This window comes from Jiulongibacter sediminis (assembly GCF_001306455.1).
Classification (GTDB): Bacteria; Bacteroidota; Bacteroidia; order Cytophagales; family Spirosomataceae; genus Jiulongibacter; species Jiulongibacter sediminis.
The window spans coordinates 691,301-806,643 of record NZ_LGTQ01000006.1 but is presented as its reverse complement, the minus strand read 5'-3'; the positions used below and the strand labels follow the sequence as shown (position 1 = coordinate 806,643).

Genomic DNA, 115,343 nt, shown 5'->3' with positions numbered 1-115,343 from the left:
CAGCCAACAGTGGTGGTGATGGTACTGCTAGTGCAGGTTACACCGATTACGGTAACCGCTTCAACGACCTTAACCCTGAGGATATCGAAAGTATCACTATCTTGAAAGGACCATCTGCAACCTCACTTTACGGTTCTCGTGGTGCTTCTGGTGTTCTTTTGGTAACTACCAAAAAAGGTAAAGATGGTACTGTGAAAGTTGGTGTTAACTCTTCTTACTCTACTGAAAGAGCTTATGTACTAACACAAAGACAAGATGGCTACGGACAGGGTTATGATAACTTACACTTCGATTCAGGTGAAAACTGGTCTTGGGGTCCGGCGTTTGATGGCGTAGTTAGACCTTGGACTTCTCCAATCGATTCAGATGGTGATGGTTCTTTAGAAGCATTGACTCGTCCATACGAAAATGTTCCTAACCAGCTTCAAAGCTTCTTTAACCTTGGTAACACGTTGAACAATAACTTCAATGTTTCTGCCGGTAAAGGTGGTTTTAACTATTACCTATCTTATGGTAATACTTTGCAAAACGGTATTTTGGACAACACTAAGTACAACAGACACTCAATCAACTTGAATGCTAGTGCTCAGTTGACTCCAAAATTAAAGTCTGATTTCAATGTATCTTATTCATTGACAAATCAAACAACAGCTACTGAAGGTGCAAGAGCATTCGAAGGTGGTAATGCATGGGCAATGGTTCTTCAATCTCCTGTTAACATTCCGTTCAATGAGATTAGAGATTACAACAGCCCTTTCCATGATCTTGAAGGATACTGGGGTTCTTACTCTTCTGTGAACCCGTACTATATTTTGAATGAGTACAACAGTCAGGCAAACATTGGTAACTTGTTCACCAAAGTTTCATTGACATACACACCAATCAAAAACCTTGATTTGATTGCAAGAGTAGGTAACAACTCCATCAATATGGGAGTAACAGAATCAGTACCGTCATACACTCGTGGTACTCAGCTAATCTGGGGTGATGATCTTGCTCTTGGAACAAGAAACGGAAGACACAATTCAGTAGGTAGCTACCTATACCAGGATCGTAACCGTTCAAACTGGGATGTAAGTACACTGGCGAACTACACTACAGATATTCCTGGTGTAGAAGGTCTTAAATTGAACGCTGTTGCTGGTTGGAACATGTTTGATAAGAGATATAAGAGAATCGGTGGTAACACTGTAGGTGGTCTTGTAGTACCTGGTTTCTACAATCTAAGTAACAGTGCTGAAAACCCAATTTCTTTCCAGAATACCACTGCTTATAGAATTATGGGTGCTTTGGGTAACGCAAGTTTGAGCTACAAGGACACTTATTTCCTTGAGTACTCTGCCAGAAATGACTGGTCTTCTACTCTTCCTTTGGCAAATAACTCGTTCTTCTACCAAGCCGTTGGTGGATCAATCATCGTATCTGATGCGTTGAATATCGACAGCAAATTCCTTGACTTTGCTAAGCTTAGAGGTAGCTATGGTACTACTGGTAAAGATGCCGGTCTATACCTTCTGAACTCTACTTTCGCAGGTAACCCTACAATTGCTTCTTTGGGTGACTACTCTCTGTTCTTCCCATTAGGTGGACAGCCGGCATTTACAACTGGTAATGCCATTGGTAACCCAGATCTTAAGCCTGAATTGACAACTACGTTTGAAATTGGTGCTGACATCTCTTTGTTAAACAACAGAGTAAACCTTGACTATACATACTATAGCTCAAACCACACCAATCAGATTGTAACGATTAACCTTCCGGCATCAACTGGTTTTACCAGCACTACTGCCAACATTGGTCAGATGACAAACAAAGGTCATGAGGTTTCATTGATCCTTAAGCCAATCAAAGGTTTGGTGAATGGTCTTAACTGGGACATCAATCTTCTTTACGCCAAGAACAAAAACAACGTAGTTAAGATTACTGATGACATTACTGAGCTTACTGTTGGTGGTTCTAACCGTGGTATCACTACTGTTGCAAAAGAAGGATATCCTTTCGGTACATTCAAAGGTCTTACAGAAGTTGTGAACAGTCAGGGTCAAACTGTTGTAGGAACTACTGGATTCCCTGTATTAACTGATCAGGAGCAATATCTTGGTTCTTATCAGCCAGATTACACTGCAAGTGTAGGAACAACAATCGGATATAAAGGACTTTCATTAAATGCTCTACTTGATATCAGACAAGGTGGAACTTTCTTCTCTTGGACGAAATTCTACACAGGATTTAACGGTACTGGTATGCATACGGTAGAATACGGTAGAGAGCCATTTGTATTCCCGAACAGTGTAACTGAAACAGGCGAGGCAAATACTACTGAGATTACTGCTCAGGATTTCTATACAAACTACGATCCGGCTCCGGCTCACTATCTAGTAGATGCAAGCTTTATCAAGCTTAGAGAAATTGGTTTGAATTATGCTATCCCTGCGAAAATTCTTAGCAAGGCAAAAATCAAAACTGCTACTTTAGGCGTATATGCTAACAACGTGAAGTTCTGGTTACCTGCTGACAACACTTACGCAGATCCTGAAGTAAACGGCCCAAGCCTTACAGGTAACGCGGTAGGTATTGAGACAACTCAGATTCCTCCTGCTCAAAGTTTAGGTTTTAAATTAGGTCTAACATTTTAATTGAATCAGAATAGATGAAAAGAATATATAGTTTATTAATTACCGGTTTGCTCCTTTTCTCTGCCACTTCATGTGATGAGAGACTTGCAAACCTGAACGTTGACCCAGACAACTCTCCTACGGCGTCTGATGCACAGGTATTGACCAGTGCTCTGGGTTATATGTCTTATGTTCAAGACGTGGAATTGAACATGAATTCCTTCCTTTGGGCTCAATACTACACTTGGGGTATTGGTGTTTCCATCGGAAATCAGGAAAGATTTGTTTCTGAACCAGATGATTTCAATAACTACTGGATCAGATCGTATGCTCAGGTTTTAACTGATGTTAAATTTCTGACGAAAAGTGATAGTAAGGCGTATAGTGGTATTGGTAAAGTCTTGATGGCTTACATGTATCAAGGACTTGTTGATCACTTCGGAAGTGTGCCTTTTTCGGAAGCTCTGAATGGTGAGATCGCTGATGGCTCTATTCTTACGCCATCATACGATAGCCCTGATGCAATCTATGCTTCCCTTGTAACTCTCCTTGATGAAGCCATCGCGGATCTTGATGTTGCTCCTGCTGATGCTGGTGCAGATGATCTAGTTTATGGAGGTGATCTTGAGAAGTGGACCAAGTTTGCAAACTCTTTGAAACTTAGAATTCTAATGAGAACATCTGAAACTGCTCCTAATGCTGCAGCTATTCAGGCTTTGATCTCTTCAGGTTCTTTCATTGAGAGCATGAGTGATATCGCTAAAGTTGACTTCTCTGGTGCTACAGGTAATCAGAATCCAATGTTCGCCAGAATGACTTGGGGTGTTGGCGATTTTTACTTTGCAAGTAATGCTACGGTTAATAAACTGAATGAGCTAGCAGATCCTCGTTTGACTGCCTTCTACACTCCTGCTTCTTCAGGAACTTTTAACGGCCAGATCAGAGGTATCGATCAAGGTAGTATCGACAATGAGCCATTTACTGCTCCTGCGACTGACTACAGTGGTTCTTCTCCTGTAGCTGTAGCAGATGATAACTCTGTTTTCTTCATGAGCCCATGGGAGGTTTGGTTCCTTAGAGCTGAAGCTGCTGCAAGATATGGAACTGCTGATGACGCCAGTGCTGCATTTGCAACTGCAATTTCTTCTAACTTCTCTTTCCTTGGAGTTGACGGTGCAAGTGATTACATCGCAAGCCTTGGTTTTGATGGTTTGACTTCACTGGATGATCAAATCGATGCTATCGCTGTTCAAAAGTGGATTTCTTTGAACGGAACTCAGGAAGATGAAGGATGGATTGAAACCAGAAGATTTGACAGACCCGCGAGCAGAGTCTTCACTGAAGGTATTTTCCAGACTCCAACACTTACTGTGTTACCACAAGGAGTTTTCCCTTCAACCTGGTTATACCCTGAAACGGAGAGAAGTTTGAACGCAAACGCTCCTGCTCAGAGAACAATTACTGACAAAATATTTTGGGACAATTAATAGTCGACTAATATGAAAAAAATATCATTATTATCAATATTTGGTTTATTCCTGTTTGCTTCTTGTGAGCAAGACTTCGGAATTACAGAATCAGAGATCACTTACCTTCCTCTGATTGAGCTAAAGGGCCCAGCGGTTGTTGAAATCAACTGTGGTGATTCTTACAGTGCCGATGCTTACAGTGCTACGGCTTTTGAAGGTGGTTCAGAAATTCAATTGAACGAAACCATTACCGGAGCGTACTTTGGAGCGTCTACAGTTTCAGGTCCTGACTACTATGAAATCGCTTACAGTGCGGTGAACAAAGATGGTATTCCTGGTTCTTCTTTCAGACAAATCTACTGGAAGCCTTGCCCTGGTGATCTATCTGCCGGTGACATCTCTGGTGCTTACACATCTACAGTTGTAAGAAACGGTTCTTCAAGCCCTCAGTACACTGATATGGGTCCTGTATATATCGTTAAAGACGGAGATTCTTATAAAATCTCTGACGCTATCGGTGGATACTACGATTTCGGTAGAGGTTACGGATGGCACTATGCCGGTACCGGTATGATGGTTACTGACAATGGTAACGGTACTTACAGCTCTGGTCAGACTATCGGAGTTGGTGATTTCGGTGGCGAGCTAGTTCTTGACAGTTTCTCTGTTGACCCAGCTACTGGTGTTATCAAGTTCTCGACAAGCTGGAGCTTTGGATACGTCTTTGACGTAACTTTAACTCCAAATAACTAAGAGAAGAGTTAATATTAAAAAAGGTGATCAGGTAACTGGTCACCTTTTTTTGTTAATAATCAATCCCGATGAACATTCTCAGTTCCTTTTCGGTTAAACTTAAATCACTTATTGATTTATGAGCAGAGGACTTTTTCTTGGTTTATTTATATTTCTTTTCTTCCTGGCAGACCTTTATATCTTCGGTGCTTTAAAGCAGCTCACAAAAAACTGGAATCTTGCTAATCAACGAATTCTAAGTTTTGTTTACTGGTCTATTCCGGTTATCTGTATCCTTATCTTTTTTGGTGCCTTCTTTTGGTTCAATGATCGCCTGTCATTCAAAGCGAGAAATTTTCTTGCTTCGTTTATTTTCATCATTTATATCTCAAAACTATTTTCAGGAGTAATTTTAATACTAGGCGACGTACTTAGAGTTGGTCAATGGAGCTTTCGTTCTATCTCAAATCTTTTTCAGGGAACTTCAGGGATTAGTGACTCAAATCTAGACCCTGATCTTCCAAAAATCACAAGGTCAGAATTTATAACCAAGACCGCCCTGGCTGTAGGTGCCACACATATTGGTGCAATGGGCTATGGAATAATTTCTGGTGCACATGACTATCGCATTCGCAGAATTCCACTAAAACTAGCAAATCTGCCGGGTCAATTTCACGGCTTAAAACTCGCACAAATTTCAGACATCCACAGTGGAAGTTTCTTTAACAAAACAGCTGTTAAAGGTGGTGTGGATATGCTCCTTGCCGAAAAGCCTGATATCGTCTTTTTCACTGGAGATCTGGTAAATAATGAAGCAAAAGAACTGACGGAGTACTTTGACATTTTTAAGCAAATACAAGCTCCTCTGGGCGTCTTTTCTACGCTAGGTAACCATGACTACGGTGATTATACCCAATGGAGCTCAGAGAAAGACAAACAAGCAAATCTCAAAACTCTAATGGAAGGCCACAAACTTATGGGGTGGCACCTTATGATGGACGAGCACAAACGTCTTAAAGTAGATGGGGAAGAAATAGGAATTGTAGGTATACAAAACTGGGGAAAAGGCTTTCATCAATATGGTGATCTAAAAAAAGCATTAGAAAACACATCAGACTTACCGGTAAAACTTCTTCTTTCTCACGACCCCAGCCACTGGAGAGAGCAAGTACTTAACAAATCAGAAGTGGACGTTTCTTTTGCCGGCCACACACACGGCATGCAATATGGCGTTGAAATTGCGGGCTTAAAGTGGAGTCCCGTACAGTGGCGATATAAAGAATGGGCCGGCCTGTATCAGGAAGGGAATCAACAATTGTATGTTAATCGTGGCTATGGTTACCTTGGTTACCCTGGTAGACTTGGCATTTTGCCTGAAATAAGCATTTTTGAGCTTCAAAAAGGTTAACGATGTCATCATCCTCCAAGATTGAGGCCTATATCAACGAATCTAAAAGTACAGTCCAATTAGCGGTTCCTATTGTTACTGCTCAATTGAGTGTTATACTCATGGGCGTTTCCGACAATATCATGATCGGTCGAATGGTCGGTAAAGAAGCCTTGGCCGCATCAGGTCTTGCACATTCTTTAAGCTTTCTAATCTCATCAATAGCTGTAGGAGGGCTTTCTGTTTTAAGTCCCATTATCGCAAAACATAAAGCTGCTAACCAGCCAAAAGAACTGGAAGAGAACTACAGAGCATCTATCAGGGTCTCAATATGGTTTTCTTTATTGATAACCATCGTAGCCCTTTTGGTCTATTTAGACTTTCATATTTTGGGTCAAAGTCTTAAGGTTTCTGACTTATCAAAGCCCTTCTTTCTGATAGTGACCATTGCCAAGATACCATTAATCTTCTTTGTAGCTCATAAACAGATTTTAGATGGTCTGAGTAAGCCAAAAATTGCAATGTACATAACATTTGTGGGCCTACTTGTGAACATCCTTCTTAACTATATACTTATTAAAATCATAGGTCTCAATGGTGCAGCTTACTCCACCCTCGGCGTTCGGCTCTCTATGCTGGCTCTAATCATTTGGTACTTTAAAAGAAAACCCTTTTGGGTAAAAACAACCATAAACTTTAAGAGCGTAAAAGCTGATGCTATTAAACTTTTTCGATTGAGTATTCCCGGAGGACTTCAACTTTTCTTTGAAATCGGTGCTTTTTCAGCAGCCTTAATCATGATGGGTTGGATAAGTGACACCGCTATGGCTGCCCATCAGATAGCTATTAATATCGCCGCCACAACGTATATGATGGCCACCGGAATTTCTTATGCAGGAAGCATCAGAGTCGGGGATGCACTTGGCCTTAGAAACCTACAACGTCTAAGGGAATCAGCCAACTCAGCTTATTTTCTTGTTACGCTATTCATGATTGTATGCATGGCCTTTATCCTCGTATTCAGAAATCAACTAATTAATTTGTATATCGATGATCAGGAAGTAAAAGCGGTAGCATCATCACTTTTAATCATCGCAGCGATATTCCAACTTTCAGATGGAATTCAGGTGGTAGCTCTTGGCAACTTACGAGGTATTTCTGATGTTAACATTCCAGCCTACATCACCTTTGCAGCCTATTGGCTCATCTCGCTACCAGCAGGCTATATTCTCGCTTTCAATTATGATTTACAATCAGAAGGTATTTGGTATGGACTTCTTGCCGGTCTTTCATCGGCCGCTATTTTATTGACCCTTCGGTTTTCCACGTTAATAAAAAAATCCGCCGGTTTAAATCATTACCCGGCGGATTCGAATCACTCTATTTAACCCTAACCATTTATTCTTTTTCTTTTGTCATCTGAATATTCAGCAGAAGTTTAACCTCGTCACTCACCACTACTCCCCCGGCTTCTGTAACTCCATTCCATGTCAACCCAAAGTCCTTACGATTGATCTTACCCTCCAGATCAAATCCAGCTTTTTCGTTTCCATAAAAGTCAGTCATCTTTCCACCAAATTCAGCCTTTAACTCTACAGGACGTGTGACATCTCTGATAGTTAAATTACCCTTCAAAACATAACTGTCAGCGGAACCATTTGACTGAAATTCAGTTGATTCAAATTTTAGTTCCGGATATTCCTCAGCATTAAAAAAGTCATTTGACTTTAAATGACCGTCTCTGTCAGTATTCCCTGTATCAATTGAACCTGTTTTGGCAGAAAAATTTACTTTGGCGTTTTTAAAATCACCGTCTGATTCAGATTCCAAAGTGGCATCAAAATCTTTGAAGCTTCCCGTTACGTTAGAAATCATAAGGTGCTTTACTTTGAACTGCACTTCAGAGTGCATCGGATCAATTTTCCAGATATTCATTATTGTTTTTACATTATATGTTATTACATAAATATAATTAAAAAAGAAGGCAGAAAGTTCACCTGCCTTAAATATTTTTAAAAACCCGCAGCGGAGGGGTTACCAGAGTATCTTACTATATGCTCTTTAATCTTTTGAACTCTATTGGCCGGACTCGGGTGAGAACTCATGAATTCATCACGATTCATATCACCCCCACTGGCTTCTGCCAGAATCTCCATAACCTCAATCATCGCCTCCGGTTGATAATTTGAATGTATCAGGTACCGTACACCGAATTCATCACTTTGTAACTCATCATCCCGACCAAATTTCATCATCTTGATTTGAGCAACGTAATTGGCAACCTGAGCCGTACCATAACTACCACTAGCTGCAGTTGCAGCTCCCGCTAGACCCTGAAAGAATTCACCCTTAGCCATTTGCTGTGCAGAGTGTCTATGTACCACATGGCCAATCTCATGACCCAAAACTCCGGCAAGCTGATCCTCAGATTGTAATCTGCTTAAAAGACCTGCAGTAATAAATATTTGACCACCGGGTAAAGCAAAAGCATTAACCGTTTTTGAATCTCTTAACACATGAAAATCGAACCTGTAGGGATTATCAACTCCTTTGTTTTCCATATCAGCGTTGAAGCTATTCACCAATTTTTTACCCACAGATTTAATCTGCTGCTGTATCTGATTATCAGGATAAAGCCCTCCATATTCCTGTGCCATTTGTGGAGCAGATTGTAAACCCATAGCCACCTCTTGCTCGGGGCTCATACCCACCTGCTGCTTTTCACCGGTTAGTGGATTGACCTGAGTTTTACCATAGTAACTAATTAACGCTATACCCGCCATAATCAGCCCGAGTATAAATCGCATTTTTAATCCTGAAGACCGTCTCATATATCGCCGTATATCTTAGTGAGTTCTCCTTATCGAACACGTACTTAACAAATCTATAAAAAAGGATCGATCATTTCCATTTTGACACCTCCGTTTAGACAAAACATTCTTCGGTCTGAAAAAAAATTCAAATTTCTTAAGACTCTGTTACTCTCTATTTATCAAATGATTATAAACCTCATTAACCCCTTTCATGACCTTCCTCATTTGTGCATGATTAGATAATCGTCTAACTTTGGTATACCCTTATCGCACAGCCATTTATAATTACTGAATAGAATCTGGAACCTTAAATTATTTCCCTCAAAATGACCGATAAAGAGTTACGAACCTCTGAACCTTTACTTATAGAAGATCCGAACAGATTTGTCATCTTTCCGATCAAACACCATGACATTTGGCAATTTTATAAAAATGCTGAAGCTTGCTTCTGGACCGCCGAAGAATTAGACCTTGCTCAAGACCTTACTGACTGGGAGAAATTAAATGATGGTGAGCGTCATTTCATCTCTCACGTTCTCGCCTTTTTTGCTGCTTCAGATGGTATCGTAAATGAAAATCTTGCCGTAGATTTTATCTCCGGAGTACAATATGCAGAAGCTAAATGTTTTTACGGCTTCCAAATTGCCATTGAAAATATACATGCTGAAGTTTACTCTCTGCTGATAGATACCTACATCAAAGACGCCCAGGAAAGAGACAAACTTTTGAATGCCGTGGAGCACATCCCTTGTGTTCAAAAGAAGGCTGACTGGGCTATGAGATGGATCGAGAATGGTAATTTCATAGAACGTCTTATCGCATTTGCCGCAGTAGAAGGTATCTTTTTCTCAGGATCATTCTGTTCTATATTCTGGTTAAAGAAAAGGGGCCTTATGCCGGGTTTATCCTTCTCAAATGAGCTTATTTCAAGAGATGAAGGTATGCACCGCGATTTCGCCTGTTTGCTCTACACAGATCACATTAAAAACAAGCTTCCGGAAGAAGATATCTACAAGATCATTAAAGATGCCGTGGAGATTGAAAAAGAGTTTGTCACAGATGCATTACCAGTTTCACTGATTGGTATGAACTCTGATTTAATGTGTCAGTATATTGAGTTTGTTGCTGATCACCTTTTAGAACAGCTCAATCTTAATAAGATATATAATTCAACAAATCCGTTTGACTTTATGGAGCTTATCTCGCTTCAGGGTAAAACGAATTTCTTTGAGAAACGTGTTGGAGACTACCAAAAAGCAGGAGTTACTTCTGACAAGGCTTCAAACACTTTCTCACTTGACGAAGATTTCTAATAACAGTTTATTTAAGGATCGACTAGCGAAAAAAGGGGTGGTTTTACCGCCTCTTTTTTTGTGCCCTTGCTAAACCAAAATAATCTTCAGGAAAACAGAAAAACCCCGGCTTTCGCCAGGGTTTTATTTTAATATCACACGTTAGTCGGAACCCGTTTTTAAGAGCCACACATCTCACATCCCTCTGGATCGTCTAAAGAACACTGCATGGCAGCATATGCTTTCTCCTCTTCAGATCTTTCATCCTTAAATGAGGCCGCCGCTTCTTTTGCCAATCTTTCGTTCTCTTCGGCAAAACCCTTGTAGTCAAGTGGCTTTTCTTCTACCTTATCTTCCTTATTGGTTTCCTGTACGGCTTGCTTACTTACAGTAAACTTAACGGCGTCAACAGCCGCTTTAGTACGTAAGTAATACATTCCTGTTTTCAGGCCGGCTTTCCATGCATAGAAATGCATGGAAGTCAATTTCCCAAAATTAGGGTTCTCCATAAATACATTCATTGACTGACTTTGGTCAATAAACGCTCCTCTGTCAGCAGCCATGTCAATGATTACTTTCTGCTTAATTTCCCATGAGGTCTTATAAAGGTCTTTCAGGTTTTGAGGTATCTCGTCAATATTTTGAACTGAACCGTTAGCAGCTATCAATTTATTCTTCATGGTATCATTCCAAAGATTGATCTTAACAAGATCTCTCAAAAGGTGTTTGTTTACAATAGCAAACTCACCTGACAATACTCTTCTTGAATAAATGTTAGAGGTATAAGGCTCAAAACACTCGTTATTTCCTAAGATTTGGCTCGTAGAAGCTGTCGGCATTGGTGCCAGCAATAGCGAGTTCCTTACACCATGCTTCATCACCTTCTCTCTCATTGCTTCCCAATCCCATCTGCCTGATTCCGGTGTTACACCCCACATATCAAATTGGAAAATACCTTCAGAGATTGGCGACCCTTTCCAGGTTTCATAAGGACCTTCCTCCTGAGCAAGCTCCATTGAAGTTTCAACGGCAGCGTAATAGATAGTTTCAAAAATATCTTTATTCAGCTGACGGGCCTCGTCTGAGTCAAATGGCATTCTTAACTGGATGAACGTATCTGCAAGGCCTTGCACACCAATACCAATTGGTCTGTGACGCTTATTACTGTTCTCTGCCTCTTTTACCGGATAGTAATTGACATCAATGATCTTATTAAGGTTTCTGGTTACTACCTTAACAGTCTCATACAATTTCTGATGATCATAACCTGTGTACTCTCCGTTATCATCCTGAATGACGAATTTCGGCAAGGCCATTGAAGCCAGATTACAAACCGCTACTTCGTCTTCAGAGGTATATTCCATAATCTCAGTACACAAGTTTGACGACTTGATGGTACCAAGGTTTTTCTGATTCGATTTCTTGTTCGCCGCATCCTTGTATAGAATGTACGGTGTTCCCGTTTCGATTTGAGACTCAAGAATCTTAAACCAAAGCTGTTGAGCTTTTACAGTCTTTCTGGCTCGTCCTTCTGACTCATACTTTTCATAAAGTTTCTCAAAATCGTCACCATAAGTATCAGCAAGACCCGGGCACTCATGGGGGCAGAATAATGACCACTCAGCATCAGCCTCTACACGTTTCATGAAAAGGTCTGAGATCCACATAGCGTAAAAGAGGTCACGAGCACGCATTTCCTCTTTACCGTGATTCTTTTTAAGATCAAGGAAATCATCTATGTCAGCATGCCATGGCTCCAGATAAATAGCAAAAGAGCCCTTTCTTTTTCCACCACCCTGATCTACATACCTCGCTGTATCGTTATAAACTCTCAGCATCGGGATGATACCGTTTGAGGTACCGTTGGTGCCTTTGATGTATGAACCTTTAGCTCTGATATTATGAATTGACAAACCAATACCACCAGCGGATTGAGAAATTTTAGCACACTGCTTTAATGTATCATAAATTCCATCAATGCTATCGTCTTTCATGGTTAATAAGAAGCATGAAGACAACTGAGGCTTTGGTGTACCTGCGTTAAACAAGGTTGGCGTGGCATGAGTAAACCATCTCTCAGAAAGAAGATTGTAAGTTTCAATAACCTTCTCGATGTTTTCACCGTGGATACCAACAGATACACGCATTAGCATATGCTGCGGACGCTCTACAATCTTACCATTTGCCTTCAGCAGATATGACCGCTCCAGTGTTTTGTACCCGAAATAATCGTATCCGTAATCTCTGTCATATATAATGGTTGAATCCAGAAGAGCCGCATTCTTCTGAATAACCTTCCATGTATCCTTCGCAATAAGCGAGGCGTTCTCGCCGGTTTTAGGGTCAATATACTGATACAAAAGTTTCATTGTACCAGAAAATGACTTCAATGTGTTCTTATGGAGATTACTGATGGCAATTCTCGCCGCTAACTGAGCATAATCCGGATGCTTGGTAGTCATCGAAGCCGCAGTTTCAGCTGCCAGACTATCAAGCTGGGTAGTAGATACGCCGTCATAGATTCCGGAAACCACTTTCATGGCCACCTCTATCGGCTGAACAAAATTGGGATCAAGACCGTAACAAAGTCTTTCAATTCTGGCTGTTATTTTGTCAAATTTTACGGATTCCCGGCGTCCGTCTCTTTTAATAACATACATACGGCAATTACAGATTTAAAGGGTTCAAACAAGTACAGATTCTATTGAGAACAACTCTTCGATATTGGGCAAATATTTAGAGCCGAGACATCAAAACTAACACGGATTTTTCCTTAAAAAAACCCGAAAAATATTTGGAATTCTCTTTATTCCAGAATTCTACAAAACCATTAAATATATACGATCTCAGGATCAACGATTTATGAATTTTCAACCATTAAAAAAGTGCAAAGCCAAAGTTTTCCACATTTTAAAACTGTCCACAGTCAGAGTTTTCCACAAATCGCTCAATAAACAGGCTAAGGGGCTAAGAAGCACGTTTTCTGCCGTTTAGACTCTAAATGTATAAATTAAATTTTTATATTTTCAATAAAAATTGAAATAATTAGACAGTTACCTAAATAAGAATGTGGATAAAGTTGTGATTAATCCTCACATTCCATTAGGAGAAGTTCACCATGACCAAATTGTACTTTTACAAGACCGTCTTCAGCCACCTCATTACTATTTCCAAGGCGATTTCCGATGGACAATACCTCATCCATAAGCGGATACCTGAGATTCGTCGTCCTAATCTCTTCACACGCCCCAAGAGGGAGGAGCGAAATGGTAGTGCCCGACCGATACCACTTTTCAAAGAAGGAGGGTAAAGGACTAAGTGGAAAAATTTTTGAAAAATCGTCAAGCATCACCAGCTTGATGTCATTTTTATATTTCACCAGATTAAAAACATTGGCAAGCGTATGATCCATTCTTTTGCCCGTGGCCCAAACAATATTCACCGCTGGAAAACCTTTCCCGATCAAAAACTCAATTCCCTTCTCAAGGTCTGTTTTTTCCTGATCAGGTGTATGCACGATCTCTATGGGAAACTGCTGTTTCTTGATTTCCTCGAGATCAAGCTCGTTTCGATCAAAATCACCAAGAAGCACGTCAACTTTGATTCCTCTCTGCAAAACCCTCGGCATGGCACCATCAAGGACTACCACGTAAGGCGACCACTCCAACAGGTTATCCAGAAGATCTGAGCTACAGGCTTCGCCATTCGCAATTAAAAGGGCCGGCTCCTGTTTTTCTTTGACAATATGATGTGAAGACATAAAAGAAGACTGTTTAAACAAAGATAGGCACAAAAAAACCTCCACCGAAGCAGAGGTTTCTTCTCAATATTTTTTGGCTGATTATCTCAAATCCACCACTTCAACCCCAGGATAAGAGGCGGTATTGAAATTGAAATAACTATCAGACAATGATGCGTTTGGTGTAAAGCTGCTGATATCAAACACTGTTTTTGAGCTGTTTCTGTCCCAGATTGACCAACGCTTGATTTCTTTGGTTGATTTATCAACTACAATCTCCAGTTTACTCATGTTTCCGCTGTTTTTTGGCACTAACTCCACCACGTCGTAGCTTTTACCTGAGATAGTAGTGCTTCCTTTGTAAGTGTATTTATATCCATTCTTGTAAATGGTATAAACGTTAGCAGGAGAGAATTGCGATTCTTCTGAGGAATCATATTCAGTGATATTCACCTCGTTGGTTTCTTTAACAAAAGAGTAGATATCAGAGCCGTTATTGTAAATCTCCTGCCCCACCATATTGAGCTTAAACTTCACCCCTTTCACAGCTATTTTCCCGGAACGCACTCTACCCAACTTTCCACTTGTACTAACCGGTGCATAAGTAAAATCGGCTTTAAAAGACTTCATGTTTTTATATTTGGCACTCATTGCATCCAGAATGGCTCCGGCTTTGGAATCCTGGCCAAAACCAGACACCGCCGAAAACATTACCAATACCGCTAAAACCGCTAATTTTCTCATTATTCTCTTTGAGTAATTTATGATTGTATATCAAAAAGGATACTCCCTTTTTAATAAATTGGACGCAAAAATAACGGAAATGTTTAATAAGGCTTTGTTAATAAGCCTTTAATGTCAATGCCCATTTTTGAGGTTCCTCAAAATCTCCTCAAGATGCTCCATGTCTTTTATCAGCACCTCACGGGCCTTAGAACCCTCAAAAGGCCCTACTATCCCTGCAGCTTCTAACTGATCAATAATACGCCCGGCCCTGTTATAGCCCAGTTTCATTTTCCGCTGTATTAAAGACGTACTGCCCTGCTGGAAAGTCACCAAAAGACGGGCTGCATCATCAAAAAGAGCATCCAGATCGCTCATATCTACCTCCAGGGGATCTGGTTCATCGTCGCCATAATATTCAGGCAGCGGATAGGCAGATTCATAGCCTCTCTGCTCACCGATGAAGTCGCAGACGCTATCTACTTCAGGTGTGTCAATAAACGGACACTGCAAACGAACCATATCTGAGCCCATGCTTAAAAGCATATCTCCATTTCCGACGAGTTGCTCGGCCCCGCCGGTATCCAAAATGGTTCTGGAATCTACTTTGGCCGTAACTTTAAATGACAGACGAGCCGGGAAGTTGGCTTTGATCAAACCAGTAATTACGTTTACCGACGGACGCTGGGTGGCGACAATCAAATGGATACCAATAGCTCGGGCCAGCTGAGCCAAACGGGCAATAGGCTGCTCTACTTCTTTACCAGCCGTCATCATCAAATCGGCAAGCTCATCAATCACCAGAACAATATAGGGTAGATAACGATGACCGTTTTCAGGATTCAGCTTACGCTTGGTAAACTTAGTATTGTATTCACGAATATTTCTGACGCCTGCATCTTTGAGCAGATCATACCGGTTATCCATCTCAATACACAGGGAATTGAGCGTGTAAATAACTTTTTTAGTATCAGTTATAATAGCATCTTCTGCATTCGGCAAGGTGGCCAAGAAGTGCCTTTCGATTTTATTAAAAAGTGATAGCTCCACTTTCTTAGGATCAACCAAAACGAATTTAACCTCAGCAGGGTGCTTTTTGAAAAGCAACGAAGCCAGCAACACGTTAATACCAACCGATTTACCCTGCCCCGTTGCACCGGCCATAAGCAAGTGAGGCATTTTGGCCAGATCAGAGACAAACATCTCATTGGCAATGGTTTTGCCCAGCACAATAGGCAACTCATATTTGGTATGCTGGAACTTACTGTTTGAGAAAACAGATTTCACCGAAACCAGCTCAGGGTGCTTATTGGGCACCTCAATACCGATGGTGCCTTTGCCCGGCATAGGGGCAATAATACGTATGCCCAGGGCTGCCAGATTAAGGGCAATATCGTCTTCAAGGTTTTTGATTTTTGAGATACGTACACCCGCTTCCGGCACGATCTCGTATAGTGTAACGGTAGGCCCGATAGTGGCTTTAATGCTGGAGATACCGATGGAGAAATTCCGCATGGTTTCCACGATATTTCGTTTGTTGGCTTCCAGTTCTTCATCTGAAACATCGGCGTTTCTGCCCTGATGATTCTGGAGAAGGTCTAATGGCGGGTATTGGTAGCTTCCTAAGTCCAGTTTTGGGTCATAAGGACCAAACTCCTCAAGGTCTTTATCGTTGTCTTCTTCTTCAAATAAAAAGCTCGTTGTCTCCTTGGCCACTTCAAGCTTTACATCATTCTCATCTTCTTTCTCAGGCTGTTTTCTTACTATCTCAATAGCTGGCTCTTCGGTTTCTTTCTTTTTGTCAACCATAAAAGAAATACCACCCTCAAAAGGTTTCTCGGCAATAAGCTCTGAGTCTTCTTCCTCTACAGGTTCCGGCTTTTTCTCCTGATAGATTTCGGGCTCTACCTCTTCGGTATCAGATTTTTTAGCCCAACGGTCAAGGAAATAATTATCAATACGGGTAAGCCCGTGGAAAAATACCAGCCACAGAAACAGAGTAAGAGCAATAAGCAGAATACTGCCCCAGCCCAGCACATGGTTCAGCATATCATTCAACTGATAACCGACACCGCCGCTGATGCGGCCATCACCCATATCAAAATGGTAAACGAAATAACCCAGAAAGAGCGAAATGAAAAAGACGTAAAAAATGGTTCCTTTAGCAAGGCGATTCAGGTTCAGTGAAAATAAATCCTGCTGAAAAATGAGTCGGAAAGCCGAAAGAAAAATCAATGGAATAAGCCCGAAAGCTGCCAGACCGAACCATTTGAAAATAAAATAATGGGATATAAAGGCCCCCACTACTCCTAAAGCGTTTTCTGCCTTTTTATGGTCGGGGTCGATGGCTGATTGGAAATTACGCTGTACCAAATCCTGATCTGCCTCACCAGTAAACAGGTAAGAAATAAAAGAAACCACCAGTACCAAAGACACCACCAAAAAGAACACCCCAATAATGAGCTGCCACTGTGCTGAACTTAATCCGTTGCTTTGGGAGGCCTTTTTTTGAGAACCGGTATTTCGGCGTTGATTACCCGCAGTTTTTTTCTTTCGAAAAGATTTCGCCATGATGTTTAATTAGAAAAGCAGAATTAGATACAAAGCTAAGCATTCTGGAGGAAAAACGCGATTGGCAAAAAACAGCCTTTCAAATTTTGACTTCATAATCGAGTCCTTTATACTAACTATTTGCCTTAGCCTTTTAAAAATCATACATTGGAAGAGACCTCAAAAATCAATAGAGGTTGAAATTATACAATTTTCTAAGCTCATTAGACGGTGTTTAAAAAATTGTAGGTTAGCCAATCCTTTTAGAAGCAAATCCTCCATACGAAAACATGAAAAAATCCCTGACTTTATTATTCATCTTATTCCTCCTTTTTTCTTGCGAAAAAGATACCGTCAATGGTACCAAAGTAAATCGCCAGGATATGAGATTACTAAAGGGTACTTGGGTTTCAACCTCCATTGAGCCAAATGGTACCCTGGCAAAAGAATCAGAGTTTCTGCCTGAGAGCCTTACAATTACATTTAAAGCCTGTGACACTAAAAGTAACAGCATATGCTCCGGCACTTTTACAGTTAATCAGGAGGAACCATTTGAGTATAATTTTACAATTGGTATTTATGGACAATCTCTTAGAACTGCCATAATCTTCAGGGACTCAGAGCAACAATCCAACATTTCACCTGAGACTAAAAGCTATCATTTCATTGACGATAATTCCCTCTTCCTACTTCAGCTAAGAAACAATAAACTGACTTTTGAATTTGGTGGCCCAACCTTTGGAAGTTACTTCATTGATATGACGAGAGAGTGACATTTGTTTCAAGAAACCCCTTTTGCTGCCTACTTGTATCCAACACCAAAAAATCTTAAACTCAGTACATCAAAAAAGCTTAGAAATAGGAGAATTTTTTAATTAATATTCTCTTCATGGAGCTTTTTTGACGAAGATTATGCTGACTAGGTCTTTACAAGAAAATTAAGACCTCATCCCATATTTGGGAATTATTTAAAATCCAATGCCAGAAACACCGAACTAAGATACCACCTCTCGTATCCTCACCAAATCCTCCAAAAGCTTCTCCAATTTATCAAGGTGTAGCATATTTGCTCCGTCTGATTTGGCGTTCGCAGGGTCTGGATGAGTTTCTATAAACAGTCCGTCAGCTCCCACTGCAATGGCGGCCTTGGCAATAGTACCAATCAATTCCGGGTTTCCTCCGGTCACGCCTGAGGTTTGATTGGGTCTTTGGAGAGAATGTGTGCAATCCATGACCACATCGGCATCAAAGACTTTCATATCAACGATATTCCTGTAATCCACTACCAAGTCAGAGTAGCCAAAAGAGTTGCCCCGCTCGGTGAGCATGACATTGGCTTCAGGGTTTTCCATTTTGACTTTCTCAACAGCAAAACCCATAGAAGCACCACTCATAAATTGACCTTTTTTGATATTAACAGCTTTGCCCGTTTGAGCTGCAGCTGCGAGTAGCTCGGTTTGCCGGCATAAAAAAGCTGGAATTTGAAGGACATCGACATACCGGGCTGCAAGAGCGGCTTCGTGTGTTTCGTGAATATCGGTCACGGTGGGAACGCCGAATTGCTCGCCCACTTCTTTGAGAATACTGAGGGCTAATTCATCACCGATCCCGGTAAAACTATCGGCCTTTGTTCGGTTAGCCTTTCGGTAACTTCCCTTGAAAACATAGGGTATACCGAGGCGATCAGTGATTCCCACAATTTTTTCGGCAATTTGCATCGCGAGGTCTCTGCTTTCTATAGCACAGGGACCGGCCAAAAGAAAAAAGTTATTCGAATTGTATTTTTTTTGGAAAAGGCTTTTCATTCGTGAATTATCGGTCGATTATTTTGTACGCAGCAAATATCTGGCTTGTTAACGATATCAAAAAACCAAAGGGTACTTTGTTGGTTTCAGTTAAAAGTTTTTTCTTTGCACTGTTTTAAACCAAATACATTTTTATAATGTCAGATATCGCATCGAAAGTAACGAAAATTATTGTAGAAAAGCTTGGCGTTGAAGAGTCAGAAGTGACTACCGAAGCTTCTTTTACTAACGATCTAGGAGCGGATTCATTGGATACTGTAGAGCTTATCATGGAATTCGAAAAAGAATTCAATGTATCTATTCCTGATGATCAGGCAGAAAATATCCAAACTGTAGGACAGGCAGTAGCGTACTTAGAAGAGAACTCTAAGTAATATACCTGACCCTTTTCAAAAGTTCAATATTCAGTTTTTTGTAAATTGGGTATTGAACTTTTTCCATTTAAAATCAAACCTACCATGGAGCTGAAACGCGTAGTAGTTACAGGAATGGGTGCCCTCACCCCTATTGGAAATACTGTTGAAGAATACTGGAACGGCCTCAAAAATGGTGTTAGCGGTGCAAACCCGATCACTCATTTTGATCCAACCGAATTTAAGACACAGTTTGCCTGCGAGCTTAAGGGCTTTGAGGTAACTGACTTTATACCTCGTCAGGATGCCCGTAAAATGGATTTGTTTTCTCAATACGGCGTGGTTATCGCTACAGAGGCCGTTGAAGACTCCGGTCTTGACCTTGAGAAAGTAAATAAAGATAAGATCGGTGTAATTTGGGGCTCAGGTATCGGAGGCTTGAAAACCTTTGAAGAAGAGGTTTTAAACCTTGCAGACAATAATCTGGTACCAAAGTTTAATCCTTTCTTTATTCCTAAAATGATTGCCGATTCGGCGTCTGGTCATATCTCAATGAAGTTTGGCTTCAGAGGGCCAAACTACGTAACTGTTTCAGCCTGTGCTTCAGCGAACAACGCAATTATTGACGCGTTCAATTATATCCGTTTGGGTCGGATGATTGCCTGTGTAACCGGAGGATCAGAAGCGGCTGTAACCCGTGCGGGTGTTGGTGGTTTCAATGCTCTCAGAGCACTTTCTACCAGAAACGACGATTATAAAACAGCCTCCAGACCATATGACAAAGACCGTGATGGTTTCGTCTTAGGAGAAGGCGGTGGCGGACTCATTCTTGAAGAATATGAGCACGCCAAAGCTCGTGGAGCCAAAATTTACTGCGAACTGGTAGGGGGAGGTATCTCTTCAGATGCTTACCACATTACGGCTCCGCATCCTGAAGGGGTAGGTGCATACCTTTCTATGGAAGATGCCCTTGATGATGCCAAAATGAAGCCTGAGGATATTGATTACATCAATACACATGGTACTTCAACTGGCCTTGGTGACCCTCAGGAAATCAAAGCCATTCAGAACCTTTTCAAGGAGCATACGTATAACATGAGCATTAGCTCAACCAAATCAATGACCGGTCACCTTCTGGGTGGTGCGGGTGCAGTGGAGTCTGTAGCGGCAGTTTTGGCCATTCAGCATCAAACTGTACCTCCAACGATTAATCTTTTCAATGTTGATGAGGAAATTGACCAAAAAATTGATTTGACCCCGAACAAAGCGAAAGAACGTAAGATCAATACCGTGCTTTCTAACTGTTTCGGTTTTGGTGGTCATAACGCCACCCTCATATTTAAGAAGATGGAAGAGTAAAATGGCCTTCATTTTGCTCTCTTAACAATATGGCAGTAACTGAAAGCATTCTGGGATATTTCAAAACCGATGACGAGACGAAGGAATTCAGAAAGTCAATCGAGAGAATCACTGGTGAAAAGCCCGGGAAAGATTCATTATACCAGCTTGCTTTCAGGCATACTTCTGCTTCAAAAAAGACGATTGTAGAGGGTTTTAAGGAATCCAATGAACGTCTTGAATATCTCGGAGATTCCGTTTTGGGAATGGTCATTGCCGAGTACCTTTTCAAAAAATATCCTTTCAAAGACGAAGGTTTTCTAACCGAAATCCGATCAAGGATTGTCAACAGAGAATCACTCAATCAGGTGGCTCGAAAAATCGGCTTAGATAACCTGATCACTTTTGATGGAAACCGGGTCACCCATGCCCGTACATCAATGTATGGGGACGCGATGGAGGCTCTGATTGGTGCCATTTATCTGGACAAAGGCTTCAAGTTTACTAAGAAGTTTATTGTCAAAAACCTGATCGCCAACTACTACGACCTCGACGAGGTGATCAAAAACAATGCGAACTACAAAAGCATTCTACTCACCTGGGCTCAAGGACTCTCAAAGAACGTAAGCTTTGACATTATCAAAGAAAACGGAAAACATCATAGTAAGGAGTTTGTAGCTCAAGTCAGCGTAGATGACGAAATCATCAGCGAAGGCCGTGGCTGGAACAAAAAGAAAGCCGAACAAGACGCCGCTCGTAAGGCCTGTGAGTCTTTGGAGATAGAAGGGTAGTTTTTTCTTAGTAGGCAGTCTCAGTTTTCAGTGGGCAGTTTTTTTTAACACTCCCTTAGTCCCAACTTCCCTCTCCCGTCAAAAAGTCTTGCATCTTTTGTCTTAAATCTTAGGTCTTTCTAATCAACGCCCTATCCAAATGAACATACCCTCCATCTACATGGATAATTTGGCCAGTGGTATGACTAGAGCGTTTTGAAAGGAGGAAAACAACAGTATTGGCCAGTTCTTCCACGGTGGTCATTCTGTTTCCTAAAGGGATTCGCCTATTGATTTCTTCCAGTTGCTTTTCGCCATCAGGTAACGATTGAATCCATCGCTCATACATCGGTGTATAACTCTCTGCCACTACGACCGCATTTACTCTGATTCCGTAAGGCAATAACTCAACGGCCCATTCGCGGGTTAGAGCATTTCGCCCACCGTTAGAGGCTGCATATGCTGAAGTGCCTCCCTGACCGGTTTCGGCCACTTTTGAAGTAATATTGATAATACTCCCCTTGCTTTCTTTTAAAGCAGGGAGAGCATGATGAGCCATCAGATAATAATGAATCAGGTTACTATGGAGAGATTGAACAAAGCCCTCGTATGAGCCATTCTCAAGGCTTACGCCGTCATTCAAGCCGGCGTTATTGACCAGTCCATGAATACGCCCAAAACGATCCATGACTTCTTTCACAGCCCGCTTGCATTCTTCAGGTTTGGATAACTCGGCTTTAACCGTCATCCCAAAACCACCAGCGGCCTGAACTTTCTCAAAAGCCCTCTGATTATCTTCCTCGTTTCTTCCGACGATTACCGGAAAAGCCCCTTCCAGAGCCAACTGAGAGACAATGCCTTCCCCAATACCTTTAGCCCCACCAGTAACGATGATGACTTTTTCAGTTAGATTTAAATTCATTTTTTACTGCTTCATTTCGCCATCTATCAAACGCCAGATGCCCAAAGGGTTATTGGTTTTAAGCTCGTCCGGCAATAATGAATCAGGTAAATTCTGATAACAAATTGGTCGGGTAAAACGAGTGATCGCTCCAGTACCAACCGAGGTACTACGGCTGTCCGTTGTAGCTGGAAAAGGCCCGCCGTGAACCATGGCATGGCAAACCTCCACGCCTGTCGGGAATCCATTAATAATAAGACGACCTACTTTTTGTTCCAAAATTTCGAGTAATTCAGCATACTCAATCAGTTCCTCTTCGGTGCCATGAACAGTGGCAGTTAGGTGGCCTGAAAGATTACGGGCGATCTCTAGATATTCTTCTTTAGAGTTACCTTCTACCACCAAGCTGGTAGGTCCGAAAACCTCCTCATCCAAGTGCGGATTGTCTTTGAAGGTTTGATAATCTGCATAAAGGATGGTCGGTTCTACACCTGTTAATCCCTCCGCTTTAGTACCCACAGCTATTACTTTCGTATACTTTTTGGCATTTTCTACTCCGCCAATATAAGCATCTCTAATGCCCGGCGTAAGCATATTCCCGCCAGCCGAGGCTTTCGCTTTCTTTTCTAGAATTTCCAGGAAGGTTTGGTTCTTCTGAATCAACATGATGCCCGGGTTAGTACAAAATTGCCCAACTCCCATATTGACCGAATTCACATAACTTTCCGCAAGGTTTTCAGCCTGTGCTTCAAGCGTTTTTGGTAAGATGAAAACAGGGTTTGTGCTACCCATTTCAGAGTAAACAGGAATCGGTTTAGGTCTTGCTGCAGCCTTGTCAAAAAGCAATTTTCCAACTTTGTATGAACCTGTAAAACCGACTGCAGTAATTTTAGGATCCATGACAAGAGCCTGACTAATGTCAGCATCTGCATGGATCATACTGAAAACACCATTGGGCATTCCGGTTTCCTTAGCAGCCTTTTGAATGGCTTTTCCGACCAATTCTGATGTACCCAAGTGAGCCGGATGAGCTTTAAAAACAACTGGGCAACCCGCCGCCAAAGCTGAAGCTGTGTCTCCACCAGCCACAGAAAAAGCCAAAGGGAAATTACTGGCTCCAAAAACCGCAACAGGCCCAAGAGGCCTTTCCATTGAGCGAATATCTACTCGTGGAAGTGGTTGTCTGTCCGGCATAGCAGGGTCAATTTTGGCATTTACCCACGAGCCTTCTTCTATTAAGCTAGCAAACAGACGTAACTGCCCGCAGGTACGTCCACGCTCTCCCTGAGCCCTACCAGCCGGCAAACCAGTCTCTGCTGAATACCTTTCTATTAACTGATCATCAAGTGCCTCAATTTCCTCAGCTATTTTCTTGAGAAAAGCAGCCTTCTCCTTCCCCGACTTTTTCCTGTAAATCAAAAAAGCTTCTTCAGCCAAATCGGTTGCAGATTCAAGTTCTTCTTTAGTTGCGTTATAAAACAAAGGTCCCAGCGTATCTCCGGTAACGGGGTTTACGGCTTGCAAAGCTACCGTGCCCTCTGAAGATGTTCCGAAACCTATAATGTTTACTCCTTGTAAATCCATGTTACTTTGTTTCTACTGTATTTGAAAGTTTTCCAATATTATCAATGGTAATCTCCACCTTATCTCCTACCTGCAAGCTAAAACTATCCTCCGGGATGATACCAGTACCCGTCATCAAAAATGAACCATTGACAAAAGTGCATTCGGCATAAAGATAAGAAACCAGTTCCTTCAGCGTACGTTTCATTTGATTAAGCTCAATAGATTGACTGAATACTGCATTTCCTCCTCTGAAAATCTCCAATGTGATTTTGCTTTGAGGATCAATCGGCTCATCGGACACAAAAATACAAGGACCAAGAGCCGCACTTTTGTCATATGATTTAGCCTGTGGCAAATACAAAGGGTTTTCACCTTCAATATCTCTTGAACTCACATCATTTCCGACTGTATATCCCGAAATCTGACCAGAAGAATTGATAAATAAGGTCAATTCAGGCTCAGGAACATTCCATTTGGAATCTTTTCTGATTCTAATGTTTTCGCCATTACCAACGACTCTTCCAACAGTGGCTTTAAAGAAAATCTCGGGCCTTGGGGCATCATAAACACGATCGTAGAAATCACCTCCCCCAGCATCTTTAGATTCTTCCATACGGGCATTTTTGCTACGCAAATAAGTAACACCTGAGGCCCATACTTCCTGCCCTGCGATGGGGGCCTGAAGATAGTCTTTGATGTAATTCAGGTAATCAAAATCAGGTTTGAGATTTTGAATTTCCCGCTTTACCTCGAAATAAAGATTTTCACGATTGATAAATTCGTCCCAGTTTGTGTGTTTTGACAAATAATACTGTCCTTCGTCTTCAACGACGAAACCTTTTGCGGTTTTGTAGAGTTTCATGTTCGTGTCCAGGGTTTAAATGAAATGGTGCCGAAATTTAACCAATTTACCATTAGCAGACTCAGGCAATTGGTGTAACTATAAAAACAATCTTTCTATTTGGAAAATCTGCCTACGAAAACCGACATTATCATTACTCTCGTTAACGAAAAAGATGAGATCATTGGGCACGATGAAAAAATCAAGGTACATCGGGAAGGCACATTACACCGGGCATTTTCAGTATTGATTTTCAATGAAGCCGGCAAAATGCTGATTCACCAAAGGGCACTACACAAATATCATTCACCCGGCCTTTGGACCAACGCCTGCTGCGGACACCCCAACAAGGATGAAAAAATTGAAGATGCGGCATTTAGAAGGTTAGGTGAAGAAATGGGTTTCAGATGTCCTTTAAGTTATCAATTCACCTTCCACTATAGAGCGGAGTTTGACAATGGTTTAACAGAAAACGAGATTGATCATGTTTTCTTTGGGGAGTACAATCAAACCTTTGAGGTCAACCCAAAAGAAGTTGCTGATTATCGCTGGGCGAGTGTCGAATCTATCAAAAAAGAAGTAGGGAAAAATCCAGACAACTTCACAGTTTGGTTCAAAGAGATTCTTGGGCGTATTTAATATTACCCAAATAATCTTCAGAGATTCGGCACCCAACGAATAACCTGCAAAATTTTGTACTGAATTTGCGGCTAACATCTTCACTTTTTAAAGTTTCAACGTAAAATTCTCTAACTTTTTTCTCTTTCTTCGCTTTAAGAACTCAAAATGAAATTTTGAATTTCATCTTTTTGGTGAGTTTCTCAGCTATCCCGAAAGTCATTTTGAAAAAATTATTAGTCCAAAATATTAATAAAAACCATATATTATTCTTTTTAATTATATTTTTTGAATAGTATATAAAATATAATTTTGTTTTTATCTTTGGTAAACGAACTAAAAAGAATAAGGCAATGATAAAATATGATAACATCGCTAACGGCGTAATGGTTAGCTACGACAAGGAAGGAATCTTTACATTTCTACGTAGAAAAGGAGAGAATATCGAACGCATCAGAGAAAAGAAGTTTCATGTAGAAACCTACTTCAACGAAGATGATTTGATGCTGGTTATTTATGATGAAAGAAATGGCGAAGATGAGGCCTCAATTATCTGTGTTCAGGATTTTTACATCAACACCGATTCGCTTGTGGAGATTCACGATGGTTTCAAAGCTCAGACTAAGGAAACTCCGAATGTAAATGCCTACAGAATGGCTGTTGAAAAGTTAGCCAGTATAATTACTATGATTCCGACTTTTCAGGAGTACTATTATAAATATAACCTTGCTTACCCGAGTAAAGCGATGGTACCGCCAAACCCTCTCGAAATTCAATTTGAGAAGGCAGCATAAGTTAAAATTGAGTACAACAAAAAGCCCCGAATCTTTTCAGATTCGGGGCTTTCATTTAAAAGACCATCTAACCTAGTGATCAGTAGTAACACTGGCACTAAGGTACTCTCTGTTCAATCTTGCAATGTTCTCAAGTGAAATTCCTTTCGGGCATTCCGCTTCGCAAGCACCTGTGTTGGTACAGTTGCCAAAACCTTCGGCATCCATTTGCTTCACCATATTAAGAGCTCTGTCCTTAGCTTCTACCTCACCCTGAGGCAACAAAGCAAACTGAGACACCTTAGCAGAAACAAAAAGCATGGCTGAAGCATTTTTACAAGCTGCCACACAAGCACCACAACCGATGCAAGTGGCTGCGTCAAAGGCCTTATCAGCATTAACCTTAGGTACCGGAATACTGTTAGCATCCTGCGTATTACCAGAAGTATTCACCGAAATATATCCACCAGCGTGCTGAATTCTGTCAAATGCAGAACGATCAACCACAAGATCTTTAATCACCGGGAATGCTTTAGCTCTGAAAGGCTCAATGAAGATAGTATCACCATCGTTGAATTTCCGCATGTGCAACTGGCAGGTAGTGGTACCGGCATCAGGGCCATGCGGCTCTCCATTGATGTGCATTGAACAGGCTCCGCAAATACCTTCGCGACAGTCATGATCAAAAGATACAGGCTCCTGCCCTTCTGAGATGAGTTGCTCATTCAGAATATCCATCATCTCAAGGAAAGACATGTGTCCTTCAATATCGTTCAATTGATATTCTACTAAACCACCTTTGTCTTCGGCGTTTTTTTGTCTCCAGACTTTAAGTTTTAAATCCATGGTTTAATCTTATTTGTATGAGCGTGTTTTAAGCTCAATGTCTTTAAATTCTAAATCTTCTTTGTGTAATACCGCCTCAGAAGGCTCGCCTTTGTACTCCCAGGCTGCTACATAAGCGTAGTTTTTGTCGTCTCTGAGTGCCTCTCCGTCTTCGGTCTGGTATTCTTCTCTAAAGTGACCTCCACACGACTCATTTCTTTCCAAAGCATCTTTGGCAAATAACTCTCCCAGCTCCAGGAAGTCAGCCACTCGGCTAGCTTTCTCCAGCTCAGGGTTCATTTCGTCCATGCCGCCCGGCACACTTACATTTTTCCAGAAATCTTCTCTGATGGCCTTGATCTCAGCCATCGCTTCTTTCAATCCTTCGGCGTTTCTTGACATACCTACTTTATCCCACATCACTTTACCCAACTTCTTGTGGTAATAATCTACTGAGTGTGATCCTTTGTTATTCACAAAGAACGAAAGTTGCTCTCTAACACTTTTCTCTGCTTCTTCAAATTCAGGAAGATCAGTAGAGATTTTTCCTGTCCGGATATCACTAGATAGGTAATCCCCTATGGTGTAAGGCAATACAAAATAACCATCAGCCAGACCTTGCATAAGAGCTGAAGCACCAAGTCGGTTAGCACCGTGATCTGAGAAGTTAGCTTCTCCGATAGCGTAACATCCAGGAATGGTTGTCATCAAATTATAATCAACCCAGATACCACCCATCGTATAGTGTGTGGCCGGATAAATCATCATTGGTGTTTTGTATGGGTTCTCGTCAACGATCTTCTCATACATCTGGAAAAGGTTTCCATATTTATTGGCTACCACTTCTTCGCCAAGCTCAAGAATTTTCTCCTGAGATGGATCCTGAATACCGTGGATTTTCGCCTGCTCTTTTCCGTAACGCTCAATGGCCGATTTGAAATCAAGATAAACTGCTTCACCTGTTTTGTTTACACCAAAACCAGCATCACATCTTTCTTTCGCTGCTCTGGAAGCCACGTCACGCGGCACAAGGTTACCAAAAGCAGGGTATCTTCTCTCCAAATAGTAATCTCTGTCTTCTTCAGAAAGTTGAGTCGGCTTTAATTTACCTTCTCTGATGGCCTGAGCATCTTCCAGTTTTTTAGGAACCCAGATACGACCGTCGTTTCTCAACGACTCCGACATCAAAGTCAATTTTGACTGATAATCACCTGATCTTGGAATACAAGTCGGGTGAATTTGCGTAAAGCAAGGGTTAGCAAAATAGGCTCCCTTTTTATGTATTTTCCAGGCCGCCGTTACGTTTGAACCCATAGCATTTGTGGAAAGGAAATACACGTTTCCGTAACCTCCACTTCCTATCACTACAGCGTGAGCTGAATGTCTTTCAATTTCTCCGGTCACCAGGTTACGGGCAATAATTCCACGAGCCTTACCGTCTACAATTACAATGTCAAGCATCTCGTGACGATTGTACATTTCAATCTTTCCTCTGGCAATCTGGCGGTTCATTGCAGAATATGCTCCCAATAGAAGCTGCTGACCTGTCTGGCCTTTGGCATAGAATGTTCTTGAAACCAATACACCACCAAAAGAACGGTTATCCAATAACCCGCCGTAATCCCGGGCAAAAGGTACACCCTGAGCCACACATTGGTCAATAATATTGGCTGAAACCTCCGCCAAACGGTAAACATTGGCCTCACGGCTACGGTAGTCACCGCCTTTTACTGTATCGTAAAATAAACGGTAAGTAGAATCACCATCACCCTGATAGTTCTTGGCAGCGTTAATACCACCCTGAGCAGCAATAGAGTGAGCTCTTCTTGGAGAGTCCTGATAACAAAATGCTTTAACGTTATAACCTAACTCAGCAAGAGTGGCCGCAGCCGACCCGCCAGCAAGACCTGTACCTACTACTATAACATCAATATTCCGTTTGTTGGCAGGGTTTACAAGATCAATGTGATCTTTATAGGAAGTCCACTTATTAGCTATTGGTCCTTCCGGAATTTTGGCATCTAACTTTACGCTTGATTTAGCCATGATATCTTAATTTTTGAGAATTATTTAATCAGAAAATAAACAGGAATAACCGCAAACGCGAAAGGAATCAGGATAGCGAAAACCCAAATGCCTACTTTCTTAATTAACGGATTGTATTTTGGATGGTTAAGCCCCAATGTTTGGAAACCACTTTGGAAACCATGTAAGAGATGAAAACCTAGTACCACCATTGAGATAACATAAAAAATAACCAACAAAGGTTTTGAGAAAGCCTCTTCAGCCTCTACATAAAGGTCTTTAACTGTAATGCTCTTGGTACCTTCAGCTTCATTAAACGTCTCCAGCATTTTTACCTCCTGTGTGTAGCTATCAGGCAAAGTCTCGATAGCCGTAACCTCACCGGTCGAAAGGCTCTCCGTGTATGTCACGTAAGGCAGATGACCAAATTTGTACTCATACCAGAAATCGCCAAGGTGAACAGCAATGTAAACAAAAATGATGGTACCAAGGATTGCCATGTTTCGGCTGGCAAGTGAACCCTGATTTTTTGACATCGCATAACCCTGTGGTCTTGCTTTTTTGTTTTGGTATTCAAGGTAGATACCCCAAACAGCATGAAACAAAATGGAGAAATACAGAACATAAGATACCGTTTTGATGAGCGGATTCGTCGTCATAAAAACGGTGTAGGTGTTGAAAGCATATCCTCCGTCATCTTTGAAGAGCTGAAGGTTACCCATCAGGTGAATGATCAAAAATGAACAAAGAAATAAGCCGGTGATGGCCATTAGTACTTTCTTGCCTATCGAGCTGCTTAACGTTTTAGTGAGCCAAGACATAAATTTAATTTTGATTAATCTTTGTGATTATTGACACGTACTTAGAATAGTACAAAAATCGCTGCCAAAAGTAAGTATCAAACTATTTAGAACCAATAAAAAATTCAATTAGTCAGACAGTTTATTCAAGTAAAAAACTAAACTACAAAATAATTAAATGTCGATACACATATTAAACTAAATTGAGCTGGAAATAGTTTAGAAACTAATCAAAACCACACTGAAAGAATATTGTATTCTTAAATTTCGTTATTTAGACGATCCTTAAGCCTCAGCTAAAGACCCATTCATGAAGAAGATTTCTGCTCTAATTTTTACACTCCTGAGTTTCATCATAGCTCAACGGGCTTTTGCCACGCACCTGAGAGCAGGTGAAATTACTGCTGAAAGAATATCAAACACCTCCCTGACCTATCGCGTAACTCTTACCACTTACACAGACGAAATCAATGGTAGAAGTGCCAATGAGGCTCAGGAAGACGTTGATTTCTTTCCGGGTTTTATCAATAATGGTGTGGTAAGCTACAAAGTAGCCCGTAGAGAAAAAGTTCTTATCAGCCCCTCTACTGTTAGAAATACCTACGTAACAGAAGTTACGTTTCCAGGGCCTGGCCTGTATCGTGTGAGCTGTGGTATCCCAAATAGAAATGAGGCAACCATTAACCTTCCACAGCCTTCTGACGCCATCACTTTCTTTGTACAGACCACTCTGGTAATCAATCCGGACTTCGGCTTAAACAGTACTCCGGTCTTGCTTAATATTCCTGTGGATTCAGCAGCAACGGGTGTACGATATATTCATAACCCGGGAGCCTTTGATATTGATGGCGACAGCCTTTCTTACCGTTTGACTATTCCGATGGAAGATAGAATGGAAGCAAACGGAATTGGTGCTCCTATTGATGGATACAGAGACCCAAGCACCGTAGGTAACTCCCCGATTAGGAATGAAGCTGGCACGGGACCAGCCACTTTTAGAATTGACCCGCGAACGGGGGACTTAATTTGGGATGCTCCTCAAAGGGAGGGACAGTATAACGTTGCATTCGTTGTGGAAGAGTGGCGAAAAGCCCCCGATGGCAATTTTCTACGAATAGGTGAAATTGTCAGGGACATGCAGATAATAGTTGTAGACACCGATAATAACAGGCCGGAGCTTGAGGTGCCCGGCGACCTGTGTATAGAGGCCGGAGAGCCTTTTGAGTTTGATGTCATTGGTACAGATGAAGATGTAGACCAAACGCTAACATTAAGTAGTTCGGGTGGGGTCTATAATATTGATCCGGCAGGAAACTTTCAACAATTTGTAGCTGACGAAGCTGCCACTTTTTCAGCTCAAAGTCCGAGACCTTCTCCGATAAGGGGGACCTTCAGTTGGTTGACGAACTGTGATCATGTACGCGAACAGGCCTATGATGTCTTATTTAAAGTGGAGGATGCTCCCGGAAGGTTTATTACACAACTGGTTGATATTCAAACCGTCAAAATAAATGTTAACCCTCCGAGACCCAGAGGCTTGCAGGGTGAAGAAAACGAAGAAGGAGTTCAACTGAGCTGGTTGCCTTACGCCGACTGCGTTAGGGGTGGAAAAATTTACATTTATCGAAAAGACGGATGTAGTGGTCTAAACCCCGGTGAATGCCAGCAGGGTATTCCTGAAGACTGGCGTTATGAGCTTATTGGTGAAGTGGGTCTAACAGATACTACTTTTCTGGATACTGATGCCGAACAAGGTCAGATCTACTCTTACCGTCTGGTTTCAGATATTGAGGTTTCAAATTTTAACACCATGCTGAGTGCTCCGTCTACTGAGTTTTGTATTGGCTCAGAGCTTCCGAAAAGAGTACCGGTTATCACCAAAGTGAGTGTTACCGAAACGGATGAAGCGACAGGTCAAATTCAGGTAGAATGGAGTACACCTATTGGATTAGACACAAGTGAGTTCGCGGGGCCTTATCAATATGTTATTTCCAGAACTACGGGACTGGGTGGTGATAACTTTGAGGAAGTGTACAGAACCACAACAACTTTTGACGGCTCAGCCGATACACTGTTCACAGACACCAATCTGAATACGTCTGGCCAAGTCTATAAGTACAAACTGGCTTTTTATTATGAAGGCGACCAGAAAATGGGAGAAGCCCCGGCAGCGTCTTCGGTGAGAACGACCGGAACACCAGACGATCAGGAAATCCACCTCTTTTGGGAGGCCAATACGCCGTGGTCAAATGAAAACCAAACCCATCTGATTTATCGTGAAGACAAAGACAACCCAGGTGTATTTAATGTCATTGCCGAAGTAGAGGTCACCGGCCCTAACACGTTTGATTTTATTGATGACGGCACTGACAATTATTTGGCCGATGGCGACCAAAGTATAACTCTAGAGAATAATGTTCAATACTGCTATAAAGTAGAAACCGTCGGAATTTACGCCAATGAAGCATCACAATTTGGGTTGCTTAATAATTTCTCTCAGGAATATTGCATAGCTCCGGCAGATAGAACACCTCCATGTGCCTTGGTCATGAATCTTGATAATATTGGTTGTGAAGCGGCGAATCAGGAAGATTTCTGCGGTGTTAATGCTTTCACAAACACATTGAGTTGGTCAAACTCAACGGCAAACTGCAGAACAGACATTATCAGGTATAATATTTATTTCTCCAGATATGAAGATGGCTCTTTTGAGCAAATAGGATTTGTGGCTGGTGATAAGACCTCTTATCAACACGTCAAAAACGCTACTGAAGGCTTCGCCGGCTGTTATTACGTGACAGCAGTGAGTATTCTGGAAGTGGAAAGTGAGCCAAGCAATATCATTTGTGCAGACAATTGTGATAAGATTTCATTCCCGAATGTCTTCTCGCCGAATAACGATGGGGTCAATGATACCTTTGAGCCTATGAATTGCCCGGCGTTTATTAAAAACATTGATTACGAAATCTATAACCGCCAGGGCATCAGAATAGCACAGGGCGGTGGCCAAAGCCTTAGCTGGGATGGTGTGGCCGATAACGGAAACGCCGTTTCACCGGGCACTTATTACTACAGCATCAATGTGGAATTCAATCGCCTGCAAGAAACTGGCGAAGTCAAAAATTATAAAGGTTACATTGAGTTAATTCGTTAAATAGATTTCAAAAAAAGAAAAGCTCACCTCTCGAGAGAAGGGTGAGCTTTTTTATTCAAAAGGACTATTTCTATTTCAACAGCTCGTAAATCCCGGCCACACCCTGGCCTCCACCTACACAAGCGGTGACCATGCCGTATTTTTGCTTGCGTCTTCTCATTTCATTGAAAAGCTGTACTGAGAGACGGGCACCGGTAGAACCCAAAGCATGACCAAGAGCAATAGCTCCGCCATTAGGATTCAAAATTTCGGGGTCAATCCCCAATTCTTTCACCACCGCCAATGATTGCGAAGCAAAGGCTTCATTGAGCTCAACTTGATCAATGTCTTTCAATTTTAAATTGGCCTGCTCCAAAGCTTTCGGCACGGCGTAAACAGGCCCGATACCCATGATGCGAGGATCGCAACCTGCCACGGCGTAAGAAAGCATTTGAGCCACCGGTTCCAAATTCAACTCTTTTACCATTTTTTCAGACATCACAATCACAAAGGCAGCTCCGTCAGAAGTTTGAGAGGAGTTACCGGCCGTTACCGAGCCACCTGCCGCGAAAACCGGTCGTAATTTCGCAAGAGCCTCAATAGATGTACCAGCTCGGGGACCTTCGTCCTTTTTCACTACAGTTTCTTTAGTTCTCTTTTTGCCTGAACCTTCATCAAAATACGTTTCTTTGACGGTGATTGGCACAATTTCCTCATCAAAAAGACCTTTCTCCTGAGCATTAAGTGCTTTCATATGTGATTTGTAGGAGAATTCGTCCTGATCTTCACGAGAGATCTTGAAATCCTGAGCGACCTGCTCGGCCGTCAGACCCATGCCTAAATAATAATCCGGGTTGTTTTGGGCAATATCATAATTGAGGGCTGTTTTATAACCCATAGTTGGCACCAACGACATAGACTCTGTTCCCCCAGCAATGATGCAATTCGCCATTCCTGCATTGATTTTAGCCGCCGCCATTGCTATGGTTTCAATGCCCGAACCACAGTAACGATTCACTGTGACACCTGGCACCACTTTACCCATAGAAAGCAAAGCGATATAACGAGCCATCTGCATGCCCTGCTCCGCTTCCGGAACAGCATTACCCACAATGAGGTCATCAACCCTAGATGGATCTAACTCAGGCACCTGAGAAAGTAAGTACTTAATATTTTCAGCCGCCAGATCATCAGGTCTCGTGAATCTGAATCCACCCCGACCAGCCTTACCGACTGCTGTTCTATATCCTTTGATTATGTATGCGTTCATTTTATTTGTAAGATTTAAGATGGAAGACTTAAGATTTAAAGCCAGAAGAATTACTTCCTGGTTTTGAACTTAATTTCTTGGTGGCTTACCACCCGTCAAAAGCCCTTGCATTCTTTCCAGTGTTTTACGCTCTCCACATAGGCTAACGAAAGCTTCTCTTTCAAGTTCTAAAAGATACTCTTCCGTGACATTTTGAGCGTAGCTCAGGTCACCTCCACTGATAACATAGGCCAGTTTTTCGGCTATGAGAGCATCATGATCAGAAATATAATTCCCGAGCCTCATGGCTTTTATACCTGCTTTGAAAAGAGCGATACCCGCCTTACCCTGGACTTTGATGTCTTTACGTTTGGTTGGCATGGTGTAACCGTTTTCAGCCAGTTCAACAGCTGCTTGTTTGGCCTCAGCCAAAAGACGCGAACGGTTTAGTACAATCTGATCTCTGCCTTGTTTCAGGTAATTCATTTCCATGGCTTCATGTGCTGAGCCTGAAACCTTAGCCTGTGCAATGTTCATGAAAGCATTTTGCAGGATATTCAGTTCAGAATCCCCAGGTTGATACATATCTGAGCAACGAAGAGCCATTTCTTTAGTTCCGCCACCGCCAGGGATCACACCAACACCTACTTCCACAAGACCCATGTAAGTTTCAGCGGCTGCTACGATCTTATCAGCATGTAGGTTAAGCTCACAACCTCCTCCAAGAGCTAGCGTATGAGGGGCCGTCACTACTGGAATAGATGAATAACGAGCCCGCATCATCGTCCGCTGGAACTGCTCAATGATCATGAAAATCTCATCCCACTCCTGCTCTATTGCATACATGAACAACATGGCCAGGTTTGCCCCGGCCGAGAAGGCCTGATTGGAGTCGTTACCGACAACCAAACCTCTAAAGTCCTTTTCAGCCAAATCGTAAGATTTATTAAGACCCTCGATTACTTCAGCTCCAAACGTATTCATTTTAGAATGGAATTCCAGCCCCAAAATACCATCTCCGAGGTCAAAAATGGATGAGCCTGCATTTTTCCAGACCACATTATTCTTGCGGATGTTGTCAAGAATGATAAATGATTCTGTACCCGGGATAGCCTTGTAAGACTTTGAGTCAATATCGTAGTACTGACGTTGGCCCCCTTCCACTTTGTAAAAGCTTTCGTGACCAGCCTTCAGCATTTCATATACCCAGTCTGCAGGTTTATTTCCCTCTGCTTCAGCTATAGCTATGAAATCTTTAACGCCTACAGCATCTGCGGTTTCAAAAAGTCCCATTTCCCAACCGAACCCAGCTTTGATAGCATCATCCACCCTGAAGAGTTCGTCTGCTATTTCCGGAATTCTATTCGTGGCATATTTGAAACCATCCGTGAATGTCTTTCTGTAAAATTCGCCGGCTTTGTCTTTCCCTTTAAGCAATATTGCAAAACGATCCGCCAAACGATCAATGCCTTTCGTGGTATTTAGGGTATCGAAACTAACTTTTTCAGAAGGCTTGTATTCCATGGACTCAAAATCAAGAGCCAGAATCACTGATTTGCCACCTTCTTTAACCTTCTTATAGAAACCCTGACCCGATTTTTCGCCCAGCCATTTGTTTTCCATCAGTTTGGCCATGATATCCGGAAGTTCAAAAGCCTCCACCGACTCGTCGTTTTTCAAGGTCGCTTTTAGGTTATTACACACATTGACGGTGGTATCTAAACCCACCACGTCAGAGAGTCTGAACGTTCCTGATTTTGGGCGACCCACTACCGGTCCGGTTAGTTTATCAACAGCCTCAACCGAAAGACCCATTTCCTGAGCTGTACGGATGGTTTGCACCATGGCGTAAATGCCCAGTCGGTTGGCGATAAAGGCTGGGGTATCTTTACAAAGGACCGTTTGCTTGCCCAGATACAAGTCGCCGTAATGCATTAAGAAATCAATGATCTCAGGATCTGTTTTCGGTCCCGGGATGATCTCCAGAAGTCGAAGGTAACGCGGAGGATTGAAGAAGTGCGTGCCGCAGAAGTGCTTTTGAAAATCTTCGCCCCGACCTTCAGACATTAAATGAATCGGGATACCCGAAGTGTTTGAAGTCACCAAAGTGCCTGGTTTGCGGTGAGCCTCTACTTTATCATAGATTAGTTTCTTGATCTCCAGTCGCTCTACCACCACTTCGATGACCCAGTCCACATCTTTGATTTTTGACATGTCATCATCAAAGTTGCCCAGCTCAATTCGCTGAGCCACGTCTTTGGTATACGTGGAGGCCGGTTTACCTCTCAGAGCAGCCGTAAAAAGATCATTAACAATACGGTTTCGCACTAGCGGCGAGCTGGTATCAAGACCTTTTGCCTTTTCTGCATCGTTTGGTTCACGCGGAACCATGTCCAGTAATAGTACTCTGCAGCCAATATTGGCAAAATGCATGGCAATACGGCTTCCCATAATCCCTGCACCCAAGACGGCTACTTTGTTAATTCTTCTCATGTATGTTGATTATTTATTTCAATGTTTGTTTACTCCGGTTAGGATTTTAAGTCCCCTCATCAACTCAATTTAAAGCCCTGCTCCGGTTTTTCATCAAGATGATGGCCAATGAGGAGTTGAATATTCTAATTGAATGAGAGAGAATCGAATGGTCTCATTAGGTAAACGAATGATTCTCAATACATTCAAAAATTAGTATGCAAGCATACCATTACAAAAATATCTTTAATCTCGATATTATGCAAGCATACGAAATAAAGAAAGTGGAAAGGTTTGTAGGCCTTTGTTGAATAAACGTGGGGGGAGGGGTTTTCGTTTTGTTTTGCTCCGCAGAGTCCCTTGGAGACTTTGCTGCGGGATCAGGGAAGTTTCAAGGACTCAATAAAGCACCAGTCGCATAGGTACATTAATTATGACTCGAAGCTTTTCACCATTGCGGGTGGCTGGCTCCCAATCAGGCATTTCTGCAATTAGTCTTTGAACCTCAAACCGAATATCCTCCTTCACATTGACCATTAGCTGCTTATCTTCATCCTTTGGGTCTCCCACAAATTTCATTTTTGAGAAATCCAGTTTTCTCAGAGTCCCGGAACCGTCTTTATTGATAAACAGTGTCAAACCTAAAATACCCTGATATTTGGTCTTTCGTGCACTTTCAGGATAATGAAATTCTGAAACTAAGTATTCTTTAAAGGCATCAAAACCTTCTGGATACGAAGGTAATGTCTCATTAACCTGTCCAATAACACTCGTTGAGCATAAAAATGCCATCAACATCACAAGTAGATACTTGAACAAATTCATCCGCCTTTCTTTCACTTCGGTTTCAAAGCCACAATCTACAAAAGTTCACAGCCACTGAGCGACCGAAAAATAATAAAGTATCAGAAAGAACTTACCCTTTTGCAATACTGTTGCATTTGTGTTACTTTTGCAACCCTGTTGCATTTAGCATTGAAGAGACTTAAAGAAAAATACTCGCATTTATTATATAAGCTCGGCCTTGGTATGTCGTTTTTATGTGCCATTCACTGCCTGAGCATGCCCTTTATTTTGGTGGCTTTGCCTACTCTTGGCGAGCACTTTCTTCCAGAATTTGTAGAAAACATTTTAGTCGTCTCCAGCATGTTGATTGCTATCTACTTGCTCAGCCGCGACTTCAGGCATCATCAAAACAGGCTTCCTTTCTTACTATTAGGAATCTCTGCCGGCTTGTACACTTTGGATTTCTTCGCTACGCATCACCTATTTTCTATCCTTGGGTCGGTAAGCATGGCCGCTGCCTATGTTCTAAACTGGCGACTTCACCGTAAATCTTGCCACGTGCCTCTTTAGTAGGGGAACCGGAGTGGGTCAGGGTATTTAAAATCGTAATTGAGCTGCTCTTTCACCTTTCCTGAATTGATGGTTTTGAAAGGAGGCATTTGATCTGCCTGCTTTTTAAAAGTCGGTATAACATATTCTGTTCGGGCACAGCAATTCTCAATCACCTCATAACGCAAAGGCTTTTGCGGTGCAACAGCATTATAAACTTCTCCCCATCTGTCTTTCTCAATAATTGCAGTGAGAATGCCAATCACATCGTCTCGAAAAATGTAATTAACCGGTGTATTATCAAGCTCCAGATTTTTCTTTCCAGAATAATACTTGCAGGGAATCCGTCCGTAACCCATTAAGCCTCCGCAGCGGACAATGGTAAATTCTATGTTCAATCGATCACAAGCATCGCTTATCTTTTCCTCAATCTGATACATCGGCGAAGAGCGATCTGCGTCTTCCTCATAAACTTCCATCGAATGATCAGCATAAATGGAAGTAGAGCTTACATAAATCATTTTGGAAGGCCTATTCTCCTGCATTTGATCAAAGAGACGCTGCAACTCTTCCAGGTGACTTTCGACTGGTCGTTTCCGAATTCCCGGAGGAATATTTAGAATCAGTATTTGCGAGGATAAAAATTCATTTTCAATTGGGCTGCCATTTGACAAGTCCACCACAAAAGGCTGAATACCTGCCTTTTCCAGCGTTGGAAACTTCTCTTTGGTTCGAGTACTTCCTTTGACTTTGTACTTTTTTGAGATTAAATATTCCGCGAGTGGTAAACCCAACCATCCGCAGCCAAGTATTGAGATATTTCTTTCTGATTGTTCAGTCACAGGGGTATTTTGCATTAGAGACTTCGACTATTCAACAAACAGTATACTCCATGAAAAAGTTACTTTTTCTTCTCCTTCTCTCCTTTTCGGGTTTTGCTCAGCTAAAATATGGTTTAGTCATTCATGGCGGTGCAGGTACGATCCTTCGTGAAAACATGTCGGCCGAGGCAGAAAAAGCCTATCGCCAAAAGCTTGATGAGTCTTTGGCCGCTGGTTATGCCATATTAGAGCAGGGTGGAGAAGCTACTGATGCCGTCATAGCAGCTATTCAGGTAATGGAGCAATCTGAACTTTTCAATGCTGCAAAAGGAGCCGTTTTCACCCATGAGGGACGGAACGAAATGGATGCTTCCATTATGCGTGGCGATGACCTCAATGCCGGTGCAGTAGCTGGTGTAAGACATATCAAAAGTCCGATTTCTGCCGCCAAAGCTGTGATGGAGCAGTCGCCTCACGTACTACTCTCGGGAGCTGGGGCTGAGGAGTTTGCTACTGAGCAAGGTCTGGAAATGGCAGATACCAGTTATTTTTTCACAGAGAGAAGGTGGAAATCTTTGCAAAGAGCGATTGAGCGGGAAAAACCGGAACTGGATCACGACGATCAGAAAAAGGCAGTAGAGAAGTCTCCAAAATCATCGCTGATTTACAGTGTGCCGGAGGACTATAAATTTGGAACCGTAGGCTGTGCTGCCCTCGATAAAAACGGCAATTTAGCGGCTGGTACCTCCACGGGTGGCATGACTAACAAACGCTGGAACCGAATTGGAGATTCTCCAATCATCGGAGCAGGCACCTATGCCAATAACGCTACTTGTGCTGTTTCTTCCACGGGGCACGGAGAATACTTTATCCGTTCTGTGGTGGCCTATGACATTTCCGCTTTAATGGAATATCAATCACTCAGCCTAAAAGAAGCCTCTGAAAAAGTTGTCATAAAAAAACTAGTAGAACGTGGCGGTAGTGGAGGTATCATTGCTATTGATAAAGACGGAAATGTTAGCATGCCTTTTAATACCAAGGGGATGTACAGGGGTTTCCGGTTATCCAACGGTGAAGCCAAAATTGCGATTTACGAGGAGGAGTAAGCCAATTGTATTAGTTTTGCTGAAATTTTGCAAATCAACAAACGATCATGCCCGAAACATCTTCGCATATCCACCATGCCAAGCCTTTTGTGATTGGAATAACCGGTGGCAGTGCTTCTGGTAAAACTTTGTTCTTAAAAAGTTTGCTAAGGCATTTTACCAAAGAGCAGGTTTGCCTGATTTCGCAGGATAATTACTACAAAAAGCTGGAAAATATTCCGCGGGATAATAATAACATCCCCAACTATGACCTTCCGGAATGCATCGATTTTGAGCTTTACGCTCAACATATTTCTGATCTGGTGGAAGGTAAAACGGTCAGGCATATGGAGTACACTTTCAACAACCCTAATGCCATTCCTAAAGAAATTGTTCATGAGCCAGCACCGGTGATCGTCGTCGAAGGTCTTTTTGTGTTTTACGAAGAGTCTATTGCTGAGCAACTGAATCTCAAAATCTTTGTGGATGCGAAAGAAAAGATTAAGATCAAAAGAAGGTTAAAACGCGATATCGCTGAACGTGGAATCTCTGTTGATGAAGTAATGTATCAATGGAAAAACCATGTGAAGCCCACTTACAAAAGTTTCATTAAGCCCACCAAGAAGTCTGCCGATATCGTGGTGAACAATAACGACCATTTTGAAAATGGGCTTTGGATGGTGACGACTTTTATTAAAACCTTAGTAAAGGGGTAAAAAAAGAGGATACTGCTTTCGCAACACCCTCTTCATAAAAGTATTCTTTAGATATGAGCTAGCTTAATCTACCACGCTCAATCTTACTGTATTGGTTCTGTTATCAGCCTGAAGCGGAACACTTAAGGTATTGATAAACTTATCTCCTTTTTCCAGTTTTCCTTCGGCAATAAGGAAGTCTCTTGCAGCATCTACTAAATTACCTTCATGGTTTTCAGGCATACGCTCAGATGAAATCACTTCAACACCTGAATAAAGGCTAAGCTGTGTCAATAACTTCGGATTTGAAGTAAAGATGTACACATTTGCCTTCGGTCTGTGATGAGAAAGTCTCACCGCTGTGTAACCTGAAGAGGTGTAACCAATAATGGCTTTAACGTCGAGATCACGAGCCAAACGACAGCCCATTACGATCACATTGTCATTGTCTTTGTCATCAGAAACATATCCTGGCTTTGTAACTTCTGTATGATATTTGAAATAGATTTCATCAGCTTTTTGCTCTACTTCTCTCACTGTTTTTGCCATAGTTTCAACAGCAAGAACAGGGTATTTTCCAGCAGCAGACTCACCGCTCAACATCACTGCATCGGCACCGTCAAAAACCGCATTGGCTACGTCACCGATCTCTGCTCTTGTGGCTCTTGGGTTATCCACCATGCTCTCCAGCATTTGGGTAGCTACGATAACCGGCTTAGCCGCCATGTTGCATTTTCTAACCAGCTCTTTCTGAATCAAAGGCACTTCTTCACCTGGCATCTCCACACCCAAATCACCACGAGCCACCATGATACCATCTACGGCTTCAATGATGCTGTCCATGTTCGTAATGGCCTCAGGCTTTTCTATTTTAGCAATCACCTTTGCAGATGAACCTTTGCTCTTGATATACTCTTTGATTTTGATAATCTCTTCAGCTGTACGCACAAATGAAAGAGCGATCCAATCCACATCATGCTCAAGACCAAACTCCAAATCTTTCCAGTCTTTGTCGGTAACTGAAGGTTGGGAGATATTGGTATTTGGCAGGTTTACACCTTTCTTTTGCTTCAGCAATCCACCGTAAACAACTTCGGTTATTACTTCCTGCTTCTCGGCATCTACGTCAACAACTTTTACTTCCAGTTTACCATCGTCCATCAGGATACGCTCTCCTACTTTTACATCCTGGTACATGCCTTTGTAAGGTGTACTTACACGTTCCGCATTACCCACGATATCTTCGTTTGAGAAAACAAACTTATTCCCAGGGATCAGCTCCACACCGGCGTTTCCACCTTCTACCTGACCCACACGAATTTTAGGTCCCTGTAAATCCTGAAGAATAGCACATTTGAGATTGTGCTCCTTATTGATCTTTCTGATTCTCTCTAATCGGGCCAGATGCTCGGCATGATCGCCATGAGAAAAATTCAATCTGAAAACATTCACACCTGCATTAGCAAGCTTAAGAAGCATTTCTTCACTCTCTGAAACCGGCCCTACAGTGGCTACTATCTTGGTTTTTTTATACATAAACTGTTATGTTATTGCTTTTGGCTGATTTATTCGGGCGTAAAAATAGAAATAATACAGTATATGCTAGAATAAAATTTCAGTATCTGGGTTTTGAATTGGCATATTATTCCTTTTTCTGCCCGTTCTAGTCTCCACATTTCCAGACTTCGTGGCATTCTGATACATTTGTTAAGTATTTATTATTTAAAAGTAGGAAAATGAGCAATCGTATTTATGTATTTGACACTACCCTGAGAGACGGAGAACAAGTACCCGGATGTCAGCTGAACATTGATGAAAAAGTAATGATTGCTCAAAAGCTCGATGAACTGGGAGTAGATGTCATTGAAGCTGGCTTTCCTGTTTCAAGCCCGGGTGATTTCAGAGCTGTAGAAGCTGTTAGTAGTGTGGTTAAGAATGCAACAGTTTGTGGTCTAACCCGTGCCGTTGAGAAAGATATTGAAATTGCCGCGGCCGCTTTGAAAGGTGCGGTGAAACCGAGAATCCATACCGGAATCGGGGCTTCAGATATTCATATCAAGTATAAATTTAACAGCAACCGTGACGAGATACTGGAGAGAGGTGTAAAGGCGGTGAAATATGCGAAGCGTTTTGTAGAAGACGTTGAGTTTTATGCTGAAGATGCCGGGCGTGCTGATATTGAGTTTTTGGCCAGATTGACGGAAGCAGTAATTGCCGCAGGTGCAACCGTGGTCAATTTACCAGACACCACTGGTTATTTGCTTCCTACCGTAATGCACGAAAGAGTAAGCTATTTGGTCAATAATGTTCCTAACGTTGACAAAGCTATTCTATCAATGCATAACCATAACGACTTGGGAATGGCGACCGCAAACACTATTGCTGGTGTGCAGGCCGGTGCCCGTCAGGTAGAAGTTACCATTAATGGAATTGGTGAAAGAGCAGGTAATACCTCTCTTGAAGAAGTAGCTATGACACTCAAAGTTCATAAAGAGCTTGACGCATACACTAATATTAAATCAGAGCTTCTTTACCCGCTTAGCCAACTAGTTTCTAAAACCATGCGTATGCCGGTTCAGCCAAACAAAGCTGTGGTTGGCAGAAACGCCTTTGCCCACTCTTCAGGCATTCATCAGGATGGTTTCCTGAAGCATGCTGAAAACTATGAGATTATGACCCCTCAGGAAGTGGGTGTGGACAAATCAGATATTGTACTTACAGCCAGAAGTGGTCGACATGCATTAAAGCACAGATTAAGTCTGCTTGGTTATACTCTCAATAAAGAGGAAGTTGATTTGACCTATATCAGATTCCTTGATCTTGCAGATAAGATTAAAGAAGTGAACGACGGACACCTGGTTACCTTAATGCAGGAAATGGACGTTACTGCCGAATAAAATTACATTTTACCCTAACCATAGGAATCAGGCAGAGCAATTTGCCTGATTTTTTTATGCCCATTATGTACTCTACAGAGACCATAAACAGACCTGCGGTTTACAACCGCCTATTGCAAAAAGCTGAGGAAATCAATTTCAGTATGCCCTCTGATCTCCATATAGGAAGTCTTTTGAAAACCTTAATTGCTTCTAAGCCCGGAGGAAGATTTCTTGAATTAGGAACAGGGATCGGATTATCACTGAGCTGGATGATTGAAGGAATGGACGAGACTTCTGAACTAATTACCCTGGACAATGACCCGAAATTAACAGCAATTGCTGAAGAGTTTTTCGGAAAAGATGAAAGGGTAGAAATTGTCTGTACTAATGGATCCGGATGGATATTGGATTATAATGGCAAAACCTTTGACCTTATTTTTGCGGATGCCTGGCCGGGCAAATACAGCGAGTTTGAAGAAATCCTAAAACACCTCAAAAAAGGAGGATTCTATGTTATTGATGATATGACCAAACAGCTCAACTGGCCTGAAGGCCATGAGCAGAAGGCTGCGGCCCTGGAGCAGTTTATTGAGAATCACCCGAAGCTTGTGGTTACCAAATTAGACTGGTCTACCGGTGTGATGATCTGCGTGAAAAGATAAAGCCACTTTGCCCGAGGCAAAATGGCTTCTCTAAAAGCAATATCTTATTTCCGATTAATATTCGTCTTCGTTGAAGAAGAAATCCTCTTTGGTAGGATAATCAGGCCAAATTTCCTCAATATTCTCATAAGGCTGACCATCATCTTCTAACTCAGAAAGGTTTTCCATCACCTCATTAGGTGCTCCCGAACGGATTGAGAAGTCAATCAATTCATCTTTTGAGGCTGGCCACGGGGCATCCTCTAAATAAGAAACTAATTCTAAAGTCCAGTACATAACTTCACTCGTTTAATATGTAAATCCTGAATTTGGCTGCAAAAGTATCAAAAACTTTAAATGAACAACGTTTTTTTAAATAAAAAGTGTCTGCCCTTTAAAAAAAATCATCAACTAACTGTCAATCAAGCCTATACAGGTCAAATAATAACCACTCTTCGATGTTTTAGATACCTTACGGGTAAATCTCAAAACACGAAAGTGCCTCTATATAACCAAATACATCAAATAAAAAAATGATTCCCCGGCCTATTCAAAAAAGAGATAGAAAGTAACCGTGTGGGTGTTCAGGCGGCCAAGCACTGAAAGTGGTGTTGGATCCGTACTTGCGATATCTGCCCGGTCAATCATATTTCTGAGACCGTGAGAAAAGTGTACTTCAGGAGCAAGTTTAAAAAATTGCCTGAAAAGCTCCATGCCGGCTCCATACTCAACACTAAAATCACCTCTTCTCAGACCTTCTACCCTATTTATTCTCCCCCTGCGAGCAAGGTTAATGGCATTGGTTTCAAAACCCTGACGAAGACCCACAAACATGTTCATCCGAGTATTCCCTCTTCTAAGCGACTTGTATTTAAGAAATACAGGTATCTCAAACCAGGCTTGCTCTCTTGATGGAATAATATCAGGGTTCTCATTGACCGTCAGTTTTCGGGAATAAATAGCCACCGTAGGCACAAACTTGACATCAAAGCGATCATTGACATAGAAATTCATCAAGCCGCCCATTTTTAAACCATAATCGATTGGCGAAGTGATGGATTTGATAGTATCATTTGCTACTGAGTTGAAAGACTCATTATGCCTTATACGGTAATTGCTCATCGCAACTCCCATGAAGTAGCCAAAGTGCACCTGTTTGGCATCATACTCAGCCTGATGAATGATATTATTGCGAGACTGAGCATTTGCCTGAAAAAGCCCGGAAACCAGAAGAGCAATGGCGAAAGCTCCTCTTGTTATACTAATTTTTACTTTTTCCCGACATATACCGAGCATATACCAAAGGTTAGTGTTTTGCAGTAGGTGTTTTTAAAACCTGCTGACTCAAAAATAGAAAGAAAATCATCACCATCAGGAAAAGCCTTCACCGACTCCGGCAGATACGTGTAGGCTGAGCTGTCTCTTGACACAAGTTTACCTATTAATGGAAGCACTTTGGTTGAGTAGAAACCATAAAGTTGCTTCATTGGGAAGCTTCTTGGTTTTGAAAACTCAACCACCACGCAGGTTCCACCCGGTTTGGTGACACGGCACATATCCGTTAACCCTTTCTTCAGATTTTCGAAATTCCTGACGCCAAAAGAAACGATGACCGCGTCAAAGGTATTGTCATCAAACAGGAGTTTCTCTGAATCTCCCATTCTCATTTCTATTTTATCCTGAAGGCCCAGCTTTTTCATTTTCTCACGACCATGAAAGAGCATTCCTTCAGAGATATCGACACCAATGATTTTCTCTGGATTCAGCTGTTTGTTGGCTTCAATGGCAAGGTCACCAGTACCTGTAGCAATGTCAAGGATTAGCTTCGGCTGCTCTTTTTTAAGCAAGGAAATGGCCTTTTTTCTCCAGTAAAGATCAACACCTCCACTAAGAACTCTGTTTAATAGATCGTACTTGGCTGAGATATTATCAAACATCTCAGAAACCTGCTCTTTCTTACCTGATTCTTTGTCTTTATAAGGTACTACTGCCATACTAAGCTCTTTTTGAAAGTCCTTTACAGATATTTTTTACGATTGCCGGGCCTTCATAAATAAAACCACTGTACACCTGAACCAATGAGGCTCCGGCTTCCAGCTTTTCCCGGGCATCATCCGCAGTGTAAATTCCACCAACACCAATTATCGGGAAGGCTCCGCCGGATTTGCTGTGTAGATAACGGATAACTTCAGTAGAACGTTTCGTCAGAGGTTTACCACTTAGGCCTCCAGCTCCTATCGTTTCAATTTCCTCTAGTGAAGAACTCAATGGTGAACGCTCAATAGTGGTATTGGTGGCAATCAGTCCGTCAATTTTTGTTTCGTTGACAATCTCAATGATATCATCCAACTGACTGTCTGTCAAATCAGGAGCTATCTTCAGAAGAATTGGTTTCTCGGCAGATTTGCCGGCATTGAGTTTTTTCAATGCATTCAAAATTCGGCTCAACGGTTCTTTGTCCTGCAATTCTCTCAAGCCCGGGGTGTTAGGCGAACTTACATTCACAACGAAATAATCGACATACGGATATAGATCATTAAAGGCCAGTTGATAGTCATCCAGAGCGTTTTCATTTGGAGTAACTTTATTTTTGCCAATGTTTCCACCCAAAATCACTTTTGACTTTCGAAGCTTTAAAAGTTCAGCGGCTTTCACCGATCCTTCATTATTAAAGCCCATTCTATTTATAATGGCTTCATCTTTAATCAATCTGAAAAGTCGCGGTTTGTCATTACCCGGCTGAGCCTTTGGAGTCACCGTACCGATCTCAATAAAACCAAAACCAAGATTGGCCAGCTCATCTACCCACAAAGCATTTTTATCAAAGCCTGCAGCCAGACCTACGGGATTCTTAAATTTCAACCCGAAAACTTCCCGTTCCAATGAAGCATCTTCAAAAGTGTAAATACTTCTAACGATTGAAGGCACAAAAGGGATTTTGTGGGCAAACTTTAGAAGGTCCGTCACCAAATAGTGCACCTTCTCAGGATCAACCTTCTTTAACAAAGGGAATACCAGACTTTTATAGAGACTCATATGAGGTAGGCAAATTGCTGTGCAAAGCTAGAACATGCCACCTCATTATCAAACCATTCACACCGTGAAAAGAGTACTCTCCACTTAAGGAAAAAATACAAATATATGTAAAGTACAATTTTATATGTCGTGATTTACATTTTGACTACAATACAACCCATCCAATAAAATTAATAGTGAAATAGTTTAAGTATTCAATTTCAGCAAATTACAAACCATCAAAAAATAAAAGGACATTCCCACTCATCAACCCATAAAACCACTTACCCCGTATTGTTCTAAAAATAATACCAGAAACTTTGAACCTTTTAAAAGTTTCCTGAGTTTTGCAGCCGTGGAAGTGAAAGAAAGAATACTCGAAAAAGCTCAGGAGCTGTACCTAAAGTTAGGGTTCAGACGAGTGACAATGGATGACATTGCCACTGAGCTGGGTATGTCAAAAAAAACCATCTACCAGCACTTTGCCGACAAAAATGCTCTGGTGGAAGAGTGCTCGAGCTATTTTCTGAATAAAGAGAAGTGCCGGGAGCAGGAAGTTGCCGAACAAGCCAATGACCCCATCGAGGAAATCATTATGTCAACCAAAATGATGAGAGAGATGCTGGGGACTATTAACCCGGTGGCATTCCATGATCTTCAAAAGTATTATCCGAAAGCCTGGGCTCAATACCTTCAGCACAAAAGTCATTTTCTGGAAGTAGTAAAAAACAACCTTTTGAAGGGAATTGAAAAGGGACTTTACCGGGCAGATCTGGACATTGAAATCTTAAGCAGACTTAGAATTGAATCAGTAGACATGGCTTTTAATCCTGATATTTTCCCAGAGAAAAAGTACCGCTTACTGGATATCCAACTCGCTTTTATAGACCATTTTATTAGAGGAATAGTAACAGAAAAAGGGCTTAAAGCCTACGAAGCAATCAAATAACACATGAAACCGACATGATAAAAATAATATCTAGCCACTATCCGCAAATATTATTTTAATCATCAAAGGTCACATGTGACCGCTGAAAACAAATAGAAAACAAACACATGAAAAAACTATTATCAGGATCACTCCTGTTGCTGGTATCTTTTGCGGCGGTGTCGCAGCAGGCTTTCTCTTTAGAGGAAGCCGTAGCCTACGGCCTGAAACACCATGCCGACGTCAGAAACGCCATCGTGAGGAAGCAGGATACCGAACTGCAAATCAAAGAAATCAAAGTAGCGGGTATGCCGCAGATCAACGGGCAGTTCCAGTATACCTACAATGCCATTGTACCTACACAGCTGATTGATGCCCAAAACTTTGATCCTACCGCACCTGAGGGATCGGTAACCAAATTTAAGTTTGGCGTACCATGGGCTGGTCAGGCCGGGATCGCGGTTAACCAATTGATTTTTGATGCTACCTGGCTGGTAGGTTTAAGAGCTCAGGATACCTACAGGAAACTGGCAGATCAGGAGTTGGTGCAGTCTAAAACGACCGTGGCTGAAAATATCACCAAGGCATACTACTCCGTTTTGGTGGCCGCTGAGCGGGCTAAGATTATTGATCTTAACATCGCCCGCCTTGATACTATGGAGTATAACACTACTCAAATGTTCAATCAAGGCTTTGTAGAGAAAATCGACCTTGATCGTATTGCCGTTCAAAAAAACAATCTGAAAACAGAACTGACGAAAGTTAATAACCTGATTGACCTTTCAAAACAGCTTTTGAAGTTCCAGATGGGCTATAATGTCTCTTCTGAAATTGTTTTGACTGATAACCTAAAAGATCAGGAAGAAAAGGCTTTGGCCACTATCGCAAAGCAGGAAGTTGACCCGGAAAACAGAATTGAGTATCAGGTTTTGAAAACCAACCGTCAGCTTCTTGAACTGAATGAAGAACGCTACCTGAAAGGGGCTATCCCAAATGTATTCTTCAGCGGATCTCTTGGTGCGGGGCACAGCAATACCCGTTTTAATCCTTTTGAAAGATGGTTTGGGTCTTCAGCTTTATCACTGGGCGTTAACATTCCGATTTTTGATAGCGGGCTAAGAAAGGTTCAGGCCGAGCGTCAGCGATTGAACATTATTCAAATGGATAATACGGCTGAGATGCTTCGAAACTCTTTCAATCTTCAGAATGACCAGGCTACGATTAATATGACCAATGGTCTGGAGACACTGGACGTTCAAAAAAGAAACCTTGAGCTGGCGGAAGAAGTGGTTCGCGTTTCTAAAATTAAATACCAACAGGGCGTTGGCTCTAATCTGGAGGTCGTAAATGCCGAAAACGATTTAAGACAAGCTCAAACAAACTATTTCGCAGCCCTTTATGACGTTCTGGTCGCCAAAGTTGACCTTGACAAAGCACAGGGAAAATTAATTACTGAATAATCTCTTTTACCGAAAATCATACATGAAAAAGTACGCATTTTTACTCATCGCACTTGTTACAGTAGCTACTTCATGCGGCGAAAAACAAGATAATAGCCTGGAAGGCAAAAAGGCAGAGCTAGCCAAACTTAAAGGTGAAGTTACTGACCTTGAATCTAAAATAGATGAACTGGAAGCTTTCATTGAAGAAGCAGAACCAGATACCTCCGCCAAAATCACTTATGTAAAAGCAATGCAAATAGTTGCCACTGATCTTTCACATTATGTAGAAGCCAATGGTAGACTGGAAGCTGTGAATAATGTTTTCGTGAGCCCTCAAATGGGAGGTGCACTCACCAAAGTTTATGTTACTGAAGGAGACTACGTAAAAAAGGGACAGACCATCGCCACAATTGATAATAGCATTCTGAGGAACAGCATGAATGAAATCAAAATTCAGATGGAGACGGCTAAAACACTTTTCGAGCGTCAAAAAGCACTTTGGGATCAGAAAATTGGAACTGAGGTACAGTACATTCAAGCTAAAGCTCAAGTAGAGTCATTGGAGAAAAGACTCGCAACTCTTGAAGCTCAGGATGCTCAGAATATCGTAAAATCACCAATTGACGGCTATGTGGATGAGGTAAGAATGAAAGCAGGTGAGATGGCCTCTCCGGGACTTGGTATTGTTCGCGTTGTCAATTTGAGTAACCTCAAAGTGGTAGCCAGAATCCCTGATACCTACGCCGGCACCATTCAGAAAGGAGATATGATCGAGGTAACTTTCCCTGATCTTCAAAAAACCATTACCGCCCGTCTCTCTTTCGTAAGCCAGACCGTTGACCCCGTGACCAGAACTTTTGTTGCTGAAGCAAAAGTACCGTTTGACCGTCAACTTAAGCCAAACCTGAACGCAAGCGTAAAAATTAAAGATCAGAACCGTGCTGATATTATCGCCATTCCTAGAAACCTGATTCAAAGAACGGAGAAAGGAGACATTGTTTATGTAGCCGAAAACAGAAATGGTGAACAGGTGGCCGGCAGCCGTGTGGTAACTACCGGACTGACCTCAGGTGAGGATATTGAGATTTTAACCGGACTTCAAACCAGCGATATCCTGATTACTGAGGGTTATCAGGACTTGGTTGACGGAGAATTGATCAGCTACTAAAAGCACTTTTTGAAAAAGAAATGATATGACAGATTCAAACAAAAATTTCGAATCAGAAGGGCAACCTAAGGGTAAAGGACCGGTATATAATCTGATTGGTTTTCTTGGCAGCAATAAAACAACAGTTTACCTCGTAACTTTCCTTCTGACTATAGCAGGATACTCCATCTTTAATAACCTTCCTAAGGAGCAGTTTCCTGATATTGTAATTCCTCAGATTTACGTCAATACCGTTTATGCGGGTACAGCCCCGGCCGATATTGAAAACCTGATCAATAAGCCGCTGGAAAAGCAGATCAAATCAGAGCAAGGAGTAAAAACGATTACCTCAAATGCTCTTCAGGATGTATCTGTGATTTTGGTGGAGTTTAATACCAATGTCGATGTTCAGGTCGCTAAAGACCGTGTTAAAAACGCCATCGACAAAGCCAGAAGAGACCTGCCCAATGATCTAACACAGGATCCTACGGCTATGGAGGTGAACTTCTCGGAGTTCCCGATCATGAACATCAACCTTTCCGGTGATTTTCCATTGGATAAAATCAAATCATACGGTGAAGACATTCAGGACAGAATAGAAGAGCTTCCTGAAATTACCCGTGTGGATATTGTAGGTGCCCTGGAAAGAGAAATCCAGATCAACCTGGACTTACAGAAAATGCAATCTTACGGCCTGACTTTCTATGATATTCAATCGGCGGTTCAGAATGAGAATATCAATATTTCTGCTGGTGAGCTGAATGTGGACAATGTTAGAAGAACACTTCGCATCAAAGGTGAATTTCAGACCATTGAGCAGCTAAGAAATGTAATTGTGACTTCAGGAACGGGGGCTTCTGCTCATTTGTACGAAATCGCTGAGGTAGTTGACTCCAATGCTGAAAGGCAGGATTTTGCCCGTCTTGACAATGAGCCTGTAATTACTCTAAACGTGATCAAAAGAAGTGGTGAAAACCTGATAGCCGCCTCTGAGCAGATTGAAGTCATTCTTGATGAATTCAAAGAAAAAGCTCCGTCAGGGCTTAACGTTACAATTACTGCCGACCAAAGTGACCGTACCAAGGCTGATATTAACGACCTGATTAACACGGTGGTTATGGGCTTTATTTTCGTGGTGTTGGTTTTGATGTTCTTCATGGGTGTGCGTGACGCCATCTTTGTGGGTCTCTCCGTACCACTTTCAGCTCTACTTGCCTTCTACCCTTTGATGGCTATGGGCTTTACCCTCAACACCATCGTATTATTTGCCTTTCTTCTTGGTTTGGGAATTGTGGTGGATGACGCCATTGTGGTTATTGAGAACTCTCACCGTATCTTTAATAAACATAAGAACCTAAGCATTACGGAGGCCGTAAAACTGGCAGCCTCTGAGGTATTTATTCCGGTATTAGCCGGTACTTTGACCACCATTGCTCCTTTCTTCCCGCTACTATTCTGGCCGGGTATGGTGGGTGAATTCATGAAATACCTGCCTTTCACGCTCATTTTCACGCTTTTTGCCTCTTTGGTGGTTTCATACATCATGAACCCGGTTTTTGCCATGACCTTCATGAAAAGAGAGGACGAAGACAAAGAAAAGGATTCGGGTTTTGCTTCTATTAAGAGAACTTTGATCATTCTTGGAGTTATAGCTGTAGTATTTTACCTTTTGTACGCCATAACTGGCATAGGAACTGTCTTCGGCGTAGCCAACGTAATGGTACTACTTGCCATTTTGGTTATTTTCAATCACTTCATCCTTACCCCGAAGTTGATTATTCCTTTCCAGGAGAACCTATTGCCGAAATTAAAAGACAGCTATAGCAAAACCATTCGTTGGATTTTGGAAGGTTACAGACCCGTTTGGGCTGTTCTCGCTTCTTTTGTTCTGCTTATTCTCACTTTTGTTTTCATGGGGATAAAGAAACCCAACGTGGTTTTCTTCCCATCTGCAGAACCTGACTATATCTACGTTTATAACGTCATGCCAATAGGTACTGACGCCCGTAAAACCGATGATGTAACGAAAGAAATAGAACGTCGCGTTTTCAAAGTGTTGGAAGACAATAATGCCATGCCGGCTGTTAACTCGGTGATTTCAAACGTAGGTAGAAATGCCGGCGACCCGATGAACCCAGACCGTTCTGACACACCACACAAGTCGAAAGTGACAGTGGCTTTTGTCGGAAAAGAATCTCGCGGCGGGGTTTCTTCGCTGAAACTTCTCAATGAAGTTAGAGAGTCGTTAATTGATATTCCGGGCACGTCAATCTCCGTAGAAAGAGAGAGTAATGGCCCGCCAACAGGAAAACCGATTACGATTGAAATTACAGGAGAGGACTTTGAAATTCTTCGTGATATCGAGTCAAAAGTTTTCGCCAAAATTGAAGCCAGTAACATTCCGGGAATTGACGAGCTGAAGTCTGACCTGGTAACCAATAAACCGGAGATTGTGGTCAATGTGGATCGTGAGAAAGCCTCACGAGAGGGTATCAGCACCACTACCATTGCCATGGCTTTGCGTACTGCCTTGTTTGGCTCTGAAATTTCAAAATTCCGTGATCTGGATGATGAATACCCGATCCAATTGCGACTGGAGCAATCAGACCGAAGCGATATCGAGAAACTATTGAGCATGAATATCACCTACCGTGATATGAATATGGGTGGGGTCTTGAGATCTGTTCCTTTGTCAACAGTAGCAGATATTTCGTACTCAACCACTTTCAGTCAAATCAACAGGACTGACGCGAAACGCACCATTACGCTTAGTTCTGATGTTACTCCGGAATATGCCGAGCAGGCAACAAAGATCAATGAAATGATTTTTGCCGAGCTTTCAGATTTGGATTTACCTGCGGGCTACACCATTGACCGGGCCGGAGAGCAAAAAGAGCAGGAAGAAGCCATGGCCTTCCTGAGTATGGCATTCCTGATTGCTATCGCCATTATTTATCTGATTCTGGCTGCTCAGTTCAACAGTATCATTAAACCATTCATTATCTTCTTTACCATTGTATTGAGTTTGATAGGTGTGCTGCTGGGCTTCCTTATTTTCAATAAGACTTTCTCTGTCATCATGTCCGGGGTAGGTATTATTGCTCTGGCAGGTATTGTGGTGAAAAACGGTATCTTACTCATCGAATTTATTGATGAGATGCGTAAACGCGGCTATTCCGTTAAAGAAGCTATCATTGAAGGTGGAAGCACACGTTTGACGCCGGTTCTATTGACCGCCTTCTCTACCATTTTGGGTATGATTCCGTTGGCGATCGGTCTTGCCTTTGACTTCGGAGCCTTATTTGTAGATCTTGACTGGGTAGTGCATATTGGTGGCGACTCAGCCGTTTTCTGGAACATTCTTGCCTGGACCATCATCTTTGGTCTGGCTTTCTCCACGGTTTTGACCTTGATTATTGTTCCTTGTCTCTATTATATTTCTGACCGTATCCAGAAAAAATTGAGAGGTGAAGAAGCGATTGAAAGAGAATATTTGAGAGGTGTACAGGCGTAAGCTGAAACCAAAAAATACAAAAGCCCCGGTGAGAAATCATCGGGGCTTTTCTTTACCAAAAAACGAAAAGGTACAAAAGCTCAATCTCTGCTTTATTCCATTTTCAATAGCTCAAAATCCTCTGCAATTTCGGAATTGACTAAAAACTTCCTTGAGCCCTGTGAAAGAAATCCACTGCCAAAATGAAACTCAATTCTATATGAGGTCCCGTCTTTCAGTTTAACAATTCCTGCAATATCTGATGGCGAAGGTGTAAACACTTTTAAGTTTTGGCCTTTTACATTTTGGACAATCTGCAGATAGTCTGCATTATTTGAGACTATATAGGCCTGACGGCCACTAAGAGAAATAGTTACCAAAGCCTTCGCATCTTTATCAGCATTTAATCCATTCTGATTGCCACGAACTACCTTGAAACTTCCTTTGCCATCTCCTAGAAGTAAAGCCCCTGTAGATGCATCGCACCTTCCAACCTGAACGTGGGGAGCATAAGAATTTCCAACAGCAAGTACATCAGGATTTCCATCACTATTGAAATCATCAACCACCATTCCGTATATCGGAGCCATTTGTACTACAATGGGCAAATCATGTATTTTGAACTTTCCGCCGCCCAGATTTTCAATATAACTACTTTTCAAGGTATTGGCTTTTAGCAATTGAGCATCCTGAAGTATATCCTTATCAAAAACCGATTCCAATGGGCGTTTGCCATAATCATCGTAGGTGTTTATGATCTGCTTGAGAATAGGAATTTGCTCGGTAATGGCATCTCGAAGCGGCAGAGGATAATTTCTTCCATCTGGGTAATACTGACTCATGATAGGGTCTAGAACACCATTTTTATCGAAATCTTTAGCATATAAACGAAGCGGCTTTACCTCTGAGGCCTCATAATTGGTATTCAGCCCAAGGTTTCCAACGATATAATCCATGTCTCCATCCTTATCAAAATCTCCGGAGACGATACTATTCCACCATCCATACACTTTTTCTAATCCTGATCCCGGAGTTCTATTAACCAGCCGCCCCTTTTGATTTTCAAATAATGTTATTTGCATCCATTCTCCGACGAGAATTAAATCAACCCAAGTATCATTATTATAGTCTGTCCAGATAGCTGAGGAGACCATTCCTATATTGGCCAGCCCATCTACTGAAGAGCTTACATTGGTAAATTTACCACCCTTATTATTTAATAGATAGCTTTCCGGCATTGTAGGATAAAGCCCCGGAACAAACCTACCTCCTACGAATAAGTCAAGATCTCCATCCTTATCATAATCTGCCCCCACCACGCATGAGCCACTAGAGTTAATTTCAGGCAAATGATTAACTGCCCGGGTAAAGTTACCTTTCCCATCATTCAGATAAAGACGATCCTGATAGGATAGTTGTTCACCTCTTTCAGATCGGTTACCACCGCTCACCACATATAAATCATTATCTCCATCCTGGTCAAAATCATGCAGTAATGCACCCGTATCCTCGTCATTTTTATCATGAGGGAAAGTGCTTTGCCTAAAAGTTCCGTTAGCTTCGGCAATGAAAAAGTGGGCATTTCTTCCATTTGCACTTCCAACAAAAAAGTCTTCAAGGCTATCGCCATTGATATCCCCCACAGCAAGAGAGGGTCCCATTTTACTATGCATATGGGGCAGAAGCGGCTGCATACTAAAGTCAATGAAGTAATCCTCTTCGTGCCTATAGTCAATCTTTAGGTCCTTGGCTATATGTGAAAACATGGGAAACTCTTCTGAGCCCGTATCTTCTCTTTGGAGCGTATTATTGGAGTATTTTAAAACCAAAAGGGTATCAATTACCGGGTTACTTATTGAAGTTATATTTCCGTCTGGCCAGATAATTTCCAACTTGTCAATTTTATCAACTGCTCCAAGTCCAAAGTGAAGTTTACTGTCCACACTTGATTGGTAACCTCGGTAGGGATTTACCTCCTGATATTGAATTTGATCGTCATAGGTTAGAGTAACTTTTGAGCCATAGGCACCTTCATTATCGTCATCGCCAATAAGTTTAATACTGAGGTAGTGGTTTCCAGATAGTTTATTTGATTGGTTTTCGTAAATAAAAGCCGCCGAGTTTGTGTTATTGACTACCAAATCTATGTCGCCATCGTTGTCCAGATCCGCCGTAGCGGCTCCATTGGAGAATGACTTGGTATCCAACCCCCATTCTTCCATTACCTTTGAGAAGGTCAGATCGCCGTTATTTTTGAAAATGTAATTATTTAAAGGAACGCCGGGCTGGTCAAGAATTGCTTTATAATGATCTGCCGGATCGGCATCAGGATCAGCAAAAGGTGAGAGCTTCTTAAATTTCATGAAATCCAGATTGCCAACATCACGTGTGAAGCCATTCGCCACAAAGAGGTCTTTGAAACCATTATTATCAAAATCTGCGAATAAGGTACTCCAGCTCCAATCTGTCTTATCTATTCCGGCCAATTGTCCGATTTCGCTAAAAGTACCGTTCCCGTTATTAACCTGCAGCACGTTTCTTCCGTACTGAGGCTCATAACCCTGATTAATCATATTTTGAAAGGTATTGTAAGACATACCCGGGATGAGGGTTTTCTCTCTGTAATTATCTTCAGGATACATGTCTACCACCACTAAATCCTGTAAACCGTCATTATTAATATCGCCGGCATCATTCCCCATACTGGCAAAACTGGTGTGCTTAAAAAACGATTTTGCCTGATTTGTAAAAGTGCCGTCACCGTTATTGATGTACAGAAGGTCGTTGGTAGAAAAATCATTGGAAACAAATACATCTACCCAGCCATCATGGTTAAAATCGGATGTATTCACCCCAAGACTATAACCTTCAATCAGAATACCCGCTTCTCGGGACACATCGGAAAATGTCCCATCGCCGTTATTTCGAAAAAGCTTGTCAGTACTGGAAGCCTCACCATTGATTTTCTTGGGCGTTACCCTACCCATAAAGTTAAGGGGATAATCAGTTGGGTTTATGATGGAGAAAAGGTCGAGGTCCCCGTCTTTATCAAAGTCAAAAAAGCTTCCGTGTGTGGTTTGAGAGGAGTCGTTAAGGTTGTATTCAGCTCCTTGTTCGGTAAAAGTGAGGTCGCCATTATTGATAAACAGCATGTTCTCATTATTCTGAAAATCTCGTTTTGGTCCTGAAACACTCAGGTAGATATCTAAGTTACCATCCTGATTGATATCCACCATGGAGACTCCGGTAATCCAGCGATCCGTTTCCACACCTGCGGAATTGGTAATGTCCTCAAATTTCAAATCGCCTTTGTTGAGGTACAACCGACCCGATTCCATGTTCGAGCCAAAGAAAATATCCTGCAGACCATCATTATTGATGTCGCCAACACCTACCCCGGCACCCGTGTAGAAGTTTGTAAAGGTTAGCATGTTCATGGAATCATTTTCAATCACCCGATTATTGAAATCAATTCCGGTTCGCTCAGGAGAAAGAAGTTTAAAGAGTTTTTTCGGCCTTTTCTCACATGAAAATGTCAAAAAGACGATAAACAAAAGGCCATAAAAATGTAAAAGTGAACGACGCACGGTAATTAATAAAAGGGGTTATTGCCGCTATTTAAACATTTTTTCTTCTTTTTGCCATACTTGTTAAGAATAAATAAATTAGACAATATTCGTCCTTTCATAGACAGACTTATTCCTTTTGAATCCCAAAAAGCCCTAATCATTGATGTCGTAGACCCTGTTTCCGTCCATTAAAAGGAAACCGCTCACCATAATAGTAAAAGAGCTTAGTTTTAGTTTTTTGATTTTCGGCGAAAAGGTTTTTCAATTAACTTGAATCCCCAATCCAAAATTGAAATAACCTATGAACTACGTCGCTGCCATAGATCAGGGCACTACCAGTACTCGCTGTATAATATTTAATAAGAAAGGTGAAATTGTTTCTGTTGGTCAGAAAGAACATGAGCAAATCTTCCCGAAAGCCGGCTGGGTAGAGCATAACCCTGAAGAAATCAGACAAAACACCCTTGAAGTGGTCGCTAATGCCCGAATAAAGGCCAATTTATCTACACAGGATATTGCAGCTTGCGGTATCACCAATCAACGAGAAACCACCATGGTATGGAACCGAAAAACGGGCAAACCGTACTATAATGCTATAGTTTGGCAGGATACTCGCGTCGGTAAAAAAGTGGATGAGCTGGAAAAGTCGATCGGCTCCGATTGGTTCAAAGAAAGAACAGGCCTTCCCTTAGCCACTTATTTCAGTGGACTCAAAATTCAATGGATTTTGGATAACGTAAAAGGAGTACGTGAAGACGCTGAAAAAGGAGAGGCCATTTTTGGAAACATGGATACCTACACCGTTTGGCACCTCACCGGTGGTGTGGATGGTGGACTTCACCTGACTGACGTGACCAATGCTTCCCGAACTCAATTAATGGATATCAAAACCATCTCATGGGATGAGGAAATTCTCGAAAAACTCAATATCCCTTTAGCCATGCTCCCTGAAATAATGCCAAGCAGCAAGGTCTACGGAAAAATCAAATCTGAAGCCATGCGGGGCGTGCCGCTTGCTGGCATCCTAGGTGATCAGCAGGCAGCCTTGGTAGGACAAACTTGTTACAAACCGGGTGAAGCGAAGAATACCTATGGAACAGGCTGTTTTATGCTCATGAATACAGGAACAGAAGCGGTCGCCTCAAAATATGGCTTACTAACAACGGTGGCTTATCAGTTTGAAGGCCAGCCTGTTCATTATGCCCTTGAAGGGTCTATTGCCATTGCCGGAGCACTGGTTCAATGGCTACGTGACAATCTTGGAATCATTAAAAACAGTGCAGACGTTCAAAAACTGGCAGAAGGCGTCAATGACAATGGAGGAGCCTATTTCGTACCAGCGTTTTCGGGTTTATATGCTCCGTACTGGAATAATAATGCACGTGGCCTTATTGCTGGTTTGACTCGTTTTGTAAACAAAGGTCATATCGCCAGAGCTGTCTTGGAGGCTACCGCTTACCAAACCCGAGATGTGCTGGAAGCCATGCAAAAAGACAGTGATATTGAAATAAAATCTTTACGTGTAGATGGCGGAATGACCGTCAATGAACTGCTCATGCAGTTTCAGTCAGACATCATGGATGTAGAAGTAATCAGGCCAAAAATGATTGAAACTACGGCACTGGGAGCCGCCTATGCTGCGGGAATGGCGGTGGGTTACTGGAAAAACTTTGATGATCTGACAGCCAATTGGGGTATTGATAAAACCTGGAAATCAGAAATGTCTGAAGAACTTAGAGCCAAAAATTTCAATGGCTGGAAAAAGGCCATTGAACGTAGTTTGGACTGGGAAGATTAACTCACGGTAATCCAACCTTTCATACGATTCCGGCATTCATGAGGTGATGAAAAAGTTATATCTGTTTTGCCTTCTGATGCCGGTGCTTTTGTCTTGCTCAAAAGCTGAAATCAGAAATGGTCTGATCGGCGATTGGGATTATGGCTATGAAATTAGGGAAAGAAAGGCAGACGGCAGCTGGGACGAGTGGCATACCATTCAAACCTATGTTTTAGTGCCCGGCGTCTCTTTTACTACCGATGGCAGATTGCTCTACGGTGGGGAAACATCTACAGCCTGCTGTACTTTCAAAAAATATAGTTTAAAGGACGATGTCATTAAACTGCAAGATTTGGTATCGTGCCCTTATGTTGACTGTGCCTATTGCGACGAATGGAAAGTGATTTCTCTGGAAGACAATGTTTTAATTCTGGAGAAATGCGATATCATTCAGGAAAAATATACCCGGGCCCAATAGCCAACTTTTAAATACGCTTGAGAATTAATCGTGTTACTACGGTTGATCCGCCAGAGGTTTCCGTAAAATGCATTTCGAATTGTCGGTTCTCAATAGAAATCTCTGACAACACCCATTTTTCTTTGAGAAGTAAATCCTGAACCCCTCTGGCAGGAAAAATTTTCATTTCTGTTACATCTGAATTTACCTCGTACTGCATGGAAAGAGTGGTATCAGCATCATCAAATCTCATTTCTACCGAGTTGTCTTTTTTAAATTCAATCCACGAAATCTTATTACTAACCTCAAAATCAACCAACGAATTGAGTGAAGACCCGGCCTCAATCACCTGATAGTCGTTTATAAAACCCTGATCAATTTGCCATCGACCGGAAAGCAGCAAATCTTTGAAATATTCTTCATTTATTGCCCTTCTGGAATTTGCAGGATCAACTCCTGAGTCACATTTAACAAGGGCAAAAATCAGCACAGCTATGAAAAGTCGCATATCAAAACGTAATTTGAAGAAAAAACAAGATGAGAATAATTGCCCGGAACTTCCCCATTCTGCTCCTTGAATTCTCTATGAAAGAAATTCAAGAGTTGAATGTCAACGGTTTTCTGACTTCCATCATCAAAGACCCCAAAAGCCCCTATTTCAATATCCTGAACAAAGACAACTTTGATAAAGTCTACGTTGAATACGATTAACTTATCTGGCCGGAAGTGTTGAATTCAATGGTTTGTTCGGGTGAGGTTCAGAGGCATGATGCTGTTTTTAGCAAGAGCGAGATCATAGGTTATCTTCAACTGCATTGAATTCGATTAAAAAGCCCACAAGCGTTACATTTTTGCCAGCCCTTTGGAATTCACTCTTAACACTATAAGCAGATTCAATTTTTAAAGATTTTCACACCTTCTTCCTGTTTTTAAACATAGGAATCTACTTTAAATACCACGTTTGGCAAGAATTTTCTTCCAAAACTTGGTCCGACAAAACTTCTAGGCCAGTTATTGTGAAAACTAGACCATCTGTAAATAACCCAGAGTTTTTATTTGCCTCAAAGTATCCGAAAACTGCTTAATGCTATTCAGGTCATGAAAAGGCAGAATGTTTGCCGAATAGGGAGTTCTCAATCATTACAAGCCGAAGTCATTTATATATTTTACAGACTTTAAGAATCTGTGATGTTTTACGTCGGGATATTCTGATTTCCTGATTGTTTTTTAGTCTTACAAAATGCTTTCCTCCACGATCTAACACTTTATCTATAAAGGACTTATTAATCAAATATGATCTATTGACCCTTAAAAAGTCATCGTTCAATACATTTTCAAAAAAGCCAAGTGAGTAGCCGGAAATCCTTCTTTTTCCGTTGCTAAAGCTGAGGAAGGTATAATTTGAAGAGGCGGTCAGAAAATAAACGTTTTCATTACTGTCTTTTCCGAGAATTTTGGGTGTAGGGGTATTTGTCATAGTAGTTGGGCTAATTATTTCAAATTTCCTCAATCCATCTCCACCTGTCAATCACCCTATAGGGTGATTTTTTGTAGACAGAGTAACCCTTAAATGCGTTTTCTATTATCTTTAGACAATTGCACAAGAATGATAGTCCATGTATACCTCCGTTATTATTATTGACGATGACGCCATTGTGAGAGAGAGCGTCCGTATGTTTCTTGAGGCTCAGAGTGATATTGAAGTCATTCAATGTTTTGGCAGGGCAGAAGACTATTTGGCAGAGCTGGCAAAAAATCAATTTCAACCAAATCATATTTTACTGCTTGACATCGGATTGCCTGGTTTGGGAGGCCTGGAGGCCATTCCAGAGATAAAACAAATTGCTGATCCTGATATCATTATGCTCTCCACTTATGAAGAGGAAGACAAAATCCTGAAGGCACTAAGCCTGGGTGCCACTTCTTATATTTCAAAAAGAGCCGGGCTAAAAGCCATTTTGGAAGGGATTCAGATTGTTCAAAAAGGTGGAGCTTATCTTTCACCTGCAGTAGCCCGGGAGGTTGTTGGTTTTTTTGCCCAGAGCAAAAGAAAAAAAGAGGAGTTTGAGCTACCTGCCCGTCAATACGAAGTTTTATCAGCACTTTCTGAGGGTCGCACCTATCAGGAAATAGCGAACGAAATGAGTATTTCGGTAGAAACGGTACGCTCGCATATCAAAAAAATGTATCGTAACATGCAGGTCAAAAACAAAGTGGAAGCTATTAACCTGTATATGAATGGGTCTGTTAAATAAACCAGGGCAACATATCATAGGTCTCTTGTGTTTTCTTTCACTGACTTTATTTTCATGCTCAGAAAAATCAACTAGTGATCAGCCCGTAAATAAAGGTCAAAAGGCTCGGGTAGGCTTACCTATAGATAGCCTTCTTTACTTTAAGAATTTTGATACTAAAGACGGACTTATCTCCTCCGATTTAGATAATACCTATGCAGATAGTCATGGTTATATCTGGATATCCTCTGCCAAAGGTATAATGCGATTTGACGGTCAAAACTTCAAACCCTTTTTTGATAATCTTGAAACTGGGGTTCGTCTTGAAGGGCCAAACTACTTTTTTGAGGATCATAATGGCACTTTTTGGATTTTTTCGGGCAGTGGATATCTTAACAAATATAATCCTCAAAAAGATATCATGGAGGCGGTTTCTACTCAGCTCGAGAATGGCTGGGCAAATGAAAGGCCAATGAATGTAGCCCTTTCTGAAAACGGAACACTCTGGCTTGGAGGCTATGGAGGTATCCAAAACCTGGACACACAAACAGGGGAAATCCAGCTTTTTCCCATCCAGAAAATACGAACAAAAGACTGGCCTCACAAAGAAAAGGTGAGAATGGAGATTATCCGAAAAGATAAAAAAGGACAGATCTGGCTAGGTTCTCGTAAATTCGGCCTAATCCGTTTTGACCCTTCAAAGGGCTCCTTTGATTTTTTAAGAGACAGGCCTGAGTTTCTCAACTATCTGCTGGATGACTGGATAACAGATATTGAGGTAGATGACGATAAAACCTTCTGGATCTCGGATTTCGAACGGGGCCTGGTTCACTTCGATCCTGAAAATGAGCAAATTATTGACTTCTTTGAAATTGAGAAACTTATAAATTCTACTTACAAAGTAGCTATTAGGGACTTGTTTCGAGAGGGCGATTTTCTTTGGATGGCCACTAACTACCATGGTCTTCTTCTGTTTGACCTTCGAAAAAAGAAAATCATCAAACAGTTTACCCGTGAAAACTCCTCCATTGGGATGAACAAGATCACATCTGTTCATCGCGATCGTCAGGGAAATTATTGGCTTACTGGGAATCAACTTGTGGCCGCCTCTTCCACCTTTTATGAATTTAAGAATTTTGCCTTTGGCGAAAATCTTGCAGTTTATGACCTGGCTGAAGGCCCGGAAGGTGTTCTGGCAACTACTCAAAAAGGTATTTTTCAATATAGTCCTCAGGGCAAGATCAAAGAAGTTTCTCCTGATCAGGGAGCCTATTATGCTATTAAAAAAACAAAAAATAAGCACATCTGGGCGGGCGGCTCTTCAAGAAGTATTGAGCTTACACCAGACCTCTCTAAAATAGTAAAGGAGTACAGTTATGGAATTCCGGTCGATTCAGTCGGTAATTCCTTAAGACGATCTTTAAGCCTGATGGAAGACTCTCAGGGCACCATATGGCAGATCGATAACTGGAGGAGGTTGCATTTCATTAAACCTGAAACTGGTGAGACTGGTAATATTTTCAGTCTCGCTCAAGACCCCATCTCCAAAAAATTCATACAGGTTATGTGTTTGCTTGATGACCCCGGGCAGAAGCGTATTCTTGTAGGTACTGATCTCGGGTTGGCTACAGTGAGTTATAAAAATTATGAGCTCAAATGGATCGCCGACTCTAAACAACAGCAAGAGAAGGTAAGCTATCTCTACCGTGGCAAAAACGGTAATCTTTGGGGGATTTTCTCGAACAAAATATTCAGGATGGATAAAGGTAACTTAAGCCTTAGTCCCCTGACTTTTGAAGACAGAAACAGTGATGAAAACTTCAATTGGATTGTAGAAGAACCTGCCAATACGTTTTGGATACAGAGCTCAAACGGCATTTTGAGGTATAAAGACAACAAGACTACCCTGTATGCTAATCATAATTTCAGCGAGGGTAGCTTTGCAAAACCAGCTCCTGTTTTGTCCTCCTACGGCAAAGTATTTTTTGGAGGTGAAAGTGGTCTTAGTGTCATTGACCCGAAGCTTTACAAGAATAATGAGATATCCCCTCAGGCCCAGCTTCAGTATGTCAATTTCCCGGCAAAAAGAGTTGAAAATCAAACCTTTGATTCTACCCTTTATACTACACAGTTAAACTCTCTTGAACTTAAGCATGACCAAAACCGACTCAAACTAAAGTTTGACGCCTTGCACTATAAAGAACCAGCCTTAAACAAGTTTAAATACAAGCTGGAGGGTTATGACGATGACTTTTTAAATTCCGGCAGTTCGGGTGAGGTCTTTTATACCAATCTTAGTCCTGGAAATTATACACTTCTATATGCTGCTGCCAATGGTGACGGGGTGTGGTCTGACCTTAAAGAATTCAATATTATGATAAGCCCACCCTGGTACCAAACCTGGTGGGCCTGGCTACTTTATTTGGGTCTTTTCTTCCTTGCCATCTATGGCTGGATCCGCTATCGGGTTTTTATGAAACTTGAAAGATACAGAGCCACGGAAGAAATGCGGACCAATATTTCTGCTGACCTGCATGATGATGTAGGCTCTTTACTTGCAGGTCTCTCCATGAAATCTGAGCTAATGTCGCTAGGTGTAAAACCAGTAGATGTGGAAAGCCTGAACAAAATCAGTGAGATGGCCAGAGATGCCATGGAGCGGATGCGTGACACCGTATGGGCCATTGACTCCAGAAAAGACAAGGTAGAAAACCTTCTGGACCGAATGCGGGCCTTTGCCGAACAGAACCTTCCTGAAAAAGGCTTCAGGTATGAATTTATCACCGAGGGAATTGATAAGGCATCATTCATCAATCCCATCCTGCGGCAAAACCTATATCTTATTCTTAAAGAAGCTGTTACGAATATTCTCAAGCATTCTGATGGAAATACTGTCAAAATAAAACTAAAGAAAAGTGACTCAAATGTTCAGCTTGTAATAAAAGATAACGGTCAACAAAAGTACACCACCCCATCAGATGGCCTTGGTATGAGCAATATGAAAAACAGAGCGGCCAAAATTAACGGTTCAGTCAGAAGTTTTTATGAAAACGGCTTCACGTTGAAAGTGGTAGCGGCTCTTGAACGAAAGGACTGATAAGGAATCCTCTTTTTCCGGACATTCGTTCTCAGATTCCCTGATTTCGAAGAAAAGCCAATGATCTGTGAAATAGGGAACGGCTTAATTTCCTCTAAAAAACTTATATTGCTTATCAAAGCCCTATTGAACCTAACCTCTATGGAAAAAGCCGTATCTGTCAGCTCGCTGAGTAAGAGAGACACCACCATTTCGATTTTTATCATTGGCCTGATGTTCTTCATTTTTGGATTTGTCTCCTGGGCCAATTCCATCCTTATCCCCTATTTCAAAATCGCCTGCGAACTCACCAATTTTCAGGCATATCTCGTGGCTTTTGCCTTCTATATTTCTTATTTCCTGATCTCTGTACCAGCTTCCTATTTGTTGAAAAAAGTAGGTTTTAAAAAAGGGATGATGGTTGGTTTCTGGCTTATGGCTGCAGGAGCCTTTATTTTCATCCCGGCGGCATACGGCCGAACCTATCTCATTTTCCTCATTGGACTGTTTACCCTTGGGGCAGGATTGGCCATTTTACAGACAGCGGCCAATCCCTACATTACTATTCTCGGAGATAAAGAACGGGCCGCACAGCGAATCAGTATTATGGGAATCTGCAATAAAGCGGCAGGCATATTGGCTCCGCTAGTCTTTGCGGCAGTTATTTTACGGGCCACCGACAGTGAACTCTTTCAAAGTCTGGATTCCATGAGCGGTCCTGAAAGAAATGCGGCCCTCGACGAACTTATTCAGCGGGTGATTACGCCCTATCTTGTGGTTGGAATAGTCTTGTTTTTATTAGGACTAGGCATACGCTATTCTCCGTTACCCGAGATCGATACCGATTCTGAAGATGAATCTGTTGCAGGTGGCACCTCAGGTAAAACAAGCATTCTTCAATTTCCTCATCTCATTTTGGGAGCGGTTGCCATTTTTCTTCATGTGGGTACTCAGGTGATCGCCATTGACACCATCATTGGCTATGCCGGCAGCATGAATATTCAACTGATGGAGGCTAAAGTTTTTCCATCTTTTACGCTGGCAGCCACCATTTGCGGATACATTCTGGGTATTATTTGCATCCCGAAATACATTTCACAGGTTACCGCCCTCAGAATCTGTACGTCGCTGGGTCTAATCCTTACGATACTGATTGTTTTCACCTCCGGACCAGTAAATTTCATGGGTCACACCGCTGATATTTCGATCTGGTTTGTGGTTTTGCTGGGACTGGCCAATTCCCTGATCTGGGCGGGTATCTGGCCGCTGGCTCTTGATGGGCTTGGAAAGTTCACCAAGCTGGGGGCTTCGGTTTTGATTATGGGGCTTTGTGGCAATGCCATTCTACCTCTTTTTTACGGCTATTTTGCGGATATCTTCGATCTCAAAACCGCCTACTGGGTACTATTCCCCTGTTACGTTTATCTGGTTTTCTATGCCCTCAAAGGGCATCAGATCAGAAAATGGTCAATCATTTAATTCCATTATGAAAAAGAAACTTACACGCCGTGATTTCATAGTCCCCTTGGCCACCGCCACACTTGGGTTTACATCACTAAAAAGCTTTGCCGGTAGAAGGAATAATACGGTTGTCGTAGGCAAAAGAATCGGCATCATCGGTTTGGACACATCGCATTCAGTCGCCTTTACAAAATCCCTGAATAAGGAGGACGCCGACGCAGTATTTAAAAACTACAAAGTGGTTGCTGCTTACCCGCAAGGCAGTCTGGACATTCTCTCCAGCACCGAGCGGATTCCAGGCTATATTGAAGATGTTAAAAAGTACGGTGTGGAAATAGTTAATTCCATAGCCGAGCTGCTGACTAAAGTAGATGTAGTCATGTTGGAAACAAACGATGGTCGCCGACATTTGGAGCAGGCCCTGGAGGTTTTCAAAAGTGGTAAAACTACATTTATTGACAAGCCTATTGCTGCTTCTTTGAAAGACGCCAAAGCCATTTTTGCGGCTGCGGAAAAATACAAAGTACCCGTATTTTCATCTTCCTCTTTGCGATATGCCTCGAATGTTCAAGAGGTCAAAAACGGCAAACTTGGTAGAGTCAACGGAGCCGACACCTATAGTCCCATGAAATTTGAAAAAACTCACCCCGATCTGTTCTGGTACGGCATTCACGGTGTAGAAATGCTTTTTACTGTCATGGGTACAGGCTGTAAAAGTGTCCGGAGAACCATCGGCGAAGATCAGGAAGTATTCGCCGCCACCTGGAACGACGGACGGATAGGCACTTTTCGTGGCATCAAAAACGGCAAACAGGATTACGGAGGCATGGCTTTCGGTGAAAACGGCATCGAACATCTGGGTCCCTACAATGGTTATGATCCACTCCTGGTGGAAGTGATCAATTTCTTCGAAACCGGCATAACCCCCGTAGACAAAAACGAAACTCTGGAAATCTGTGCCTTCATGGAAGCCGCCGACGAAAGCAAAAGAAAAGGCGGAGCAGAAATTATGCTCTAGTACGCAAAAGGCTGAGCCAAATGGCTCATTTTAAATGTACGTGAGAACACGAATAATAGTAATGAACATCCGTTGAGCCAAAGTACTGTTTGAAGTACTGGCAAGTGTTCATAAGGCAAAAGCTGTCCCGAAAATATAAGTCAACTGAACACTTGACTGTACAAGTTTATTTTGGCAATGTTTTTTGAATACTTTTTTTTCGAAAAAAAGTATTGCCCGTCCGGCCAGGACAGCCGAGAAGAAGTGGAAAAAGTGATCACTTTCTTTCATTTGACCGAATCAGAAGAATTTTCATTTTCCCTGAAATACAATTCTCCCACCCACCATCGTAAGCTTTACATCAATCCCCTCATCAAAAACCACCAAATCAGCATCCCTGCCAACAGCAATAGACCCCTTCCGATCATCCATTTTCATGATCCGTGCCGGAGTAAGGCTGGCCATTTGAATGGCTTCCTGAAGCGAAACTTTTCCCATGGTGAGCATGGTGCGAATGAGCCGGTCAAAAGTGGCTACGCTGCCGGCAAATGCCGTTCTTTCGGGCATTTTGGCCACACCATCTTCCACGATCACACGAGTGCCATTTTTATAAGATCCCAGCACAGATTCGCCTTCAGGCATCGCGGCGGCACGCATGGCATCGGTGATGAGAACGGTTTTGGCGGGGCCTTTTATTTTATGGATGAGCTGCAGCAGCGGTGACGGTAAATGCACGCCGTCGGCGATGATTTCTACGTCCATGTCGTCAATGAGGTAGGCAGCTTCCACCACCCCGGCGTAGCGGTAGGCATTCCGGCGACTTACGCCTGACATGGCCGAGTAAAAATGCGTAGCCAGCGAGTAGCCGTTTTCCCAGGCTTCCAGAGCTTCTTCATAGATGGCATCGGTGTGTGCTATGGCTGCCAGAATGCCATTTTTCACCAGCGTTTTCCCGAATTCAATGGCACCGGGCAGCTCGGGGGCAGCACTCCATCGCTTGATAAAAGGGTAATTGGCAATGATCTCGTTATATTCCTTGGGATCAGGATTTTTGATGAATTTGGGGTCTTGTGCTCCCCGCTGACTCATAGCAAAATATGGTCCTTCCAGGTGCATCCCGATAAACTGAGCACCTTTATTGTTAATTTTATCAGCGGCTTGATAGGCTTCGAGAGTCTGGATCAAATCCTCCTTTTCGCAGGTGAGCGTAGTGGGCAACATGGCCGTGGTGCCGTAGCGTGCGTGTGTTTCTGCAATCCCCAGAAATGCCTCCACGGTGCCATCCATAAAGTCAAAACCTCCACCACCATGCAAATGAATGTCGATAAAACCTGGAGAAATGTACTGTCCTTTGACATCAATAATTTCAACATCCGAAATCTCCGGATTTCCTGCCACCACCGCCGTAATTTTTCCATTCTCCACCAAAATAAACCCATGCTCCAGAATCTGATTTGGAGTGATGATTTTGCCGTTTTTTAGGAGGGTTTTGGGGTGCATAAAAACTTAGATACTCTTTTTAAAAAGGAAATAAATGATAGCTCAAGCCATTCAGGCTAAGCATTTATTGTTTTTTCAATTTCGTTAAGTTCATTTGTCAACATCCGTTTTGACTCGTTGATGCAGTCCTTCTTTAATGGCACTCCTAAAATTAATATTGTGTTTGTCGCTTCGTTTATTCTGTTTTTGTATTGAATTCTTTTTAATTCAATTTGGTCTGAAGGGTAACACAGAAAACCAAATTTAGAATCTGTCTTACTGAATGAAGAGTAGGCCATTATTTGATGTAAGTCATGTCTATGGTCTTCTTTAAGGACTTCACTTTGGTCAAACTTGTTATATAAATTCGATTTGTATTTGGCGTCAATAAAGACCAGAAAATTTTCTTTTTGAAAGATAGCGTCTGGCTCGATGTGTTTGAGTTCCCAGGAGTAATGCTTCGATGTCCTAGAATGAAACTTAAAGTTTGAATAAAGCCGTCCTCCGGTCTCTTTTGCAGCTTCTTTGAAAATACGTTGAATGAATTTCTCGAATACATCTGAAAAGTCTACCCGCCAAGCGGTACTGTCTACAAGGTTAAAGTTTAAAATCTTATTGGCTTGTTCCTTGCAAGCTTTAACGGTCGGACTATCGGAAAATCGGATTGTGATTTTATTGGTTGCTTTTGGTTTATGATGATATAAACGTTCTTCAAGGAAACTCAATTTTGTTCGCAGAGTGTTCTTAATTCTCTGTGGTGTGTTGGCTGAAAGTAGTTCATTTCTACATAAGTCAAAGACATATCTAATTTCCGAATACTCGGAATGAAATTCACTCAACACATTTGTTCTTGCTGGAAATTTCAATCTATTTTCTACTTTGAATTCGTTGTTTAAATATTTCGTCCAATTTATTTGACCAGTAGGCTGGCTTGAGACTTTTTCAATATTGTCAAACTTTCTCCACGGTCTCATTGTCAATTTTTCAAGAGCTGCAATAAATTTTACAGCCTCTAAATACAGAGGAGGTCTGAAATTCTTACCTGATGCTAATGGTAAACTGTCAATTACCTCTGGACTAATTTCGGTTCCAAGTAGGTTTAAAATTTCAATATAGTCCTCGAATCTATCTCGTCCGGTGAACCGAGGCACAACTACAAAATCACCAATTTGTTTTCCAGTGTCCGAAGCTCTCAAAGGAATAGAGCCAATAAAACCAGAAGAACGGAATGCTAGTGCTGTGCTTTGGTCTGAACCAATTATATATGGTTGAACACCTAGAAATTTAAATTGCTCAGAGTTGTAATCAATAAATTTTTGGAGGTATTGACCAATAATTCTTTTGTCTGCTGACTTGAACCACTTTTTTTGCAATGCAACTCCACCTAACTGTTTTGATTGTTCAGTTAAGCACGGAATTTCGCAAAAAATATCTATTGGTTTTGTCATTCGAAAAGAGATAGATTAATTCTTGTTGAGAAATAGTTATTAAACTCTTCTTTAGCATTTCGCAAAAGACCTTCTTGTAAATACTCTTTAATCAAAGGGAATATTTCATAACGAATACGATTTCTCATTTCTTCTTCGGTGTCTGCAATAAAATAGCCTTGTCCCGGCTGCAAGTTTAGTTCGGTACTTGATGCATACCAGTCAAATATTTCCTGAATTCTGCTGAAGTCCTCCTTAAAGAACTGTTTCGACTTTATAACTTTTGGTTTAAGTGTATACCAGGCAAAACGTCTTCTTAGTGCAAAGTCAACAACAGCCAAGCTCCTGTCAGCAGTGTTCATAGTAGCAATCACAGTAAAGTTTTCGGGCAGTTTCGTTATTTTAAAATTTGGGGCAATTTCAATTTCAACATTCGAAACATCCATTTTATGTTCAAATAGATAAAAAATAGGACCCAATACATTGGAGAGATTGGCTCTGTTTATTTCGTCAATTATTAAGGTGACTTTTTCAGTGGTATGGTCAACGGAATATTTCAAAGCCTCTGAGAAGCTGCCTAAAGTTTCTTTATATCTCAGTTCTTCGTTTTCTGTATCAGGTCTGATTCCGTAAATAAAATCGGAGTAGCTTGTCTCTGCGTGAAATTGAGTGAAGAAGGTTTTCGCTCCTATTTTGGCTGCAACACTTTTTGCGGTTCTTGTTTTACCAGTACCAGGAGGTCCCTGAAGAACTATGTACCTTCTTTCGATTAAGAGATTTTGTACTTCGTCTGTATTATCAATTGTTTCTGTCTTTAAAAAGGGCTCTAAAGCTTCTGAGACTGCTTTTCTGTGGTCTTTATTAGTCGGCCAATCTCTAAGTTTAGCATAACCAGCTACAAAGGCTGCAATAATTTGTTTTCCTTCTTCGCTTTCTGGGTCTTTGACGATTTGGCATGCAGGAAGAACTTCTTTATATTTTACTATTGATTTTTTTAGATAATCGCTTTCAATCAAATCAATAAACTTTTTTGGTAGACTACTTTCAATATCAGAAAAATCCGTTTTGCAATACCCTACTTCATTTGTTAGTTTTTTAAAAAGCCGTCTTAAGCCTGGATAAGTAGCTAAATTATAGTCGTTTTTAAAGCCTTGCGAACCAATTCCTAATGTTACAATTAAACTGTTGACTTCTGTGTCTGAAGGAAAAATAACAAAAGAAAAGTCGTGGTATACACCTGAGTTACCCTCTTCAAATTCAACAAGCCCTAAATATGCTCCAGGAGTATTGGTTGTAAAGCTAATTTCAGTGTTGTCTCGGAAAACAAATGATTCATGTTTCGCACCGAATTGCTCTGCTTTCTCTTTGATGAACTGTCTAATACGTTCGATACTCATTTTTTAGGAATTAGATTTGAAAAAGTTCTAAATTCATGCTTTACCATATCTTGTTAGGAATGTTTCACAAGATGGGATATTTTAACCAAATAGCTAATACTTGTCGCAATCATAACTTCCCCGCCGCCCCCTCATCCAAAAACAACTCACAATCGGGATGCTGCTGTAAAATGCTGGCCGGGTATTCAGGTGAAACGACTTCATTGAGACTATTTCGTACGGCTTCCGCTTTGCGTTCATCGGGTACTGAGCAGATGATTTTTGCCGATTTCATGATCTGGCGAATAGACATGCTGATGGCCTGACGGGGCACGGCTTCCATACTTTCAAACCAGCCCTCAGAGAATTGCTGCTTGCGGCAGGCTTCATCCAGGTTGACAACAATATAGGGTTCCTCTGTCTCAAAATCAGCCGGAGGATCATTGAAAGCCAAATGTCCGTTCTCGCCAATGCCTACCAACGCAACGTCAATAGGATGAGTCTGAATCAGGGCACCCAGTCGGGCACATTCTGTGGTGGCGTCGGCTTCTCCATCGATAAGATGAGCCTGTTTGAGCGAAGGACTGACCTGATTGACAAACCGTTCCAGCAGATATTTCCGAAAACTAGCTCCATGCGTAATAGGCAGTCCCAGATATTCATCCAGATGGAAGAGGGTGACCTTGCTCCAGTCGATGCCCGGCTCATCGACAAGTCGGTTTAAGGTCTCAAACTGACTGGTACCAGTAGCCAAAATAATATTGGCAAACCCTTTTTCTGAAAGGCTGGCCTTGATGACTTTGGCCGCAACCTCACCGGCTGCCTGACCCATGACTTTGGGATCTTTTAATATTTCTATTTTCATATTAAACGCGTAGGAAAATTCGTTTGTCGTAAAGGAATTTCAGGAATAGCCATTTGATCACCAACAAACAAATAGCAGAAGTCAGAATAGCATAAGTTTCGCCAGAAAGCTGCATCAGCCATTGAAAAAGAGCTTCGGTGGTGTAACGCCAGTTGATGAATTTGCCCGAGATATAAATCAGAATAGAGTTCATGCCGATCACCTGCAAAAAGAAAGACCATTTCTGATAACCCAGCACGTCAATGATATAGTAAAACAGAGCAAACAGCAGGAGGCTAAGGCCCACTGTCTGCATCACAAAAGAACTGGACCAAAGGTTCTTATTGATCGGAAAATCCAGATTCCAAACCTGAGCAATGACGATGGAGGCGACGCCAAAGACGGCCATAGTTACGGCCTTTCGGGTCGGAGTTACGGTTTTATTTTTGATATAAAGGCCCGTGATAATACCCGCCAGAGCATTGCATATGGCCGGGATATTATTGAACAAACCCACCGTATCATGAATTTCACGACTCAGTTTCCCAGGCAAAACGGTGCGATCTACATACGAAGCAAAATTGCCTTCCATGGTGAGATCACCCATAGGGAAACCGGGTGCCGATGTGAATTTGAGAATGAGCCAGTAGCCAATCAGCAGACCGCCAAACCAATAGATGAGCCACTTTTCTTTGACATACAGATAGAGAACATTGGCCAGAGCATAAGCAATACCGATACGCCCTAGCACGCTCATAAACCGGATGTCTGACAGCGGTCTCAGCTCCAAACCATTATTATAAATTACCCCCAGAATGAGCAGAATCAATCCCCGCCTCAGCACACGCTGTAGCACTTTGCTTTTTGGTTGACCAGATTGCAGAGCCTTACCCACAGAGAATGGCGTAGAAACCCCTGCCAGAAAAATAAAGAGAGGGAAAATGAGATCGTAGCCCGTGAAACCATCCCAATAGGGATGTTCCAGCTGCTCTGAAAAGGAGAGCCAAAAAGGGGCTCCGGTGATTTTTGCCATGGCATGCACCAACCCTTCTCCCCCAATGATCCAAAACATATCAAAACCCCGCAGAGCATCCAGTGAATGCAGGCGTTGACTAATGAAGGTGTTTTCAGGTTTCATAGGTTAGATATTAAAATGGGACAGATTAAAAAAGCTGACTGCTGCAAGCCTTAAACTTTAGGTTCCCACCCAGGCTCATACTCCCTTGACCACAGCTTCATCGCCTCCGGGTCGTTCAGAATACGTCCGTTTTTGGGGTTTATGTTTAGAGTATGGCCGGTACGTTGGGCAATGTTCCCCAGTTGTACCAGCAAGGTGCTTTTGTGACCGCCGTCAATGTCTGAAATGACAGGCGTGCCTTGTCTGATACCGTCAAAAAAGTTACGAATATGCAAGGCATCCAGCTGTTGCGAGGGGTTTTGCAGGTTTCTGGGGTCAATCACAAAATCGTTTTTGACTTCTTTGACAAGGTTATTTTTGAGGTCAAAAACCTTGTAATCGTTTCCACTTTGAATTTGCATGGAGCCATTTTCACCGTAGAAAATCACACCTACACTTTCCCCTTCGTCGTATTTGCCATTGCAGCTACGGCCTTCCCAGGTGATCATCGATTGATTGTCAAATTCAAGATTAATCACCTGTGTATCGGGCGTCTCCCAGTCGTCTTGGTAACGATATCGACCACCGGCAGAATTGACTTTTATTGGGAAATCAACTCCAAGTCCCCAGCGGGCCAGGTCCACCATGTGGGTGCCGTTATTGAGGGCTTCGCCGGTGCCCCAGTGCCAAAACCAATGCCAGTTGTAATGAATGAGATTGTCTTTGAAAGGCTTTCGGGGAGCCGGGCCTTGCCATAGATCATAATTGAGCCATTCAGGCACAGGGATTTCTTTACCAATTCCGATGGACGCCCGGTTATTCGTATACCAGGTCTTGGCAAAATACGGTCGGCCAATGACCCCTTCGTGGAGCTCTTTGATGCCGGCGGCCACATTGGGCCAGCTTCTGCGTTGATTGCCCATTTGCAGTACCCGTTTGTACCTGGCCGCTGCTTCCACTAACATTTCTCCCTCATGAGGATTGTGACTGCAGGGCTTTTCCAGATAGACATGTTTACCTGCAGAGCAGGCCAGCAAGGCAGCAGGAGCATGCCAGTGATCCGGAGCCGTTACAATGAGCACATCCACATCTTTGTCTTCCAGAGCCTTTCTAAAATCAGGAGTATTTTTGGGGCTTTTTGACTGGATGTTGGTGACGGCTTCTATGCAGACTTGGGCCGCACGGCTATCCACGTCACATATGTGCAATACTTCACAGTCTTTTTGCGATGCAAAATTCTGGGCCACCGCAAGCCCCCGACTATTGACACCCATGCTGGCCACAACGATTTTTTCATTGGAACCCAAAATACGACCGTAGCTTTTAGGTGAAAATCCTGACAACACCCCACCGAAGGACAAGGCTGCGGCTCCGGTTGCGGTTTTTTTGATGAAATTTCTGCGAGACTGTTCCATAGCTGAACTGATTACTTTTCGTAAGTGATTTTAAAAAGTGTGCCACCAAGGTCGTCACACACATAAAGAGCTCCGTCAGGCCCTTGGGCTAGGCCGCAGGGGCGATGTTGAATCGGGCCCGTTGGTACGGCAAGGTCAACCCCCGCGAAATTGTCGGCGAAGATTTCCCACTTTCCATTGGGCTTTCCTTTTTTAAAAGGCACAAAAGCTACCAGATAACCTTTTTTGAGCTCAGGCGATTGACCATGAAAAGCAACGAAGGCTCCGTTCCTGTATTTCTTCGGGAACATTTTCCCTGTATAAAAAAGGAGATCGTTCGGCCCTAAATGAGCCGGAAAGGCCACGAGCGGGTCTAGAGCGTTTTCCCCTCCTGTTTTTTTACCATCCCCTCCATACTCCGGAGCCTGAATTTTTTTCTTTTGAAACTGATCATAATAGATATATGGCCAACCGGCATCATCTCCATACTGAAGTTCATAAAGGGTTTCTGCCGGCAACTCGGCACTTTGCTGAGCCGTGTAATACTGAGGGTACTTATCGTGAAACTGACCTCGGCCATGAACAGCCGTAAAAAGAGATTGAGTCTGATGATTCCAGGTGAGTGCCACTGCGTTTTTCACACCGGTGGCATAACGTTTCCCGTCTTCAAAATGCTGGTTTGTCCGATCCGTAGAGAATTGCCAGACGCCTCCGGCCGAATCCAGAATTGTGCAGGGCATAATCCCTTTTCCTGTTTCATCGCGGCAGGGGTCGTTCCAGCTTCCTATAGTGACATAAAGATTCCCTTTCCCATCAAAAGTAAAAGGTTTGGCATTATCGCGTCCATGATCAGCTAAGCCTGAAACGATCAGCTCCGGATGCTCGGTGTCGGCAACTTCGCCATCGCTGTTCAGAGGGTAGCGATAAATTGCTGAATTGGAAGAAGCGTAGAGGTAACCGTTATGGAGTTCAACGCCGGTGCCGGGTAGAGAGCCAAAAGATTTGGTCTTTCCTTCTTTGATCATCAACAGGCTGGAACCATCTTCTGCCAGTTTACTCCGGTTAAGATAAATCACCCCTTGATCCGTAACGGTCAAATGCCGGGTTTTACCGAGATCTTTTCCTAAAACTTCAGATTGAAAACCCTCCGGCAATATTAGTTGAACGCTCTCCTGAGCATGGGAGCTCAGACTGATTAACAAAAGACAAAAAAATAATTTTAAAGAATGGTTTAATTTCATAGAGGGTTGAGTTCAGTTAGGTGGATCAATTTAGAAATTTATTTTTCAAACACTGCTTTCCATTTTTTGAAAATCAGGTCAAAAAGGAGATGTATTTTCGACGATATCACTCTGAATACAAAACAGAGCCTAAATAAGTCTAATGAATTCAGAACCTTTCTTACACTTTTTTTGGACAGCTAAAGTGTATCAGAATTACTTTAAAGCATGCCTTGTGGTCTTAAGCATGTCCGTTTCTATTTAGAAGGAGTCAAAAAAAAATAAAAAAATCTGTAACCTTCTGCCTTTGACTAAGTTTACCCTATCAAAGCTCAAAACTTATACCCTTTGGAAGTTCTTTCAGATAACAACATCATGCTAAGCGTAAAAGCCGGCGACCTTGACAAAATGGGTTTGCTATTCGAACGGCATCATAATGCTCTTTTCGGGTTTGTTTTCAGAATGACCGGACAAAGAGCTTTTAGCGAAGATTTGGTGCAGACCGTTTTTTACCGAATGTTAAAATACCGCCATACCTATAAAGGCAATGGCGAATTTAAAACCTGGATGTATCATCTCACACGCAACCTGATAAAAGATACTTTCCGGAAAAACAACAAAGTAGACTATCATGAAAACATTGGCGAGATAGCTAAAAATATAGCTGAGCGGGCCGCTGATGAGATATTGGAACAAAAGCATGAGTCCGAGAAACTAAACCGAATGCTGAACAGACTAAAACCCGAAAACAAAGAAATCTTAGTACTGAGCAAATATCAGGAGCTCAATTATAAAGAAATAAGCGAAGTGCTCAACACCACCGAAACCAACGTAAAAGTAAAGGTGCACAGGGCGATGAAAGAATTAAAAAAAATGTATTTACAAAAATCAATATGAACGCATATCAGTCATCAGAATCAGAAGCCCGTTTCATTGATTTTTTAGAGAACAGGCTGAACCCGGAGGAAGCAAAACGTTTTCAGGAGGATCTGCAAAACTCAGCAGAAATGCAGGCCGACTTTGAGGCCACCAGAGCCATTTGGCTTGGCATGAATCAAATTCCTGTTCCCGAGGTCAGCCCTGAAATGAAAGAAGGTTTTAATGAAATGCTGCGAACTTTCAAAAAACGAGAAAATGAAAAAGTGACGATAACCTCGTTTTTGGACAGGATTAAAAGTCTCTTTGACTCCAAAGCAAGTTTTAGCTGGTCATATGCCTTAATCGTTTTTGCGGTAGCCTCTGCTATTGGCTTTTATGCCGGACGAAAAAACTCCGATGATCTGGCTACAAACGATAAAGTTCAGCAACTGGGCCATGAAGTAGAAGAAATGAAGCAGCTCATGATGATTTCAATGCTTGAAAACCCCATGGCTTCAGAACGTATGAAAGCAGTCTCCTACACTAGAGAAATTACCGACGTGGATGAAAAAGTGATAGATGCCCTGCTCACCACGCTTAATCAGGATGAGAATGTTAATGTTCGCCTGGCAACACTGGAAGCCCTGGTAGAATTTGCCGAACATCCAAAAGTGAGAGAAGGCCTGGTGCAGTCCATCATCACACAGGAGTCGCCTCTGGTGCAGGTAGCTCTGGCCGATGTGATGACCCAACTGCAGGAGAAGCGTTCTATCGAATACATTAAGCAATTACTTAAACAAAACGGTTTGAACGAAACCGTAAAAGAAAAGCTCGAAGAAACCATAACCGGCCTCGAAGTTTAAGGTCTGGTTTGAAGAATTTACTTATAACTATTACTCAAAACACAAATTATGAAAAAGCTAAAATTAATGATTATCGTAGGGTTGCTGGCGACATGCCAGCAATCTCCGGCCCAGGAAAGGGTCTTTGAAGAGCACATCAGCAGGCAGTTTGATGTCGTCGACGGAAGTACCCTGGCCATCTATAATGTCTTTGGAAGCATTGATGTCGAAGGCTATGATGGCAACAGAATCCTTCTGGAGATTGATAAAAAACTGATAGCCGAAAACGCCAATGAACTGGCAAAAGCTAAGGAAGAATTTAAACTAAACTTTGATCAAAAAACTGATAGTCTGATTGTATTTATCAAAGAGCCTCGTGATTCACGACCAGATAGAAATTATCGCAATTGGGAACACAAAGAGATTAAATACACCTATCATTTGGAGTTCAAAGTAAAAGTGCCGAGGTCGCTGAATTTGGTTGCCGTTACGGTGAATGACGGAGAAGTATTAGTCAGGAATGTTGACGGAAAATTGAAAATTCATAATGTAAACGGCGGCATTTCTTTGACAAACGTTAGCGGCATCACCTATGCCCATACCGTAAATGGCGATGTAGACATTACTTACGCGAGCCAGCCAAAGGGCGAATCAAGTTATTATACTTTGAATGGCGATCTTACTGTTTTCTATCCCCAAAACCTCTCTGCCGACTGCGACTACAAAAGCTTTAACGGTGAGCTTTTCACTGATTTCCCCGAGGTAACAATGTTACCAACTACCGTGAGTAAAAACATAAAAGAAAATGACAATACCATTCGGTATAAACTGGAGTCAAACACCCGATTCAGAATAGGTAATGGGGGCTCACAGTTGCATTTTGAAACCTTTAACGGAAACGTTTATATCAAACAAAAGTCTTAAAAAATACAAATTATGAAAAAGCTAAAATTCTTAACTATTACACTCTGTAGCATTATCACTTTTCAAAGTTTCTCTCAGGACGAAAAACTGACCATTCCGCTTTCAAAACCTGGTACTGTGGGAATGCTGAATGTTAATCTGGTCAATGGATCTATTCACGTAAAAGGGGCAGATGTCAACGAGGTAACAGTTGTAACCAAAGTTAAAGCGGATAACTACACAAAAGAACACGTACGTGAAGATGGTATGCGACGAATAAGTACTAACAAAGGCTTTGAGGTGACAGCCGAAGAGCAAGACAATTCCGTTAGTGTACGCTCCCATAACCCGAATCAAAAACTGGTTCTCGAAGTAACCGTGCCGAAAAACTTCAACCTGAAAGTTCGGACCGTTAACTCAGGAGATGTTTCTGCCACAAATGTGAATGGCAATCTGGAGCTTGGCAATGTTAATGGAAGCATCTCAATGAAAGATGTAAGTGGTTCGGCGATTACCTCTACCGTAAACGGCAATATCACAGGTAATTTCAGGAGCACGGATATCAGCTCGCCTATGGCTTTTACCACGCTTAATGGCAATGTGGACATTACTTTCCCGGCGTCTCTGAAAGCCAATGTGAAAGTACAGAGCGAACGCGGTGAAATGTACAGTGATTTTGAAATTAATCTTGACAAAACTGTACCTCCAATGCAAAAAAGTACTGAAAACGGACTGCACAAAATCAAAAAAAGTGGCTGGACTATGGGAAAAATAGGTTCTGGTGGTGCTGAAATCACCATGAAAACTATGAACGGCGATATTCTTATCCGTAAAGCGAAATAATGCTAATTGAGCCTTTCTTTTGATCAGAAAGGCTCAATTTTTCACACATTCTCATCACCCATTTCGAGCCATTTAAGGCTTTTTATAATTCTTTAAGAAATGGGCATCATAAGAAAAACGTACTTGCAGCGTTCTTGAAAAACTCAAGACTATTCAACCAAAAGCTATTACACTTTATGAGAATTTTAACCCTAGGCTTACTGGCCTTGCTATATTCATTCCTGTCATTTTCACAAGAAAACACCTCGATTGAAGACATCAAAAAGAAAAAATATTATACCCAAAAACTCTCATCAGGTAGCATCAAACTGGATGGTGTCCCGACCGAACCTGAATGGGAAGCAGTAGAATGGGGCGGTGGTGATTTTATCGGTTATCGCCCCTTTGAAGGTAAAGAACCCACCTACCAAACGAAGTTCAAAATCATCTATGATGATAAATACCTGTATGTCGCTTACCGTGCCTATGATGCGGAGCCAGACAGCATAGTGCAGCGAATGAGCCGCCGGGATGAGTTTCCAGGAGATTGGGTTGAAATCAATATTGACAGCTATCATGACCTTCGGTCGGCTTTCTCTTTCACCATTTCAGCCTCAGGTGTAAGGGGCGAAGAGTTTATTTCTAATAATGGAAACAACTGGGACTCCAGCTGGAACCCTATCTGGCAAGCCAAAACCAATATTGACGAAGAAGGCTGGACCGCCGAGGTGAAAATCCCGCTTAGTCAGTTGCGTTTCGGGAAAAACCCGGATAAAGTCTGGGGCTTTCAGATTCAACGAATATTGTTCAGAAATCAGGAGCGTTCCATCTTTCAACCCATTCCCCAGAGCAGCGGTGTCTGGGTCAGTGGTTTTGCAGAGCTGCATGGTCTTGAGGACGTGAAACCGCAAAAACAAATTGAGATTGCTCCGTATACAGTAGCTAAATTGGAAAGAGGACCTGCCCAGGCCGGAAACCCTTTTCAGACTGGTAAAAGCAGTAACATCACCGCTGGTGTAGATGGCAAAGTGGCCGTTACCAGCGACATGATTCTGGATTTTACAATCAACCCTGATTTCGGGCAGGTGGAAGCAGATCCTTCTCAAGTACGAATCGATGGTTTTCAGAATTTCTTTCAGGAGCGTCGTCCGTTCTTCATTGAAAGCCGAAACATTTTTGAATACGAACTCACCGGTTCTCAGGCCGGAGGTGACTATGACTCTGACCTTCTATTTTACTCAAGAAGAATCGGCAGCTCACCTCACTCCTACCCAGACTTGACGGATAGCGAATACGCCGATGTACCACAAAACACCTCCATTCTGGGAGCGGCAAAATTTAGCGGCAAAAGCAAAAATGGCTGGAGTATAGGAATTCTGGAAAGTGTGACGCAGGAAGAAATAGCGACCATTAAAGGCGAAAACTCAGAACGAACGGAGATCGTAGAACCACAGACCAATTACTTCGTAAGCCGGATTCAGAAAGATATCAAAGGAGGTGAAACGGTAATTGGTGGCATTTTGACATCGGTCAATAGAAAAGGTAACTTAAATGATTTGCTACATAATGACGCTTTTACCGGAGGTTTTGATCTTCTTCACTATTGGAAAAACAGAACGTACTACATCAAAGGATCAGCCATTTTTAGTCATGTTACCGGCACTGCCGAAAAAATTTACAACACCCAAACCTCCTTCGAGCATTTGTTTCAACGACCTGACTCAGACCGGCCCTCAGTAGACCCCACAAGAACATCTCTTACCGGTTCAGGAGGAACCATCAGAATCGGCAAAAGTGGAGGAACAGGCAAGGGAGAAAAAGGCCGGGTTTTTAATTTTGACAGCGGAGTGACTTACCGCTCTCCTGAACTGGAATTAAATGATATAGGCTTTATGCAAACAGCCAACGAAATCAATCATTTTACCTGGGCGGGCTTCAGATATCCCAAATCCTTCGGGAAATTCCGAAATGCCCGAATAAACTATAATCATTTTTTCAAATGGGATTTTGACGGAAAATTGATGTTCCAACTTTTCAATGTCAATGCTCACGCCACTTTTCAAAACAACTGGAGCATGGGTAGTGGGCTAAACTGGAACACTTTTGATGTTTCAAATAATGCTTTACGTGGTGGGTCTGCGATAAGAAGACCTCCGGGTTTTGGTCAATGGGGCTATATCAATTCAGATCAGCGAAAGAAAATTCAGGCTTTCGCCCAAGGAAGCTACTTCGTTGGAAAAGATGCCGTTATGAATTTTACGAATGTCAACTTTACGCTGTCTGCTCAGCCAATAGATGCCATGAGCGTGAGTCTCTCTACCGGTTATAATCACTCCTACCGTAAACAGGATCAATACGTCAGTCAGGTTTCTTACGGAGATGTAACACGCACCATTGTAAGCTCAGTAAATCAAAATACATGGCGTTATACGCTGCGACTGAATTATAATATTACTCCTGATTTGACGCTCCAATATTACGGCCAACCATTCATCACACGACCGGAATACGAAGGCTATGGGTATGTAAAAGACCCGCTTAATAAAAGTTATGAAGATCGTTTTCACCGGTTTACCAGCAGCCAGATAACCGAACAAGATGGGAGTTTTATGATTGATGAAAACGGTGATGGAGAAACTGATTACAGCTTTGGGGACCCCAATTTTAATTTCATGCAGTTCAGGTCAAACCTGGTAGCCCGCTGGGAATATAAAGCCGGCTCAGAACTTTATCTTGTATGGAGCCAGGGCAATACCCCAGATACAGGAGACTACTGGGAGCAGACTTTGAATCAAAACCTGTTTTCAAACCTCTTTGGCCAGCAGGCCAATAATATCTTTTTGGTAAAGTTGACTTATCGGTTTTTGAAATAAACCGATGTCAGGCAAACAACGTTTATTATATAAAGAAGACTTATGACCCGAAGTGGCCACAAGCCTGTATGTAACACTTAAAATAATACAGTCATGAGTATCATATCAGACAACGTTATCCCTGGCAATCACGGTAAAACCTTCGAAACCAATGCCAAAACCGAAGAGGAGTTAGACATCCTTAAAAATGCAATTCTTGAAATTGAAGGAATTAAAGATGTCATGGTTTCAGGGAATGATTTTCCAACTGAAATCACGGTTCATACTTCTGAAATGGTGAGTATCGAAGATATTCAGCATAAAGCGGCAAAAACCACTTTTCATGTGATTCCTAAGACACTTTTCTCCCTGTAGATGAGCAGCAAGATCGGGCTGAAAGATGCCGTCTCTATCGGTATCGGAGGCATGGTAGGCGGTGGTATATTTGCGGTTTTAGGTCTGGCAGTTACATTAGCTAAAGGAGCCACCCCTCTCGCTTTTTTGCTGGCCGGTTTACTGGCCTTGATCACCGCATATAGCTATGCCAAACTATCAATCGCTTACCCGGACTCAGGTGGCACAGTGCGTTTTGTCAATGAGGGTTTCGGGAAAAGCATTTTTGCCGGAGGCATCAATAACCTTCTGTGGGTTAGCTATATCATTATGTTGGGGCTTTACGCCTCAGCGTTTGGTTCCTATGCCCCAAACCTGCTAACCATGATTTCAGAAGAGGTAGATTTTCACATTTTCGCCAGTGCCGTGGTGATCCTGGCGACAGTGATTAACTATTACAGTGTTGAGGTGGTGGGTAAAATTGAATCGGTGGCAGTTTTCGTAAAACTGATCATCCTGATAGCGTTTATTGGAGTCAGCATTTATGGCTTAACACAGCAAAACCACCTGGCTCAATTAAATCCCGGGAGTTGGGAAGCTCCTCTCACCATTATCTCCGGGGGCATGGTCATTTTCGTAGCTTATGAGGGTTTTGAACTCATTGCCAACTCCGTCCCCGATATTGAAAATCCGAAAATCAACGTGCCCAGGGCTTATTACATTTCAGTAGGTTTTGTGGTGGTACTCTATGTCATTATCGCATTTGCAACCGTTGGTTCGTTAACTTTTGAGAAAATTCAGGAAGCCGAAGAATATGTTTTAGCCTCTGCGGCCAGGCCGGTTCTTGGCCAGGTTGGCTTTACAATTATGACTATTGCCGCTTTGATTTCTACCTTTTCGGCTATCAATGCTTCATTGTACGGTGGCAGTCGGGTAAGTTATGAAATAGCGGAGGATGACGAATTGCCACATCAACTGACCTACAAACTCTGGAATCAGCCAGTGGGTCTGATCATCACCACAATAGCTACTCTGGTGCTGGTCAACACCCTTGAGCTGGAGAGTATTTCTACGGCCGGGAGTATTGGTTTTTTGATCGTGTTCGCTGTTGTCAATTACAGCGGCTACAAGCTTTCAAGAGAAATCAAAGCCTCCCGATGGCTGCCCATGACAGGTTTTATTTTATGCCTGACTGCTCTGGCCGCCCTTATTCAGCAGGAATTCTCTGATAATAAAACCGGTGTGCTGGTAGCGGCGGGGATTATTGCAATTTGCTTTCTGATGGAATGGGTTTATAAGAAAGTAGCAAAGAAATAGTATAACACATTAAGGAAGAATTAATTTGGGGGAATATCCAAATAACCCCACATGTCAATAAAAAAGAGAGCGACTATCGCCAGAAATGTTTGCTATTGTTTAACCTTACTTTTAATTCTTTACAGTTGTTTGGGATTTTACCGTTCTAACTTCAAGATATCAGATTTAGATAAAATTGAGGGCATACTTACTTCGGTAAGGGTAAACTATTTTTCAGATCCCGATCCAAGATACCTTGGTTCACGTTCCGGATCAACTTATTATCTTGATTTCAAGCTTCAAGGAAGAAACGAAACTTTTGCCATTCCTTCTCAATTCAAGCATTTCTCAATGAGAGATCAGTTTTTAGTAGGCGATACTATTTCAATTTTCATGGATCCAACAGCCTTTCCCAGAATAGATAACAGGACATGTGGGGTTTTATTAATCGAAAAAAACAAAAAAATAATCTTTTCAGAGTCTCGATCAATGTTCACACAAACAGCCATAACCTGCTTAGTATTTGCAGCAATTTTCTTTATCGCTGGTTCAGTAGCCTACTACGCAAATAGGGCATATTTTTAAGCAGACTACCTCACAAAAACCCACTCCTTCTCATCTGAAAGTTTGTTATCAAACTCGTAGCCTTCATAGTTAAACGTTTTAAGGTCTTCAGGAGCATTGATGTTTTTAACGATGGCAAAACGGGTCATCAGACCACGGGCTTTTTTGGCGAAGAAACTGATGATCTTAAGATCACCGTTTTTATAATCTTTGAAAACAGGGGTGATTAATGGACCTTTCAATAACTCCGGTTTTACAGCCCCAAAATACTCTTGTGAGGCCAGATTGATCAGAGGTTCGCCATCTTTCATTTCTTCATTCAGAGCTTCAGTGATTTTCTTATCCCAAAACTTATACAGATTGGGTTTGCGTCCCACCTTTAGTGAAGTACCCATCTCCAAACGATAAGGTTGAATTAAATCCAAAGGCTTCAGCAAACCATACAAACCCGATAAGATCCGAAGCTTATCATTCATTTGATGAATTTGATTTTCATTTAAACTGTAGGCATCCAGTCCTAGATAAACGTCTCCTTTGAAAGCAAAAACGGCCTGACGAGAGTTTTCCGGAGTATATTCATTAGTTCTGGTCAGATTTCTTTCCCTGTTCAGCTCAGCCAACGCTTTTGAAATGCTCATAAGATCAGAAAGCTTCTTCGGAGACTTCTTTTTCAAAACCTCGTTTAAGGTTTCTATTTCTTCAGTGAATCGAGGTAAACTGTATTCCTGAGTAGGTAGTGGAGTCTCAAAATCAAGCGTTTTGGCAGGAGAAACAACAATCTTCATTCTTTCGGTTTTGTCTGTTTTTTAGTCGGAATGTTAACACAAAGATATCCCTCGAAGTTCGGTATTTTTCGGTCAGAGGTCCATATCCCATAAAAATTGGTAGGGGTCAGCATCTGTTGTACTGTCTCATAACTAAAGCCAATTTTATGAAAATTAGATCTGTCACACTTGTACTACTTCTATTCATTAACTCCTGTACCCGGATATTACCCAAACCCGGAGATGAAGCCCTGAATAGTTATATCCAAAACAAGGTGGATAAAGCAGAGGTAGTGGGTATGCAAGCGGCATATCACAAAAATGGTAAACTCTCTTGGCATAAAAGCTATGGTGTAAAAAATGTAGAAACTAACGAGCCAGTTGATGACGAAACCCTTTTCATGATTGCTTCCAGCTCAAAACCAGTGACAGCCACTGCCATAATGCATATGGCTGATCAGGGGAAACTGGATATAGACGCCGATATTAACCTTTACTTACCTTTTGAGATCAGAAACCCCAATTTCCCCGAGGAGGTAATCACATCAAGAATGTTGCTATCTCATACTTCTTCTTTAAAAGATGATTGGGACACCCTGGATCCACTTTACACTATCGAAGAGGGCGGAGATTCTCCAATTCCTTTGGCAGAATTTGTGCCCGGCTACTTTCTGAAAGGTGGCCAGTACTATAATGAGAACACAAACTTCCACACCAAAAAGCCCGGCAATCATTGGGACTACTGCAATATGGGATACGTTATTTTAGGCTATATTATTCAGGAGCTGAGTGGTAAACCTTTTGAACAATACATGTATGAAGACTTTTTTGAGCCCCTGGGCATGACCAATTCTTACTGGTTTTTGCGGGATATTCCACATGAAAACATCGCCCGCCCGCACGAACCTGTAAAAAAAGGTACACCGGAAGTTTTGCTACACTACGGATATCCTGATTTTCCCGATGGTCAATTAAGAACTACGGTTTCTGACTACGCCCGTTTCCTGGAAATTTTTCTCAATGATGGTCTATCCAATGGCATACAGTTTCTCAAACCGGAAACCGTGAAAGAGTTTTTGAAAATACAATACCCGTCTGTTCAGAAGCATCAGGCTATTGCATGGAATTATAACGAAATGGAAAATTTCCTTTACTACCGATTTATTCCTCATTTTCCATCACATACGGGAGGAGATCCGGGCGTAGCCACAGTTGTAAGCTTTGACCCAAAAACAAGAACAGCGGCCATTGTCTTTATGAACTCCCGACCCGATAATTTTCTGCAGGTCAAAAACACCTACCTTGACATTGTCAAAAGGTTAATGCGGGCAGCCCTTTAGGCATATAATTGTGTAATGTATCATAGAGAAGAACAGTTTTATGAACAGCTTGTTTGAGCTTTGCCATAAATATCGAATAAGCCTTAGCTTTGAGATATTCTATGATATTTATAAAGGCCTGAATGCCGAATACATAAATTAAAAGATGGAAGAAAAGTACAACTCCGAATATCCTGACATTCCCTTTCTGAGAGAAAAAGCTAAAAAACGTATCCCAAGGTTTGCGTTCGAATACCTTGATGGCGGCTGTAATGCTGAAATAAATCTAAGACGAAATACCAAGGAGATCAGAGATGTACAATTGAGACCATACTACCTTCGGGACTATCAGGGCATATCGCTTGACACAGAATTGTTTGGGAAAACCTATTCTGCACCTTTTGGTATTTCACCTATTGGTTTGCAAGGACTAATTTGGCCGAAGGCATCTGAAATTCTCGCCAAAGCGGCTTTCGACTATAACATTCCCTATACTCTAAGTACCGTTGGGACCGCCAGTATTGAAAAAATTGCAGACATCACAGAGGGCAATGCCTGGTTTCAGCTTTACCACCCTAAAGAAGCTGAATTACGTGATAAACTCATCAAAAGGGCTGCCGACGCCCATTACCCGGTTCTTATCATTTTGGCAGATACGCCTACCTTTGGTTACCGCTCAAAAGAAATCATAAATGGACTTTCTATTCCGCCAAAAATGTCGGCGAGAAACATTGCTCAAATCATGGGTAAGCCACGCTGGGCGATAGAAACATTACTAGCCGGCCAGCCGGAGTTCAAAACGCTTAAGCCCTACATTCCTAACGGTCTGAGCCTGAAACATCTCGGGATGTTCATGAATCAAACCTTCAATGGTCGTTTGAATGCTGAACGCATCAAACCCATTCGAGATCAATGGAAAGGGAAATTGGTACTCAAAGGCGTAGCCACAGAGGAAGACACCGAAAAAGCCATTGAGCTGGGATTAGACGGAATCATAGTTTCGAATCACGGTGGCCGGCAGCTGGATCATGGTGAGTCTACGATAAAACCGTTGACAAGAATTGCCGCCAAATACAAAGACCAGATCAAAGTCATGATGGACAGCGGTATCCGCACCGGGCCAGATATTGCTTCTTCTCTGGCCTCCGGGGCTGATTTCACCTTTTTGGGTCGCTCCTTTATGTACGGTGTGGGGGCTCTTGGTAATGAAGGTGGAAACCACACCATCTCCATTCTAAAAAGACAGCTACGTCAGGTGATGGAGCAGCTTTGTTGTGAAAATATCCATGATTTACCGAAGCATCGGATTCGTGAATAAGATTTCCTGAGCAGGGAATAGTTTTGAGGGTGCTGTTAAAAGTATTTTTATTCTGATACTTTTGATAGTGAGATTCAACCCTATCAAACCTTGAAAGTTAGTCTATTTATTCCCTGTTACATTGATCAGTTTTACCCTCAGGTGGGTATAGCCAGCCTTGAATTACTGGAAAAACTGGGCTGTGAAGTCAATTACCCAAAAAATCAAACTTGTTGCGGCCAGCCAATGGCCAACTCTGGTTTTCAGCATTTGACCGGTGATATTGACAAACATAATCAACAGCTTTTTGCCGATGCAGACTACGTCGTTTGCCCTTCAGGGAGCTGCACACTTCACTTGAAAGATCACGTTTTTCATCAGCAGCCCAAAGTGATGGAACTTTGCGAGTTTATGACTGACATTTTAAAAGTCAAAGAACTCGATGCCTCTTTCCCTTTCAAAGTGGGTTTACACCAAAGTTGCCACGGTTTAAGAGGTTTGCAACTGGCCAAAAGCTCAGAACTGGTAGAAGAGCCTTACTCAAAAATGGAACCCTTACTGGCCATGGTCAAAAAACTGGACCTTCGTATACCCGAAAAGGCCGACGAATGTTGCGGTTTCGGAGGTACTTTCGCTGTGAGTGAAGAGGCCGTTTCTGCCAAAATGGGACAAGATCGCTGCAACGATTTTGAAGATATCGAAGTGGATTATATCACCAGTCCGGATATGTCTTGCCTGATGCACCTGGAAGGTACCCTTAAGAGAAAAGGAAGTAAAACCCGCGTGATTCATGTGGCCGAAATCTTAAACAGCAACATCCAATGAGTAGCTCCAAACATGCCCAATTAGCAGAAAAGCTGGTAAAAGACTCCAGCCGAAATGACTGGCACAATAACTCCATTTGGTGGGTACGGAAAAATCGGGATAAAGCGGTCTTCGGTATTCCGGACTGGGAAAAATTACGCGACACTGCCTCTGAAATAAAGAATCATGTCTTGGCCAATTTACATGATCTGCTCATTGAGTTTGAGAAAAATGCCTTAGTCAATGGTATTCAGGTGCACTGGGCATCTGATGCCAAGGAACATAACCAAATCGTTCATGGCATATTGGCCCGCCATTCGGTCAAAAAAATGGTCAAGAGCAAATCCATGCTCACTGAAGAGTGCGGCATGAATCATTACCTGGAAGACCGTGGTATAGAAGTAATTGACACGGATTTGGGAGAACGTATCATTCAACTGCGTCATGAGCCACCCAGCCATATTGTAGCACCAGCCATTCACCTCAAAAGACAAGACATCAGCGAGACTTTTCATAAAAAACTGGGTACCGAGAAAGGAAATATAGACCCGCAATATTTAACCGAAGCCGCCAGACAAAGCCTCAGAAAAGATTTTTTAACTGCGGATGCTGCCCTTACTGGTGTCAATTTCGCAATTGCCGAAACCGGGGAGTTTGTGGTTTGTACCAATGAAGGTAATGCTGACATGGGAGCCCATCTGGCCCCGGTGCATATTGCCAGCATGGGGCTTGAGAAGATTATCCCGAAAAGAGAACATCTCGGCGTATTCCTTCGAGTTTTGGCACGCAGCAGTACTGGGCAAGCCATAACTTCCTTCAGCAGTCATTTCAGAAAACCCCGCAAAGGTCAGGAAATGCATATTATTCTGGTGGATAACGGCCGAAGCCGTCATATCGGTCTTGATGATTTTAAAAGTGGCTTAAAATGTATTCGCTGCGGAGCTTGCATGAATACCTGCCCGGTGTATCGCCGAAGCGGAGGACATTCATACCATACCACCGTTCCGGGACCTATCGGATCGATTCTGGCACCAAATAAAGACCTTGAGGAATACTCCGATCTGCCCTTTGCAAGTACGCTATGCGGAGCCTGCAGTAATGTTTGCCCGGTTAAAATCAATATTCATGATCAGCTTTACGCCTGGCGACAGATCATCGGCAAGGCTGGCCATGTTGAGAGTGGAAAAAAAATGGGAATGAAAGCCATGAACTTTGTCTTATCCAAACCCGGGGTATTCAATGTGGGTGGTAAAATTGGCCGTTCTGTCATGAGGACACTGCCATTTGTGGTCAACAACAACTTAAATCCCTGGTTTAAATCAAGAGAAATGCCAGCTCCACCGAAAGAAAGTTTTTCAGAATGGTACAGCAAAAACAGAAAGAAATGAGTAGTAGAGAGGAGATTTTAGGGCGATTGGAGGATGTTAGAGGTCGGATGTCAGATGCCGGAGGTATTGGGACCGATGACCGAAGACCGATGACGGGAGATGGAACATGGAACACGGAGAATGGAACATCCGACATCGGACACCCAACATCCGACATCCAACTTCCACCTTTCAACACCGCCTACCTCGGCGACCCGCTCGCGAAATTCAAAGAACTCATTGATATTCTTCATGGGGAAGCTATTGAAGTTTCTGAAGGTAAAGAAATCGAAGATTACGTCTCAAAGCACTATTCAGGAAAAAGGATTTTATTTTCGACCAGCCTACCTGAATTAAACAACTCAGAAGAATGGAAAACCGCAGACCCACATAGTTTGGAAGATGTAGAATTTGCTCTGGTGGAAGGCACCTTGGGGGTAGCCGAAAACGGAGCCATCTGGCTGACTGAAGAGCAACTTTCTCAACGCGTGGCTCCCTTTATTAACCAACAGCTCGGCATCGTCATCAAAAAAGATTCGATTGTCCCGACCATGGCTCAGGCCTATGAAAAACTGGGTGAACCGAACAACGGTTACGGTGTATTCATTGCTGGTCCTTCCAAAACCGCCGATATCGAACAGTCGCTGGTGACTGGTGCTCATGGGGCACGGGGGCTGGTGGTGTTTTTGGCGTAAAAACCAAGAGTATTAAATAAAAATGAAGGCTTCCAAAAGGGAAACTTCAGCTGATTCAGGTCGACTTATTTCCTCCGAAAGGTGAACTAATCACCATAAAATCAATATAAAACGGTAATTTTAAGCCTGAACCCTTTTTGCAAATCCTCTGAATTAATGGAAGTTAGTGAATCAGTGAATCTCGAGAAAACAACTTACAATGGCGAAGCCAAGCTTTTTGTAGCCATCGACTGTATCATTTTTGGATTTGATGGTGAAAATTTGAAGTTACTTCTCATTAAAAGGAACTTTGAACCCGAGAAGGGAAAATGGTCGCTCATGGGTGGTTTTGTTAGAGAACATGAAAATCTTGAAGATGGCTCTCACCGCATTCTGAATGAGCTTACCGGCCTTGAAAATGTGTACATGGAGCAGATGCAAACCTATGGAGGAGTGGAGCGTGACCCACTGGCTCGTACCCTTTCCATTTCTTATTTTGCCCTGATCAATATCCATGATCACGATAAGGAGCTTGCTCTCTCTAAAAATGGTTTTTGGTTTAACCTCGATAACGTACCGGACCTAATTTTTGACCATAGCGAAATGGTTGATAAAGCATTGGCACATTTACGATATAAAGCGGCTCTGCACCCTTTGGGTTTTGAGTTATTGCCTGATAAATTCACTATTCCCCAACTACAAAAACTCTATGAAGCCATTTACGACAAACAGCTGGACCGCCGGAATTTTAGCCGCAAAATTCTTTCTACTCAATTATTAATTGACACAGGCGAGAAAAACGAAGGTGGTAGTACAAAAAAAGCAATTCTCTATAAACTGGATAAAGAGAAATACAATAATCAGTTTAACGACTTCCATTACTTTACGCCAAAAGGATTTGTGTAAGCCTGGTAAAATACACAGCCATTTGGCCAGAGCCGTAATCGCCTGACCATTGATCCGGTCACTCCTACTCTCGGTTTGCCACTTTAAACTGATGATATCCCTACAAAAAACAATGATATGTTGATTATTACTATTTGATCGACAGAAATAACCTGTAGAGATTTTTTTTACCATTTTAATTTGTGTCTTTTTGACACATTTAAATTTTTTATGGATATTAGCTAAGGATAAAACCCATTCTTGAGGTTTCATCCAAAATGAACAAGTTGATTTCGGCAGGCCCGAAACAAGCTAACCTATTGAAAATGAAAAAAATACTGCTCTCACTCTTCCTTTTAGGGGTAGGGTTTATTTGCTATTCTCAGGAAAATCTCAAACTCTGGTATGATGAACCTGCCGGTGATGTGTGGGAGAGTGCTTTACCGATAGCAAATGGCAGGCAAGGAGCTATGGTTTTCGGGAATGTTGAGAAAGAAACGTTTCAACTTAATGAGCACACGGTATGGAGTGGCAGCCCGAATAGAAACGATAACCCCGATGCTCTTGAGGCTTTGCCTGAAATTAGAAAATTGATTTTTGAGGGTCAATTTAAAGCGGCTGAGCAATTGGCCAATGAAAAACTGATTACGAAAAAATCTCATGGACAAATGTTTCAGCCGGTTGGGAACCTAGTCTTAGATTTTCCAGGACATGAATCGTATACTGATTATTACCGCGAACTGGATATTGACAATGCCGTGGCTAGAACCACTTACACTGTCAATGGAGTCAAATTCACCCGCGAGGCCTTCACTTCTTTCCCTGATCGGGTTTTGGTTATTCGACTGACCGCCGACCGACCGGGTCAAATTTCCTTTACCAGTTCTCTCAATTCTCCTCATAAAAAGCAGAAAATAAGCACCAACGCTTCGGGAGAACTTTCGCTTTGGGGAGTGACCAGTGACCATGAAGGTGTAGAGGGAAAGGTGGAGTTTGAGACTTTGACCCGTGTTAAAAATGAAGGTGGTAGGCTCAGTATTTCAGATAGCACTTTAACCGTTTCTAATGCCAATTCCGCTATCATTTATGTTTCTATAGCCACTAACTTCAACAACTATCAAGATCTGGCTGGCGATGAATCTCAAAGAGCCAGATACTTTATGGATTTGGCCTTTGCCAAAGGATATTCCCAGCTATTAAATCCACACATAACAGCATACAGGAAGTTCTTTGATCGTGTCAAATTAGATTTGGGAGATACAGGGGCGTCAACAAAACCAACAGATGAACGTTTACAGAATTTCAGGAATATGTCTGACCCTTCCTTTGTGACACTTTACTATCAGTATGGGAGATACCTGCTCATTTCTTCCTCACAGCCGGGTGGTCAGCCGGCCAATCTTCAGGGTATCTGGAATAATAAAATGATGCCACCCTGGGATAGTAAATATACTATTAATATCAACGCCGAAATGAATTACTGGCCGGCGGAGCGAACAAACCTATCTGAACTGCATGAGCCGTTCTTGAAAATGGTGACAGAACTGGCCGAAACTGGTCAAGAGACCGCCAAAGTGATGTATGGTGCTACAGGCTGGGTTGCCCATCACAATACCGACATCTGGCGGGTGACCGGGGCTATAGATGCCGCCTTCTGGGGCATGTGGAACAGCGGTGGCGGCTGGCTGATTCAGCATTTGTGGGAGCATTATTTGTACACGGGGGATAAAGAATTTCTGGAAAAAGTGTACCCAGCCATGCGTGGAGCCGCTCTTTTTTATACGGACTTTTTGATAGAACATCCAGAATACAAATGGCTTGTCGTTGCTCCGGGTAGCTCGCCTGAAAATGCTCCTGAGGCACATCAGGGCTCGTCAATCACTGCGGGTTCTACCATGGATAACCAGATTGTTTTTGATGTTTTTAGTTCAGTGATTCAGGCAGCTGAGGTTTTGGATAAAGATGAAGACTTAGCGGAAAAACTAAAATCGCTTCGCAACAAACTGCCACCCATGCATGTAGGAAAATACAATCAGCTGCAGGAGTGGCTTGATGATGTGGATAGTCCCGAAGATCATCACAGACATATCTCGCATTTATATGGTCTCTTTCCGTCAAATCAGATTTCAGCCTATCGCACGCCTGAATTATTTGCGGCGGCAAAAAACACCTTGCTTCATCGTGGCGATGTTTCCACTGGCTGGAGTATGGGGTGGAAAGTCAACTGGTGGGCCAGAATGCAGGATGGCGATCACGCTTATGAACTGATCAAAAATCAACTTTCGCCAGTAAGTGGAAAAAGAGAAGGTGGCGGCTCATACAAAAACCTTTTTGACGCTCACCCACCATTTCAGATTGATGGCAATTTTGGCTGTACCTCGGGCATTACCGAAATGCTGATGCAAAGTGCGGATGGAGCCATTCATATTTTACCGGCCTTACCTCAAGCACTTTCTGCTGAGGGAAAAGTATCTGGACTGAAAGCCCGGGGAGATTTTGAGATTGTCAATCTGGAATGGGAAGACGGGAAAGTTACTGCTTTGAGTATCAAGTCAAACCTTGGAGGAAATCTGCGTTTGAGAACACCAGAACACGTCAGTTTAGTGAGTGAAGGCCGTTTGGTTTTAGCCGAAGGAGTCAACCCTAATCCGTTTTATCAGATTGAAGAAACCGCAGAACCTGTAATTTCAGAAGCAGCTTCAATTACACCTTTGAATTTAAAAACCACCTATTTATACGACTTGTCGACCGAGGCAGGTAAGACTTACACTTTCACAAAAGAATAAATCTTCAAACCGTTATATGAAATTGAAATCAGCATTTTTGGTTTTCTTTTGCTCATTGACACTTCTGGTCAATGCACAATCGATCACACTTGTAAACCCCATCATGAAGGGTTTTTATCCTGATCCCAGCATCGTTCAGGTAGGGCCTGATTATTATCTGGTCAATTCCACTTTTTCTTATTTCCCCGGCTTGCCCATTCTTCACAGTCGTGATTTAAAAAACTGGGAGCAGATCGGAAGTGTGATTGACCGTCCATCTCAAATGGATTTTATGGGTGAACGTCTGACCAGAGGTCTTTTCGCACCTGGTATCAGTTACTACAAAGGTGTATTTTATGTGACTTGTACCGATATTGACAATGACGGAAATTTTGTTTCTACTGCCACAAATCCGGCTGGGCCCTGGAGTAATCCGGTGAAAATTCCACAGGTGCGTGGCATTGACCCGTCTATTTATTTTGATGAAGAAACAGACAAGGCTTACATCATCTACAACAGTGATGCCCCTGATAATAAACCGCTTTATTCTGGTCACCGTACCATCCGGATGTACGAGTTTGATTACAAAAATCTCAAAGTAACTGGAGAAGAAAGGCAACTGGTAAACGGCGGTGTGGATTTGAGTAAAAAGCCGGTTTGGATAGAAGGCCCGCACATCATGAAACGTAATGGATGGTATTTTCTTTATGCTGCTGAGGGTGGAACGTCAGTCAATCACTCCGAAGTTATTCTGAGAAGTAAGAACGTTTGGGGGCCGTATGTTCCATATGAAGGAAACCCAATTTTAACCCAGAGAGAACTGCCTGCTGATCGTAAAAACCCAATTACATCTGCCGGGCATGCACAATTTCTTGTTGGACCCGATGGTAAAGATTATATGATTTACCTGGCGGTAAGACCTTATGAGGGCGACTATTATAATACCGGCAGAGAAACGTTTATTGCCCCGGTTACATGGACAGAAGATGGCTGGCCAATGGCCGAGCATGGTGAGAACGAACTGAAATACTTCTATGAAGCTGATTATAAGGAAGTCAAGCTAAAGAATGCTCTTCCGCAGAATGGCAATTTTGAGTACACCCTAAAACTCAAAAAAGGTCTTTCTCCAGAATTGCTATTCATGAGAACGATTGACAAGAGCTCATACACCATCTCCGGCAAAGGATTGACCATCAATCTCAAACCAGAAACGGTTATGGACTTAGGGAATCCCTCTTTTGTGGGGAAGCGTCAGCAGCACCTGTATAGCATGGCCGAAACAGAGATTGATTTCACCCCGGATGCTGAACATGAAAAGGCCGGGCTAACCATTTTACAAAACGAAGATCATTTCTATTTCCTGAGCAAATCAGTAAAAGTCGGTCAGCCGGTAATTGAACTTTACCAAAGCGTGCCTGGTAAAAAAGAGATGGAGCTGCTTACCTCTGCCCCCTTATTGAAGTCGGGCAAGTTGAAACTTAGAATTGAATCATTTGGTGACTACTACAATTTCTCCTTTGCTGAAAAGGGAAGTGATTTCAAATTGCTCAAAGATCACTTGGATGCCCGTTTTCTTTCGACCAAAACTGCTGGTGGCTTCATTGGCTGCTTGTATGGTTTATACGGCACATCATCAGGTGAAAGCAGTGCAAACAAAGCCACCTTTAAGTACCTGAAATACAAAGGGGATGACCCGGTTTACAGATAAATCAGAAAGGTCTTTGATGAAAAGAATTTCAAAAATAGTATTTCTAATTCTGCTGGGCTCAGGCGTTTTTGCCCAGCAAAAAGCCCATAATCCGCTCATTTATGCAGATGTTCCTGATATGTCTATGATACGTGTTGGAGACACGTATTATATGAGCAGCACCACCATGCACATGAGTCCGGGTGTGCCGGTCATGAGTTCTAAAGATTTAACCAACTGGAAGCTGGAAAGTTATTGTTACGATACCCTGGTGGATAATGATGCCATGAATTTGGAAAACGGCCAAAGCACGTATGGCCGCGGCTCCTGGGCCAGCTGTATCAGATACCATAAGGGTGAGTTTATGGTGAGCACTTTTGCGGCGACTTCTGGCATGACACATATTTTCACGGCAAAAGACATCAAGGGACCCTGGGAAGAAAAGACATTTATGCCAGCCTATCACGATCACAGCATTTTCTTTGATGATGACGGCAAAGTGTACATGATTTACGGTGCCGGTCAATTAAAGATTCTAGAACTCAAACCCGATCTAAGTGGACCAATGCCCGGGGTGGAAGAAAAGGTTTTGGTTGAAAATGCAAGTGCACCGGCTGGTGATAATATTATGCTGGGAGCTGAAGGTTCTCAATTGTTCAAGGTCAAAGGTAAATACTACCTTTTCAATATCACCTGGCCACGAGATGGCATGCGAACCGTTCTCATACACCGGGCTGATAAGATTACTGGTCCATGGGAGGGCCGGGTAGCTTTACAAGACCGCGGCATTGCCCAGGGTGGATTAATTGACACCCCGGATGGTCGCTGGTTTGCCTATTTATTCAGAGATAATGGTGGAGTAGGCCGCATTCCTTACCTCACTCCGGTTATTTGGGAAGACGGCTGGCCAGTATTAGGCATTGATGGAAAAGTGCCAGATGAACTGGATTTGACAGTCAACGGAAGTCTGATTCCAGAATTGGTCAATTCAGATGAATTCAAACGAAAAAAAGGGGATCGTGACCTGCCCCTCGTCTGGCAGTGGAATCATAATCCTGACAACTCATTATGGTCTGTTCGTGACAGAAAAGGCTTTCTGAGATTGACCACCGGTAGAGTGGACACCAGTTTTGTGATGGCCAAAAATACCTTGACACAACGTACCATAGGGCCGGAATCTACCGGAAGCACCAAACTGGAGGTGAGTGGAATGAAAGAGGGTGATTTTGCAGGGCTTTGCCTGTTGCAAAAAAACTATGGGTTGGTTGGTGTAAAAATCGATAATGGTCAAAAATATATTGTGATGGAAAGTGCGGCTGCCGGTAGAGAAGAAGCCCGTATTCCATTGACCAAAAAGAAGTTTTATCTCAAAGCCGCCTGTGATTTCAAAGACCGAAAAGACGAGGCTCAGTTCTATTTCAGTCTCGATGGCAAAGAGTGGACAGCCATAGGTGCTCCAATGAAAATGCCTTATACCTTACCACATTTTATGGGCTATCGATTCGGGCTTTTCAATTATGCTACTGAGCAAACAGGGGGCTATGCAGACTTTGATTGGTTTAGAATCACAAATTTTTTAAAGAAATAGATCAACTCTAAATATTGAAAACAATGAAAAAAATAACGCTTCTAATTCTTTTGAGCTTTTTGACAATAGGCTTCTCATTACAGGCTCAAATCAAAGATGATTTTAAACCTTCCACTAAAAACCAGCCGGGTCAAGAGTACCCGCAGGTAAATTCGCAGGGATATGCCCGTTTTAAGATTTTTGCTCCGGCAGCAGATAGTGTTAGAGTAAGCCTGGGTCTGGGCGGCCGAGGCGGCACAAAACTAGAGAAAACCGAAGACGGTTACTGGATGGGCACCACTGAAGGACCCATGGATGAGGGCTTTCATTACTATAATGTGAACATTGACGGTGGCAAATTCAACGATCCGGGGGCTAAAAATTATTACGGGTCAATTCGCTGGGAAAGTGGTATTGAAATTCCTGCCCATGATGCTGATTTCTATGCCTTGAAAAACGTACCTCACGGTTTTGTTCAACAGATTTTGTTCCCTTCACCTAGTACTAATACCTCACGCAGAGCATTTGTTTATACCCCACCAGGATATGAAAAAGGCGATAAACAATATCCTGTTTTATATCTACAGCATGGCTGGGGAGAAGATGAAACGGCCTGGAGCAATCAGGGTCACGCAAATTTGATCATGGATAATCTCATTGCTGAAGGAAAAATTGACCCATTTATTATTGTAATGACTTATGGTATGACCAATGAGCTCAAATGGGGTCATTTGCACGAGTTCAAAATAGAGCCATTTCAGACCGTACTTATTGATGAACTAATCCCTTACGTAGATTCTCATTTCAGAACCAAAGCGAACAGTGCAAACAGAGCCATGGCCGGCCTTTCAATGGGTGGTTTTGAAACCCGAATGGTTACCATGAACCGCCCGGATGTCTTTGATTATTGGGGTCTGTTGAGTGGCGGAGTTTATAAACCAGAGGACATTAAGACTAAATCTGATGTAAAGTCAATCTTTATTTCCACCGGTAGTAAAGAGCGGCCAGTAGAAGTAAAAGCCGCGGTAGATGCCTTGAATGAAGCAGGAATTAAAGCTATAGCCTATGTATCTCCTGATACAGCCCATGAGTTTTTGACCTGGAGGAGATCATTGTATCAAATGGCTCCTTTGCTGTTTAAGTAATCCCATGAACTCTATTGAATGTTTAATCTAAAAATTTCATCCGTATGAAAGCCTTTAGTTATCAGTTTTTTGAAGAAAGTGAGGAGACTTTACCCAAGGAAATTGCCTTGTTTAAACGGGTTGAAGTAGGGCCTTCAGAAAGTTCTTTCCTGAGTTCCAAACTAGTCTTGCAGAATTACTGCCTGATGAGTATTGAGTCTGGACAGTTTGATTGGAATTTTAATGATAAAACATACCGCATCACACCTGAAGATCTCATTCTCGCCTGCCCGGGTGTGGTAATGGAAAAGAACTTCAAGCCTGTGGAGAAAGGAGGGTTTTACAAAATAGCTTTAAACCCTGACTATTATTTTGTCAACCCATCAGAGGAAAAGTTTGAAGAGTCAGAATTTACAGAACGAAAGGAAATCTCTTACATACTTTCAAAATTTAGAGCTTCAGGACTTTTTATACTTCAAAATAGTGAAGAAGTTAAACTCAATTTCAAGAAACTAGAGGAGGAGTTTAAAAGCCGAGAACTGGGTTACCGGGTCAGAATAAGGGCATTGATAAATGAGTTGATCGTCAGCACGTACAGGAGGTACTGCATGATTGATAAAAAGACTGTTTCGGGGCTCAAAGACCCGGGGCTTGACAAGCTAACTGAAGAGTTGAAGGCAAGTCTTTCGCATCATTGGAGTGTAAAAGAAATGGCAAGTTTTACCAACATGGGAGTAACACAATTGTCTCAACGCATGAAATCTCAACTCGGTTACTCCCCTTTCGATTATCTCATTTATTTACGCATAAACCGTGCTGTTCAATTGCTGAAAGAGACCGACGAGCCCATCACCGGTATAGCACTGGATACCGGCTTTTACTCCTCTCAGCATTTTTCAAATACGTTCAAAAAAGTGATGGGGGAATGCCCAAGTAACTTCAGAAAAACACCGAGGGAGCCGGCCACAGCCAGCACGTAAAACTTTAGAGAATCGCATTATTTAAAAAAAACACTTTCCTCTTCAGAGGTTTAATCACTCGGGCCTTATAGCCTGAAGTATTCCATTAAAAACATGAATAAAATACTAAAGGTACTTTTTGTACTCTTCACTTCCATTGGCTTCTCTAAGGCTCAGGAGAATATCATAAAACAAGCTCCTGAGGGCTTTGATGAACTTCAAAGTGGCATTATCACGGGTACTATTGACACGTTAATGTATCCATCAAAAACGGTAGGCAATAAACGGAAAACCCTCGTTTACCTGCCGCCGGGTTACTCAAAGAAGCAAAAATATCCGGTCCTTTATCTCCTGCATGGCATTGGTGGAGATGAGAAAGAATGGTTTAAAAACGGAGCACCGAATGTTATTTTAGATAATCTCTATGCTCAGGGTAAACTTGAACCTATGATTGTCGTACTGCCAAACGGCAGAGCAATGGCCGATGACCGGGCCACGGGAAATATCTTTGCCCGGGACAAGGTAGAAGCTTTTGCAACTTTTGAGAAAGACCTGTTAAATGATCTTATCCCGTTCATTGAGAAAAAATTTAATGTCTACACAGATAGAGAGCATCGGGCACTAGCCGGCCTTTCCATGGGTGGCGGACAGTCATTGAATTTCGGGCTGGGTAATCTTAATACCTTTGCCTGGGTTGGTGGTTTTTCATCTGCTCCTAACACTAAAGCACCAGAGGAGCTATTCCCGAATCCGGAAAAAGCGGCTGAGATGCTCAAATTACTCTGGATCTCGTGTGGCGATAAAGACGGACTGATGGGATTCAGCAGCCGTACGCATGAGTATGCCCGTGATCATGATGTACCCCACATCTTCTATGTTGAGCCCGGTGGACATGATTTTGAAGTTTGGAAAAATGACCTTTTCATGTTTTCGCAATTACTTTTCAAACCTGTTGACCAATCAAAATTTGACCAATACAGTGTTTTGGGGCTGCCTGCTTCTACCAACGTACGCAGGGCTCAGTATCCTCAGATTTTGCCCGATAACCGTGTCATTTTTAAGATAAAAGCTCCTGAAGTACATAAAATGCAGGTAGATCTTGGCAAAAAGTACGATATGGTGAAAGATGATGAGGGTTTCTGGTCAGTTACTACGGAGCCGATTGGCTCTGGGTTTCACTACTATTCTTTAGTTATTGATGGTCTTTCGGTGGCTGACCCTTCTTCAGAGACGTTCTTCGGCATGGGCAGAATGGCCAGTGGAATTGACATTCCTTTTAAAGGCGATGATTTCTATGCCTTAAAGGCTGTTCTGCATGGCGATATTCGATTGAAAAGATACTTCTCAAAGGCGAATCAGGGCTGGAGAAACATGTACGTTTATACCCCCCCAGGATATGATCAAAATGCCGATGATACTTATCCCGTCCTTTATATCCTTCATGGAGGTGGAGAAGATGAAAGAGGCTGGGCTACTCAGGGTAAAACTGATTTAATTCTGGATAACCTGATAGCAGAAGGTGCTGCCGAGCCCATGCTGGTGGTAATGATGGATGGCAATATGTATGGCGGCAGAAACGGCATTAGCGGCTTTAATACCAATGCTTTGAACTTGTTTGAAAACGAGCTTAAGGAAAACGTAATTCCTTTTGTAGAAGACAATTTCAGGGTCAAAGAAGAAGCCTCAGCCAGAGCACTGGCAGGCCTTTCAATGGGTGGTTTGCAGACGCTTCATGCAGGACCCAGAAATACCGATTTATTTCAATATCTCGGTGTTTTCAGCTCAGGCTGGTGGGCCAATAATTCGGAGTTGTCTGACCCCGAATATGCTTTTCTAGTAGAGAATAAAGATAAAATCAATAAAGATCTCAAGCAGTTCTGGATAGCTATGGGCGGCAAAGAAGATATTGCTCATGATAATTGCCAGGTTATGTTGAAGAAATTTGATGAGATCGGTATAAACTACTCTTATTACAGCAGCCCGGGCGGTCATACATGGCCGGTTTGGAGAGAAGATTTGTATAAATTTGCTCCGCTACTTTTTAAGTAAGGGGAGTCAGATACTACTTTAGCCAAAGGCAGGGCTTCAGAATAAAAGCTCTGCCTTTCTTTTTGAATTGTGATTTTATTTTGAGACCCTTATTTACCCTTAATTTTTCCCGATAACGTGGAATAGTAAACCCAGGCAATAAACAAAAGCTGTAATGGAACCCTAAACCACAGGTAGGCCATTCCGGGCCCATCATCTGACCCGTTTTGATAATCAATATGGTGAACTGCGGCAAAAGTATTCGCTGGTAGTATCAGAATAAAAAATACGACTAATGCTCTTCCGACAAGTTCTTTGAAACGTGGAACAAGAAGCCCCGCTCCACCGAGTATTTCAAGAAAACCAGTCAGGTAAACCAAACCTTTCTTAAAGGGCAAGAAGTGGGGTATCATCATGGCCATGCCATCAGTAAAAATAAAATGGGCAATCGCCGTAAAAAATAGCATAAAAGCCATCGCTATTCTGGCCGATTTGGCATATTCGTATTCCTTTCTGGTAAGCCTGAAAAAAGCCACTAAAAGAATAAATGACGATAATAAAACTATCAGAGGTTTCATTCGAATAAATATTTAAAGTCCGTTTTTCATAATTCTATCAGCAAGCTTCGGTGCCAGCCTGCCTATTGCTTTCAAAAGCTTTGTTTTACCTATATAGCTCTCCGGCTTATCTCTTTGGAAGTCCTTCATAAATTCATCAACCAGCTGCTCTGGTGAAATTTTTGACTTTCCTCTGCCCTCGGTCATTGGTGTTTCTACCAACGCAGGAATTATTTCAAAAACCTTTATTGAGGACCTCTCCAGCTGATACCGAAGTGTTTTCGTATGGCTATGAATAGCCGATTTCGTAGCACAATACACTGATGCCGACATTTTGGGGGCGATAAAAAGACCACTGCTCACATTGACAATAGCAGAGCTCTCATTTTTCAAAAGCGTGGGCAACAGCAACGCTGTGAGTCGTATAGGCCCTATCAGGTTTGTGGCAATTTCATAGTCAATTTTGTAGGTTAAATCCTGCTCTTCTAAAAAACTGTAATTGTACTGAACCGCCGCATTATTGATCAGAACATTGGTTTCAGGATATTTTTGCTCAATTTCCAGAACCAACTCGTCCATTGCATTCTTATTGGCCAAGTCCGCTTGAAGACAAATGAATTCAGGAAAGTCTTTCTGAATAGCGTCCAGTTTTGACTTGTTTCGACCGGTAATAATGACCTTGTTTTGCAAAGCAGCAAACTTCTTCGCCATGGCAAGGCCAATACCTGAGGAGCCGCCGGTGATCATAATGGTGTTTCCACTTAAAATCATGGCTTTAATTTCTCGTTGAAATCTTCAAATAGATTTTCTTTCCCAACAATGATGTCCTTAATTTCAAAATAGGGAACGCCATACACCGGCGTATCTCTCAACATCTCAATCAGGAGTTTGTAATCATCCAGCACGGCGGTTTCAATAATCATAAAATCAGATACCGCAGCATGAAAATATTCTGAATCATAAAAATTCACCTGAACGGTCTTGCTCACTCTTGTGAGAATGGGAGTCAATTCTTTCTCTACGAACGTACTACGTTCTTCTCTACTCAGTGTTAGCCACTGAGGAGCAGCATTCATTAATACTAAAATGGTATAAGGTTTCTGATCCATATGTTTCTGTTTTTTTTGAGCATTAACCGTAAAAGACAATGCGGTAAACAGGATTAAAATAAGATTCTTCATTTTATGTTCTATGATGTTGCAAAATTGATAAGTGAGAAACGCTTGTGCATTTACATAGGTTAAGAAGTACCGATCCCGGTATTCAGATTACCTCTCAAAAAATAATTACTCTCTGGCCGGAATCATGTTTTCAGGGTCTATCGGGAAGCTGTCATACTTGTTGTAGAGCTTCAGGTATTTTTCAGGGTTGATAGGTGTTTCGCTAAGCGTTTCGTGCAAACCTTTAAAAAAACCTTCTCTCTTTGATGAAGGGTTGAAAATCAGCAGGAGCCTGACTTCTTCAAGGGTGTCGTTTCTAAAGCCATGTGGTGAAAACCTTGGTGCAAAGGCGATAGAACCGGCTTCTATCTGACAAGAATTGTCTAAAGTCTCAAACGTAAGTACGCCATTAATTACGACGAATGTTTCGTCCATATACCTGTGATAATGCAATTTGGCCCCTATAGACATTGGTGCCAAAACTATTTCATAAATGCCTAGCTGATCATTAGATAGTTCACTGGTTATTTTAAATGTAAAGGAGTTGTCCCCTAATTGGAAACGTTGGCCCTGATTTGGGGCAATAAGAATTGTCTTACTCTCCAGCTGATCGTTAAAGTAATCTGCTTTCATGCTGCTCAGATGTTTTGAATTTGTTTAATTGAAAACAAAGGTTCTATCTATCAGGCAGCTATGCATTTACATAGGTAAAGAAATCAAAGACCAGCCATTTTTCTTCTGATGCGGCTTAACTGAGTAGGTGTGATTCCCAAATAAGAGGCGATGTGATATTGCGGAATTTCCTGTTCCAGTTGGGGGAAATCTCTTCTGAAAATCTCGTAACGCTTTTCAGCGTCAAGTAAAACCAGCTCTATTTCGCGTTGTTCTTTCTGCACAAAAAACCGCTCTGAAAGCACACGGGCGGCTCTTTCAATATCAGGACAGGTCTGATAAAGGCCTGTAATCTCATTATAGCTGGCCACCAAGAGGTTACAATCACTTAAGGCCTCCTGATTAATTTCATTGACTTTCTGGGTAACCAGCGAAGCATATCCGCCCACAAAGCATGGATTGATAAAAAAGTGTTTGTTATACTCAACTCCCTCGTTATTTCGATAGAAAGCTCTGATGATTCCACTTTCCAGAAACCCGATTTCTTTAGCTTGCTCACCGGCTTTGATAAAGTACTCGTTTTTACTGAGTCTCCTAGGTTTGAAAAGGCTGATTAACTTCTCCCAGCTGTCGTCGCTTACCGGGTTCAGACCATTGAAAAAAGATTTGAAATCAGTCATGTTGTATTGCCGAAAATGAAAGAGCTATAACCTCAAAAGTGAAGCTATAGCTCTTTGCTTAATTTTAGACGAAATGCGAATTAAAAATCTACTTTGCTTTTAAAAAGTTGTTGACATCGAGCCAGTGTGTGAAGGCATCAAACCAGCGGTTACTGGTACGGCCCGGGTTTCCAAGTCCAAAACCATGTCCACCGTTTTGATACAAATGAAACTCTACAGGAATACCAGCCTTATACCAAGAGTCAATCACACCAAACTGGCCCCTGAAAAGAAAATCATCTGAAGCAATAACATTAAACATTGGCGGTGCATACTTTGGTACCTCCACAGGGCCCATTCCACCATAGATTGGTCCAATAAAAGCTAGTTTCATCTTTTTAGAATGTAACGTCGAATGCATGGTCAGGCCTGCTCCGGCAGAAAAACCGATCATGCCAATTCTATCCGTATCAACTCCCCATTCCTCAGCTCTGTCAATAATCATCGCATATGCGGCCTCGGCATCTTCAAGTTGATTTGATAAATCTAACTGCATGGCAGGTCTTACTGGAGCTTCTTCCTTTTTCTCATCAGTGGCAGGAGCCGGAGGAGCCGTTCTCGGTCGATTCATCCATGCAGTAAAGTCATTCAGAGATTCAGGAGTGGGGTGAAGGCGATATTTTAAAACAAACGCAGCAATTCCCTGCTTAGCTAGAGCTTCAGCGACTTCCCAGCCTTCGTTACCTAGAGACAGCCATCTGTATCCTCCACCCGGTGCTACGATAACAGCTGCTCCGTTTGCCTTGCCTGCCTCAGGTAAAAAGGGAGTCAATGTAGCCGTAGTGATATTTCTGGCCATAGGGTCACCCCACTGGCGAAACCAGGATTCAGAAGCGGGCTGATCTTCTACACCACCTGTTCCCAGAAGTATGGCATCGGGTTCATCAGGTGCCTCTAGTGGATAAATGGTGCCATCCTGAGCCAAAAGAAAATGACTGTTGAGCATCAAAAGGCCAGACAGGATAATCAAACTAATTTTGTTAAGTTTCATAGTTAAAAAATGGTTGTTGTAATCTATTATCTAAAATAGTGTATTTTTGACACAATTAAAGCAAAGTCAAATAAAATCCTTTAAAAATTGCCAAATGGCAATGTTTAATTGAGATTAAGAACACTCCTGTTTTATTTTGCAAACCCTACTCAATTAACATTTGGTCAATGAAAATTGCATTCAACGTTGGATATATTCTGATTTCTCTGATCTCTACTTTACCTTCAGCAGCCCAGCTCCTACCTTTCAGGTTAGGCCAGGTTGAAATTCTCGAAGGTCCTTTCAAAAATGCAGAACAGCGAAACAAGGAATATCTCCTGAAACTAGATGCTGATCGTCTTTTAGCTCCATTCTACAAAAACGCTGGCCTAACACCCAAAGCGGAGAATTACGGTAACTGGGAAAATACCGGTTTGGATGGTCATGTGGGTGGCCATTACGTTTCAGCCCTGGCCATGATGAAAGCTGCAACGGGCGACAAAGAGATTTCAAAGCGATTTGACTACGTTTTAAAAGAACTTAAAAAATGCCAGGAAGCCGCCGGGAACGGAATGCTTACCGGAGTGGTGAACGGCAAAAAGGTCTTTGGGGAAGTCAGCAATGGAGATATTCGGGCCACCAGTTTCGGACTGAATGATGGTTGGGTACCACTCTATAATCAACATAAAATCTTTGCCGGGCTTAAAGATGCCTACGAAATCGGAGAATCAGAATTGGGAAAAACGATGTTTATCGACCTTTGCAACTGGTTTTTTGAGATCACAAAAAATCTAACTGACGAGCAAATTCAAAACATGCTTCGCTCAGAACACGGTGGTTTGAATGAAGTCTTTTTGGACGCCTATTCTTTGACCGGTGAGCAAAAATTCCTGGAGCTGGCCTATCGTTTTTCACATCAAACCCTGCTAAAACCATTGGCTAAGGGAGAGGATCCTTTAACCGGGATGCATGCCAATACTCAGATTCCTAAAGTGGTGGGCTTCGCCAAAATTGGAGATACCGATAAAAACGCTGATTACCTCACAGCCGCTCAGAATTTCTGGAATAAGGTGGTCAATGAGCGATCAGTGGCTATTGGTGGCAATAGCGTTCGTGAGCATTTTCATCCAAAAGATGACTTCAGCACCATGATCAGCTCTGAACAAGGGCCTGAAAACTGCAACACCTATAATATGCTCCGTCTTAGTAAAGCCTTGTATTTCAATGAGCCTCAGGCTAAATATATCGACTATTACGAACGGGCTTTGTACAATAACATCCTCTCCTCCATCCATCCTGAAAAGGGAGGTTTTGTGTATTTTAACCCCATGCGGCCCAATCATTACCGGGTGTATTCCAGCGTTCAGGAAGATTTCTGGTGCTGCGTAGGCTCGGGCATTGAAAATCATGGGAAATATGGTGAAATGGTTTACGCCCACAATGGCGATAACCTCTACGTTCACCTCTTTATTGCTTCGAAACTTGATACTGAAAATGGGTTAGTTTTGACCCAAAAAACCTGTTTCCCGTATGAACAGCAAACGCAGTTTGAATTGACCCTTGACAGTCCAAAAGCCTTCTCTTTGTTTCTAAGAAAACCGGAGTGGTTAGAGGCAACCGAGATCTTTGTCAATGAGGAAAAAATCAATCCTGAATTGACCGTGGGTCAATACTTCAAAATCAACAGAACCTGGAAAAACGGGGATGTCATACGATATGCTTTGCCTTTGAATATCAGCCTCGAAAAACTTCCTGATGACTCAAACTGGGGAGCCTTTAAAGCCGGGCCTATTGTTCTTGCCGCAGAGTATGAGGCTCAGGAAGGCGATAACTTTTTCGGAGACGGCAGCCGCATGGGCCATGTGGCCAAAGGCAAATTGATTCCGGTGTATGAAGCTCCGGCGGTTTTGGATGCCACGGGCGACTATACTTCTCATTTAAAACCTCAAAATCAGTCAAAACTGACTTATGAACTGACAGGTCTCAGTACAGGAAAGCCCTTGACTTTGAAACCCTACCTGGCCATTCATGAGAAAAGATACCAGGTCTATTTTCAATTGAGTAACCCTGATGATTTTGAAAAGCAACAGGCTGAACAAAAAGCCGTAGAAGAGAAACAACTTGCTCTTGAAAAAATTACCGTCGACCGCATTACTCTGGGTGAACAACAGCCTGAGTCTGATCACTTTTTCAAAGACGGAGGCAGCTACCGCGGCTTGGGTGCAGACAGCTATTACCGTAGCACCTGGGGCAGTATAAGCTATCAATTGAAAGCCGGGCAGAAAGTAAAAAGACTCTTGCTGGTCATGAACGATCTCATTGCCAACAGAGCCATGGAGGTTTGGTTGAATGGTAACCTACTTGATCAAATCGCCTTTGACCAAAACGAACCTGAAAACCGTCATGAAGTGAGTATTCTCTTGCCCAAAAACCTTCGGAAACTGAATCAATATATTCTAGAAATCAAGGCCGTCGATGGCAAACACAGCCCGGCCATAACCGATATCAGATTACTTAAAAAGTGAATTTATATTTGTATTCTTAACCTTTAACTATGATTAAAAAAACAATAACCTACCCGTTGATGTGCCTATTGAGCATTTGCATACTGGCATGTTCAAATGACGATTCCTCTTCTTCAGAAACAGAAGCGGCTGATCTGGTCATTGACATCAATAACCCTATTCATGAGATTCAACCTACCATGTACGGGATCTTCTTTGAGGATATCAATTTTGCAGCCGATGGCGGTTTGTATGCTGAGTTGGTCAAAAACCGCTCTTTTGAATTTGACGCCCCATGGATGGGCTGGAAACATCTGCCAGAAACAGAAACCCGCTTTAATACGGTCAATGAACTGACCATAGTAAGAGATGCCAATAACCCTCAAAACCCCCGTTTTGTACGAGTTGATAAAGGTGACGAAACTCCGGAATTCGGTCTGGAAAATGAAGGCTTTGATGGTATGGGTATTAAAAATGGAGAGAAGTACGATTTCTCTTTTGTTGCCCGTCAAAACAAAGAAAACATTACCGTAAAGGCCACGCTGATTGATACCACAGGAAACATCATTGGCTCTGCCAGTACCGCCGTAAACGGAAACGACTGGAAAGCTTACGAAGTAGTGATTACACCGACCGCTACTTTTGGAGCAGCTAAACTCCAGGTTACTTTTGAAGGTGTAGGTCAAATAGATATTGATCAAATCTCGCTTTTCCCGCAAGACACCTGGAAAGGCAGAAAGAAGGGTCTGAGAAAAGATATGGTTCAGCTTTTAGCAGATCTTAATCCTGGCTTTATCCGTTTCCCAGGAGGCTGTATAGTAGAAGGGCGTACCCTTGACCAGCGTTATCAGTGGAAAAAGACAGTAGGGCCCGTAGACCAAAGAGAGACGCTTATCAACAGATGGAATACCGAGTTTGCTCACAGACCCGCCCCAGATTATTTTCAGTCGTTTGGCCTAGGCTTTTTTGAGTATTTCCAGCTGTCTGAAGACCTTGGAGCAGAGCCCCTGCCTATTTTATCTTGCGGGCTTGCCTGCCAGTTTAACACCTCAGAAACGGTGCCTATGGATCAGCTTGATCCCTATATAGATGACGCCCTCGACCTGATTGAATTTGCCAATGGATCTGTAAATACCAAATGGGGAAAAATAAGAGCCTCCATGGGGCACCCAGAGCCATTTAACCTGAAATATATAGGAGTAGGTAATGAGCAATGGGGTCAGGAGTATTTTGAACGCTACGAGGCTTTTGCCAAGGCCATTTACACCAAATACCCGGATATGAACATCGTAAGTGGTACGGGACCTTTCTCTGACGGAGAAATGTTTGAAAAGGCCATCAAAGAACTGGAACGCATAAAACCTGAACTTGTGGATGAACATTATTACAGAACCCCGGATTGGTTCAAAGAAAACGCCACGCGTTACGATAATTACGACCGCGAACGTTTCAAGATTTTCGCCGGAGAATACGCTGCCCAAAGTGTTCAAACCGCCAGCCCAGAGAATAGAAACACACTGGAGTGTGCCATCTCAGAAGCCGCCTTTATGACCGGCCTGGAAAGAAACGCAGATGTAGTATATATGACCTCCTACGCTCCGCTTTTTGCTCATGTTAACCGTTGGCAGTGGACGCCTGATTTAATCTGGTTTGACAATCTCACCGCATATGGCACGGCAAATTATTATGTACAAAAAATGTATGGTACTAACCCGGGCACGCATACGCTCTCAATCAAAAGAGAAGGTGAAAACGTAACCGGAAAGGATGGCCTTTATGCTACGGCGGCTATTGACAAAAACAGTAATGAGCTAATCATAAAAGTAGTGAATACTTTAGGCTCAAAAAGAGAGGTTAGCCTTTCATTAAATGGTCTTTCAAAGGCAGTCGAAGGAACCATGACCAGCCTACATGGAGATGATGCCGGCGTTTTCAATACCATTGAAGAGCCCTCCAAAATAACACCATCTGAGAGCAATGTAATCGCTGAAAATGGAAAGCTAAATCTTCAAATGCCATCAAATAGTTTTCAAGTGGTTCGTTTGAAACTGTAAAGACTTTGTAATATTGTGTCAAAGGAACACATACCCTAAAATTCTATTGAAATGAGTTCTAAATATGTCATCGGTATTGATTTTGGATCAGACTCTGTGAGGTCCGTAGTGGTAGATGCAGCCGATGGAAAAATACAAGGTACAGCGGTAGCCTACTACCCCAGATGGAAAGAAGGACTTTATTGCCTTCCGGGTGAGTCGCAGTTCAGACAGCACCCAAAAGACTATCTTGAGACGCTGGAGAAAACGGTAAAAGAGGCTCTCAAAGAAGCTGGCAGCGGCGTGGCAGAAAAAGTGGTAGGCATATCTGTAGATACTACAGGCTCCACACCCGTGGCGGTTGACAAAAGTGGTACTCCGCTAGCTCTCACGCAGGGTTTTGAGGAGAACCCAAATGCCATGTTTATTCTCTGGAAAGACCATACCGGTAATGCTGAAGCAGAAGAAATTAACACATTGGCCAGAAAATGGGAGACCGATTTCACGAAATATGAAGGAGGAATTTACTCGTCTGAGTGGTTTTGGGCTAAAATATTAAGAACACTGCGTGTTGACGAAAAGGTGCGTAAAGCCGCTTTTTCATGGGTTGAGCATTGTGATTGGATTTCAGCAGAATTAACCGGCGAAACAGACCCATTAAAAATGAAACGCAGCCGTTGTGCGGCAGGACATAAAGCCATGTGGCATGAGGATTTTGACGGCCTACCTTCTGAGAACTTTCTCACCGAATTAGACCCCGTGCTCTCCGGTTTAAGAGATCGTTTGTTCACCGAAACCTGTACTTCAGATGAGGCTATAGGTACCCTCTCAAAAGAGTGGGCTCAAAAATTGGGTCTCAATGAAAACGTGGTCATCGGCGTTGGTGCTTTTGACGCCCATATGGGCGGTATCGGTGCAGAAATAGAACCTTATTCTTTTGTGCGTGTGATGGGGACCTCCACTTGTGACATGCTGGTATCACCTAATAACGAAATGGAGGGCAAACTGATTCCGGGCATTTGCGGGCAGGTAGATGGCTCTATTTTGCCCGGCATGCTCGGTATGGAAGCGGGGCAATCCGCATATGGAGATGTTTATGCCTGGTTTGCCAGACTAATTACCGGACCAGTAGCGGAAATACTCGGACCTGAACAAGCCGATAAATTGCAGGATGCTCTTATCCCCTACTTGGCGGATGAGGCGGCCAAGTTGCCTTTAACCGAAAACGACCCGATAGCAATTGACTGGTTTAACGGTCGACGCACGCCTGATGCTAATCATACCTTAAAAGGAGCTATCGCCGGAATGAATCTGGGAACTGATGCCCCGATGATTTTCAAAGCTTTAGTAGAGGCCACGGCCTTTGGTTCAAAGGCCATCGTTGATCGTTTTCTGGAGCAGCAGGTGCCGATCAAACAGGTAATTGCCATTGGCGGTGTAGCTCAGAAATCATCTTTTGTGATGCAAACACTCGCCGACGTTCTGAACATGCCGATTAAAGTAGCGGCATCTGACCAAACCTGTGCACTTGGAGCCGCTATGTGTGCTGCCACTGCCTCGGGTGTATTTGAGAAAATGGAAGATGCTCAAAAAGCCATGGGAGCCGGTTTTAACAAAGAATACCAGCCAAACGCTGAAAAACATAAAGTTTACCTTAAACTTTACGACAAGTATCAGAAATTTGGTGGCTTTATTGAAAATGAATACAAATAATTAACCCTCCGAAAATCTTTGCATTACCTCAGCGGTTGTTGTTTTTTAAAACACAGAGACCACAAAGAGGGCACAGAGATCACAGAGATTTTAGAATAAAAATGATTGACCTAAAACAATTTGAAGTCTGGTTTTTGACAGGAAGCCAGCATTTATATGGCGAAGAAACCCTACGCCAGGTGGCTATGCACTCTGAAGAGATTGCAAAATCACTAAACGCCACCGCTCCGGTGAAAATCGTTTTTAAACCGACGGTAAAGACACCGGACGAAATCACGGCTGTTTGTCGTGAGGCCTCTGCCAGTACGGCCTGTATCGGAGTGATTACCTGGATGCATACCTTTTCACCGTCCAAAATGTGGATCAGCGGGTTAAGTATTTTGACCAAACCTTTACTTCACCTACATACGCAGTATAATCGGGATATACCGTATGCTGACATTGACATGGATTTCATGAACCTGAACCAGTCTGCTCATGGCGACCGGGAGTTCGGGCATATCATGACCAAAATGCGTAAGAAACGCAAAGTAGTGGTAGGCCACTGGCAAAACCCGGGGGTGATCAAACAGATCAATGACTGGTGCCGTGTAGCCGTGGGTAAAAACGAAATGCAGCATCTCAAAGTGGCCCGTTTCGGTGATAATATGCGTCAGGTTGCCGTAACCGATGGTGACAAAGTAGGTGCAGAAATGACATTCGGAATGTCGGTCAACACCTTTGCTGTTGGTGATCTGGTGGCTGTAATCAATCAGGTAACCGATGCAGAAATTGAAAACCTGATCAAGGAATACGAAGAGGTCTATGAAATGATGCCATCGCTTACAAAAGAGGGTGCAATGCGTTCTTCCCTAATTGAAGCGGCCCGTATTGAGCTGGGAATGAAACACTTCCTGACCGATGGAGGCTTTGGAGCATACACGAACACATTTGAAGATCTTCACGGTATGCGTCAGTTACCTGGAATTGGTTCACAAAGAATGATGGCATCAGGGCTTGGCTACGGTGGCGAAGGCGACTGGAAAACCTCAGCCATGACCCGTGTTATGAAAGTGATGGCCAGCGGTCTGGAAGGCGGAAACTCTTTCATGGAAGATTATACCTACCATTTTGACCCTTCAAACCCGATGGTCCTGGGTTCGCATATGTTGGAAATCTGTCCGACAATTAGCAGTGGCAAGGTCAAATGCGAAGTACACCCACTTGGAATTGGTGGCAAAGAAGATCCGGTTCGTTTGGTATTCAATGCCGATAAAGGTGATGCCCTCAATGTTTCTCTTGTGGATATGGGCGGCCGTTTCCGTTTGATTGTCAATGAAGTTACCGGCCATGAAGTCGACAAAGAATTCCCGAAATTGCCAACAGCAAGAGCACTTTGGACACCAAAACCGAGCATGGAAGTTGGCTGTCAGGCCTGGATTCTAGCCGGTGGAGCTCACCATACCGTTTACAGCCAAAACCTGTCAACGGAGCAGATTGAAGATTTCGCGGATATGTTTGATGTGGAGGTAGTAGTAGTTGATGCCGATACCAAAATCAGAAGCTTTAAGAAGGAGCTGGCGATGGGGGATGTGATTTATTAGGAGCTGGCGGCTTTCGGCCTTCAGCAGTCGGCGACATTTATCCTAAATGCTCTTAAACTCTTAATGTTAAATCTCAGAGATTCTTTAAAACATTAAGGCATTAAGAGAGTTAAGTGTGTTCCGTGAAAATCTGTGTAATCCGTGTTCCTATTTAATTTTTTGCTATGTATAATACACTAAAACAAGAATGCTACGAAGCCAATATACAGTTACCAGACCTCAATCTGGTGATATTCACCTTTGGTAACGTCAGTGCCGTGGATCGTGAAAAAGGAGTTTTTGCCATTAAGCCCAGTGGCGTTCCTTATTCAGAATTAAAGTGGGAAGACATCGTCATCATGGATTACGATGCCAAAGTGATTGAAGGTAAAATGAGGCCATCTTCTGACACAAAAACGCATGCTTTATTATACAAAACCTGGGATGACATCGGTGGAATTACACATACCCACAGCACCTATGCCGTAGCCTGGGCTCAGGCGGGGATGGACATCCCGATTTTCGGTACTACGCATGCCGATCACACTCATCAGGATATCCCCTGTGCACCAGCCCTTTCTGATGAGATGATCAAAGGCGATTATGAGTATGAAACCGGCAACCAGATTTTCCAGGTTTTTGAAGAAAAAGGCCTTTCTCACAAAGAAGTGGAGATGGTATTACTTCAAAATCACGGACCGTTTACCTGGGGGAAAAATGCGGCCAAATCCGTGTATAATGCCGCTGTTTTAGAAGAAATCGCCCGAATGGCTCAGTTGACATTATCAATTAATCCAGACACACTAAGACTCAAAGAAACTCTTCGAATGAAGCATTTTGAGCGTAAGCATGGGAAGAATGCTTATTATGGGCAAGGTTGTTAGAAGAAATCATTACACTCGTGGCAAGACTCCAATTCGTCTAGGTTAGTCGTGCCACGAGTACTTTAGCTACCTTTGACTTATGAAACCGCTGAATCAAGACTTTTCTTCAGAATGGGAATTCAGCAGCTCCAGAAGTGGAGGTGCAGGTGGGCAGCACGTTAATAAGGTGGAAACCAAAGTATAGTTGCGGTTCCACATCGGAAACTCAGCACTTTTAAATG

94 protein-coding genes (2 of these 94 running past the window's edge) are annotated in these 115,343 nt (G+C 42.4%); 55 read left to right on the top strand and 39 right to left on the bottom strand.

Annotated elements, in window-relative coordinates; translation table 11 throughout:
• The 5 genes from AFM12_RS09415 to AFM12_RS09395 form a co-directional block, all read left to right on the top strand.
• Positions 1-2,636, top strand: partial view of a SusC/RagA family TonB-linked outer membrane protein gene (locus tag AFM12_RS09415; protein ID WP_131458274.1) — the 3' portion only. 565 nt of this gene lie to the left of the window's left edge; 2,636 of the gene's 3,201 nt are visible here — the last part of the coding sequence; its start codon lies beyond the left edge, outside the window; it ends in the stop codon at positions 2,634-2,636.
• Between the two features lie 14 nt (positions 2,637-2,650).
• Positions 2,651-4,102: a SusD/RagB family nutrient-binding outer membrane lipoprotein gene (locus tag AFM12_RS09410; protein WP_055147107.1), complete on the top strand. Its 1,452-nt coding sequence runs from the start codon at positions 2,651-2,653 to the stop codon at positions 4,100-4,102.
• 12 nt (positions 4,103-4,114) lie between these two features.
• Positions 4,115-4,837: a BT_2262 family domain-containing protein gene (locus AFM12_RS09405; protein WP_055147104.1), complete on the top strand. Its 723-nt coding sequence runs from the start codon at positions 4,115-4,117 to the stop codon at positions 4,835-4,837.
• Positions 4,838-4,955: 118 nt separating this feature from the next.
• Entirely contained in the window at positions 4,956-6,224 is a 1,269-nt protein-coding gene (locus tag AFM12_RS09400; RefSeq protein ID WP_055147101.1) for a metallophosphoesterase, read from the top strand.
• Between the two features lie 2 nt (positions 6,225-6,226).
• Complete coding sequence (locus AFM12_RS09395) at positions 6,227-7,591, top strand: MATE family efflux transporter (protein WP_055147098.1); 1,365 nt, start codon at positions 6,227-6,229, stop codon at positions 7,589-7,591.
• A gap of 10 nt (positions 7,592-7,601) precedes the next feature.
• On the opposite strand, the gene AFM12_RS09390 is transcribed toward AFM12_RS09395, so the two are convergent.
• Together AFM12_RS09390 and AFM12_RS09385 are read right to left on the bottom strand one after the other, a co-directional pair.
• Entirely contained in the window at positions 7,602-8,138 is a 537-nt protein-coding gene (locus tag AFM12_RS09390) for a YceI family protein (protein ID WP_055147095.1), read from the bottom strand.
• A gap of 77 nt (positions 8,139-8,215) precedes the next feature.
• On the bottom strand, positions 8,216-9,010 hold the full coding sequence (locus AFM12_RS09385; RefSeq protein ID WP_229308483.1) for a M48 family metalloprotease: 795 nt from the start codon (positions 9,008-9,010) through the stop codon (positions 8,216-8,218).
• A 332-nt stretch (positions 9,011-9,342) separates the two neighbouring features.
• On the opposite strand from AFM12_RS09385, the gene AFM12_RS09380 reads away from it, so the two are divergent.
• On the top strand, positions 9,343-10,329 hold the full coding sequence (locus tag AFM12_RS09380; RefSeq protein WP_055147089.1) for a ribonucleotide-diphosphate reductase subunit beta: 987 nt from the start codon (positions 9,343-9,345) through the stop codon (positions 10,327-10,329).
• Positions 10,330-10,487: 158 nt separating this feature from the next.
• On the opposite strand, the gene AFM12_RS09375 is transcribed toward AFM12_RS09380, so the two are convergent.
• The 4 genes from AFM12_RS09375 to AFM12_RS09360 all read right to left on the bottom strand — a co-directional run bounded on the left by AFM12_RS09375 (position 10,488) and on the right by AFM12_RS09360 (position 17,341).
• A complete protein-coding gene (locus tag AFM12_RS09375) occupies positions 10,488-12,968 on the bottom strand; it encodes a ribonucleoside-diphosphate reductase subunit alpha (RefSeq protein ID WP_055147086.1) in 2,481 nt (826 codons plus the stop codon).
• Positions 12,969-13,393: 425 nt separating this feature from the next.
• The gene (locus tag AFM12_RS09370; RefSeq protein ID WP_055147083.1) at positions 13,394-14,068 is read right to left on the bottom strand and encodes a thiamine diphosphokinase; all 675 of its coding nucleotides are present in this window, start codon (positions 14,066-14,068) and stop codon (positions 13,394-13,396) included.
• A gap of 81 nt (positions 14,069-14,149) precedes the next feature.
• Positions 14,150-14,791, bottom strand: a complete 642-nt coding sequence (lolA1, locus tag AFM12_RS09365; RefSeq protein ID WP_055147080.1) for an outer membrane lipoprotein periplasmic chaperone LolA1 — start codon at positions 14,789-14,791, stop codon at positions 14,150-14,152.
• Positions 14,792-14,905: 114 nt separating this feature from the next.
• Positions 14,906-17,341, bottom strand: coding sequence for an FtsK/SpoIIIE family DNA translocase (locus AFM12_RS09360; RefSeq protein ID WP_055147077.1), 2,436 nt, complete (start codon positions 17,339-17,341; stop codon positions 14,906-14,908).
• 362 nt (positions 17,342-17,703) lie between these two features.
• Between AFM12_RS09360 and AFM12_RS09355 the strand changes: the two genes are divergently transcribed.
• Positions 17,704-18,093 carry a hypothetical protein gene (locus AFM12_RS09355; protein WP_131458272.1) on the top strand — a complete coding sequence of 130 codons (390 nt, stop codon included), beginning with the start codon at positions 17,704-17,706 and terminating at the stop codon, positions 18,091-18,093.
• Between the two features lie 222 nt (positions 18,094-18,315).
• On the opposite strand, the gene kdsA is transcribed toward AFM12_RS09355, so the two are convergent.
• On the bottom strand, positions 18,316-19,125 hold the full coding sequence (gene kdsA / locus AFM12_RS09350) for a 3-deoxy-8-phosphooctulonate synthase (RefSeq protein WP_055147071.1): 810 nt from the start codon (positions 19,123-19,125) through the stop codon (positions 18,316-18,318).
• 137 nt (positions 19,126-19,262) lie between these two features.
• On the opposite strand from kdsA, the gene AFM12_RS09345 reads away from it, so the two are divergent.
• From AFM12_RS09345 to rnc, 3 genes are all read left to right on the top strand, one after another.
• Positions 19,263-19,499: an acyl carrier protein gene (locus AFM12_RS09345; protein ID WP_055147068.1), complete on the top strand. Its 237-nt coding sequence runs from the start codon at positions 19,263-19,265 to the stop codon at positions 19,497-19,499.
• An 84-nt stretch (positions 19,500-19,583) separates the two neighbouring features.
• Positions 19,584-20,837, top strand: coding sequence for a beta-ketoacyl-ACP synthase II (fabF, locus tag AFM12_RS09340; protein WP_055147903.1), 1,254 nt, complete (start codon positions 19,584-19,586; stop codon positions 20,835-20,837).
• A gap of 29 nt (positions 20,838-20,866) precedes the next feature.
• A complete protein-coding gene (gene rnc / locus AFM12_RS09335) occupies positions 20,867-21,607 on the top strand; it encodes a ribonuclease III (RefSeq protein WP_055147065.1) in 741 nt (246 codons plus the stop codon).
• Between the two features lie 109 nt (positions 21,608-21,716).
• On the opposite strand, the gene AFM12_RS09330 is transcribed toward rnc, so the two are convergent.
• From AFM12_RS09330 to AFM12_RS09320, 3 genes are read right to left on the bottom strand one after another with little or no spacing between them, the layout of a single operon-like run.
• Positions 21,717-22,508 (bottom strand): L-fucose dehydrogenase, encoded by a 792-nt coding sequence (locus AFM12_RS09330; RefSeq protein WP_055147062.1) that lies wholly within the window; start codon positions 22,506-22,508, stop codon positions 21,717-21,719.
• Between the two features lie 3 nt (positions 22,509-22,511).
• Positions 22,512-24,071, bottom strand: a complete 1,560-nt coding sequence (locus AFM12_RS09325; protein ID WP_055147059.1) for an aldehyde dehydrogenase (NADP(+)) — start codon at positions 24,069-24,071, stop codon at positions 22,512-22,514.
• A 1-nt stretch (position 24,072) separates the two neighbouring features.
• On the bottom strand, positions 24,073-24,915 hold the full coding sequence (locus tag AFM12_RS09320) for a fumarylacetoacetate hydrolase family protein (protein ID WP_055147056.1): 843 nt from the start codon (positions 24,913-24,915) through the stop codon (positions 24,073-24,075).
• A gap of 99 nt (positions 24,916-25,014) precedes the next feature.
• Here AFM12_RS09320 and idi point away from each other — a divergent pair, with 99 nt between their 5' ends.
• Both idi and AFM12_RS09305 read left to right on the top strand, forming a co-directional pair.
• Positions 25,015-25,533, top strand: a complete 519-nt coding sequence (gene idi / locus AFM12_RS09315) for an isopentenyl-diphosphate Delta-isomerase (protein WP_055147053.1) — start codon at positions 25,015-25,017, stop codon at positions 25,531-25,533.
• A 332-nt stretch (positions 25,534-25,865) separates the two neighbouring features.
• On the top strand, positions 25,866-26,306 hold the full coding sequence (locus AFM12_RS09305) for a hypothetical protein (protein ID WP_055147047.1): 441 nt from the start codon (positions 25,866-25,868) through the stop codon (positions 26,304-26,306).
• A 72-nt stretch (positions 26,307-26,378) separates the two neighbouring features.
• Here the strand turns inward: AFM12_RS09305 and AFM12_RS09300 are convergent, their stop codons facing one another.
• The 3 genes from AFM12_RS09300 to AFM12_RS09290 are packed head-to-tail and all read right to left on the bottom strand — an operon-like array spanning position 26,379 to position 29,956.
• Positions 26,379-27,131 (bottom strand): succinate dehydrogenase/fumarate reductase iron-sulfur subunit, encoded by a 753-nt coding sequence (locus AFM12_RS09300; RefSeq protein ID WP_055147044.1) that lies wholly within the window; start codon positions 27,129-27,131, stop codon positions 26,379-26,381.
• A 9-nt stretch (positions 27,132-27,140) separates the two neighbouring features.
• On the bottom strand, positions 27,141-29,156 hold the full coding sequence (locus AFM12_RS09295) for a fumarate reductase/succinate dehydrogenase flavoprotein subunit (protein ID WP_055147041.1): 2,016 nt from the start codon (positions 29,154-29,156) through the stop codon (positions 27,141-27,143).
• A gap of 20 nt (positions 29,157-29,176) precedes the next feature.
• Positions 29,177-29,956, bottom strand: coding sequence for a succinate dehydrogenase cytochrome b subunit (locus AFM12_RS09290; RefSeq protein WP_055147038.1), 780 nt, complete (start codon positions 29,954-29,956; stop codon positions 29,177-29,179).
• A gap of 289 nt (positions 29,957-30,245) precedes the next feature.
• On the opposite strand from AFM12_RS09290, the gene AFM12_RS09285 reads away from it, so the two are divergent.
• Positions 30,246-33,089, top strand: a complete 2,844-nt coding sequence (locus AFM12_RS09285) for a T9SS type B sorting domain-containing protein (RefSeq protein WP_055147035.1) — start codon at positions 30,246-30,248, stop codon at positions 33,087-33,089.
• Positions 33,090-33,159: 70 nt separating this feature from the next.
• Here the strand turns inward: AFM12_RS09285 and AFM12_RS09280 are convergent, their stop codons facing one another.
• From AFM12_RS09280 to AFM12_RS09270, 3 genes are all read right to left on the bottom strand, one after another.
• Entirely contained in the window at positions 33,160-34,338 is a 1,179-nt protein-coding gene (locus AFM12_RS09280) for an acetyl-CoA C-acyltransferase (protein WP_055147032.1), read from the bottom strand.
• 69 nt (positions 34,339-34,407) lie between these two features.
• On the bottom strand, positions 34,408-36,810 hold the full coding sequence (locus tag AFM12_RS09275; protein WP_055147029.1) for a 3-hydroxyacyl-CoA dehydrogenase/enoyl-CoA hydratase family protein: 2,403 nt from the start codon (positions 36,808-36,810) through the stop codon (positions 34,408-34,410).
• A 378-nt stretch (positions 36,811-37,188) separates the two neighbouring features.
• Positions 37,189-37,614, bottom strand: coding sequence for a hypothetical protein (locus AFM12_RS09270; RefSeq protein ID WP_055147026.1), 426 nt, complete (start codon positions 37,612-37,614; stop codon positions 37,189-37,191).
• A gap of 150 nt (positions 37,615-37,764) precedes the next feature.
• Between AFM12_RS09270 and AFM12_RS09265 the strand changes: the two genes are divergently transcribed.
• A complete protein-coding gene (locus AFM12_RS09265) occupies positions 37,765-38,145 on the top strand; it encodes a MerC domain-containing protein (protein ID WP_082391260.1) in 381 nt (126 codons plus the stop codon).
• On the opposite strand, the gene AFM12_RS09260 is transcribed toward AFM12_RS09265, so the two are convergent.
• Entirely contained in the window at positions 38,142-38,981 is an 840-nt protein-coding gene (locus tag AFM12_RS09260; protein ID WP_055147020.1) for an NAD(P)H-binding protein, read from the bottom strand. The two genes, AFM12_RS09265 and AFM12_RS09260, sit on opposite strands and share 4 nt — an antisense overlap.
• A 35-nt stretch (positions 38,982-39,016) precedes the next feature.
• Here AFM12_RS09260 and AFM12_RS09255 point away from each other — a divergent pair, with 35 nt between their 5' ends.
• Together AFM12_RS09255 and udk are read left to right on the top strand one after the other, a co-directional pair.
• Positions 39,017-40,051, top strand: coding sequence for an isoaspartyl peptidase/L-asparaginase family protein (locus AFM12_RS09255; RefSeq protein ID WP_055147017.1), 1,035 nt, complete (start codon positions 39,017-39,019; stop codon positions 40,049-40,051).
• A 47-nt stretch (positions 40,052-40,098) separates the two neighbouring features.
• On the top strand, positions 40,099-40,746 hold the full coding sequence (gene udk / locus AFM12_RS09250; RefSeq protein ID WP_055147014.1) for a uridine kinase: 648 nt from the start codon (positions 40,099-40,101) through the stop codon (positions 40,744-40,746).
• 63 nt (positions 40,747-40,809) lie between these two features.
• On the opposite strand, the gene pyk is transcribed toward udk, so the two are convergent.
• Complete coding sequence (pyk, locus tag AFM12_RS09245; RefSeq protein ID WP_055147011.1) at positions 40,810-42,261, bottom strand: pyruvate kinase; 1,452 nt, start codon at positions 42,259-42,261, stop codon at positions 40,810-40,812.
• Between the two features lie 200 nt (positions 42,262-42,461).
• Between pyk and AFM12_RS09240 the strand changes: the two genes are divergently transcribed.
• Both AFM12_RS09240 and AFM12_RS09235 read left to right on the top strand, forming a co-directional pair.
• Positions 42,462-43,622, top strand: a complete 1,161-nt coding sequence (locus AFM12_RS09240; RefSeq protein WP_055147008.1) for a 2-isopropylmalate synthase — start codon at positions 42,462-42,464, stop codon at positions 43,620-43,622.
• Positions 43,623-43,678: 56 nt separating this feature from the next.
• The gene (locus AFM12_RS09235; RefSeq protein WP_229308482.1) at positions 43,679-44,266 is read left to right on the top strand and encodes an O-methyltransferase; all 588 of its coding nucleotides are present in this window, start codon (positions 43,679-43,681) and stop codon (positions 44,264-44,266) included.
• Positions 44,267-44,320: 54 nt separating this feature from the next.
• Here the strand turns inward: AFM12_RS09235 and AFM12_RS09230 are convergent, their stop codons facing one another.
• From AFM12_RS09230 to AFM12_RS09210, 4 genes are all read right to left on the bottom strand, one after another.
• Positions 44,321-44,542 carry a DUF2795 domain-containing protein gene (locus AFM12_RS09230; protein WP_055147002.1) on the bottom strand — a complete coding sequence of 74 codons (222 nt, stop codon included), beginning with the start codon at positions 44,540-44,542 and terminating at the stop codon, positions 44,321-44,323.
• Positions 44,543-44,791: 249 nt separating this feature from the next.
• Complete coding sequence (porT, locus tag AFM12_RS09220) at positions 44,792-45,541, bottom strand: type IX secretion/gliding motility protein PorT/SprT (RefSeq protein WP_055146996.1); 750 nt, start codon at positions 45,539-45,541, stop codon at positions 44,792-44,794.
• Complete coding sequence (gene ubiE / locus AFM12_RS09215) at positions 45,514-46,239, bottom strand: bifunctional demethylmenaquinone methyltransferase/2-methoxy-6-polyprenyl-1,4-benzoquinol methylase UbiE (protein WP_055146993.1); 726 nt, start codon at positions 46,237-46,239, stop codon at positions 45,514-45,516. The genes porT and ubiE overlap by 28 nt, the downstream gene beginning before the upstream one ends.
• Position 46,240: 1 nt before the next feature.
• Positions 46,241-47,281: a quinone-dependent dihydroorotate dehydrogenase gene (locus AFM12_RS09210; protein ID WP_055146990.1), complete on the bottom strand. Its 1,041-nt coding sequence runs from the start codon at positions 47,279-47,281 to the stop codon at positions 46,241-46,243.
• Between the two features lie 340 nt (positions 47,282-47,621).
• Between AFM12_RS09210 and AFM12_RS09205 the strand changes: the two genes are divergently transcribed.
• The 4 genes from AFM12_RS09205 (at position 47,622) to AFM12_RS09190 (ending at position 54,291) form a co-directional block, all read left to right on the top strand.
• Entirely contained in the window at positions 47,622-48,209 is a 588-nt protein-coding gene (locus AFM12_RS09205; protein WP_157687347.1) for a TetR/AcrR family transcriptional regulator, read from the top strand.
• Positions 48,210-48,316: 107 nt separating this feature from the next.
• On the top strand, positions 48,317-49,648 hold the full coding sequence (locus AFM12_RS09200; protein ID WP_082391258.1) for a TolC family protein: 1,332 nt from the start codon (positions 48,317-48,319) through the stop codon (positions 49,646-49,648).
• 22 nt (positions 49,649-49,670) lie between these two features.
• Positions 49,671-50,798: an efflux RND transporter periplasmic adaptor subunit gene (locus tag AFM12_RS09195; protein ID WP_055146981.1), complete on the top strand. Its 1,128-nt coding sequence runs from the start codon at positions 49,671-49,673 to the stop codon at positions 50,796-50,798.
• 25 nt (positions 50,799-50,823) lie between these two features.
• A complete protein-coding gene (locus AFM12_RS09190; RefSeq protein WP_082391257.1) occupies positions 50,824-54,291 on the top strand; it encodes an efflux RND transporter permease subunit in 3,468 nt (1,155 codons plus the stop codon).
• Positions 54,292-54,383: 92 nt separating this feature from the next.
• On the opposite strand, the gene AFM12_RS09185 is transcribed toward AFM12_RS09190, so the two are convergent.
• On the bottom strand, positions 54,384-57,857 hold the full coding sequence (locus tag AFM12_RS09185; RefSeq protein ID WP_131458270.1) for a VCBS repeat-containing protein: 3,474 nt from the start codon (positions 57,855-57,857) through the stop codon (positions 54,384-54,386).
• Positions 57,858-58,140: 283 nt separating this feature from the next.
• On the opposite strand from AFM12_RS09185, the gene glpK reads away from it, so the two are divergent.
• Both glpK and AFM12_RS09175 read left to right on the top strand, forming a co-directional pair.
• Positions 58,141-59,637 carry a glycerol kinase GlpK gene (gene glpK, locus AFM12_RS09180; RefSeq protein ID WP_055146975.1) on the top strand — a complete coding sequence of 499 codons (1,497 nt, stop codon included), beginning with the start codon at positions 58,141-58,143 and terminating at the stop codon, positions 59,635-59,637.
• Positions 59,638-59,683: 46 nt separating this feature from the next.
• Positions 59,684-60,094: a hypothetical protein gene (locus AFM12_RS09175; protein ID WP_131458268.1), complete on the top strand. Its 411-nt coding sequence runs from the start codon at positions 59,684-59,686 to the stop codon at positions 60,092-60,094.
• A 7-nt stretch (positions 60,095-60,101) separates the two neighbouring features.
• On the opposite strand, the gene AFM12_RS09170 is transcribed toward AFM12_RS09175, so the two are convergent.
• The gene (locus tag AFM12_RS09170; protein ID WP_055146969.1) at positions 60,102-60,581 is read right to left on the bottom strand and encodes a hypothetical protein; all 480 of its coding nucleotides are present in this window, start codon (positions 60,579-60,581) and stop codon (positions 60,102-60,104) included.
• Positions 60,582-60,658: 77 nt separating this feature from the next.
• Here AFM12_RS09170 and AFM12_RS19985 point away from each other — a divergent pair, with 77 nt between their 5' ends.
• Positions 60,659-60,784, top strand: coding sequence for a hypothetical protein (locus AFM12_RS19985; protein WP_262489874.1), 126 nt, complete (start codon positions 60,659-60,661; stop codon positions 60,782-60,784).
• Positions 60,785-61,226: 442 nt separating this feature from the next.
• Here the strand turns inward: AFM12_RS19985 and AFM12_RS09165 are convergent, their stop codons facing one another.
• Complete coding sequence (locus tag AFM12_RS09165; RefSeq protein WP_055146966.1) at positions 61,227-61,550, bottom strand: LytR/AlgR family response regulator transcription factor; 324 nt, start codon at positions 61,548-61,550, stop codon at positions 61,227-61,229.
• Between the two features lie 139 nt (positions 61,551-61,689).
• On the opposite strand from AFM12_RS09165, the gene AFM12_RS09160 reads away from it, so the two are divergent.
• The 4 genes from AFM12_RS09160 (at position 61,690) to AFM12_RS09145 (ending at position 67,862) form a co-directional block, all read left to right on the top strand.
• Positions 61,690-62,328 carry a response regulator gene (locus AFM12_RS09160; RefSeq protein ID WP_055146963.1) on the top strand — a complete coding sequence of 213 codons (639 nt, stop codon included), beginning with the start codon at positions 61,690-61,692 and terminating at the stop codon, positions 62,326-62,328.
• Positions 62,312-65,404: a sensor histidine kinase gene (locus tag AFM12_RS09155; RefSeq protein WP_055146960.1), complete on the top strand. Its 3,093-nt coding sequence runs from the start codon at positions 62,312-62,314 to the stop codon at positions 65,402-65,404. Before AFM12_RS09160 ends, AFM12_RS09155 begins: the two co-directional genes overlap by 17 nt.
• Positions 65,405-65,545: 141 nt before the next feature.
• The gene (locus AFM12_RS09150; RefSeq protein WP_055146957.1) at positions 65,546-66,862 is read left to right on the top strand and encodes a sugar MFS transporter; all 1,317 of its coding nucleotides are present in this window, start codon (positions 65,546-65,548) and stop codon (positions 66,860-66,862) included.
• Positions 66,863-66,869: 7 nt separating this feature from the next.
• Complete coding sequence (locus AFM12_RS09145) at positions 66,870-67,862, top strand: Gfo/Idh/MocA family protein (protein ID WP_055147896.1); 993 nt, start codon at positions 66,870-66,872, stop codon at positions 67,860-67,862.
• A gap of 291 nt (positions 67,863-68,153) precedes the next feature.
• Here AFM12_RS09145 and nagA read toward each other — a convergent pair whose 3' ends face one another.
• From nagA to AFM12_RS09110, 7 genes are all read right to left on the bottom strand, one after another.
• Positions 68,154-69,341: an N-acetylglucosamine-6-phosphate deacetylase gene (nagA, locus tag AFM12_RS09140; protein WP_055146953.1), complete on the bottom strand. Its 1,188-nt coding sequence runs from the start codon at positions 69,339-69,341 to the stop codon at positions 68,154-68,156.
• A 56-nt stretch (positions 69,342-69,397) separates the two neighbouring features.
• A complete protein-coding gene (locus AFM12_RS09135; protein ID WP_055146950.1) occupies positions 69,398-70,768 on the bottom strand; it encodes an McrC family protein in 1,371 nt (456 codons plus the stop codon).
• On the bottom strand, positions 70,765-72,144 hold the full coding sequence (locus tag AFM12_RS09130; RefSeq protein ID WP_055146947.1) for an McrB family protein: 1,380 nt from the start codon (positions 72,142-72,144) through the stop codon (positions 70,765-70,767). The genes AFM12_RS09135 and AFM12_RS09130 overlap by 4 nt, the downstream gene beginning before the upstream one ends.
• Positions 72,145-72,253: 109 nt before the next feature.
• Positions 72,254-72,988 (bottom strand): glucosamine-6-phosphate deaminase, encoded by a 735-nt coding sequence (locus AFM12_RS09125; RefSeq protein ID WP_055146944.1) that lies wholly within the window; start codon positions 72,986-72,988, stop codon positions 72,254-72,256.
• Position 72,989: 1 nt separating this feature from the next.
• Positions 72,990-74,105 carry an acyltransferase family protein gene (locus AFM12_RS09120; RefSeq protein ID WP_055146941.1) on the bottom strand — a complete coding sequence of 372 codons (1,116 nt, stop codon included), beginning with the start codon at positions 74,103-74,105 and terminating at the stop codon, positions 72,990-72,992.
• A 50-nt stretch (positions 74,106-74,155) separates the two neighbouring features.
• On the bottom strand, positions 74,156-75,499 hold the full coding sequence (locus AFM12_RS09115; RefSeq protein ID WP_055146938.1) for a Gfo/Idh/MocA family oxidoreductase: 1,344 nt from the start codon (positions 75,497-75,499) through the stop codon (positions 74,156-74,158).
• 11 nt (positions 75,500-75,510) lie between these two features.
• Positions 75,511-76,719 (bottom strand): PQQ-dependent sugar dehydrogenase, encoded by a 1,209-nt coding sequence (locus tag AFM12_RS09110; protein WP_055146935.1) that lies wholly within the window; start codon positions 76,717-76,719, stop codon positions 75,511-75,513.
• Between the two features lie 327 nt (positions 76,720-77,046).
• On the opposite strand from AFM12_RS09110, the gene AFM12_RS09105 reads away from it, so the two are divergent.
• From AFM12_RS09105 to AFM12_RS09070, 8 genes are all read left to right on the top strand, one after another.
• Entirely contained in the window at positions 77,047-77,595 is a 549-nt protein-coding gene (locus AFM12_RS09105) for an RNA polymerase sigma factor (protein WP_310586862.1), read from the top strand.
• Complete coding sequence (locus AFM12_RS09100; protein WP_229308481.1) at positions 77,592-78,419, top strand: HEAT repeat domain-containing protein; 828 nt, start codon at positions 77,592-77,594, stop codon at positions 78,417-78,419. The genes AFM12_RS09105 and AFM12_RS09100 overlap by 4 nt, the downstream gene beginning before the upstream one ends.
• A 48-nt stretch (positions 78,420-78,467) precedes the next feature.
• Complete coding sequence (locus tag AFM12_RS09095) at positions 78,468-79,322, top strand: DUF4097 family beta strand repeat-containing protein (protein ID WP_055146929.1); 855 nt, start codon at positions 78,468-78,470, stop codon at positions 79,320-79,322.
• Between the two features lie 12 nt (positions 79,323-79,334).
• On the top strand, positions 79,335-80,144 hold the full coding sequence (locus tag AFM12_RS09090) for a DUF4097 family beta strand repeat-containing protein (RefSeq protein WP_055146926.1): 810 nt from the start codon (positions 79,335-79,337) through the stop codon (positions 80,142-80,144).
• 176 nt (positions 80,145-80,320) lie between these two features.
• The gene (locus tag AFM12_RS09085) at positions 80,321-82,996 is read left to right on the top strand and encodes a DUF5916 domain-containing protein (RefSeq protein ID WP_055146923.1); all 2,676 of its coding nucleotides are present in this window, start codon (positions 80,321-80,323) and stop codon (positions 82,994-82,996) included.
• A 93-nt stretch (positions 82,997-83,089) separates the two neighbouring features.
• The gene (locus AFM12_RS09080; RefSeq protein WP_055146920.1) at positions 83,090-83,350 is read left to right on the top strand and encodes a heavy-metal-associated domain-containing protein; all 261 of its coding nucleotides are present in this window, start codon (positions 83,090-83,092) and stop codon (positions 83,348-83,350) included.
• Positions 83,351-84,625: an APC family permease gene (locus tag AFM12_RS09075; RefSeq protein WP_055146917.1), complete on the top strand. Its 1,275-nt coding sequence runs from the start codon at positions 83,351-83,353 to the stop codon at positions 84,623-84,625.
• A 51-nt stretch (positions 84,626-84,676) separates the two neighbouring features.
• A complete protein-coding gene (locus AFM12_RS09070) occupies positions 84,677-85,189 on the top strand; it encodes a hypothetical protein (RefSeq protein WP_055146914.1) in 513 nt (170 codons plus the stop codon).
• Positions 85,190-85,194: 5 nt separating this feature from the next.
• Here the strand turns inward: AFM12_RS09070 and yaaA are convergent, their stop codons facing one another.
• A complete protein-coding gene (gene yaaA, locus AFM12_RS09065; RefSeq protein ID WP_055146911.1) occupies positions 85,195-85,953 on the bottom strand; it encodes a peroxide stress protein YaaA in 759 nt (252 codons plus the stop codon).
• A 146-nt stretch (positions 85,954-86,099) separates the two neighbouring features.
• On the opposite strand from yaaA, the gene AFM12_RS09060 reads away from it, so the two are divergent.
• The 12 genes from AFM12_RS09060 (at position 86,100) to AFM12_RS09005 (ending at position 102,429) form a co-directional block, all read left to right on the top strand.
• A complete protein-coding gene (locus AFM12_RS09060; protein ID WP_055146908.1) occupies positions 86,100-87,272 on the top strand; it encodes a serine hydrolase domain-containing protein in 1,173 nt (390 codons plus the stop codon).
• Positions 87,273-87,417: 145 nt separating this feature from the next.
• Positions 87,418-88,569, top strand: a complete 1,152-nt coding sequence (locus tag AFM12_RS09055) for an alpha-hydroxy acid oxidase (RefSeq protein WP_055146906.1) — start codon at positions 87,418-87,420, stop codon at positions 88,567-88,569.
• A gap of 90 nt (positions 88,570-88,659) precedes the next feature.
• Positions 88,660-89,373 (top strand): (Fe-S)-binding protein, encoded by a 714-nt coding sequence (locus tag AFM12_RS09050; RefSeq protein ID WP_055146903.1) that lies wholly within the window; start codon positions 88,660-88,662, stop codon positions 89,371-89,373.
• Positions 89,370-90,740, top strand: a complete 1,371-nt coding sequence (locus tag AFM12_RS09045; RefSeq protein ID WP_055146900.1) for a lactate utilization protein B — start codon at positions 89,370-89,372, stop codon at positions 90,738-90,740. Before AFM12_RS09050 ends, AFM12_RS09045 begins: the two co-directional genes overlap by 4 nt.
• Complete coding sequence (locus AFM12_RS09040) at positions 90,737-91,414, top strand: LutC/YkgG family protein (protein WP_229308480.1); 678 nt, start codon at positions 90,737-90,739, stop codon at positions 91,412-91,414. Before AFM12_RS09045 ends, AFM12_RS09040 begins: the two co-directional genes overlap by 4 nt.
• Before the next feature lie 156 nt (positions 91,415-91,570).
• Positions 91,571-92,299, top strand: coding sequence for an NUDIX hydrolase (locus AFM12_RS09035; RefSeq protein ID WP_055146897.1), 729 nt, complete (start codon positions 91,571-91,573; stop codon positions 92,297-92,299).
• Between the two features lie 305 nt (positions 92,300-92,604).
• Positions 92,605-95,064, top strand: a complete 2,460-nt coding sequence (locus tag AFM12_RS09030) for a glycosyl hydrolase family 95 catalytic domain-containing protein (RefSeq protein WP_055147887.1) — start codon at positions 92,605-92,607, stop codon at positions 95,062-95,064.
• A gap of 16 nt (positions 95,065-95,080) precedes the next feature.
• Entirely contained in the window at positions 95,081-96,751 is a 1,671-nt protein-coding gene (locus AFM12_RS09025) for a glycoside hydrolase family 43 protein (RefSeq protein WP_055146895.1), read from the top strand.
• Positions 96,752-96,767: 16 nt separating this feature from the next.
• On the top strand, positions 96,768-98,318 hold the full coding sequence (locus tag AFM12_RS09020) for a glycoside hydrolase family 43 protein (RefSeq protein WP_055147884.1): 1,551 nt from the start codon (positions 96,768-96,770) through the stop codon (positions 98,316-98,318).
• Between the two features lie 23 nt (positions 98,319-98,341).
• Positions 98,342-99,442: an alpha/beta hydrolase-fold protein gene (locus AFM12_RS09015; protein WP_055146892.1), complete on the top strand. Its 1,101-nt coding sequence runs from the start codon at positions 98,342-98,344 to the stop codon at positions 99,440-99,442.
• Between the two features lie 44 nt (positions 99,443-99,486).
• The gene (locus tag AFM12_RS09010) at positions 99,487-100,401 is read left to right on the top strand and encodes a helix-turn-helix domain-containing protein (protein WP_055146889.1); all 915 of its coding nucleotides are present in this window, start codon (positions 99,487-99,489) and stop codon (positions 100,399-100,401) included.
• A 93-nt stretch (positions 100,402-100,494) separates the two neighbouring features.
• A complete protein-coding gene (locus tag AFM12_RS09005; protein ID WP_055146886.1) occupies positions 100,495-102,429 on the top strand; it encodes an alpha/beta hydrolase-fold protein in 1,935 nt (644 codons plus the stop codon).
• A gap of 89 nt (positions 102,430-102,518) precedes the next feature.
• Here AFM12_RS09005 and AFM12_RS09000 read toward each other — a convergent pair whose 3' ends face one another.
• From AFM12_RS09000 to AFM12_RS08975, 6 genes are all read right to left on the bottom strand, one after another.
• Entirely contained in the window at positions 102,519-102,986 is a 468-nt protein-coding gene (locus AFM12_RS09000) for a DoxX family protein (RefSeq protein WP_055146883.1), read from the bottom strand.
• A gap of 12 nt (positions 102,987-102,998) precedes the next feature.
• Entirely contained in the window at positions 102,999-103,736 is a 738-nt protein-coding gene (locus AFM12_RS08995; protein ID WP_055146880.1) for an SDR family oxidoreductase, read from the bottom strand.
• Positions 103,733-104,146: a darcynin family protein gene (locus AFM12_RS08990; protein WP_055146877.1), complete on the bottom strand. Its 414-nt coding sequence runs from the start codon at positions 104,144-104,146 to the stop codon at positions 103,733-103,735. Before AFM12_RS08990 ends, AFM12_RS08995 begins: the two co-directional genes overlap by 4 nt.
• A gap of 105 nt (positions 104,147-104,251) precedes the next feature.
• Positions 104,252-104,758: a cupin domain-containing protein gene (locus tag AFM12_RS08985; protein ID WP_055146874.1), complete on the bottom strand. Its 507-nt coding sequence runs from the start codon at positions 104,756-104,758 to the stop codon at positions 104,252-104,254.
• Between the two features lie 83 nt (positions 104,759-104,841).
• Positions 104,842-105,417, bottom strand: coding sequence for a Crp/Fnr family transcriptional regulator (locus tag AFM12_RS08980; RefSeq protein ID WP_055146872.1), 576 nt, complete (start codon positions 105,415-105,417; stop codon positions 104,842-104,844).
• 88 nt (positions 105,418-105,505) lie between these two features.
• Entirely contained in the window at positions 105,506-106,402 is an 897-nt protein-coding gene (locus AFM12_RS08975) for an alpha/beta hydrolase (RefSeq protein WP_082391281.1), read from the bottom strand.
• 212 nt (positions 106,403-106,614) lie between these two features.
• Here AFM12_RS08975 and AFM12_RS08970 point away from each other — a divergent pair, with 212 nt between their 5' ends.
• The 6 genes from AFM12_RS08970 to AFM12_RS08945 all read left to right on the top strand — a co-directional run.
• The gene (locus AFM12_RS08970) at positions 106,615-108,951 is read left to right on the top strand and encodes a glycoside hydrolase family 127 protein (RefSeq protein ID WP_055146866.1); all 2,337 of its coding nucleotides are present in this window, start codon (positions 106,615-106,617) and stop codon (positions 108,949-108,951) included.
• A 29-nt stretch (positions 108,952-108,980) separates the two neighbouring features.
• On the top strand, positions 108,981-110,984 hold the full coding sequence (locus tag AFM12_RS08965) for an alpha-L-arabinofuranosidase family protein (protein WP_055146863.1): 2,004 nt from the start codon (positions 108,981-108,983) through the stop codon (positions 110,982-110,984).
• A gap of 51 nt (positions 110,985-111,035) precedes the next feature.
• Positions 111,036-112,676 (top strand): ribulokinase, encoded by a 1,641-nt coding sequence (locus tag AFM12_RS08960; protein WP_055146860.1) that lies wholly within the window; start codon positions 111,036-111,038, stop codon positions 112,674-112,676.
• Positions 112,677-112,777: 101 nt separating this feature from the next.
• Positions 112,778-114,259, top strand: coding sequence for an L-arabinose isomerase (gene araA, locus AFM12_RS08955; RefSeq protein ID WP_055147881.1), 1,482 nt, complete (start codon positions 112,778-112,780; stop codon positions 114,257-114,259).
• A gap of 164 nt (positions 114,260-114,423) precedes the next feature.
• On the top strand, positions 114,424-115,122 hold the full coding sequence (locus AFM12_RS08950; RefSeq protein ID WP_055146858.1) for an L-ribulose-5-phosphate 4-epimerase: 699 nt from the start codon (positions 114,424-114,426) through the stop codon (positions 115,120-115,122).
• A gap of 184 nt (positions 115,123-115,306) precedes the next feature.
• Positions 115,307-115,343 carry the start of an aminoacyl-tRNA hydrolase gene (locus AFM12_RS08945; protein ID WP_229308479.1) on the top strand. Its footprint extends 266 nt past the window's final position, so only the first 37 of its 303 coding nucleotides appear in the window; its start codon is at positions 115,307-115,309; its stop codon lies beyond the right edge, outside the window.

Excerpts from the sequence above, each read along its gene's own strand:
- AFM12_RS09410 (WP_055147107.1), top strand. The coding sequence starts at position 2,651 with ATGAAAAGAATATATAGTTTATTAATTACCGGTTTGCTCCTTTTCTCT.
- AFM12_RS09405 (WP_055147104.1), top strand. The coding sequence starts at position 4,115 with ATGAAAAAAATATCATTATTATCAATATTTGGTTTATTCCTGTTTGCT.
- AFM12_RS09400 (WP_055147101.1), top strand. The coding sequence starts at position 4,956 with ATGAGCAGAGGACTTTTTCTTGGTTTATTTATATTTCTTTTCTTCCTG.
- AFM12_RS09395 (WP_055147098.1), top strand. The coding sequence starts at position 6,227 with ATGTCATCATCCTCCAAGATTGAGGCCTATATCAACGAATCTAAAAGT.
- AFM12_RS09390 (WP_055147095.1), bottom strand. The coding sequence starts at position 8,138 with ATGAATATCTGGAAAATTGATCCGATGCACTCTGAAGTGCAGTTCAAA.
- AFM12_RS09385 (WP_229308483.1), bottom strand. The coding sequence starts at position 9,010 with ATGCGATTTATACTCGGGCTGATTATGGCGGGTATAGCGTTAATTAGT.
- AFM12_RS09380 (WP_055147089.1), top strand. The coding sequence starts at position 9,343 with ATGACCGATAAAGAGTTACGAACCTCTGAACCTTTACTTATAGAAGAT.
- AFM12_RS09375 (WP_055147086.1), bottom strand. The coding sequence starts at position 12,968 with ATGTATGTTATTAAAAGAGACGGACGCCGGGAATCCGTAAAATTTGAC.
- AFM12_RS09370 (WP_055147083.1), bottom strand. The coding sequence starts at position 14,068 with ATGTCTTCACATCATATTGTCAAAGAAAAACAGGAGCCGGCCCTTTTA.
- lolA1 (WP_055147080.1), bottom strand. The coding sequence starts at position 14,791 with ATGAGAAAATTAGCGGTTTTAGCGGTATTGGTAATGTTTTCGGCGGTG.
- AFM12_RS09360 (WP_055147077.1), bottom strand. The coding sequence starts at position 17,341 with ATGGCGAAATCTTTTCGAAAGAAAAAAACTGCGGGTAATCAACGCCGA.
- AFM12_RS09355 (WP_131458272.1), top strand. The coding sequence starts at position 17,704 with ATGAGATTACTAAAGGGTACTTGGGTTTCAACCTCCATTGAGCCAAAT.
- kdsA (WP_055147071.1), bottom strand. The coding sequence starts at position 19,125 with ATGAAAAGCCTTTTCCAAAAAAAATACAATTCGAATAACTTTTTTCTT.
- AFM12_RS09345 (WP_055147068.1), top strand. The coding sequence starts at position 19,263 with ATGTCAGATATCGCATCGAAAGTAACGAAAATTATTGTAGAAAAGCTT.
- fabF (WP_055147903.1), top strand. The coding sequence starts at position 19,584 with ATGGAGCTGAAACGCGTAGTAGTTACAGGAATGGGTGCCCTCACCCCT.
- rnc (WP_055147065.1), top strand. The coding sequence starts at position 20,867 with ATGGCAGTAACTGAAAGCATTCTGGGATATTTCAAAACCGATGACGAG.
- AFM12_RS09330 (WP_055147062.1), bottom strand. The coding sequence starts at position 22,508 with ATGAATTTAAATCTAACTGAAAAAGTCATCATCGTTACTGGTGGGGCT.
- AFM12_RS09325 (WP_055147059.1), bottom strand. The coding sequence starts at position 24,071 with ATGGATTTACAAGGAGTAAACATTATAGGTTTCGGAACATCTTCAGAG.
- AFM12_RS09320 (WP_055147056.1), bottom strand. The coding sequence starts at position 24,915 with ATGAAACTCTACAAAACCGCAAAAGGTTTCGTCGTTGAAGACGAAGGA.
- AFM12_RS09305 (WP_055147047.1), top strand. The coding sequence starts at position 25,866 with ATGATAAAATATGATAACATCGCTAACGGCGTAATGGTTAGCTACGAC.
- AFM12_RS09300 (WP_055147044.1), bottom strand. The coding sequence starts at position 27,131 with ATGGATTTAAAACTTAAAGTCTGGAGACAAAAAAACGCCGAAGACAAA.
- AFM12_RS09295 (WP_055147041.1), bottom strand. The coding sequence starts at position 29,156 with ATGGCTAAATCAAGCGTAAAGTTAGATGCCAAAATTCCGGAAGGACCA.
- AFM12_RS09290 (WP_055147038.1), bottom strand. The coding sequence starts at position 29,956 with ATGTCTTGGCTCACTAAAACGTTAAGCAGCTCGATAGGCAAGAAAGTA.
- AFM12_RS09285 (WP_055147035.1), top strand. The coding sequence starts at position 30,246 with ATGAAGAAGATTTCTGCTCTAATTTTTACACTCCTGAGTTTCATCATA.
- AFM12_RS09280 (WP_055147032.1), bottom strand. The coding sequence starts at position 34,338 with ATGAACGCATACATAATCAAAGGATATAGAACAGCAGTCGGTAAGGCT.
- AFM12_RS09275 (WP_055147029.1), bottom strand. The coding sequence starts at position 36,810 with ATGAGAAGAATTAACAAAGTAGCCGTCTTGGGTGCAGGGATTATGGGA.
- AFM12_RS09270 (WP_055147026.1), bottom strand. The coding sequence starts at position 37,614 with ATGAATTTGTTCAAGTATCTACTTGTGATGTTGATGGCATTTTTATGC.
- AFM12_RS09260 (WP_055147020.1), bottom strand. The coding sequence starts at position 38,981 with ATGCAAAATACCCCTGTGACTGAACAATCAGAAAGAAATATCTCAATA.
- AFM12_RS09255 (WP_055147017.1), top strand. The coding sequence starts at position 39,017 with ATGAAAAAGTTACTTTTTCTTCTCCTTCTCTCCTTTTCGGGTTTTGCT.
- udk (WP_055147014.1), top strand. The coding sequence starts at position 40,099 with ATGCCCGAAACATCTTCGCATATCCACCATGCCAAGCCTTTTGTGATT.
- pyk (WP_055147011.1), bottom strand. The coding sequence starts at position 42,261 with ATGTATAAAAAAACCAAGATAGTAGCCACTGTAGGGCCGGTTTCAGAG.
- AFM12_RS09240 (WP_055147008.1), top strand. The coding sequence starts at position 42,462 with ATGAGCAATCGTATTTATGTATTTGACACTACCCTGAGAGACGGAGAA.
- AFM12_RS09235 (WP_229308482.1), top strand. The coding sequence starts at position 43,679 with ATGCCCATTATGTACTCTACAGAGACCATAAACAGACCTGCGGTTTAC.
- AFM12_RS09230 (WP_055147002.1), bottom strand. The coding sequence starts at position 44,542 with ATGTACTGGACTTTAGAATTAGTTTCTTATTTAGAGGATGCCCCGTGG.
- porT (WP_055146996.1), bottom strand. The coding sequence starts at position 45,541 with ATGCTCGGTATATGTCGGGAAAAAGTAAAAATTAGTATAACAAGAGGA.
- ubiE (WP_055146993.1), bottom strand. The coding sequence starts at position 46,239 with ATGGCAGTAGTACCTTATAAAGACAAAGAATCAGGTAAGAAAGAGCAG.
- AFM12_RS09210 (WP_055146990.1), bottom strand. The coding sequence starts at position 47,281 with ATGAGTCTCTATAAAAGTCTGGTATTCCCTTTGTTAAAGAAGGTTGAT.
- AFM12_RS09200 (WP_082391258.1), top strand. The coding sequence starts at position 48,317 with ATGAAAAAACTATTATCAGGATCACTCCTGTTGCTGGTATCTTTTGCG.
- AFM12_RS09195 (WP_055146981.1), top strand. The coding sequence starts at position 49,671 with ATGAAAAAGTACGCATTTTTACTCATCGCACTTGTTACAGTAGCTACT.
- AFM12_RS09190 (WP_082391257.1), top strand. The coding sequence starts at position 50,824 with ATGACAGATTCAAACAAAAATTTCGAATCAGAAGGGCAACCTAAGGGT.
- glpK (WP_055146975.1), top strand. The coding sequence starts at position 58,141 with ATGAACTACGTCGCTGCCATAGATCAGGGCACTACCAGTACTCGCTGT.
- AFM12_RS09175 (WP_131458268.1), top strand. The coding sequence starts at position 59,684 with ATGAAAAAGTTATATCTGTTTTGCCTTCTGATGCCGGTGCTTTTGTCT.
- AFM12_RS09170 (WP_055146969.1), bottom strand. The coding sequence starts at position 60,581 with ATGCGACTTTTCATAGCTGTGCTGATTTTTGCCCTTGTTAAATGTGAC.
- AFM12_RS19985 (WP_262489874.1), top strand. The coding sequence starts at position 60,659 with ATGAAAGAAATTCAAGAGTTGAATGTCAACGGTTTTCTGACTTCCATC.
- AFM12_RS09165 (WP_055146966.1), bottom strand. The coding sequence starts at position 61,550 with ATGACAAATACCCCTACACCCAAAATTCTCGGAAAAGACAGTAATGAA.
- AFM12_RS09160 (WP_055146963.1), top strand. The coding sequence starts at position 61,690 with ATGTATACCTCCGTTATTATTATTGACGATGACGCCATTGTGAGAGAG.
- AFM12_RS09155 (WP_055146960.1), top strand. The coding sequence starts at position 62,312 with ATGGGTCTGTTAAATAAACCAGGGCAACATATCATAGGTCTCTTGTGT.
- AFM12_RS09150 (WP_055146957.1), top strand. The coding sequence starts at position 65,546 with ATGGAAAAAGCCGTATCTGTCAGCTCGCTGAGTAAGAGAGACACCACC.
- AFM12_RS09145 (WP_055147896.1), top strand. The coding sequence starts at position 66,870 with ATGAAAAAGAAACTTACACGCCGTGATTTCATAGTCCCCTTGGCCACC.
- nagA (WP_055146953.1), bottom strand. The coding sequence starts at position 69,341 with ATGCACCCCAAAACCCTCCTAAAAAACGGCAAAATCATCACTCCAAAT.
- AFM12_RS09135 (WP_055146950.1), bottom strand. The coding sequence starts at position 70,768 with ATGACAAAACCAATAGATATTTTTTGCGAAATTCCGTGCTTAACTGAA.
- AFM12_RS09130 (WP_055146947.1), bottom strand. The coding sequence starts at position 72,144 with ATGAGTATCGAACGTATTAGACAGTTCATCAAAGAGAAAGCAGAGCAA.
- AFM12_RS09125 (WP_055146944.1), bottom strand. The coding sequence starts at position 72,988 with ATGAAAATAGAAATATTAAAAGATCCCAAAGTCATGGGTCAGGCAGCC.
- AFM12_RS09120 (WP_055146941.1), bottom strand. The coding sequence starts at position 74,105 with ATGAAACCTGAAAACACCTTCATTAGTCAACGCCTGCATTCACTGGAT.
- AFM12_RS09115 (WP_055146938.1), bottom strand. The coding sequence starts at position 75,499 with ATGGAACAGTCTCGCAGAAATTTCATCAAAAAAACCGCAACCGGAGCC.
- AFM12_RS09110 (WP_055146935.1), bottom strand. The coding sequence starts at position 76,719 with ATGAAATTAAACCATTCTTTAAAATTATTTTTTTGTCTTTTGTTAATC.
- AFM12_RS09100 (WP_229308481.1), top strand. The coding sequence starts at position 77,592 with ATGAACGCATATCAGTCATCAGAATCAGAAGCCCGTTTCATTGATTTT.
- AFM12_RS09095 (WP_055146929.1), top strand. The coding sequence starts at position 78,468 with ATGAAAAAGCTAAAATTAATGATTATCGTAGGGTTGCTGGCGACATGC.
- AFM12_RS09090 (WP_055146926.1), top strand. The coding sequence starts at position 79,335 with ATGAAAAAGCTAAAATTCTTAACTATTACACTCTGTAGCATTATCACT.
- AFM12_RS09085 (WP_055146923.1), top strand. The coding sequence starts at position 80,321 with ATGAGAATTTTAACCCTAGGCTTACTGGCCTTGCTATATTCATTCCTG.
- AFM12_RS09080 (WP_055146920.1), top strand. The coding sequence starts at position 83,090 with ATGAGTATCATATCAGACAACGTTATCCCTGGCAATCACGGTAAAACC.
- AFM12_RS09075 (WP_055146917.1), top strand. The coding sequence starts at position 83,351 with ATGAGCAGCAAGATCGGGCTGAAAGATGCCGTCTCTATCGGTATCGGA.
- AFM12_RS09070 (WP_055146914.1), top strand. The coding sequence starts at position 84,677 with ATGTCAATAAAAAAGAGAGCGACTATCGCCAGAAATGTTTGCTATTGT.
- yaaA (WP_055146911.1), bottom strand. The coding sequence starts at position 85,953 with ATGAAGATTGTTGTTTCTCCTGCCAAAACGCTTGATTTTGAGACTCCA.
- AFM12_RS09060 (WP_055146908.1), top strand. The coding sequence starts at position 86,100 with ATGAAAATTAGATCTGTCACACTTGTACTACTTCTATTCATTAACTCC.
- AFM12_RS09055 (WP_055146906.1), top strand. The coding sequence starts at position 87,418 with ATGGAAGAAAAGTACAACTCCGAATATCCTGACATTCCCTTTCTGAGA.
- AFM12_RS09045 (WP_055146900.1), top strand. The coding sequence starts at position 89,370 with ATGAGTAGCTCCAAACATGCCCAATTAGCAGAAAAGCTGGTAAAAGAC.
- AFM12_RS09040 (WP_229308480.1), top strand. The coding sequence starts at position 90,737 with ATGAGTAGTAGAGAGGAGATTTTAGGGCGATTGGAGGATGTTAGAGGT.
- AFM12_RS09035 (WP_055146897.1), top strand. The coding sequence starts at position 91,571 with ATGGAAGTTAGTGAATCAGTGAATCTCGAGAAAACAACTTACAATGGC.
- AFM12_RS09030 (WP_055147887.1), top strand. The coding sequence starts at position 92,605 with ATGAAAAAAATACTGCTCTCACTCTTCCTTTTAGGGGTAGGGTTTATT.
- AFM12_RS09025 (WP_055146895.1), top strand. The coding sequence starts at position 95,081 with ATGAAATTGAAATCAGCATTTTTGGTTTTCTTTTGCTCATTGACACTT.
- AFM12_RS09020 (WP_055147884.1), top strand. The coding sequence starts at position 96,768 with ATGAAAAGAATTTCAAAAATAGTATTTCTAATTCTGCTGGGCTCAGGC.
- AFM12_RS09015 (WP_055146892.1), top strand. The coding sequence starts at position 98,342 with ATGAAAAAAATAACGCTTCTAATTCTTTTGAGCTTTTTGACAATAGGC.
- AFM12_RS09010 (WP_055146889.1), top strand. The coding sequence starts at position 99,487 with ATGAAAGCCTTTAGTTATCAGTTTTTTGAAGAAAGTGAGGAGACTTTA.
- AFM12_RS09005 (WP_055146886.1), top strand. The coding sequence starts at position 100,495 with ATGAATAAAATACTAAAGGTACTTTTTGTACTCTTCACTTCCATTGGC.
- AFM12_RS09000 (WP_055146883.1), bottom strand. The coding sequence starts at position 102,986 with ATGAAACCTCTGATAGTTTTATTATCGTCATTTATTCTTTTAGTGGCT.
- AFM12_RS08995 (WP_055146880.1), bottom strand. The coding sequence starts at position 103,736 with ATGATTTTAAGTGGAAACACCATTATGATCACCGGCGGCTCCTCAGGT.
- AFM12_RS08990 (WP_055146877.1), bottom strand. The coding sequence starts at position 104,146 with ATGAAGAATCTTATTTTAATCCTGTTTACCGCATTGTCTTTTACGGTT.
- AFM12_RS08985 (WP_055146874.1), bottom strand. The coding sequence starts at position 104,758 with ATGAAAGCAGATTACTTTAACGATCAGCTGGAGAGTAAGACAATTCTT.
- AFM12_RS08980 (WP_055146872.1), bottom strand. The coding sequence starts at position 105,417 with ATGACTGATTTCAAATCTTTTTTCAATGGTCTGAACCCGGTAAGCGAC.
- AFM12_RS08975 (WP_082391281.1), bottom strand. The coding sequence starts at position 106,402 with ATGCTCAACAGTCATTTTCTTTTGGCTCAGGATGGCACCATTTATCCA.
- AFM12_RS08970 (WP_055146866.1), top strand. The coding sequence starts at position 106,615 with ATGAAAATTGCATTCAACGTTGGATATATTCTGATTTCTCTGATCTCT.
- AFM12_RS08965 (WP_055146863.1), top strand. The coding sequence starts at position 108,981 with ATGATTAAAAAAACAATAACCTACCCGTTGATGTGCCTATTGAGCATT.
- AFM12_RS08960 (WP_055146860.1), top strand. The coding sequence starts at position 111,036 with ATGAGTTCTAAATATGTCATCGGTATTGATTTTGGATCAGACTCTGTG.
- araA (WP_055147881.1), top strand. The coding sequence starts at position 112,778 with ATGATTGACCTAAAACAATTTGAAGTCTGGTTTTTGACAGGAAGCCAG.
- AFM12_RS08950 (WP_055146858.1), top strand. The coding sequence starts at position 114,424 with ATGTATAATACACTAAAACAAGAATGCTACGAAGCCAATATACAGTTA.